A 115343-nucleotide genomic window follows, 5' to 3' on the forward strand; every position below is an offset into this window, starting at 1 on the left:
CCTCGCCCGCGTACTGCTCCAGGCAGCCCCGGGCGCCGCAGGGGCAGCGGGGGCCGTCCGGGTGGACGGGGATGTGGCCGAGTTCCCCGGCGAAGCCGCGGGCGCCCCGGAACAGCCGCCCGTCGATGACCAGGGCGGCGCCGATCCCGGCCCCGGCGGAGACGTGGACGAAGGTCTCCACCGGGTTCCCGGCGTTCCAGTACTCGGCCAGCGCCCCGAGGTTGGCCTCGTTCTCCGGCTCGGGCACGGTGTCCGGGTCCGGCCAGTGGTCGGCGAGCCGGACGCCGTGCCAGCCGAGGTTGGGCGCGCGCTCCAGCAGTCCGCGCGGCGTGTTGGGGACCACCCCGGGGACGGCCAGGACGCGGCCCGCGACGCGCAGTCCGAGGGCGGCGGCCTCGGTCTGGGCCTCGTCGGCCAGCGCGGCGAGGTCCGCCAGGACGGCTTCGGCGGGCCGGCCCGCGTTGGCCCGTTCCACCCGGCGCCACACCCGCGGTTCGCCGCGCAGGTCGGCCACGCAGGCGCCGAGGTGGGTGACGCCGATCTCCAGGCCGAGGCCCGCCGGGCCGTCGTCGGCCATGGTGAGGGCGCGTCCGGGCCGGCCGACCCGTCCGCTGGCCGTGGCCGCGGCCTCGGTCACCGCTCCGCGGCCGATCAGCTCGTCGACGAGCGAGGAGACGGCGGCCCTGGTCAGTCCGACGCGCCCGGAGACGTCCGCCCGGGAGAGCGGGCTGTGTGCGGCGACGGCGGCGAGGACGACCGAGAGGTTCTGCCGCCGCATGTCCTGCAGCGAGGCGGGCCCGTGCTCCGCTCCCCTGCTCGCCGCCCTGCCGACCGCTGTCACGCGCTGCCCCTCCTACCGGTCCTCGACCGGGGCGCCCTGCAAGGCCCCGGCCCGTCGCAGGGTATCGCCGATCCGCGCGAGCGCGTCCTCGTCCCTCTTCACCGGCTCCAGCACCGGGCCCTGGGCCGTCCGCCAGCGGCGCGCCACTTCGTCGGCCTGCTCGCCGGTGAGCAGCGCGGCGGCCTGGGCGGCCGCGCCGAGTGCGACCAGTTCCTGGGCGTCGGGCACCTGGACGGCCCGGCCGGAGAGCCGCAGCACGGTCCGCTGCCAGGCCCGGCCCCGGGCGCCGCCGCCGATGAGCAGCAGCGGCTCCTCGCCCGCCGGGTCGGCGCCGCCGGCGCTCAGCACGCCGTCCAGGGCGGCGAGCAGGGCGTGGGCGGCGCCGTCGTAGGCGGCCTGGAGCAGCTGGCCCGGGGTGGTGTCGTGGCGCAGCCCGTGGACGAGGCCGGAGGCGCCCGGGAGGTCCGGGGTGCGCTCGCCGTCCAGGTAGGGCAGGACGACGGCGGTGCCGCCCTCCTCGACCTCCTCGCGGTCTCGCCCGAGGAGGGCGGCGAAGCGGTCGACGGCGAGGGTGCAGTTGAGCGTGCAGGCCAGCGGCAGCCAGTGGCCGAGGGCGTCGGCGAAGCCCGCGACGGTGCCGGTCGGGTCGGCGGGCCTGGCCCGGCCCACGGCGTAGACGGTGCCGGAGGTACCGAGGCTGAGCACCGGCTGGCCGGGCGGCAGGCCGAGCCCGAGGGCGGCGGCCATGTTGTCGCCGGTGCCGGTGGCCACCGCGGCGCCCTCCCGCAGCGGCGTGCCGGGGCGGACGGTACCGGCGCGGGCGCCCGGCGCGAGGACCCGGGGCAGCAGGGCCGGGTCGAGCCCGATGCGGGCGAGCAGGTCGTGGTCGTAGCCGTCCGGGCCCCACCAGCCGGTGCCGGAGGCGTCGCCCCGGTCGGTGACCGCCTCTCCGGTCAGCCGCTCGGTCAGGAAGTCGTGCGGGAGGCGGACGGCGGCGACGCGTTCGGCGGCGGCGGGCTCGTTGGCGCGCAGCCAGGCCCACTTGGGCGCGGTGAAGGCGGCGGTGGGGACGCTGCCGGTGCGGTGCGCGAGTTCCGCCGCGCCGACGGCGGCCCGGAGTGCGGCGGCCTGGGGTGCGGACCGGACGTCGTTCCAGAGCAGCGCCGGACGGACCGGCGCCCCGGACGCGTCAAGGGTGACGAGGCCGTGCTGCTGGCCGGCGACCGAGACGGCGGCCGCGCGGTCCGCCCAGCCCGTCGCCGCCGCGGCCTCGCCGAGCGCCCGCCACCACTGCTCGGGGTCGCTCTCGCGGCCGGCGCCCGTGCTGACGGTGTGCGGGGCGCGCCCCTGGCCCAGGACGGCGCCGGTGTCGAGGTCGACGGCGAGGGCCTTGGTGGACTGGGTCGAGCTGTCGAAGCCGATCACGACACGTTGCTCAGCCATGCGTTCCTCCGGAGGGGTTCCTTCTGACGTCCCGGCATACTAATTTGTTGAGAGCCCTGACAAACACCCCATGGATCCGATCCGGAGCCGCTCCATGTCCAGCGACCAGCTCGCCCCCACCCCCGCGCACAAGTTCACCTTCGGCCTGTGGACCGTCGGCTGGCAGGGGCGCGACCCCTTCGGCGACGCGACCCGCCCCGCCCTCGACCCGGTCGAGACCGTGCAGCGCCTGGCCGGACTCGGCGCCTACGGCGTCACCTTCCACGACGACGACCTGATCCCCTTCGGCGCGGGCGACGCCGCCCGCGAGGAGACCGTCAAGCGGTTCCGCGCCGCGCTGGACGCCGCCGGGCTGAAGGTCCCGATGGCGACCACCAACCTGTTCACCCACCCGGTCTTCAAGGACGGCGCCTTCACCGCCAACGACCGCGACGTACGGCGCTACGCGCTGCGCAAGACCATCCGCAACATCGACCTGGCCGTCGAACTCGGCGCCTCGGTCTACGTCGCCTGGGGCGGGCGCGAGGGCGCCGAGTCCGGCGCGGCCAAGGACGTGCGCACCGCGCTCGACCGGCTGAAGGAGGCCTTCGACCTGCTCGGCGAGTACGTCGAGCAGCAGGGCTACGACCTGCGCTTCGCGATCGAGCCCAAGCCCAACGAGCCGCGCGGCGACATCCTGCTCCCCACCGTCGGCCACGCCCTGGCGTTCATCAACGAGTTGGAGCGCCCGGAGCGGGTCGGCCTCAACCCGGAGGTCGGCCACGAGCAGATGGCCGGGCTCAACTTCCCGCACGGCATCGCCCAGGCCCTGTGGCACGACAAGCTGTTCCACATCGACCTCAACGGCCAGTCCGGCATCAAGTACGACCAGGACCTGCGCTTCGGCGCGGGCGACCTGCGGCAGGCCTTCTGGCTGGTCGACCTGCTGGAGTCAGCCGGCTACGACGGCCCCCGACACTTCGACTTCAAGCCGCCGCGCACCGAGGACTTCGACGGCGTCTGGGCCTCGGCGGCCGGCTGCATGCGCAACTACCTGCTGCTGGCCGAGCGTTCCCGCGCCTTCCGGGCCGACCCGGAGGTCCAGGCCGCGCTCACCGCCTCCCGCCTGCCCGAACTCGCCCTCCCCACGGCCGAGGACGGCCTGACCGGCCTGCTCGCGGACCGCTCAGCCTTCGAGGAGTTCGACGTCGACGCCGCCGCCCGGCGCGGCATGGCCTTCGAGCAGCTGGACCAGCTGGCCCTCGAACACCTCCTCGGCGCCCGCTGACCGTCGCCACGACCGAGCCGGGCCGTGCGGGTAGCACGGCCCGGCTCGCGATGCTCACCCAACCCGCTGTTCCGATAAGTCAGATCTCGGCCCTCGCAGCAGCCTGCTCACCGCCGCGGTCGTCGGCTGGGGCCGGGGCGAGGCGCAGGTGGATCGCGAGGACGCCGAGCGCTTCCTTCTCCGGCGGGTAGATCTCGCGGCAAGCGGAGAGGAGTTCGTCCCGGTTCATGCCCTCACTGCCGATCGCCTCGTTGTCCTCAGCGTCGAACATCGCCTCGAAGGTCGAGTACTCGGCGACCTTGACGACCTGGGTGCGGCAGCGAGCCCCGCCGGACTCGAAGACCAAGGCCTGGCCGGGGTGGATGCGGCGCATGCTCGGGTAGCCGACGCGGACCTCGATCGTCTTGGTGCCGTCGGCGATCAGGTCGAGGTAGGGGCGGCGGATCTGGATGACGCGGTCCTGCTCGGGCATGGGCTCTCTTTCTACGCCGGGATGGACAGGGTGGTCAGGCGCTCGCGCAGTTCGCCAGCGGCGCCGTGGCCGGGGTAGCGGCGGGCGAGGTAGGTGGTGAGGTCGTTGGCACGGTTGCGCACGGAGTCGACCACGCGGTCGGAGTCGAGCGCTTCGGCGCCGAGGGCGACAGCGTCATCAGGTGCGCCGAGCTGGGCGTGGGCGAGGGCCAGGTCGATGCGGGCGATGGCCTCGCGGCTGGGTGAGCGGGACGCGGCCGGGGCGGCCTCGTAGACCTGCAGGGCGTGTTCGGCGTGCCGACGGGCGTTCTCGGCCTGGCCGAGCCAGATGCAGGCGGTGGCCGGGTAAGACGTGAGGGCGTAGTCGGCGAGCGGCAGCGGGTCCAGGCCGAAACGGTGGGCCATCCGGACGGGAAGGAATTTGTGGGCGTCCTCGGCGGCGCGCAGGGAGGCGGTGAAGCCTTCGGAGTCGCCGTCCGCCGCCGCCGCGCGGGCGGCCTGGGCGTGGAGGCGGACGGTGAGCGGGTGGGTGGCCGGCGCCTGGGTGAGGCCGCGGCGGGCGGCGTTGAGCGCCCGATCGGCACGGTGCTCGTACAGGTTGATGGAGGCGGCGGCGTCCATGGCCCAGGCGCACAGCTCGCCGTGGCCTGCCTGCTGGCCGTGCACGAAGGCGTCATTGGCGAAGGCGAGACCGGCGCGGGAGCTGCCGAGGTCGTGGGCGAGCCAGGCGAGGAGTTCGGAGAGCCACCCGGCATAGGCGAGCAGTTCGCGCCCCTGCTCGTGGGTGTGCCTGGCCTTCAGCAGCGCGTCCACCTTACGGCGGTAGTCCAGCGCTTCGGCGAACACCTGCCGCGGAGGCTTCAGGGAGTAGGCGTCGTTGAAGTCGGTGACGGCGAGGTCCAGGTGGTCGAGCGTCCCGGCGCCCAGTGAGCTGGCTTCGCCCTGGCGCGTGAACTCCAGCGCCTCGGCGGCGGCCTGGTCGAGGACCTGGGCGGCGGTGGCGGGCGCCGCGATGGCGAGCCCGGTGAGCATGAGCGCGGTTCGCCGTTTCGTGGCCGCCACCTCCTCCAGCCCCGCTCCCGCATCGGCGGGTCCTGCTGGGAGTGTCGCACTGTCCGGGCTGTCGGCACAGGTCGGCACGGGCGTGTAGTCGGCGGCCAGCCCGAGTTGGACCGGGCCCGTGCACAGGAGGCGGCACAGCAGGTCCTGGTACTCGGCGCTCGGCGCCTTGCCCGCCTCCCAGTCCTTCCAGAAGCGTTCGGTGAGCCCGACCTTGCGCAGGTTCTCCCGGTCGACCAGGTCGTGCGCCGCCTGGACCGCCTCGGCGACGGTCCAGCCCATCGCCATCCGGTGGGCCTTGAGCGGGCGGTGGCCGCAGTGCGCCTCGATCTCTTTGGCGATCAGCTCGACCAGGTCGTGCGGCACCGGCTCGGGGCTTCCGGCCTGACCGAGCGTCCGCTCTCTGATCCGGCGCCCGCAGGCTGCGGTGTGCGCGCCGTCCGGCGCCGTGGTGCTGGTGACGGTCATGGGTGACCTCCCCTTGTCAGCGCTGCCCGCTCCCTGGCGCGGCGTCGCTCTGCTCCGCGGATATGCCTTGCCGCCGACTGTTCAAACCATCCTCGCGCGGGCGGGGTCGCCGTCCGGCCGGGCGGTGGCTTCGCCCTGACCGGGCGGCGATCTCTCACTACAAGCGACCAAGCCGTCACGCCAGGCTAGCGGGTGACGCCACATCAGGCGCCGTCCTTTCGACGGTGAAGGAGGCAGTCGTGCGCATCCTCGTGGACGGGCTCGACATGTCCGGCAAGACGACCACGGTCCAGACCCTGATCTCCCTGCTCGACAGCTGCGGCATCCCGGCGGTACGCCACCGCGGCATGCTCGCCGAGCACCACCCGATCGAGCCGCTGCTCAAGCGGCTCCCGCTCGTCCACCAGGCCGAGTCCAGCGCCATCACCGCCGCCTTCCTGGTCGGCGGGTACGCCCTGGACGCCGCGCTGGTGCGCGTCGACCCGCCCCGCACCGGCGGCGCGGTCCTCATCCAGGACGGATACGCCGACAGGACCGCGGCCTTCGGCATGGCCGGCGGCCCCTACCTGACCGCCGCGCTCAGCCTCTGGGGGGCACGCTTCTTCGCCCCGTTCGACGTCGCCGTCTACCTGCACGCCTCCCCCGACGTCCGGCGCACGCGGATGGAAGGCCGCGAGGAGGTGGACTCCGCCGACCGGCGCAGCGTCGAGGACCCCGCCTTCGCGGCGCGGTTCAACGCGGCGCTGCTGCACGGCATGGCCCGCCGCCACGGGGACCGGCTGCTGGTCTTCGACACCGCCGAGCACAGGCCCGAGGAGATCGCCAAGCACGTCCTGGCCAAGGCCGGGCTGGCGTTCACCGTTCCGGCGCCCCGGACTGCACCCGCCGAGAAGAGCACCGCGATGGCGGCCGGGAGGACGGCGTGACCGCCGTGGTGGTCCACCGGTCCCCGGACGGCCTGCCGGTGCTGCGCAGCGAGGTCCTGCTGCGCAACGACGGGCCGCGCACGCTGCACCTGGAGTCGGTCGCCTCGCTCGTGGCGGGCTGCCTCACCGAGGGCGGCGCCTCGGCTCTGGACGCCGCCGACCTGCTGTGGGCGGAGAACGAGTGGTTCGCCGAGTGCCGCTGGCAGCGCCGACCGCTGCGGGCCTCCTCGCCCGAGCGCAGCGGCCGCTTCCACACCACCGCCGGGCGCAGCACCCAGGTCCTGGCCGGGCAGGGCGTGTGGTCCAGCTGCGGGCACCTGCCGATGGGCGGCCTGACGGACCGCGCGTCCGGCCGCACCTGGCTGTGGCAAATCGAGCACAACGGCGGCGGCTGGCGCTGGGAGTGCGGCGTGCGCGACGACACCGCGTACGCGGCGCTGTACGGGCCCGAGGACGCCGACCACGGCTGGCGCCACCCGCTGGAGCCCGGCGCCGAGTTCCGTACCGTGCCGGTGGCGCTCGCGCTGGCCGTGGACGGCGGCCCGGACGCCGCCTTCGTCGCCCTCACCCGCTACCGGCGCGCCACCCGCCGCCCGCACCCCGACCACCGCCGGCTGCCGGTGATCTTCAACGACTACATGAACTGCCTGATGGGCGACCCGACCACGGCCACGCTGCTGCCGCTGGTCGACGCCGCCGCCGAGGCCGGTGCGGAGTACTTCGTCATCGACGCCGGCTGGTACGACGACGGCGGCAACTGGTGGAGCTCCGTCGGGGCGTGGGAGCCGTCGGCCTCCCGCTTCCCCGGGCCGGAGGGCATCCACGAGGTCCTGGACCGCATCCGGGAGCGGGGCATGGTCCCCGGCCTGTGGCTGGAGCCGGAGGCCGTCGGGGTGAACAGCCCGGTGGCCCGCACCCTCCCGGAGCGGGCGTTCTTCCGCCGCGACGGCCTGCGGGTGGAGGAGGGCGGCGGCCGCTACCACCTGGACCTGCGCCACCCGGCCGCCCGCGCCCACCTGGACGGGGTGGTGGACCGCCTGGTCGGCGAGTGGGGCGTCGGCTACCTCAAGCTCGACCACAACACCGACCCGGGCTCCGGCACCAGCGCCCACCCGGGAGAGGCTCCGGCGGCCGGCCTGCTCGGCCACAACCGGGCCCACCTCGACTGGCTCGACGGCCTCCTGGACCGCCACCCGGGCCTGGTGATCGAGAACTGCGCCTCCGGCGGCATGCGGATGGACCACGCCCTGCTCTCCCGGCTCCAGTTGCAGTCCACCAGCGACCAGCAGGACCTGCTGCGCTACGCACCGATCGCGGCGGCGGCCCCCACCGCCGTCACGCCGGAGCAGGGCGCCGTCTGGGCCTACCCGCTGCCCGAGGACTCCCCCGACGAAGTCGCCCTCACCATGGCCAACGCGCTCCTGGGCCGCATCCACCTCTCCGGGCGGCTCACCGAACTCTCGCCGCAGGCCCGGGACCTGGTCCACGAGGCGGTGGCCGTCCACAAGGCGATCCGCGCCGACCTTCCGCAGGCGGTGCCCGCCTGGCCGCTGGGGCTCCCGGGCTGGGAGGACCCGTGGATCGCCCTGGCGCTGCACACCCCGGCCACCACGTACGTCACCGCCTGGAGGCGCAGCGGGGAGGAGGCCGTCAGGGACCTCGCCCTGCCCCACCTGCTCGGGGCCGCGGTCCACGCCGAGGTGCTCTACCCGTCCGACAGCAAGGCGTCGGCCACCTGGAACCCGGAGGCCGCCGCTCTGACCCTGACCCTGCCGGCGGCCCCGTCGTCCGTCCTGCTGCGCCTCACCATGCTGCCGAGCGCAAGGAGTTGACGATACGTCATCCGATCGCGCGCGGCCTGCAGCGTCACGGTCGGCAACCTGACCGTCGTCAACAACAGCCTCGGCCAGGTCAACGGCTGGTCCCTCGGCTTCACCTTCCCCGGTGACGACAGCATCACCAACACCTGGAACGCCTCGGTGTCGCAGAGCGGCCCGAACGTCACCGCCCAGAACGTCTCCTACAACGCCTCCGTCCCGCAGGGCGGCAACGTCCAGTGGGGCTTCCGGGCCACCTGGTCCAACAGCGACGCCAACCCGTCCGCCTTCCGGTTCAACGGCGCCTCCTGCGCGATCGGCTGAACCGCCGAGCCGGTGGTGCCCCGGGCCTCCCGGGGCACCACCCCCCGCCCCACGAAACACCGAAAGGAACCGACCGCGTGTCCGTCCAGCCCGAGCCCGCCGGCACCGTCCCCAACCCGGTGATCCCCGGCTTCCACCCCGACCCCAGCATCTGCCGCGTGGGCGACGACTACTACCTCGCCTGCTCCAGCTTCGAGTACTTCCCCGGCATCCCGGTCTTCCACAGCCGCGACCTGGTGAACTGGACGCAGCTCGGCAACGCCCTGGACCGCCCGAGCCAGCTGCGCCTGCCGCGCGAGTCCCCGTCCTCCGGCGGGATCTACGCCCCGACGCTGCGCCACCACGACGGCCGCTTCTGGCTGATCGTCACCAACGTCAGCGGCGACGGCAACCTGCTCTTCACCGCCACCGACCCGGCCGGCCCCTGGTCCGAGCCGGTCCGGTTGCCCGGCGTCCACGGCATCGACCCGGACCTCGCCTGGGACGAGGACGGCACCTGCTGGTGCACCGTCGCCGGCGTCTCCCAGGTCCGCCTCGACCCGGCCACCGGCGAGACCCTCGGCGAGCCGCAGCGGATCTGGTCCGGCGCGCCCGGCGCCACGGCCCCCGAGGCCCCGCACCTGTACCGGATCGGCGAGTACTGGTACCTGATGATCGCCGAGGGTGGCACCGAGCGCGGCCACGCCGTCTCCATCGCCCGCGGCACCTCGCCCTCCGGCCCGTTCGAACCGTGCCCGGCCAACCCGGTGCTGACCCACCGCGGCCTCGACAGCCCCGTCCAGAACACCGGGCACGCCGACCTCGTCCAGGCGCCCGACGGCTCCTGGTGGATGGTGCTGCTCGCCGTCCGGCCGCGCGGCGGCACCCCCGCCTGGTACGTGCTCGGCCGGGAGACCTTCCTCGCCCCGGTCGAGTGGGTGGACGGCTGGCCGGTGGTCGGCCAGGTCACTCCCGAACTTCCCCTCCCCGCCTGGCCGTTGCACCCCGTTCCCGCCGTCCCGGCCCGGGACGACTTCGACCAGGCCGAGCTGCACCCCCAGTGGATCTCGGTGCGCGAGCGCCCCGAGCACCTGGTCACCACGAAGGAACGTTCCGGCTGGCTCACCCTGCGCGCCGCCGGCGCCTCCCTCGACGAGAACGACGTGGTGTTCGTCGGCCGGCGCCAGCAGCACCTCGGCTGCCGGGCCCGCACCCTGATCGACCCCGCCGGGGGCCGCGGCGGCCTGGCCGTCCACATGGACGAGGACCACCACTACGAGATCGAGGCGGCCGACGGCGAGGTGAAGGTCCTCGCCCGGATCGGCTCGCTGCGCACCGAGGTCGCCTCCCGTCCGGTGCCCGCCGGTGCCGTGGTGCTCGGCGTGGACGTCGTCCCGCGCCCGACGCGAGGCCCGCGCACCGGCCCCGACGACGTCCTCCTCGGCGTCGAGGAGCCCGACGGCACCTTCACCGTGCTCGCGGGCCTCGACGGCCGCTACCTCTCCACCGAAGTGGCCGGCGGCTTCACCGGCCGGGTGATCGGCATGTACGCCGCCGAAGGCACCGTCCACTTCGACCGGTTCGACTACGAGCCGCTCCCGCTTCCCTGACCACCCGTCAGGGGCTCCCCCACCCGTCAGCACGAAAGGGACAATCGTGAACGACGCCCAGCAGACCGCACGTCCCCGCAACCGCCGCCTCCAGCGCACGGCCGGCCTCGTGGTGGCCCTGGCCACCACCGGCGCCCTCTGCGGCACGGCCGTCGCCGCCCCCGCCGATCAGCAGCCCCTGGCGGCGGCCGAGGCGGCGGGGGCCAGGGTCCCGAGCGACCCGATGGCCGCCGTGGCCAAGATGCAGCCCAGCTGGAACCTCGGCAACACCCTCGACGCCATCCCCGACGAGACCTCCTGGGGGAACCCGCTCACCACCAAGGCCACGTTCGACGGCCTCAAGGCCCAGGGCTTCCGCAGCGTCCGCATCCCCGTCACCTGGTACCCGCACCAGTCCGACACGGCCCCCTACACCATCGACCCGGTGTGGATGAACCGGGTGAAGCAGGTGATCGACTGGGCCCTGGAGGACGGCCTCTACGTCGAGATCAACGTCCACCACGACTCGTGGAAGTGGATCGAGTACATGTCGACCGACCACGACACCGTCATGGCGCGGTTCAACTCGACCTGGCAGCAGATCGCCACCGCCTTCAAGGACGAGCCGCGCACCCTGCTCATGGAGAGCATCAACGAGCCGACGTTCGTCAACGCGACCGACGCCCAGAAGACCCAGTACCTGAACGAGCTCAACACCTCGTTCCACTCCGTCGTCCGCAACAGCGGCGGGAAGAACAAGGACCGCCTGCTCGTCCTGCCGTCGTACGAGACCAACAACGCCCAGCACTGGCTCGACGACCTGTCCACGACGATCAACTCGCTGCACGACCGCAACCTGGTCGCCACCGTGCACTACTACAGCTGGTACCCGTTCAGCGTGAACATCGCCAACGGAACCACCTACGACGCCACGGCCCAGAAGGACCTCACCGAGGGCTTCGCCCGGGTGCACGACACCCTGGTCGCCAAGGGCGTCCCCGTCTACCTGGGTGAGTACGGCCTGCTCACCTCGCCCTACTCCGGCGTGGTCGAGCGTGGCGAGATGCTGAAGTACTTCGAGCACGTCAACTACGAGGCACGGCGCAACGGCATGACCTCCGCCGTGTGGGACGCCTTCAACGACTTCCTGAACCGCTCCACCATGCAGTGGCAGGTCCCCGAGATGAAGGCCCTGATCCAGAGCTCCTGGCGGACCCGCTCGGGCACCGCCTCCACCGACAACCTCTTCCTGCCGAAGTCCGGCCCCATCGCGGCGCAGACCGTCACCCTGAACCGCAACGGCCTCTGGTTCGCCGGCCTGTGGCAGGGCGACCGTCCGCTGATCCCCTACGTCGACTACACCCTCGACGGCGACCAGCTCACCCTGACCGCCGGCGCCCTCACCCGGCTCGCCGGCGACCGCGCCGCCGGGGTCAACTCCACCCTCGAAGTCCGGTACTCCGACGGCGTCCCGTGGAAGCTCTTCGTGCGCTCCTACGACAAGCCGACCATGGCCGACGCCACCGGGACGCTCGACGGGCTCACCATCCCCACCCGGTTCAACGGCTCCCTGATGGCCAACGTCCAGTCCACCTACGCCGACGGCACCGCCGCCGGCCCGGCCTCCTGGACCACCTACCAGACGTTCGACAACTACCGCGCCGACTACGGCGCCAACACCACCACCGTCAAGCCCGACTTCCTCAAGTCGGTCAAGGACGGCGCCCCGGCGACGCTCACCTTCCGCTTCTGGACCGGTGACACCGTGACCTACACCGTCACCAGGTCCGGCAACACCGTGACCGGCACCGTCTCCTGACCCCCGCCCCTCCCCGCCCCGGCCGCCTCCCCGGCAGCCGGGGCCCCGTCACGTCACCGAGGGTGCGCCGTGCCGGCCCGGTGCTGCACGCCTGCCTGCTCCTTCCTCCCAGGTGGCCGCCGGCCTCGAAACGGGGACGGTGGACCCCGTCGGCCCACCGCCCCCTCCCCTCGGCCGGGCGCCCCTACTCGGCCGAGAAGCGGTACACGGTCATCGAGCGGAACTCCTCCCCCGGGCGCAGGACGGTGGAGGGGTACTCGGGCCGGTTCGGCGAGTCCGGGAAGTGCTGGGTCTCCAGCGCGACGCCCGCGTACGCGCCGTACGGGCGCCCGGACCGGCCGATCAGGGTGCCGTCGAAGTGGTTGCCGGTGTAGACCTGGATGCCCGGTTCCGTCGTCAGGCAGTCCAGGCGCCGGCCGCTGGCCGGGTGGCTCAGGGTGGCGACCTGCCGGAACCCGTTGCCGTCCAGGACCCAGTTGTGGTCGAAGCCCGTGCCGGCCCGGAGGATCTGCCGGTTCCCCTCGACGACGCGGTTCCCGATCCGCCGGGCCTCGCGCAGGTCGAAGGGCGTGCCGTCGACCGGCGCCACCGGTCCGACCGGTATCAGCCCCGAGTCCACCGGAAGGTACCCGCCGGCCTCCACCCGCAGCAGGTGGTCCAGCACCGTGCCGTTGCCCTCGCCGGCCAGATTGAAATACGCGTGGTTGGTGAGGTTGACGACCGTCGGGGCGTCGGTGGCCGCGCGGTAGCCGATCCACAGCTCACCCGCCGGGTCGAGCAGGTACGTGACCTCGACCGTGAGCGCTCCCGGGAACCCCTGGTCGCCGTCGGGGCTGTGCAGCCGCAGCCGCACCCCGGCCCGCCGGCCCTCCCGGACCGCGACGCCGTCCCACAGCCGGGAGGCGAAACCGTCCGTTCCGCCGTGCAGGGCGTGGCCGCCGGGCGGGGCCGCCACCCGGTGCGTGGTGCCGCCGAGCGGGAACTCCCCGCCCGCGATCCGGTTCGCGTAGCGGCCGACGGTCGCCCCGAGGTACACGGCCTCCCCGAGCAGGTCCTCGACGCCGTCGCAGCCGAGGACGACGTTCGCCGGCACCCCGTTCCGGTCCGGCGCGTACAGGGCCTGGAGGCGGGCGCCGAGACCGAGCACCTCGGCGCTCACGCCCCGGGGCGAGGCGATGGTCCAGTTGGTGACGGGCCGTCCGTCCGGCAGCGTCGCGGTGACGTTCTGGGAGACGGTCACCTCGCCCGTCGATGTGAGCGCTTCTCTCGGCACGCGGCCGCTCCGTTCCGTGCGGGGTCTCGGCGTGAACGGGCGACGCCCGCCGGGTGGGCGGGCGTCGTCGGTTCGGGACACGGGCCTCACAGCCCCTGGGCCAGGCGGTGGTACGCCTGGTTCCAGCGCAGTTCCTTGGTGAACCGGCGCAGGGACGTGTCCTCGTCGATCAGCAGGAGTTCCACCCCCAGCATCTCGGCGAGGTCGTCGAGTTCCTCGGCGCCGACCGCGCGGGAGAGCACGGTGTGGTGCGGCCCGCCGGCTGTCAGCCAGGCCTCGGTGGAGGTGTGGAGGTCCGGACGCGGCTTCCACACCGCGCGGGCGACCGGCAGGTGCGGCAGCGGCGCCGGCGGCTCGACCACGTCCACCTCGTTGGCGACCAGCCGGAACCGGTCGCCGAGGTCGGCGAGGCCGACCACCACGGCCGGGCCGGGCTCGGCGTCGAAGACCAGGCGGACCGGGTCCTCCCGTCCGCCGATGGACAGCGGGTGGATCTCGCAGGAGGGGGTCCCGGCCGCGATGCTCGGGCAGACCTCCAGCATGTGCGCGCCGAGGATCAGCTCGGAGCCGGACTCCAGGTGGTAGGTGTAGTCCTCCATGAAGGAGGTCCCGCCGGGCAGGCCGCTGGCGGCCGCCTTGAGGGTGCGCAGCAGGGTGGCGGTCTTCCAGTCGCCCTCGCCGCCGAAGCCGTAGCCGTCGGCCATCAGCCGCTGGACGGCGAGGCCGGGCAGCTGGCGCAGTCCGCCGAGGTCCTCGAAGTTGGTGGTGAACGCCTTGAAGCCGCCCTGCTCCAGGAAGCCGCGCAGGCCGATCTCGATGCGCGCCGCGTAGCGCAGCGAGTCGTGGCGCTCCCCGCCGGCCCGCAGTTCGGGGGCGAGGCGGTAGCTGTCCTCGTACTCCTTGGCCAGCGCGGTGACGTCGGCGTCCTCGGCCGCGTCCACCGCGGCGACCAGGTCGTTGACGCCGTAGGTGTTGACGGAGACCCCGAAGCGGCGCTGGGCCTCGACCTTGTCCCCCTCGGTGACGGCGACGTCGCGCATGTTGTCGCCGAAGCGGGCGAGCTTGAGGCCGCGCAGTTCGGCGCGGCCGGCGGCGGCGCGGGCCCAGGCGCCGGCCCGGGCGGCCACGGTCGGGTCGCTGACGTGCCCGGCGACGGTCTTGCGGGGGACGCCCAGGCGGGACTGGATGTAGCCGAACTCGCGGTCGCCGTGGGCGGCCTGGTTCAGGTTCATGAAGTCCATGTCGATGGAGTCCCAGGGCAGTTCGACGTTGGCCTGGGTGTGGAGGTGGAGCAGCGGCTTCTGCAGGGCGTCGAGTCCGGCGATCCACATCTTGGCCGGGGAGAAGGTGTGCATCCAGGCGATCAGGCCGATGCACCCGTCCGCGGAGTTCGCCTCCAGGCAGATGCGGCGGATGGCGTCCGCATCGGTGAGGACGGGCTTCCAGACCACCTCGACGGGCATCGCCGGGGCGCCGTCCAGGGCCGCGGCGATCTGCCGGGACTGCTCGGCGACCTGGCGCAGCGTCTGCTCGCCGTAGAGCCCTTGGCTGCCGGTCAGGAACCAGACCTGGCGTCCGTTCAGCGGCTTCTTCACGGGGGTGGCTCCTTTTTACCGGCCCTGGGGCTGGCCGTAGACGTTCTGGTAGCGGTGGTTGAGGCTGTCGATGTCTGCCTGGGCGATGGGCAGGGGCTCGCCGAGCTGGCGGGCGAGGTGGACGGTGCGGGCCACGTCCTCGCACATCACGGCGGCCTTCACGGCGGCCTTGGCGTCCTTGCCGATGGTGAAGACGCCGTGGTTCTGCATCAGGACGGCCGGCGAGCGGTGGCCCCTGAGGGTGTCCACGATGCCCCGGCCGATCGAGTCGTCGCCGATCAGGGCGAACGGGCCGACGGGGATCTCGGCGCCGAACTCGTCGGCCATCGCGGTGAGGACGCAGGGGACGGCCTCGCCGCGGGCCGCCCAGGCGCAGGCGTAGGTGGAGTGGGTGTGGACCACGCCGCCGACCTCGGGCATGTGGCGGTAGACGTAGGCGTGCGCGGCGGTGTCGGAGGAGGGCGCGTGCTCGCCCTCGACGACCTTGCCGTCCAGGTCGCAGACGATCATGTTCCCGGGCGACAGCTCGTCGTAGGAGACGCCGCTCGGCTTGATGACGAGCAGGTCCTCGCCGGGGACGCGGGCGGAGACGTTGCCGGCCGTCCAGACGACCAGGTTGTAGCGGACCAGTTCCTGGTGGAGGTCGCTGACCTGGCGGCGGATGCGGTCGATGGTCGCGTTCACGGGGCCTCGCTCGGTGTGGTGAGGGCGGTGTTGCGGATGTCGCGCAGGCGGTGCAGGAGCTTGTCGGCGCCGCGGCCGAAGTGGTCGTGCAGCGCGCGGTACTCGGCGAACAGCCGGTCGTAGGTGTCGGCTGCGGCCGGGTCGGGCAGGTAGGCGCCCTGCCGCACCCGGCCCATGGCGGCGGCCGCGGTGCGCACGTCCGGGTACGCTCCGGCGGCGACGGCCGCGTGGATCGCGGAGCCGAGCGCCGGCCCCTGCTCGGACTCGGCGACCGAGACCGGGCGGCGCAGCACGTCGGCGTAGATCCGCATCAGCAGGTCGTTCTTCTTGAGGCCGCCGGTGACGATGAACTCGGTGACCGGGACGCCGCCCCGCTCCAGGGCCTCGACGATGACGCGGGTGCCGAAGGCGGTGGCCTCCAGCAGGGCCCGGTAGACCTCCTCGGGGCGGGTGGCCAGGGTGAGCCCGACGATCACGCCGGAGAGGTGGTGGTCGACCAGGGTGGAACGGTTGCCGTTCATCCAGTCGAGCGCCACCAGGCCGTGTCCGCCCACGGGTTGGGCGGCGGCCTTGCGGGTGAGCAGCCGGTGCAGGTCCTCGCCGGTCGTCTCGGCCTCGGCCAGGTAGTCGGCGGGTACGCCCTGGCGCAGCCACCAGGCGAAGATGTCGCCGACGGCGCTCTGGCCGGCCTCGTAGCCGTAGGAGCCGGTGACGATGCCGTCCTCGACCACGCCGCAGATGCCCGGGACGTCGGCGAGGGTGGCGCCGTTGACGACATGGCAGGTGGAGGTGCCCATGATGGCGAGGAGTTGGCCGTCGTCGACGGCCCGGGCGGCCGGGGCGGCCACGTGGGCGTCGACGTTGCCGGCCGCGACGGCGGTGCCGGCCGGCAGGCCGGTCCACTGCGCCGCCTGCGGGGTGAGCGCGCCCACCCTGGAGCCCAGCGGGGAGAGCGGGTGCTCCAGGCGGGTGCGGGCGAAGTCGGCGAACTGCGGGTGGAGCGCGGCGAGGTAGTCCTCGCTCGGGTAACTCCCGTCCTGGTGGATGCCCTTGTAGCCGGCGGTGCAGGTGTTGCGGCTCTCGGCGCCGGTGAGCTGCCAGACGATCCAGTCGGCGGCCTCGATCCAGCGCTCGCAGGCGGCGTAGACGGCCGGGTCCTCCTCCAGGACCTGCAGGGCCTTGGCGTACTGCCACTCGGCGGAGATCTTCCCGCCGTAGCGGGAGATCCACTTCTCGCCGCGGGCGTGGGCCAGCGCGTTGATCCGGTCCGCCTGGGGCTGCGCGGCGTGGTGCTTCCAGAGCTTGGGCCAGGCGTGCGGGTGGCCGGACCAGGCGGAGGTCTCGGCCAGCGGGGTGCCGTCGGCGAGCACCGGCAGGACGGTGCAGGCGGTGAAGTCGGTGGCGATGCCGATGACGTGCGCGGGGTCGACGCCGGCGGCGGCGACCGCGGCCGGGACAGCGGTGCGCAGCACCTCGCGCCAGTCCTCCGGGTGCTGGAGCGCCCAGTCGGGCGGGAGCGGTCGGCCGGTTCCGGGCAGGTCGCTCTCGATCACGGCGTGGGGGTAGTCGTGGACGGCGGTGCCCACCTCCTCGCCGTCCCTGACGCGGACCACCACTGCGCGGCCGGAGAGGGTGCCGAAGTCGACGCCGACGACGTACCGGTCGGGGTCCTGGGCGGGAGGGGTCACGGTCACGTGCTCATCCTTCGTGGGAGGGGTCTGCGTCGTCGTCTGTCGCCGGTGCGGTCCTCAACCGGGGCAGGGCGGTCCGCACCGGCGACAGGCTTCATTCCGCCGCCTTTCCCTCATAAGGCGGCGGAACGCGGAACCGTCGGCCGGGCTCACGGAAGCGGGATGCGGTGGCCCGGCCGGCGGGGTGGAAGGGAGCGTTTCTGTTAACGCTCACGAAGATTGTTAGCGCTAACAAACGGCATGTCAAGGGAGGCGACGGACAGCATCGGTCAGTCTGCGGAACCGGCGCTCGGGGACCGGGCGCCGGGTCGGCTCAACGGCGCACGGCCGGTCCCGCGCTGCGCCGCAGCACCAGCTCCGGGCCGATCTCCAGCTGGGTCGGTGAGGAGTGCGCGCCGCCCTCCAGCTCGGCGACGAGCAGTTCCAGGGCCCGTCTGCCGAGTTCGCCGAAGTCCTGCCGCACCGTGGTCAGCGGCGGGGTGAAGTACGCGGCCTCCGGAATGTCGTCGAAGCCGATCACGCTGATCTCGTCCGGGACGGCCCGGCCGGCCTCGTGGAGGGCCCGCAGCAGGCCGAGGGCCATGTGGTCGTTGGCGCAGAAGACGGCGGTGACCTCGCGCAGCCGGGCGATCCGCAGCCCCGCCTGGTAGCCCGAGCGGGCGCTCCAGTCGCCGCGCTCCACCTCCGGCACCGGGCATCCGGCCGCCTGCAGCGTGAGCCGCCAGCCCTCCTCCCGGTCCTGGCTCTCCCGCCAGTTGACCGGACCGGCCAGGTGGTGCACGGTGCGGTGCCCGAGGTCGATCAGGTGCCCAGTGGCCTCGCCGGCGCCGTAGCGGTTGCCCACCGACACCATGGGCACGCGCGCCTGGTCGCCCGAGCCGACCGCGACCAGCGGCACGGAACTGGAGAGGCGTGCCACCGCGCTGACGGAGGAGGTCTGCGGCGCGATCACCACCACGCCCTCCACCCCCTGGTCCCGCAGCCGGTCGACGGCCTCCTGGACCGAACGGCCGTCCAGGGAACGCAGGCTGGTCACGGTCACGAAGTACCCGGCGCTGCGCGCGGCCCGCTCGATCCCGTCCAGCATCGAGGCCGGGCCGTAGAGGGTCGAGTCGAAGCTGACCACGCCGAGCGCCTGTGAGCGGCGGGTGACCAGGGCGCGGGCCGCGGAGTTGGGGCGGTAGTCGAGTTCCCGTATGGCCGCCAGCACCCGGTCCCGGGTGTCGGGCTTCACGTGCGGGGCGCCGTTGAGCACCCGGGACACCGTTTGGTGGGACACACCCGCCAGTTTCGCCACGTCCGCCATCACGGGCTGACGCTGTTCCGTCCCGGTGCTGTCGGTTGCCACTGCAGTCCCCTCCTCAAGATTGTGGACCACAGTACGCGACCAGGTCCAGGCCAATTCGTCACCCTCGGCGCGACGGGCGGCTCCCCTTCCTACTTCCTACCAGGCGCTTCGGCCCTCCCACATCTGGCCATTGCGGCGTGTTGACGCTCCCGGAGGTGCCCCGACTGCCAAAGCGTGACCTCGTCGAACGGGGAAGGCGCCGTGCATGATCGCGTTGTTCCCCACGCCCTTCCCCTCCCCCGTCACGTCCCGGTCACACCACCGGGTGACGTCCGGTTGACGTCACGGCGAACGCAACACCACCGGCGCGGCACAGAGACGACGGCCGGCCCCGGCTCCGCTGGTGCGCGGAGCCGGGGCCGGGGCCGGGTTCGGTCGGGGGCGGGTGCTACCCGAGCGACCACCTCTGGTTGTCGCCGCCCCAGCAGCTCCACAGCTGGACGGGCGTGGCGTCGGCCGTGCCGGCCCCGGCGACGTCCAGGCAGAGGCCGGACTGGACGCCGGTGACGCTGCCGTCGGCGTTGAACCGCCACTGCTGGTTGGCACCACCGTTGCAGGGCCAGGTCACCACCTTGGTGCCGTCGGCCGTCGCGCCGCCGTACGCGTCCAGGCACAGCGTGGTGCCGGAGACGTCCACGGTGAGCCTGCCGTCGGCGGTGCGGGTCCACGTCTGGTTCGCCCCGCCGGAGCAGCCGTAGATCTGCGCCTGGAGCCCGGGGGTGCTGGAGGCGCCGGGAACGTCCAGGCACTTGCCCGAACCGGCGCCGCGCAGTGCCCCCGAGGCGGCCGCCGGGGAATTGGCGTAGCCGGCCGCGACGATGTCGGCCTGGACGGCGTTCTCGGTGGCCTCCGACGGGTAGCCGGCGGTCATCACGCCCTCGTAGAAGGTGCCCCGGGCGCTCTTGCTGTTGTCGCCGCCGATGCCAAGGATGATCGCGCCCTCCTTGTGCATCGGGTCGTAGCCCGCCGCGTTCGGGCGCGGACCGGAGTAGAAGGTCGACAGGCCGCCGGACTGGGCGTCGCCGGCGCGGATCGCCCACTGGTTCGGGGCTCCCTTGACCATGGCCGTCAGGTAACGGTGGTTCACCGTCGGGTCGTTGGCGTTGTAGCGCGTGTTGACGCCGGAGAACAGGCCGTTCTCCAGATCGGCCATCACCCAGGGGCCCGGCCCGGAGCCGTAGCCCCAGACCTTGATGTTGCCGAAGTAGATGGCCTCCATGTGGCCGTTTCCGGTGTCGTTGCTGCTGGTCTCGGCGTTGCCGTAGTCGAAGCAGCAGCCGCCGTTGTAGTGGGTGCCGTCGAGGATCGCGTACATCCCCTCGGGCTGGTCGCCGGTGGCGACGCCGGAGGTGTGGTTGTTGCGGTAGCCGGTGCCCGGGGCGACGTACACGCCGTAGGCGCGGTGGCCGTTGAGCGTGGTGGGCGCCAGCGTGGCGTCCGCGAGGTCGTCCGGGCCGGGCGCGGCCCCGCCGCCGGGCGCCTGGGTGAGGTGGTTGTGCCGCTCGCTCTGGTCGTAGATCACGGTGATCACGCAACTCGTGCGCGCGCAGAAGGCGTCCTGGGCCGCGGCGTCGGCGTAGCCACCGGTGCTCAGCACGCCGATGTCGCGCAGCGCCTGGTCCGAGGCGCGCCGGACCTGGTACAGCGGCCCGGCGTAGCCGCCGTAGAGCGCGCGCGTGGTGCTGTGCGCGGCCACGCACGGTGTGCCGCCGGCGCGGTAGATGTCGCACGGCCCCTGCGCGGCGGCCTGGGCCGCACCGCTCGTCGCGGTGGCGCCGGCCAGCGCGCCGACGAGGACGGCGAGGGCCGCCCCGGCCCGGGCGAGGCGGCGCAGCGCGCCCCGTCCACGGGTGGTCCTGGTGGTGTCACTCATGCTGTCTCCCTGCTCGTCGTTGAGCGCGGCTCAAAGGGAAAGTGAGCGCTAACAATCCAGCCCGGGGCAGAGTCCTCCCGCCCGGGCCGGAAGTGGAGAGTTCCTGGAGCGGCGACAGTGCCCGCACCGACGGTGTCCCGTCAAGGCTTCTGACGCGCCCCCTCGGCACGGAACCGCACAAACCCGCCGTCCGCACACGCCCCACCGCCAGTACGGCAACAGGGCTGCGCGTCCCCTGGCTGACGGTTCGCCATCTCACCTTCGTATGGCCCTGGTTGGCGGGGGATCACCCCCTCCGATCGGCGGGTGTACTCAAGATCAGAGCCAGTTGACAATGAACAGTAAGGTATCCTGACTGCCGAACCGGAGGGGATCCCGCCACACTCGGGACCCCGCCTCGGCAGGAGACAACGTGTCCATGGGGGGGTACGGAAGTCCTGGGTCCCGATCGGGCAGCGATCAACGGGGAATTGGTTTGGGACTGAACAACGGGGTGGTGGCCGTCGACGCCCTCTCGGGCAGTACGCCGCCTCACCGGTGGCTGCATGTGGCGTGGGCAGGGCGGACGACGGTGGACCGCGGGTCGCCGGAGGCCCTGCGGGCGGTGCGCCGGACGGTCGGCCGGATGCTCGGAATCGCACAGCAGGACGTGCCGCTCGGCCGGGATCCGCTGGGGCGGCCGCGGCTGGACGGCTGGCCGCTGGGGCTGGCGGCGTGCTTCGACAGCGGGCGGCTGACCGTGGCGCTGGCCAGGGAGATGACGGTGGCGCTGAGTCTCCAGGAAATCCTGCGATGTTGGAGCAGCGCTGATTTGTTAGCGTTCACACCAACGGAGAGCACCTGGGTGACCGAGGCCCCCGGGAGGCTGGCCGGTGAACGCCTGGCCCGGCTCTGGACGCGCAAGGAGGCCGCCCTGCGCCTGGGCGCCGGCCCCCTGGCGGGGGCGTCCGAGACGGAGGTGCTGGCGGACGGGCGTGACGGCAAGGTGGCGCTGCCGGTGCCGCTGGCGCCGTCGCACTGGGCTCCCGCCGGCTTACCGGCGGTGGCCTACGTCCGGGATCTCACGGCGCGGCCGGGCTTTGCGGCGGCGGTGGCGACCTCCGAGCGGATCGACGGCGTGCGCACCTGGCACTGGGACGACATCGAGGACGGACGGCCATGAGGCCCGGGAGCACCCCCCGGCGGTCCGAGGCTCCGTCCAGTCGCCGCATCCGTGCGGCCGTGCCGGGATCAGGGCAGGAACAGCGCGAGCGGCACCGTCTCGGGGCCGGTCGGCTTCCCGTCCGCGCTGAGCTCCCGCCAGACCTGCGTCGCCGACCGGTAGGCACCGGCCTGCTCGTAGCGGTCGGCGGCGGCGCGGTAGTCCGCCTCGGCCTCGGTGGCGCGCCCGGCGGCCCGGTGGGCCCGGGCCCGCACCACGGTGATCCACGCCTGCTCCACGGGCGCCAGGCCCGGGGTGTCGGGGTCGATGGCGGACGTCGCCTCGGCCGTCGGCCCCTCGCCACCGAGGGACAGCGCCGCGAGGGCCTCCAGAGCGGCCTGGACCGTGCGTTCGGCCGGCGAGCCCAACAGGGCCACGACCGCGCTCAGCTGACCGACCAGCAGGGAGGCGTCCTCGATCCGGCCGGCGCCGATCGCCGCCAGGGCGCGGGCGCGGACGAGCCGGGTGCGCAGCCGGATCTCGTCGTCGGAGCCGAGCAGGGCGTCGGCGCGGTCGAGGAGTTCCAGGGCCCGGTCCGGGCGGGCGGCCAGGTAGTGCACGCCGGCGAGGGCCCACAGGGCCGTGACGCGCGGGTACGCCGGCAGGTCGTCGCCGAGGTCCGAGAGGGCGGGGGCGAGTTCCTCGGCACGCTGCTCGTCCCCGGCCTCCAGGTGGGCCATGACGAGGTTGGCGAGAACCTCGGTGCTCGCCGCCACGGGCGCGTTGGCCTCGGCGAGGGCGGCGACGGCCTGTTCGGCCCGGCGTGCGGCCTCGGCCGGGCGGTCGACGCGGCGCAGGGCGCGGGCGCACTGGTCGAGGACCCGGGCGCGCAGGAGGGAGGCGGCTTCGGTGAGCGGGTCGTCCAGGAGCTGGTCGAGAACGGCCAGGCCCGTCAACCCGATCCTCGACGCCTACGGCCTGACCCTCGCCACCGGCTGACCCCGGACCGCACGGCGCCCGCTTCCCCGTCCGCCGGCGGGAGGCGGGCACCTTGGCGTTGTGCCCGCGCGGACGCCCACCGACGTCGTCGCCCCGCACGAGGAAGCCCTCCAGACAGACGCCGGATTGACATTAATTGTCTGTTTGTCGCCCCTTCGATCCACCCCCATCCAACCGTTCGCATCCGGACGGACCCGACCCCGGGACACCGCGACCCAACGGTGACCCAAGGCCCCTTGACGACGCCGTTGTTAGCGTTAACACTTCATTTCACGCCAGGCCAGAGCTACTGCCACCCCAACGTTCCACAGCGCGAGGGACCGCTCCGGCCCCGGCCCGCTCGACCACTTCCAGCCGCCCAGCAGGGGCGCGCTGCGCCGGTCGCGGAACATCACCATGGAGGAACTGTGCGGAAGCTTTCAGCGGGCCTCGTCGCAGCGGGCCTGACGCTCTCGTTGGCGGCCTGCGGGCAGAGCGCCAACGGAGTCGGCGACGGGGCGGCCAAGGGCGACGCCAAGGGGGGGCTCATCGGCATCGCGATGCCGACCAAGTCGTCGGCACGCTGGATCGACGACGGCAACAACATGGTCAAGGAGTTCCAGGCCAAGGGCTACAAGACCGACCTGCAGTACGGCGACAACGTGGTGGAGAACCAGGTCTCCCAGGTGGAGAACATGATCACCAAGGGTGCCAAGCTGCTGGTGATCGCCGCCATCGACGGCTCCTCCCTCACCAACGTGCTGCAGAAGGCCGCCGACGCGCACATTCCGGTCATCTCCTACGACCGGCTGATCCGGGGCACCCAGAACGTCGACTACTACGCGACCTTCGACAACTACAAGGTCGGTGTCCTCCAGGGCGGGTACATCGCCGACAAGCTCGGTCTCAAGGACGGCAAGGGTCCGTTCAACGTCGAGCTGTTCGCCGGCTCACCGGACGACAACAACGCGACGTTCTTCTTCAACGGCGCGATGAGCGTGCTCAAGCCGTACATCGACCAGAAGAAGCTGGTCGTGCAGAGCGGCCAGACCGAGTTCAACCAGGTCGCCACGCTGCGCTGGGACGGCGGCCTCGCCCAGTCCCGGATGGACAACCTACTCAGCAAGGCGTACACCGGCGCCCACGTCGACGCCGTCCTGTCCCCGTACGACGGCATCTCGATCGGCATCCTCTCCTCGCTCAAGGGCGTGGGCTACGGCAGCGCGAAGTCCCTGCCCGTCGTCACGGGCCAGGACGCGGAGCTGGCCTCGGTGAAGTCGATCATCGCGGGCGAGCAGACCCAGACCGTTTACAAGGACACCCGCCAGCTCGCCAAGGTCGCCGTCCAGATGGGCGACGCGCTGCTGACCGGCGGGAAGCCCGAGGTCAACGACACCACCCAGTACAACAACGGCGCGAAGGTCGTTCCGGCCCAGCTGCTCCAGCCGGTGAGCGTCGACAAGGACAACTACCAGAAGGTCCTGGTCGACAGCGGCCAGTACACCGCTGACCAGCTCAAGTAGCCCCGCGGGGCCCGCTCGACGGGCCCCGCGCCGAACCGGCGGTGCGGCGCCCGGACTCCCCCGGGCGCCCTACGGGCCGCACCGCCCCGAACGATACGGACGCACAACCATGGCTGGACCCGTTCTCGAAATGCGGTCGATCAGCAAGTCGTTCCCCGGTGTCAAGGCGCTCTCCGAGGTCAACCTGACCGTGGCGGCCGGCGAGGTGCACGCCATCTGCGGCGAGAACGGCGCCGGCAAGTCCACCCTGATGAAGGTGCTCAGCGGGGTCTACCCGCACGGCGGTTACGAGGGCGAGATCCTCTTCGAGGGCGAGCCCTGCCAGTTCAAGGACATCCGGGCCAGCGAGCAGCGCGGCATCGTCATCATCCACCAGGAACTCGCCCTGGTGCCGTACCTGTCCATCGCCGAGAACATCTTCCTGGGCAACGAGCACGCCACCCGGGGCATCATCAGCTGGCACCGGACACTCACCCACGCCGCCGAGCTGCTCCGGCAGGTCGGCCTGGCGGAGAGCCCGCACACCCGGATCGCCGACCTCGGCGTGGGCAAACAGCAACTGGTCGAGATCGCCAAGGCGTTGGCCAAGAAGGTCAAGCTGCTCATCCTGGACGAGCCGACCGCCGCGCTGAACGACGAGGACAGCCGCAAGCTCCTCGACCTGATCCTGGAGCTCAAGGCGCAGGGCATCTCCTGCATCATCATCTCGCACAAGCTGAACGAGATCGCCCGGGTCGCCGACGCCGTCACCATCCTGCGCGACGGGCAGACCATCGAGACCATCGCGATCGGCCCGGAGGGCATCTCCGAGGACCGGATCATCCGCGGCATGGTCGGCCGGGACCTGGAGCACCGCTACCCCGAGCGCACCCCGGAGATCGGCGAGGTCGCCTTCGAGATCGAGGACTGGACCGTCCGGCACCCGATCGACCAGCAGCGCACCGTGGTGGACGGCGCCTCCCTGAACGTGCGGCGCGGCGAGATCGTCGGCGTCGCCGGCCTGATGGGCGCCGGCCGCACGGAGCTCGCGATGAGCGTCTTCGGCCGCTCGTACGGGCGTTGGAGCGGCGGGCGGGTGCTGCTGCACGGCCGGGAGATCCGCACCCGGACGGTGTCGGAGGCGATCGGGCACGGCATCGCGTACGTCACCGAGGACCGCAAGCAGTTGGGCCTCAACCTGATCGACGACATCAGTCGGAACATCTCGCTGAGCGCGCTCGGCAAGGTCGCCCGGTACGGCCGGGTCGACCGGCACGAGGAGAGCAAGGTCGCCGAATCGTTCCGGCGGACCATGAACATCAAGGCCCCGACGGTGTTCACCCGGACCGGCACACTCAGCGGCGGCAACCAGCAGAAGGTCGTCCTCAGTAAGTGGATCTTCGCCGAGCCGGAGGTGCTGATCCTCGACGAGCCCACCCGGGGCATCGACATCGGCGCCAAGGCGGAGATCTACACCGTCATCGCCGAACTGGCCGCCCAGGGCAAGGCCGTGCTCGTCATCTCGTCCGAACTCCCCGAACTCCTGGGCCTGTGCGACCGGATCTACACCATGGCCGAAGGCCGGATCACCGGCGAGGTCGCCCGCGCCGACGCCACCCAGGAATCCCTCATGCGGCTCATGACCATGAGCGCCGCATCCAGCAACGAGCAGGTGTAAGGCATGGCCCAGACCGAGATCATCCCGGACTCCGCCCAGAACGGGCCCGAGCCCGACCCGAGCCCGTCCGTCGGCGCCGCCCTGGCCCGCGCACTGCGCGGCAACGTGCGCCAGTACGGCATGCTGGTCGCCCTCGCGCTGATCGTGCTGCTGTTCCAGATCTGGACCGACGGCATCCTGCTCCAGCCGCTCAACATCACCAACCTGATCCAGCAGAACGGCTACATCCTCATCCTGGCGATCGGGATGATGATCGTCATCATCGCCGGGCACATCGACCTGTCGGTCGGCTCACTGGCCGCCTTCGTCGGGGCCGCCGCCGCGGTGATGATGGTCGAGCACCACCTGCCGTGGCCCGTGGCGATGCTGATCGCGCTGGTGATCGGCGCCCTCGCCGGCGCCTGGCAGGGCTTCTGGATCGCCTACCTCGGGATCCCGTCCTTCATCGTCACCCTGGCGGGCATGCTGCTGTTCCGCGGCGGCACCCAGATCCTGCTGCAGGGCCAGTCGGTGGCGCCGTTCCCCAAGGGCTTCCAGAGCATCAGCAGCGGCTTCCTCCCCGAGGTCGGCCCGCACACCAACTACCACAACCTCACCCTGCTGCTCGGTCTCGCGGTGCTGGCCGTGGCGGTCCTCCAGGAGCTGCGCGGCCGGCGGCAGACCGCCTCGTACGGGCTGGAGGTGCTCCCGCTCGGGCTGTTCCTGGCCAAGCTCGCCGTGATCACCGCGGCCGTGCTGGTGTTCGTCCTGCTGCTGGCCAGCTACCACGGCGTGCCGATCGTCCTGCTGATCCTCGGCGCCCTGCTGGTCGGCTTCGGCTACCTGATGCGCAACTCGATCATCGGCCGGCACACCTACGCCATCGGCGGCAACGAGCCGGCGGCCAAGCTGTCCGGGGTGAAGAGCAAGCGGGTCGTCTTCCTCGCCTTCACCAACATGGGCGTCCTCGCCGCACTGGCCGGGCTGGTCTTCGCCGCACGGCTCAACGCCGGCACCCCGCAGGCCGGCATCAACTTCGAGCTGGAGGCGATCGCCGCCGCCTTCATCGGCGGCGCCTCCGCCAGCGGCGGCGTGGGCACCGTGATGGGCGCGATCATCGGCGGCCTGGTGCTCGGCGTGCTGAACAACGGCATGTCGCTGGTCGGGGTCGGCACCGACTACCAGCAGGTGATCAAGGGCCTGGTGCTGCTCGCGGCCGTGGGCTTCGACGTCTACAACAAGCGCCGGGCCGGTTCCTGATCCGGTGAGCGACGCGGCAGGACGGGCACGGTGCGGCGGCACCGTGCCCGTCCTGTCGCGTTCCGGGCAACGGCGCGGACTCAGTGGGCCAGGAGCACCAGGGCCAGCACGACCAGGGCCGGCACGGTCTGCACGAAGAGGATCTTCCGGGAGGACGTCACGGCGCCGAACAGGCCGGCGACGGCCACGCAGGCGGCGAAGAAGACCCGCACCCGGAAGCCGACCGGGTCGGAGGCGAAGGCGCCCCAGAGCAGCCCTGCCGCCAGGAATCCGTTGTACAGGCCCTGGTTGGCGGCCATCGCCTTGGTCGAGACGGCGAACTCAGCCGACGTGCCGAAGGCGGCCCGGGCGCGGGGCGTGGTCCAGAGGAACATCTCCAGGACCAGGATGTAGACGTGCAGGAGAGCGAGCGCGACGACCGCGATCACGGCAAGTGTTGACATATCGGGCATAGTACGCGGCGCCGACAAGCTCACCCGGCATTTTGTTCAGCCTCTTGTTCAATCGTCAAGTACAGCATCGCCTCGCCGGTCAGACCCCCTCGCCGTCCCGGTGCTCCAGCCCGGCCGCCCGGGCGCGCGCCCGGGCCGCGTGGGAGGCGATCAGCAGCGCCAGCCGCTTGGGCCGACGGACGTGCACCAGGACCAGTGGCTCCTCCCTCCCGCGGACAGCAGGGCGACGGTCGTGTGGTGGAACGTCGACACCTCCCGGCCGCCGCTACGGTGGGTCTCCGCGTAGCCGGGGCGGTAGGTGACGTCCAGGATGTCGGCCCAGCCGAGCAGCATCGGGTCCGGCGTGCGGGCGAAGCGCAGCCGCAGGCCCTCCGGGCGCACCTCGACGGTCCGCAGGCCCACGCTCGGCGGGAGCTGACCGATGATCACCAGGCCGCCCAGCACGACCGCGTCGACCACCAGCCCCTGCCACAGGATGCCGTGGTACATCAGCAACCAGAAGAGCAGGACCAGGGCGATGAAGGCCCACTTCCAGACGACCGGCGGGACGTAACGGCGGACGTGGTGAACGCTCACAAAGCCGCCCCTGGGCACCGCTTGCGACATGACTTCCCCCAACCCAAACGTTTGGCCCAATCGTTTGGGTTGGATGACAGGCATGTCCGACCGAAGGCGCCAGAGGCCGGAACTCCTCAGCTGGACCGGAGAAGTGACGGTCCGACAGCCGTTCCGCTGGAGGCCCGCTCCACCAGCTCGGGCGCGAGCCGCCGGGAGCGGGCGGGCGCGCCGCCGATCCGGCGCAGCAACTCCCGCACCGCCACCCGGCCCTGCTCCGCCATCGGCGAGCGGACCGTGGTCAGCGCGACCGGCAGCTCGGCGGCGACCGGGGTGTCGTTGAAGCCCGCCAGGGCGAGGTCCCGCCCCGGGTGCCTGCCGAGGTCCCGGGCCGCTCCCAGGACCCCGATGGCGGCCAGGTCGTTGACGGCGAAGAGCGCCGTGGGGCGGCCGTCGGCGGTCAGCAGGGCGGTCGCCGCCTCGCGGCCGCCCGCGGTGTCGAAGGCGCAGTGCCGCACCAGTTCGGGCGGCACCGGCAGACCGGCCTCCGCGTACCGGTCGACGAAGCCGGCGGTGCGGTCGGTGCCGGTGCTGGCGAAGGACTCCCCCGCGACGCAGCCGACCCGGCGGTGCCCCAGCCGCAGGAAGTGCTCGGCGACCAGGCGCCCTCCCCGGTAGTCGTCACAGGTGACGGCCGGAAGCCCGCCGTCGGTACGGCGGTTGACCAGGACGTGCGGCGTGCCCCGGAGCGCCGGGTCCGCCAGGGCGGCGCCGTCCAGGTGCGCGTCGCCGATGATGAGGCCGTCCACCCGCCGGCCGAGGACCATCGCGATCCGCTCGCGCTGGCGGACCGGATCGTCCTGGGTGTTGGTGACGAAGGCCGCGAACCCGTGCCGGGCGGCCTCCTCCTCGATGCCCTCGTAGATGGTCGCGACGACGATCTCGGACAGCCGGGCGAACACCACCCCGATCAGGTTGCTGCGCCGGGTCCGCAGACTGACGGCGGCGGGATCGCGCCGGTAGCCCAACTCCTCGGCCAGGTCCCGGACCCGACGGGCCGTCGTTCCCGAGGCGGCCCGCCGCCCGTCGCCGTCGGATCCGTTCAGGACCCTGGAGACGGTGGAGACGTCCAGCCCCAGCTGGTCGGCGATCACCCGCAGCGTCACCGGGCGGCTCTCGATACCCACGACCGACTCCCTCTCCTCCACGACCGCCATTGTGCGCGATCACCGCGCGGGCCGTCGGCGGGGGTTTCCACGGCCGGTGGCTGCGCCGGAGGTCGAGCCCACCTCCGAGGGCGCTGCGGGCGTCACCGGCTCCCGCTCCGTCGCCCAGGCCGCCCGTCGCCGCCCTCGCGCCGATCCCCGGCATCGACCGGTTGATGTCCGAGGCCCGGTCGGAATTCTTTCCGGCGGGCGGCAACCTCCTGCGCGACGGCGGCAACTGACAGGCGACACCGAGGGCGGAACACCCCACGGTTCGTCCGATCCCACCGCCTGCCGCCGCCGCGCGCCCGCCCGTACGACCGGGTGTGGTGCGGCGGCGGGGCCGAAGCAAGGAGTAGCCCGCATGAACGAGACGGATGCCACGGCGGAGGGCCGCGGCCGGCGCGCCCGGGCGGCCGGCAGCGCAGGGCGTGCCCGTGGGCGCCACCGCCGGCGCGCGATGAGCGCGACCGCTCTGCTGCTCGGCGTGCCCGTCGCCGTCGGATCGTACTTCGTGTTCACCCACGAGGAGTCCCAGGCCGCGACGGTCGACGGCGATGCCTACTACCGGCTGGTCTCCGTACGCAGCGGCAAGGTGCTGGACGTCGACGCCTTCTCCACCGCCGACGGCACCCGTGTCCAGCAGTGGACCGACCAGGCGACCACCAACCAGCAGTGGCGGCTGAGGTCCACCGGAGACGGCTACTACGAGCTGGTGAACCGCAACAGCGGCAAGGTGCTGGGCATATCGGGGGATTCGACCGCCCGGACGGCCACCGCCGAGCAGCAGACGGATCGTTCCGCCGCCGCCCAGCAGTGGCGGATCGACGATGTGAGCGGTTCCGACGCCGTCACCTTCACCTCCCGCAGGAGCGGCCAGGTCCTGGACGTCTCCGAAGCCTCCACGGCCCAGGGCGCGGCGGTCATCCAGTATCCCAGCTGGGGCGGGACCAACCAGCAGTGGAAGCTGGTGAGGATGCCCGCGACCGACGGCGCGAAGGCCACCGGACCGTACGCATGGAAGAACGCCCAGATCGTCGGCGGCGGGTTCGTCACCGGCTTCGTCTTCAACCCCAGCCGCAAGGACCTCCTCTACGCCCGCACCGACGTCGGCGGCGCCTACCGCTGGGACGCGGCCGCCGGCCAGTGGATCTCGCTGACCGACTGGATCGGCGGCGGTGACTGGAACCTGCTGGGCATCGAGAGCCTGGCCAGCGACCCGGTCGACCCGAACCGGCTGTACCTGGCGAGCGGCACGTACACCAACGGCTGGGCGGGCAACGGCTCGATCCTGCGCTCCACCGACCAGGGCAGGACCTTCCAGCGCACCGACCTGCCGTTCAAGCTGGGCGGCAACGAGGACGGCCGGTCGATGGGCGAGCGCCTGGTGGTGGACCCGTCCGACCACAGCAAGCTCTACCTGGGCACCCGCAAGAACGGCCTGTGGCGCAGCACCGACTTCGGTGCGACGTGGAGCCAGGTCGGCGCCTTCCCCGTCAAGGACGGGGCGAGCAGCGGGGTCGGCCTGTCCTTCGTGGCCTTCGGCCCGGAGGGCAGCAAGGCGATCTACGTGGGCGTGGCGGACAAGTCCACCTCCCTGTACCGCTCCACCGACGGCGGAAGCACCTGGCAGGCCGTTCCGGGCCAGCCGACCGGGCAACTGCCGCACCACGGCGTGCCGTCCGCCGACGGTTCCTTCTACCTGACGTACAGCAACGGGCCGGGCCCGCAGCCGGTGACGGCCGGATCGGTGTGGAAGTACACGCCGGCCACCGGGGCGTGGAAGAACATCTCGCCGTCCAGCGGCAATTACGGCTTCGCCGGTCTCGCGGTCGACGCCCAGCACCCCGGCACGGTGATGGTCACCACCCTGAACCGCTGGTGGCCCCACGAGGAGCTCTACCGGTCGACCGACGGCGGCGCCACCTGGAAGGCACTCGACGCGACCGCCGTGCGCGACGACTCCGCGGCGCCCTACATCGGCACCGGCATCGGGCACTGGATGGGCGCGCTGGCCATCGACCCCTTCGACTCCGGGCACGTGCTGTACGGCACCGGATCGGGCCTGTGGGGCAGCACCGACGTGACCGCGGCGGACCGCGGGGGTGCCACCCACTGGACCATCCCCGCCAAGGGGCTGGAGGAGACCGCGACCAACGGACTGATCAAGCCGCCCGGCCTCCCGCTGGTCAGCGCGCTCGGCGACGTCAGCGGGTTCCGGCACGACGACCTGACCAAGCCCGCCGCCAAGGCGCTGACCGGGCCGAAGTTCACCACCGCCACGGGCATCGACTTCGCCCAGGCCAAGCCGTCGTTCTCCGTGCGGGTCGGCTCCGGCGGCGAGCAGCACGGCGCCTACTCGACCGACGGCGGAGCGACGTGGACGCCGTTCGCGACAGCGCCGACGGCCGACGCGGCCTCCGGCTCCGCCGCCGTCTCGGCGGACGGGGCCACCGTGGTGTGGACCCCGGAGGGCCAGGTGCCGTTCCTCTCGACCAACCGCGGCGCGTCCTGGACGGCGGTCTCCGGCCTGCCCAAGGAGGCGGCCGTGGTGGCCGACCGCTCCGCGGCGGGCACCTTCTACGCCCTCAGCGGCGGCACCCTCTACGCCAGCACCGACGGCGGCAGGCACTTCACCGCCCGCGCCACCAACGCGGGCTACGGGCAGCTCAAGGCCGTCCCGGGCGTCGCGGGCGACCTGTGGATCTCGGGCAAGGACAACGGCCTGCTGCACTCCACCAACGGCGGGACGAGCTTCACCAAGGTCGCCGGTGTGCAGGAGGCGAGCGGCCTCGGCTTCGGCAAGGCGGCACCGGGCGCCACCTACCAGGCCCTCTACCTCAGCGGGACGGTCAAGGGTGTGACCGGGCTGTTCCGCTCCACCGACGCCGGCTCGACCTGGGTCCGGATCAACGACGACCAGCACCAGTACGGCGGGACGGTCATCAACGTCATCACGGGCGACCCCGACGTGTACGGCCGCGTGTACTTCGGCAGCTACGGCCGCGGCGTGGTGTACGGCGACCCGTCCTGACCGCGGCGGCCCGGGGCGGACGGCGTGGCTGCGCCGTCCGCCCCGGGCCGGCCGGCGAGGGCCGTGGAGGGCTGCGGAGGGCCGCGGAGGAACCGGCGACCGGGCGGCAACCTTTCCGCCCGCGGCGGCCACTGACTGGTGCAACGTCGACTCGATCTACCGAATTGGATGGACATGAGGGCAACGAAGCACGCCGTCCCCCGGGCACGGCGCGGGCGAGTGCTGGTCATGGGTGTTCCGTTGGCACTGGTGGCCGTCGGGCTGGTGGTGTGCCTGGCCTTCGCGCTCACCGGGGGCGGCGGGAGCGGCTCGGGGCAGCCCGTCGCGGCGGCCGTCGCAGCCACCGGGCAGGCCGTGCCGACCGCCTCCGGCGGCCCTGACGGTGCCACGCCCCCGGAGGCGCAGCCGTCCCCCACCGCCCCGACGCCGTCGCCGTCGGCCGGAACGCCGTCGCCCTCCGCCTCCACCTCCGCCTCCTCCTCCGCCTCCTCCTCCGCCTCCTCCTCCCCGAAGCCGTCCGCCTCCGCGACTGCGTCCGCGTCGGCGACCGCCGGCAGCCGTGCGGCCGCCGGCCCGGCATCACTGGCCTGGCGGATCAGGCCCGGTACGAGCTACCAGGGCGTGGCGACCTCCTACGACGCGGCCGACGGCAACGGCGCCTGCTCGTTCGGGCCGTCCGGCGACCTCATGATCGCGGCGATGAACCACACCGACTACGAGACGTCCGGCGCGTGCGGGGCGTACGTGCAGGTCCGCTCCGCCGGCGGGGCGAGCATCACGGTGCGGATCGTCAACGAGTGCCCGCTGCCCTGCGCTCCCGGGCAGCTCGACCTCAGCCACGAGGCCTTCGCCAAGCTCGCCGACCTCTCCGTGGGCCGCCTCCCGATCACCTGGACGCTGCTGAGCCCGGCGGCGCCGGACAGCATGTCCGTCCGGTACAAGACCGGGTCGAGCCAGTGGTGGTGCGGGATCCAGGTGATCGGTCACCGGAACCCGGTGGCGGCGCTGGAGGTCCAGGCCGGCGGCGGCTGGCGGAGGTTGAGCCGCACCGACTACAACTACTTCCTCTCCCCCGACGGCAGCGGCTGCGGCGGATCGATCAGGGTCACCGACATCTACGGCGAGCGGCTGACCGTCGACGGGATCGCGTTGCAGCCGGACGTCGTGCAGTCCGCCCACGCCCAGTTCGCACGGCATTGAGCGCGCCGCCGGCCCGGCAGCCGCAGGTCACGACCCTGCGGGGCGACGACCGCGACGCAGCCCCGGGACGGGACCCTGCTAGGCTCACGCCTCTTGTTAACGTTCACATTGCAGGGAGAGGGCGACCGAGGGACATGCTCCTCGATGACGCGTCCGCGGAGTTCCACCACTTCTTCGAACGCCACTACGCCGAACTCGCCCGTCTCGCCCATCTGCTGACCGGCGAGACGGACGCGGCTGACGACCTGGCCTCGGACGCCCTGGTCGCCCTGTGGCAACGCTGGGACCGGCTCCGCGCGGCCGACCACCCGCTCGCCTACGCCCGGGGAGTGGTCGCCAACATGGCCCGGGAGCGGATCCGCAGCGCGGTCCGTGAGCGCCGCCGGGTCCTGCTGTTCTGGTCCCGCAGCCCGGAGAAGACCTCGGGCCCCGACGTCGCGGCGGTCCTGGACGTCCGCGCGGCACTCGCCCGGCTGCCGTTCCGCAAGCGGGCCTGCGTGGTCATGCGGCACGCCTTCGACCTCTCGGAGAAGGACACCGCGGCGGCGCTGGGCATATCGGTCGGTACGGTGAAGAGCCAGACCTCGAAGGCCATGGCCGAGTTGAAGCAGCTGCTCGGCGAACGAGCCGTCGGCGAACTGACGACAGGAAGGAGGAACCGGTGAACGAGCACATCTCCCGGCAGCTGCACGAGGCGGCCGAGGCCCATCAGCCCGACCGCGCCAGGATGCTGGCCCGCGTCCAGCGCGGCATGGCCGGTCCCGCCACCCGTCACCGCACACGGTCGGGTCTGAGGTCCTGGCCCAGGGCCGCCCTCGCCGGGCTGGCCACCGCCGGCATCCTGGCCACCGGCAGCCTCGCCATGGCAGAGCTCTCCCACTCCCCGCTGCCGTCGGAGCCCACGGTCGCCCCGGCCGCGCCCTCCTCCCCCACCGTCCCGCCGGCGCCGGAGCCCTCGACTCCCCCTCCCGGCGGGACCCCGGGACCGGCCACCGCCGCCCCGGCCACCACCACCCCGACCAGCCCGCACCCGAGCCCCTCGGCGAGCGCCCGGGCCCAGAGCGGCCCGCTCTGGTCGGCGGGATCGATCAGCCCGCACAGCACCATCTACTGGAACGAGAACGACCTGCTCCTCAGGACCGGCCAGCCGCTCACCTCGCTCACCGTCGAACTACGCATCGTGCAGACCGGCGGCGTCCGGGACACCGGCAACTGGCGGACGCTGTCGCCCGACGACTTCACGGTCACCGTCCAGGAGTCCGGGGGCGCGCTGGTCTACCGCTGGGTCCTCAAGCCCGGCCGTACCGTACCGGCGGGACAGCACGAGTTCGCCGGGCAGTACAACCACGCCACCGGTGTGCGCGTGACCGCCGGCGACAGCTACCGCGTCGAGGCCCAGTCGGCGGGAGGCACCGCCTCCGTCTGGGGAGGCTTCGCCCCGGCGGGCTGACGGCCTGAGCGGCGGCCGGGCCCGGGCCCGGCCGCCGCTCCACGCACAGCAGGGCGCCCGCTCGGTGGAGCGGGCGCCCTGCTGTGCGGGTCCGGCTGCCGGATCAGACGCCGGCCAGCCCCTTCTCGGCGACGGGGGATTCCGGAGCCGTCGGGGCGGCGTCCTTGCGCATCCCCTTGAGCAGGACCACCACCACCGTGGTGACCACCGTGCCCGCCACCACCGCGACCAGGTACAGCAGCGGACTGCCGATCAGCGGGAGCACCCAGATCCCGCCGTGCGGGGCCCGCAGGGTGGAGCCGAAGGCCATCACCATTCCGCCGGCCGTCATACTGCCGGTGATGGCCGCCGGGATGACCCGCAACGGGTCCGCCGCCGCGAACGGGATCGCGCCCTCGGTGATGAACGAGGCCCCGAGCACCCAGGCCGCCTTGCCGTTCTCCCGTTCCTCGGCGGTGAACAGACCGCGCCGGACGGCGGTGGCCAGGGCCATGCCCAGCGGCGGGGTCATGCCGGCGGCCATCACGGCGGCCATCACCTTGAGGCTGCCCGCATCCGGGGTGGTGCCCGCCGTGGTGAGCGCACCGGCCGCGAAGGTGTAGGCGACCTTGTTGAGCGGACCGCCCATGTCGAAGGCCATCATCGCGCCGAGCAGAGCGCCGAGCAGGATCGCGTTGGAGCCGGAGAGTCCGTTCAGCCAGTCGGTGAGGCCGTTCATCGCCGAGGCGATGGGCGAGCCGACCACCACGAACATCAGGAAGCCGACCGCCGCCACCGACAGCAGCGGGATGACCACGACCGGCATGATGCCCCTGACCGCGCGCGGCACGTTCCAGCGGATCATCCACAGCACCAGGAAGCCCGCGGCCAGGCCCGACACGATGCCGCCGAGGAAGCCCGCGCCGACCGCCACCGAGACGGCACCGCCGGCGATGCCCGCGGCCAGGGCCGCCCGGTCCGCGACCGCCCAGGCGATGTATCCGGACAGGACCGGCACGAGGAACCCGAAGGAGGTCTTGCCGGTCTGGAACAGCATCGCCGCCCAGCTGTGCGAGGAGGTCCAGTCGAAGTGGCCCAGCACGGACGGCGCGGAGGCGATCTCGTAGCCGCCGATGGCGAAGGCGAGGGCGATCAGCAGACCGCCCGCCGCGACGAAGGGGATCATGTAACTGACGCCCGTCATCAGGTACTTGCGCAGCCGCTGGGCCCAGTGCTCACCCGCCTGCGCGCGCGCCGCGGGAGCCGGTGCGGCAGCGGGGCGCGCGGCCGGGCCGGACTCGGCGGCCAGCTCGGCCGCCTGGGCGATCAGGTCGTCGGCGCGGTTGACGGCGGCCTTCACCCCCACGTCCACGGTCGGTTTGCCGGCGAAGCGGGCACGGTCCCGGACCTCGACGTCGTGGGCGAGGATCACCGCGTCGGCGGCCTCGATCACCTCGGGCGCCAGGACGGTGGTCCCGGCCGAGCCCTGGGTCTCCACCTGGATCAGCGCGCCGCCCCGGGCGGCGGCCAGTTCGAGGGCCTTGGCGGCCATGTACGTGTGGGCGATGCCGGTCGGGCAGGAGGTCACCGCGACCAGCCGCAGCGCGCCGGTGGAAGCCTCCGCCTCCGCCTCCGCGGCCACGGCGGTCTCCGGAACCGGAGCCGGAGCCGAAACCGGGACCGGAGCCGAAACCGGAGCCGGTGCCTCCTCGCCGTTGATCAGGGCCGCGACCTCACCCGGGCTCCCGGCCTCGCGGAGGGCGCCGGTGAAGGCGGGGTCCATCAGCCGGCGGGCCAGCGCGGCGAGGATCTGCAGGTGGGTGTCGTCCGCACCGGCCGGTGCCGCGATCATGAAGATCAGGTCGGCCGGCCGCCCGTCCGGGGCGTCGAAGTCCACGCCCCTGGTGCTACGGCCGAACGCCAGGCTCGGCTGCGTGACGTGGGCCGATCGGCAGTGCGGGATGCCGATGCCGTCCCCCATCCCGGTCGGTGCCTGGGCCTCGCGGGCGGCCACGTCGGTGAGGAAGCCGTCGAGGTCGCTCACCCGCCCCTCGGCGACCAGCCGCTGGGCCAGGGAGCGGAGGGCTTCGCCCTTGTCCGAGGGGGCGAGGTGGAGATCAACGAGTGCGGGTGCGATCAGTCCGCTGGTGTCGCTCATCTGGTCGGTCCTTCAACTGGTGCCTGACGGTCTTCCCTTGCCCCCGGGAATGGTCGCCGTTCCGTCCCACACGGTCGGGCGGATCTGCCTCCGGCGCGGAGGCCGTTCTCAGCCGCGCAGCGGTCGTTCGAGCGGGATGTCCGCCGTCACGACCACGGCGGCCGGGTCCAGATCGGCCGGGGTCGGCATGGCGCTCCCCGGCAGTTGTACGGCGGCGGCGCCGTGCGCCAGGGCCGCCACGAGCGCCCCGGGGCCGGTCCCGCCGGCCCCGAGGAAGCCTGCGAGCGAGGCGTCGCCCGCTCCCACGTCGCTGCGCACGACGGCAACCGGCGCGCTCCCGAACCAGCTGCCCTCCTCGGCGACGAGCAGCATCCCGTCCGCGCCGAGGCTGGCCAGGACCTGCTGGGCGCCGCGCTCGCGCAGCTCCCCGGCCGCGTCCACGGCGTCGCCGACGGTGGCGATCGGACGGCCCACGGCCTCGGCGAGTTCCTCCCGGTTGGGCTTGACCACGTCGGGGCGGGCCGCGAGGGCGGCCACCAGGGCGGGGCCGGAGGTGTCCAGGGCGATCCGGGCGCCGCCCGCGTGCGCCCGGGCGACCGACTCGGCGTACCACTCGGGCTCCAGCCCGCGCGGCAGACTGCCGCAGCAGGCGAGCCATTCGACGCCGGTCCCGGCGCGGTCTCCGAACTTCTGGGCCTCGCGGACGAGTTCCAGCAGCGCGGCCGACTCCGCGGGACTGAGCTCGGGGCCCACCGCATTGACCTTGGTGAGGCTGCCGCCCCGCTCGGCGATCGAGACGTTGATCCGGGTGTCGCCCGAGATCGCGACCGCCTCGACGTCGATGCCCTGGCCGCGCAGCAGGTCGCGCAGCAGCCGGCCGGAGGGCCCGCCCAACGGCAGGACGGCGGTGGTGCGGTGGCCGGCGGCGGTGAGCGCGCGGGAGACGTTGACGCCCTTTCCGCCGGGGTCGAGCCGGTCGTGCTCGGCCCGGTTGACCTCGCCCGGTGTGAGCGTTCCCAGCTCGTAGGTGCGGTCGAGGCTGGGGTTCGGGGTGATGGTGACGATCATGCGCGGATGACTTCCGGTCCGTGGTTCTCGATCTCGGCGGCCTGCTCGTCGGTGAGTCCGACGTCCGTGACCAGGACGTCGACCTGGTCGAGCGAGCCGAAGCGGGCGAAGTGGCGGGCGCCGTACTTGGACGAGTCGGCCACCAGGACCACGCGCCGGGCGCCGGCGAGCATGGCCCTCTTGACGGCCGCCTCGGCGAGGTCGGGCGTCGACAGGCCCCCTTCCGGCGAGAAGCCGTTGGTGGCGACCACCGCGACGTCCGCGTGGACGTCCGCCAGGTCGCGCAGCGCCCAGGCGTCGACGGCCGCCTGGGTGCGGTGGCGCAGCCGCCCCCCGACCAGGTGGAGGGCGAGCCCCGGGTGGTCGGCGAGCCGGGCCGCGATCGGCAGGGCGTTGGTGACGACGGTGAGGGCACAGTCCATCGGCAGGAGTCCTGCCAGGCGGGAGACGGTCGTCCCGGCGTCCAGGATCACGCTGCCCTCGCCGGGCAGCAGGGCCAGGGCCGCCCTGGCGATGCGCTCCTTCTCGGCCGCGGCCGTGGAGTCCCGTTCGGCCAGCCCGGGCTCCAGGTTCAGTGCTCCGGCGGGCAGCGCTCCGCCGTGCACCCGGTGCAGCAGGCCGGCCCGGTCGAGCGCGCTCAGGTCACGGCGGATGGTCTCCTGCGTGACGTCGAAGTCCTCGGCCAGGGTCGGCACGTCCACCCGGCCCTGTTTCTGGGCGAGGCGGAGGATCTCTTGCTGCCGCTCGGGTGCGTACATGTGGGATTGGGTCCGTTTCATGTCCGTTTACGCCTGATGTGGTCCGACCATACGCGCATCGGCCGGAAAAGCAAGAGCCGATTCCCTCCTGGCGCGAGCCCGGGCAAGGCGTCCGAATGTGTTGACATCCCGATGTAATCGGGCGTACAACCAACCGAAACAACACGCCAACGGGCGTAAAACCACAGACTGCCGGACCCCGCGACCGCCCCCGGACTGCGGGGACCCGGCAGCGATCCGGCGGCCCGCGCCCCACTCTGCGCGCGGGCCACCGCGATCCCTCCTCCTGCCGACCCGGCTCCCACCCGGGTCGGCGCTCCCTGCCCCTTCCTCCCGAGGACTCCTCATGCACTCGATCCGGATCACCGTCGGCTCCAGCAGCGGTCTGCACGCCCGCCCGGCATCCCTGCTCGTTCAGGCCGCCGCCCGCCAGCAGGCCAAGGTCACCGTCGGCCGCCCCGACCAGACCCCGGTCGACGCCCGCAGCCTGCTGTCCGTCCTCGCCCTGGCCGCCCGCCACGGCGAGACCCTTGAGCTCACCGCTTCCGGCGACGGGGCGGAGGAGGCCCTCCAGGTGCTCTCCGAGCTGATCGCCTCCGACCTCGACGCGGCGGCCTGATCGGCCCGATCGGCCTGCCCGGACACCGAGTTGGCGTCCGCTTCGCGAACGGTTCACCGGTCGACCGCATTCCGTGACAGGACCGCACGGATCATCACCGCTCGGCCGAAGTCATTCACGGACCGTTCACCGGCACCCGGAACCCTGACCTGCCCGCGCCCGTCAGAATTGACGACAGTTCAACAAATCCCCGGGCAGGGAAGGGAACCGCGATGTCCATGGTCAGGAGGGTGATCGGCGCCGTCGCCGTCGCCCTCGTGGCCGTCCTGGGACTGCTGGTGCTGTCCCAGTCCGCCTCCGCCCTCACCCGGGACGAGCGCTGCTACGCCCGGGTCGCCCCGGAGGCGAAGCTCGTCGAGGAGAGGGTGACCCCCGAGTGCCCGCCCGGCCTCGGCTGGACGCGCGTCCGCAATGTCGAACTCCCCAGCTGCATCCGGGAGTTGCATCGCTCCCTCGCCGACGGCCCCTGCGCCGACGACCCGTCGCCGGCCCGCGCCCCCCGTACGCCGCACGCGGCCCTCAGACCGCCCTGTGCGGCGCTCCTCCAGGTGTTCCGCTGCTGACCGGCACCGACCGCGCCCGTACGCTCACCGGCGGCGGCACCCCGAGGAGGGTGCCCCACCGCCCGTCTCCCCGCAGTCCACGACGGCCCCGGCAGTGATCGCGCCTGCCGGCGCCGCGCTGCGCGCTGCCCTCGTACCGAGAGAGCCGAGAGAGCCGAGAGAGCCGAGCGAGCGGGCACGGTCCCGAAGTCACCGTTCCGACACGACTTCCGAAGGGCCCGAGGCACCGACATGCAAGGATTCATCGACCACGCCCGCACCTTCCGCCGCCGTGCCGCCCAGGACGGCCACGCCCTCCGGCGCCTGGCCGAGGGCCAGAAGCCGCAGGCGCTGTTCATCACCTGCTCCGACTCCCGCATCATCCCCTCCGCCGTCACCGGCGCCCGGCCCGGCGAACTCTTCGAGATGCGGACCGCCGGCAACATCGTCCCACCGCACCGCCCGTCCGCCCCTTCGGCCGAGGCCGCGACCATCGAGTACGCGGTCGAGGTCCTGGGCGTCGCCGACATCGTGGTGTGCGGCCACTCCCACTGCGGCGCGGTCGGCGCCGTCGTCCGCGGCGAGGACCTCACCGGAGTGCCCTCCGTGCGCGACTGGCTCGCCGACGGCACCGCGCTGACGACCGACGGGAAGGCGAGCCACGACCTCGCCACCCCGGTGCAGCGGCACGTGCTGGACCAGCTGGAGAAGCTGCACACCCACCCGAGCGTCGCGCGCCGGGTCCGCGAAGGCCGGCTCGGCCTGCACGGCTGGTTCTACGAGGTGCACACCGGCGCCGTCCTCACCCACCGGCCGGGCAGCGGCGACTTCCTGCCGCTGTGACACCGCGGTCCATCACACCCGGACTCCCACCACTGAGGGCTCCCATGCGATTTCCCACGCTCAAGTACGACCTCACCGCCTCGCTCGTCGTCTTCCTGGTCGCTCTCCCGCTGTGCGTCGGCGTCGCCGTCGCCTCGGGCGTACCCGCCGAACTCGGCCTGATCACCGGCATCGTCGGCGGCCTCGTCACCGGCGCGCTCCCCGGCAGCAGCCTCCAGGTCAGCGGGCCGGCGGCCGGGCTGACCGTCCTCGTCGCCGAGACCGTGCAGAAGTTCGGACTGCCCGCGCTCGGCGTCGTGGTCATCACCACCGGACTGCTCCAACTGCTGCTCGGAGCACTGCGCTGGGGCCGCTGGTTCCGCGCGATCTCCGTCGCCGTGGTCGAGGGCATGCTGGCCGGCATCGGCCTGGTGATCATCGCCGGGCAGCTCTACGCGATGGCCGACCGGCCCGCACCCGCGAGCGGGACCGGCAAGCTCCTGGGGCTCCCCGGCCTGCTGCTCCGGCTCCTCTCCGAACCCGCCGCCCTGTACCCCTTCCTGATCGGCGCCGGCACCGTCGCGGTGATCGTGCTGTGGCAGCGGCTGCCCGCCCGGGTGCGGGTCGTCCCCGGCGCGCTGGTGGCCGTCGCCCTCGGTACGGGCGCCACCTGGCTGCTCCAGCTCCCGGTGAAGAAGGTCGAGGTCAAGGGCCTGCTGGACGCCGTACAGCCGCCCGGCGCCGGCGTGATCGGGCAGTTCACCCCGGCCCTGCTCCTGACGGTCGTGGCCTTCACCCTCGTCGCCTCGGCCGAGAGCCTGTTCAGCGCGGCGGCCGTCGACCGCCTCCACGACGGGCCGCGCACCGACTACGACAAGGAGCTCATGGCCCAGGGCGCGGGCAACGCGCTCTGCGGCGCCCTCGGCGCCCTGCCGATGACCGCCGTCATCGTCCGCAGCGCCGCCAACGTCCAGGCCGGTGCCCGGACCAAGGCGTCCCGCGTGCTGCACGGGGTGTGGCTGCTGCTGTTCGCCGCCCTGCTCCCGGCGGCACTCGGCGTCATTCCCGTCGCGGCACTGGCCGGGGTGCTGGTGCACGCCGGGTTCAAGCTGCTGCCGCTCAAACAGCTCCGGCCGCTGTGGCGCGAGCACCGGGCGGAGGCGCTCGTCCTCGTGGCCACCGCCGTCGCCATCGTCACGGTCAACATGTTCGAGGGCGTGCTGATCGGCCTGGGCCTGTCGGTCGTCAAGGCCGCCTGGGAGACCTCCCGCCTGCACGTGGACACCGAGGAGCGGCCCGGCGGCCTCCTCCGGGTCCGACTGACGGGCAACGCCACCTTCCTCCGGCTGCCCAAGCTCCTCGACGCCCTCGAAGCGACCCCGGCCGACCGCGTCGTGGAGCTGGACCTCTCCGGGCTCCGGCACCTCGACCACGCCTGCCAGTCCGCGCTGACCACCTGGACCGAGCGCCACAACGCCGGGGCACCGGAGGACGTGCGGCTGATCCCGGCCGCCGCCGGCCGGGCCTGACCGGGCAGCGCTGAACGCGCCGCCGCTCCGAACCCCGGAGCGGCGGCGCGCCCTCAGCCGCGGTCAGCCACCATCCTTGGCGGCCACACGCGCGCGACGGCCGCGGATCGCGTACCAGCCGGCGACCAGCGCGGCGGCGATCAGCGGTACGCAGAGCACGGTGGTGCGTCCGGCCCCGCCGTCGGCGTACATCAGGACCAGGACGGCGGCGAGGAAGGCCAGCGTCACGAGTTCGGTCCAGGGCGAGCCCGGCAGGCGGTAGGCGGGCCGGGTCAGCTCTCCGGCCCGGGTCTTCCGCCAGAAGAACAGGTGGCAGATCATGATCATGCCCCAGGTGGCGAGGATGCCGATCGCCGCGAGGTTGAGCACGATCTCGAAAGCGTCCGCGGGCACCACGAAGTTGAGGCCCACGCCGAGGACGCACATGCCGCTGGTGAGCAGGATGCCGCCGTAGGGCACCTGGCTGCGGCTCATCCGGGCGGTGAAGCGCGGGGCGGAGCCGTTGACCGCCATGGAGCGCAGGATGCGGCCGGTGGAGTAGAGGCCGGAGTTGAGCGAGGACATCGCCGCGGTGAGGACCACCAGGTTCATCACGCTGCCGGCGGCCGGCACGCCGATGTGGGAGAGCACGGTCACGAACGGGCTCTGCCCGGCGCTGTACTTGTTCCACGGCAGCAGCATCGACAGCAGGATCACCGAGCCGACGTAGAACAGGCCCACCCGCCACATGATCGAGTTGATCGCCTTCGGCATGATCTTCTCGGGGTTCTCGGTCTCACCCGCCGTCACGCCGACCAGTTCGACGGAGGCGTAGGCGAACACCACCCCCTGGATGATCAGCAGCATCGGCAGCAGGCCGTTGGGGAAGACGCCCCCGTTGTCGGTGATCAGCGCGGGGCCGGGCACGGTGCCGTCCACCGGGTGCCGGGTGACCAGGAGGACGATCGCGATGCCCATGAAGACCACGAGCGCGCTCACCTTGACGATGGCGAACCAGAACTCCAGTTCACCGAAGATCCGCACCGAGATGAGGTTCACGGTGAGGACCACCGCCAGGGCTATGAGAGCGATCACCCACTGCGGGACGTCGGAGAACAGGTGCCAGTAGTGGGTGTACGTGGCCACCGCGGTGATGTCGGCGATCCCGGTGGTCGCCCAGTTGAGGAAGTACATCCAGCCCGCGGTGTACGCCCCCTTCTCGCCCAGGAACTCCCGGGCGTAGGAGACGAAGGCTCCGGAGGACGGCCGGTACAGGACGAGTTCGCCGAGCGCCCGCACCACGAGGAAGGCGAAGACGCCGCAGACGGCGTAGGCGACGAACAGGGAGGGCCCGGCCTGGGCGAGACGGCCGCCAGCGCCCAGGAACAGGCCGGTGCCGATCGCGCCGCCGATGGCGATCATGTTGACGTGCCGGGGTTTCAAGGACTTGCTGTAGCCGGTGTCCCCGGCGTCGACGTGTCGGGTGGAGGGGCGCTTCTCGTCTTTGAGGAACTGCTCGCTCACGCCTCGGGTCTGCCTTCTGTCGGAGTGCCCGCGCGTCGGGGGCGCAGGATGTCGGTGAGGGTCGCCTCCACGCGGCGCAGGTGGTGGGCCATGGCCTCCACCGCGTCCGCCTCGGAGCCGTCGACCAGTGCTTCGAGGATCGCGCGGTGCTCGCAGTCGGACTGCTCGCGGCGATCGCCCAGTTCGTTGAGGAAGGCCGACTGACGCGCCAGCGCGTCGCGGATCTCCTCGATCACCCGGCGGAAGACCGGGTTGCGGGATGCCTCGGCCACCGTCAGATGAAAGACGGTGTCCAGCGCGACCCAGGCGGTGGTGTCGGTCTCCCGCTCCATCCGGTCGAGCAGGTGGGCCAGGCGGTCCAGGTCCTCCGGAGTGCGGCGCAGCGCCGCGTACCCGGCGACCGGGATCTCCACGTGGCGGCGCACCTCCAGGAGGTCGCCGGCGGCGTAGTCGCCGAAGGTCGGGCCCTCGACCGCGGTCGCCACGACGAAGGTGCCCTTGCCGGTCTTCGAGACGGTCAGCCCCATGGCCTCAAGGGCCCTCAGCGCCTCCCGCAGCACGGGCCGGCTGACCTCCAGGGTGCGGCACAGCTCCGCTTCGGAGGGGAGCCTGTCCCCCACCGCGTAGTCGCCGCGCTCGATGGCCCCGCGGAGGTGGCCGAACACCGCTTCCACGGCGCTCACACGCCGAGGTCTCGGACTGGCTGTCCGGCTGTCTGACAGGTTCACAGAGGTGCTCCCGGAGGGTGGTCCTACAGTGGCTTCAAGGGCTCGTGTCCAGAGCAACTCGCCTGGGGCGCAGGGCTTGTGCCCTCAGTGGCGGAACGACCGGCCGCTCCGCGGAGGCGGAGGCTTGCGCATCGGGGCCGCAAGCAAGAATCCTGCTGCCGTTCACCAACAAGTTCAAGAAACAACATCTTCGCGACAGATAAGTGAGCGTTAACATGCAGAAGCTGGACCCCCGCCTGCTCGCCGCCCTGGAAGCCGTCGTCCGCCACGGCTCCTTCAACTCGGCGGCACGCGAACTGGGCTACACCGCGCCCGCCGTCTCGCAGCAGATCGCCGAACTCGAACGCCGTACGGGGCTCAGGGTGCTCGAACGCCGGCCCGTACGGCCCACCCCGGCCGGCGAGGTCCTCCTCGGCGCCGAGCAGGGCGTCAGGAGCGTCCTGGCCGCCGCGTCCGCGGAACTCGACGCCATACGCGCCGGCACGGCCGGACAGATCCGGCTGGGCGCCTTCGCCTCCGCCGCCACCGGCATCGTCCCCAAGGCGCTGGCGCAGCTGCACAGGGCATACCCCGACGTCCAGGTCAGCCTCTCGCAACTGGAGCCCGAAGCGGGCTACAGCCGCCTCAAGCGGGGGGACATGGACCTGGCCCTCACCTACGACTACGACTTCATCCCCATGCCGCCGCCCCGCACGCTGCGCCGGACGCTGGTCGCACGGGATCCGGTCGTGGCGGTGGTCCCGGCCGGCCACCACCTCGCCGACCGGGACGTCATCGACCTGGCCGATCTCGCCGCCGAGACCTGGATCGCGGCCCCGGAGGCGGCGTTGCGCCTGGAACTGCTCGCCCAGATCGCCCAGACACCGGGATTCCGGGCACGCCTCCAGTACGACGGGGACGACTTCAACACCGTGCTCGGCTTCGTCGCCGCGGGCCTGTGCGTCGCCGTCATGCCCAAGCTGGCACTCCCCCCTGGCGCCACCGAGGTCGTGGCGCGCCCGCTGGCCGACCCGCAGCTGACGCGGTTCATCTACGCCGTCCGCATCGACACCCGGCACACCCCCCGGGCCCTGCTGGCACTGGAGCAGATGCTCACGGCGCAGGCCCTGGCCGCCGTCTCCTGAGACGCGGCCCCGGGGACCGGACCGGCCCCTCCGCTCAAGGGCCGACCGGCAGGACGGAGGTGGGCTGGGTGATCGCCGGCAACTCCCCGGCCTGGGTCAACGCCCCGGACGACGGGTCGATATGAAAGACCGTCAGCGAGGCCGAAGCCCTGGTTCGCGCGGAACAGGAGCCGCCCCGTTGCGTGCTCACGGAGCCGGCCGCTGCCCCCGCTGAACGCGTACAGTGCTCAGCCCTGCTCCGGGGGTACTGCCCGCAGCCGCGCTACCGACGACCAGCGTCCCTCCCCCGGAGGCCGCGGGCAGGGGTCGGTTCGGCGCGAAGCTCATCAGTGTCTGCTTTCCGCCCACCGCTCGGCGGGCTGTCCGTCGGCGCGATGCGTCACGGTCGGCGCCCCGGCTCCCACCGTGCCCGTCCTGTCATGACCGGAGGCAGCCTGGCTCAACCGGATCAACCGCGCGCCCCCCAAAGGCCGTTGGTGGCGGAGGCGTGCTTCCGCCGTCGCCCGGATTCGTGTGGCCGCTCGGATCCGCCACGCGGACATGTCACTGTCAAGGACTCCCGTAGGTGCGCGGAGGCATCGGGCGGAGCCTCCCGTGGCCGGGGCGGCTCCGCCCGATGCCGGGCTCAGGCGAGCAGTTCGACGCAGTCGTAGGCGAAGCCGGGGCTCAGGAAGCGCGAGCCGCTGCTGCCGGAGGCGACGGTGATGGTGAGCGTGTTGGTGCCGGACTGGAAGGCGGAGGCGGGGACGGTGAAGGCGTAGGTGTGGTTGTTGCCCCGGTAGGAGCCGACCGTGAGCGAGCGGGTGCTCGGTTCGGGGTGGGGCGCGGGGACGGGTGAGGTCCAGTCGTTGAGCCGGATCCGGGGGCGGCCGTTGAGGAAGGCGGTGGTGATGCCGATGTTGAGGGTGTGCGGCTGGGCGGCCTGCTCGTCCGTCAGGTCGAAGGTGACGGTCCGGCCGTCGTTGACGTCCCGCCACTGGTAGGCGGGGAAGTCGGCGTCCGTGGAGCCGCCCACGGTGAAGTCGCCGGTCCAGGGCTCGGCACGCACGTCCGAGGGGTGTGCGTGGGTGACCAGCTCGGCGTTGCGGAAGCCGGCCGGGGTGCCGTTCCACCTGCCGATGCGCCAGATCACCGGAGCCCGGCCCGGGTCGTCGGCGGGGTTGAGGACGATGGTGTGCAGGGCGGTGGTGCTGCCGGGCTGGACGGTCACGGTGCCGGTGCGGACGGCGAGTTCGCCCTGGTAGACCGTCCAGGTGTAGGTGCCGGGCAGCATCCGGCGGGCGGCGTACGCGCCGGTGCGCGGGTCGGCGGTCGCCCAGTACTGCGCGGCGGCGTTGGCGAACCCGACGGTGTACGCGAGGGCCGGGTCGCGGCCCGAGATGCCCACCCCGGCCACGGCTCCGCGACCGTCGTCGCCGACCCAGCCGTCCAGTCCGAGTTCGTCCACCCAGGAGGTGTCGATGCGGTCGTGCCACAGCTCGGCCGGGGGTGCGCCGCCGTCGGTGAAGGCGAGCACGAACGGCCCCTGGAGGCCGAAGCGCATCGGCTCGGTCTGGTTCTCGCCGTAGTAGAGGATCTCGTACAGGCCGGCGCCGTCCTCGTAGGAGTGGCGCATCAGCGAGCGGTAGAACGGCCCGCCGGACGCCTTCTCGTGGTTGCTGCGCACCATCCACAGGCCGACGCCGGGCTTGCTCCAGCCCACGTACCGGTAGTCGATGACCCGTTGGTTGGAGTAGTGCTTGGACCGGGTGGTGCCGTCGGGCCTGCGGCGCACGTCCTGGGCCTCGATGAGGACGTCCTGGGTGGCGTCCCAGGAGTCGGGGTTGTCATTGGGGAACAGGCCGGGGCGGACGCGCACGATGTAGCGGGTGACGGTGATCGAGTCGTCCGCCTTGTCGGTCCACAGGTAGACGTTGTTCTCGCCCTCGCGTGCGGCGTAGTAGTGGCGCAGTGTGCCGTGGGCGACGCTGACCAGGACCGTCCGGCCGTGCCGGGCGATGCTCACCGTGGACGGGCCCAGGCCGGATTCGACCTGGGAGTTCTTCCCGCCGTAGCCCTGGTACTCGGTGCCCTGGCAGACCAGGGAGGTCAGGTCGCCGGTGCTCCTGCTGACCCGGAAGACCAGGTCGGCGCCGGTGTTCACGGTGTACTCGCGGCCGTCGTCGGTGTAGCCGAACCCGCCGCTCGCGGTGGTGGCGGCCTGTGCGCCGTTCAGGAGGGCGTCGGCGCCGACTGCCGCCCCGCCCAGGGCGATGCTCGCCGCTCCGGCCCGGACCAGGAACCGGCGGCGACTCGGACGATGCTTGCTCATGGTGCGATGCTTCCCCTTCGACCAAACCGGCGGATGGTCCCGCCCCAGGGCAGGGCCACCGGAGCGCGCGCCGCGCTCCGCCCCTTGGTTGCCGCCCGGCCGCGAAAGGTTGCCCGCGACGGAGAAGTTCTCTTCGACCGGCGTCTGTTATTCGTATAACCTCCGTCTTTCACCATCGAGGAGCACGTCATGACCGATCAGATCCGCACCCATCTGCTCACGGCCATCGAGCTTGCGGCGAGCGCGCGCGAGCACGGCAACCATCCCTTCGGAGCCCTGCTCACCGACCACACCGGGAAGGTCCTGCTCACGGCCGAGAACACCGTGCTGACCGACCACGACGTCACCGGCCACGCGGAGACCAACCTGGTGCGGCTGGCCTCGCGCACGCTCACCCCGGCGCAACTCGCCGACGCCACGCTCTACACGAGTACGGAGCCGTGCGCGATGTGTTCCGGCGCGATCTACTGGAGCGGCATCCCGCGCGTGGTGTACGCGCTCGCGGCGAGTGAGCTGAACGTCCTCGCGGGCGTGGATCCCGAGGAGCCGCTGCTCGACCTGCCGTGCCGCCAGGTCTTCGCCGCCGGCGGGAACACCGTGGACGTGTCGGGGCCGTACCTCTACGCCGAGGCCGCCGCCGTGCACGCCGGCTACTGGGGGTAGACAAGGCGACCGGGGGTCCGAGGCAGCCGGCTCGCCGGGACTGCGGCGAGCACCCGGCGGTGGCCCGAGGAGGCCAGGGGAACTCTGAACCCGGGAACTGCGCGGGCGTGAACTCGGGGCGAGGGGCCGTCATTCGGTCGTGGTGAGGACGTCCAGGAAGCGGGCGTGGTCGACCGAGACCGAGACCGAGATCCGCGTCCGGGTGCCGGACGCCGGGCGCGCGCCCCAGGCGCCGCGCTCGCGGTAGACCTCGACCTCGCGCAGCGCGCAGACGGATTCGTCGAGCGCCACGGCCGCCGCGAGCGGGGCGTGGAACGCCTTGCCCGCACGGCGCCTGGCCAGGTAGACCCCCGTGCCGTCCCGCACGAGCGCCATCCCGGGCGAGCCGCCGCGCCGACAGGGCGGCGGCGGCATCGCGCCGTCGTAGACGACGCCGTGGCAGACGTTCTTCGAGACGAGCACCCGCTCACCGACGTGGGGCGATTCCAGGAGCTTCGACGCGGCGTCCGGAGCGCCGTTGAAGTTGAACGTCGGGCAGGTCTCGCGTCCCTCGAACGTGGGGAGACGGTGTTCGGGCGGGACGACGGAGTCCCCGGCGAAGCCGCCCTGCGCGACCCAGCGGGCGATGCGCACGTCCGGTTCCCGCTCCAGGAGCATGCCGGGATTCTTCAGCGGCGCCCCCGTGAGCAGCGTCACGTCCCCGCCCGCGAGGGCGTCCCGCAGCAACTGCCACGCCTCGGCGTCGGGTTCGCGAGCCGGAACCTTCCCGAGCCAGCGGCGGTGGAAGCCCGACACCGGCTTCACGTCGGTGCCGGGCTCGTACGCGCCGACCGGCACGCCCACCCCGAGGCGCCCGACGATCGGGATGGCCATGCCCGCGACCGTACCGATCCGACGGAGCGTCACCAACCGTATTTCGGCTGGCTGATGAGGTCAGCTCAGCGGTACGTCGAGGCGGGCGCGGCGGTGGCTGAAGGTGGCGATGGAGTGGGGGCCGTGGTAGCTGCCGAGGCCGGACTCGCCGACGCCGCCGAAGGGCAGGTCGGGTACGCGCAGGTGTGCCATGGGCAGGCCGAATCCGATGCCGCCGGACGACGTCTCGGCGACGAGGCGGGCACGCGTGGTGGCGTTCCCGGTGAAGCCGTACAGGGCCAGCGGCTTGTCGCGGTCGTTGATGAAGGCGATGGCCTCGTCCAGGTCCGCGACCTCGACGATCGGCAGGACGGGACCGAAGATCTCCTCCTGCATGACCGGGTCCTCGGCCTTGACGCCGGTCAGGACGGTGGGCGCGATGTAGACGTCGTCGCGGTCGGTGGTGCCGCCGAACGCGAGGGTGCCGGAGTCGAGCAGGGCGGCGACCCGGTCGAAGTGGCGCTGGTTGACGAGGCGTCCGTACGCGGCCGAGGTCTGCGGGTCGCTGCCGAACATGCGCTCCGTGGCCTCGGCGAGTGCGGCTGCCAGGCGCTGGGCGGTCGCCGGGTCGGTCAGGACGTAGTCGGGGGCGACGCACGTCTGGCCGGCGTTGCGGAACTTGGACTCGGCCAGGCGGGTCGCGACCGTGTCGATGTCGGCGTCGCGGTCGACGAACACGGGGGACTTCCCGCCCAGTTCGAGCGTGACGGGCGTGAGGTGCTCGGCGGCCGCGCGCATGACGATGCGGCCGACGGTGCCGTTGCCCGTGTAGAAGATGTGGTCGAAGCGCTGGGCGAGCAGCTCGGTGGTCTCGGGCACCCCGCCCTCGACGACGGCGACCGCGTCCCGGTCGAGGTACTCGGGCACCAGGCGGGCCATCAACGCCGAGGTGGCGGGGGCGAGTTCGCTCGGCTTGAGGAGGACGGTGTTGCCGGAGGCGAGCGCCCCGGCGACGGGGACGAGCGAGAGCTGGACCGGGTAGTTCCAGGGGGCGATGACGAGGACGGTGCCCAGGGGCTCGTAGTGGGTGCCGGCGGTCGTGCCCTCCGGCAGCCCGGCCAGGGCGTGGGCGCCGAGCGGCTCGGGGGCGAGCCACTCCTCCAGGTGGGCGAGGGTGTGGTCGATCTCGCGGACCGGGAGGTCGACCTCGGCGCCGTACGCCTCGGGGCGCGGCTTGCGCAGATCGGCGTGGAGGGCGTCGGCGATGGCCTCGCGGTTGTCGGTGAACAGGGCGCGCAATGCGGTCAGTTGGGCGCGGCGCCAGGCGAGCGGCTTGGTCCTGCCGGAGCGGAACGTGGCCCGCAGTGACGCGACGAGAGCTTCGGTGTCAGACATGGTGGTACTCCTGGTACGGGGTCGAGCGGGGCGCCTCTGCCGCCTCGCCGTGGGTGGTCGGCGACGTCATGCCCGCGGGAGGCGGACGAGCATCTTGCCGGTGTTGGCGCCGCGCATCATGGCCTGGAACGCCTCGAAGGCGTTCTCGATGCCGTCGACGACGGTCTCGTCGGTGACGAGCGAGCCGTCCTTGAGCCAGCCGCCCACCTGCCGGGCGAAGTCCGGCACGAGGTGGAAGTGGTCGCTGACGTTCATGCCGCGCAGGTTGATGCGCTTGCCGATGGCGAGCGGCAGGTGCGGCGGGCCCGCGGGCAGCTCGGTGGCGTTGTACATCGAGATGGCGCCGACCAGGGCGATGCGGCCGCGCAGGTTCATGGTCCGGATCGCGGCGTCGAGGTGGTCACCTCCGACGTTGTCGAGGTAGACGTCGATGCCGCCCGGGGCGGCGGCGGCGAGCTGCCCGGCGATGTCGCCCGCGCGGTAGTCCAGGCCGATGTCGTAGCCGAAGTCCGCGGTCAGCCGCTCGGCCTTGACCGGGCCGCCGGCCGAGCCGATGACGCGCGAGGCGCCGAGCTTGCGGGCGAGCTGCCCGGCGACGGAACCGACCGCGCCCGCGGCGCCCGAGATGAAGACGACGTCGCCCTCCTGGACGGGGGCGACCTCCTTGAGGCTCGCCCAGGCGGTCAGGCCGGTGGTGCCGAGGACGCCCAAGTACGCCTGAGCGGGAGCGAGTTCGGGGTCGACGAGCTGGACGTCGGCGGCGCCCAGCAGGGCGTGCTCGCGCCAGCCGAGGAAGTGGGTGACGGTCGCGCCGACCGGGACCTCGGGGGCCTGCGAGGCGACGACGGTGCCGACGGCCGAGCCGGTCATGGCCTCGCCCAGCCCGAACGGCGGGATGTAGGACTCGCCTTCGTTCATCCGCCCGCGCATGTAGGGGTCGACGGAGAGGTAGTCGTTGCGGACGACGACCTGGCCGGGGCCCGGGTCGGGCACGGTGGCCGTCCTGAGCACGACGTCCGAGTCCTTGGGCTCGCCGACGGGGCGGGCGGTGAGGTGCCATTCACGGCTGGAGAAAGACATGACGATCCTAGGGAGTAGTGCGGTGCGAGGGAGGGTGGGGAGCGGGGAGGTCAACTGCCCGCGGTCACGGTGGAGACGGGCACGGTGGAGACGGGCGCGCCCAGGTATCCGGCCACGAGGGCATCGGATCCCAGGGGCAGCAGGCGGTGCGCGTCCGCGACGTTCTCCAGGCCGACCACCAGCGCGATGCAGACGTCCGCGGCCTCGACGGGCTCGACCCCCTCGACGGTGCCCGCCTCGTCGAAGAGTGCGGTGAGCAGGCGGCGCAGGTCGTCGGTGAAGGCGGAGCATATCCCGCCGAAGAGGCGGGCCTTGTCGTCGAGGAGTTCGGCCGTGTGCGGGGAGTCCTCGGACAGGGCGAGGACGAGTTCGAGCTTGGCGGCGAGGACGCCCCGGACGCGGGCGGCGTACGGAACCCCGGTGTCGGCCGCCGCCCGGCGGGCCCGCGCGAGCGCCTGCTCGTGCAGGCGCCCGGCGAGCCGCCGGAAGGCGTCGTCCTTGCTGCGGACGTACTGGTAGACCGCGGACCGGGACACGCCCATGGTGGTGGCGATGTCGTCCATCGTGGTGCGGCGCACTCCGTACCTGGTCAGGCAGTCGTACGTGGCGTCGAGGACCTCGTCGAGCCGGTCGGTGCCCATCGGTCAGGCCAGCTTCGTGAGCAGCTCGACGGCGAGCGGCGCGGAGGAGGCCGGGTTCTGGCCGGTGACCAGGTTGCGGTCGACGACCACGTTCGGCACCCACGGCTCGCCGACCCGGACGTTCACGCCGGCCTCGGTGAGACGGTCCTGGAGCAGCCACTTCGCCTTGTCGGCGAAGCCGGCCTGGGTCTCCTCGGCGTTCGTGAAGGCGGCGACCTCGTAGCCGGCGAAGGCGTTGGTGCCGTCGGCCCTGGTGGCGGCCAGCATCGCGGCCGGGGCGTGGCAGACCACGCCGAGCGGCTTGCCGGACTCCAGGGCGAGGGTGAGGAGGCGGCCGGAGTCGGCGTCGACGGCGAGGTCCTCCATGGGGCCGTGGCCGCCGGGGTAGAAGACGGCCGCGTAGTCGTCCAGGTCCACGTCCTCGATCTTGAGGGGGGACCGCAGCTCGCCGAAGCCGGCCAGGGCCTCGGCGATGCGGTCGGCGTTCTCCTGGCCACCGTTGACCTCGGGGGCGAGGCTGCCCCGGTCGACGGCGGGAACGACGCCGCCGGGCGTGGCGACCACGATCTCGTGACCGGCCGCCTTGAACGCCTGGTACGGAGCGACGGCCTCCTCGGCCCAGAAGCCGGTGGGGTGCTTGGTTCCGTCAGCCAGCGTCCAGTGGTCGGCGCCGGTGACGACGAAGAGGATCTTCGACATGAGGGGTGCTCCGAGCGTGCGGATCCGCAGGGGGATCGGGGATCGGGGGTCGATGCGTCGCCGCCGCTGACGTTTCCGAAGCACTGACACTTCGCACTCAGTTCGTCAGTGCGGCGACGTCCTCGACGGTAGGACGCCTACCCCATCGGAATCCAATAGGCTCGTACATGTGAGAGATAAGAATCCCGATGGACGGCCGGGAACGCCGTCACCGCAGGCGAGCGGCCTCCTCGATCTGAACCTGCTGCGCACGTTCCTCGCGGTGTACCGGGCCGGCGCCTTCACCGCGGGCGCCCGCGTGCTGGGCCTGTCGCAACCGACGGTGACGACGCAGATCCGCTCCCTGGAGACCCAGCTGGGCCGGGAGCTGTTCGAACGGCTGTCGCGCGGCGTCGCCCCGACCCCGTTCGCCGACGAGCTGGCCGCGCGGGTCATGGAGCCGATGGACGCCCTCGGCCCGGTCGGCGGCGGCGCCCTCCTCGGCGAGGGTGACGCGGAGCCCGTGCACCTGGCGGGGCCCGCCGAGTACATCACGCACTGCGTCATGCCGACGCTCGCCCCGCTCGTCGACAAGGGGGTGCGCCTGCGCATCGCCTTCGGCCTCCCCGACGACCTGCTCGACGGACTGCGCGCGGGCCGGCACGACCTGGTCATGGCCACCGTGCGCCCACGCGGCCGCGCGCTCGCCTCCGTCCCGCTGGCCGACGAGGAGTTCGTCCTGGTCGCCGCGCCCTCCTGGGCCGAACGGATCGGATCGCGCCTCGCCGCCGAGGGGCCCGCCGTCCTGCACGGGGTGCCGCTCGTCTCGTACGCCGAGGACCTGCCGATCGTCCGGCGCTACTGGCGCCACGTGTTCGGCAGGCCCTTGACCTGCCGGCCGACCGTCACCATCCCCGACCTCCGAGCAGTCAAGGAGGCCGTGGTCGGCGGCGCCGGATTCAGCGTGCTCCCGCGCTACCTGTGCGCCGACGACCTGGCCTCGGGCGCCCTGATCCTCCTCAACGATCCGGACGACCCGCCGATCAACACGGGCTTCCTGGTCCAGCGCCCGGGGTCGTCCACGAACCCCCATGTCACGCTGGTCCGCGACCACCTGCTGCGCTCCGCCCACGACGCCTGAGGGCCCGGGTGACGACGGCACCGACCCTGCGGGTCGCACCGGCTGTCGCGAAGCCTTGACAGTGCGTCACGGGCTGGGAACCCTGGTGCCGTACTCCAGGGACGTGAGGGGCACGGCATGCCATGGTCTGACGAGAGCGGGCGCCATCAGGGCTTCCCGGTGGCGGTGTTGGCGGACGGCAGTGAGCCGACGCCCTTGCCGGACGGCCGTACGACGTGGTGGCTCTACAACGGCGCGGACGGCCCCCGGGCCGCTGCGGTGCGCGGCGGGTGCAGCTGCGGCTGGCGGGGTGAGCGGGTGCACCCGTTGGACTTCGGCGACGACCAGGCGACCGAGGCGGTGGGCGAGGCCACCGGGCCGTTCGCGGACTGGGAGTGGCACGTCGACGTGGCCGAGGGTGTGGTGCCGCGCGAGGTCGAGGAGCTGGTCACGGCACTGGTGGACCGGATCTGCGACCTGACGGAGAGCAAGCCGTACGCCGCCGCCCGTGCCGCCGCCCGGTTCGAGCGCGCCGCGGGTTCGACCGCGCTGCTGGCCGGCCGCAGGGCCCGCAGCAGCCTGATGACCTGGGAGTACATCGGCCGCGCCTTCGGCTGCGGGCCCGAATCGGCGCTGGAGCGGTTCGGCGAGACGCTGCCCGACGCCGACTGGACCGACGGGGCGTAGGACGAGGCGCAGGCCGTACGCGTCCGCCCACTCATAGTTATCAAGTAGTGACCAGGTGTAGTAGCCGCGGACGTCGGCGCCTTCGGCGATGGCGGCGGCGAGGGCGTCGAGGTGGGCGGCCATGAAGTCGATGCGAGGCTGGTCGGGGGTGGTGTCCTCGGTGACGGAGCAGCCGTTCTCGGTGATGGTGATGGGCGGGAGGGCGGTGCCGTACAAGTCGCGGAGATGGAGGAGGAGTTGGCGGAGGGCGTCGGGGACGACGGGCCAGCCGAAGGCGGTGTGGGGGACGTCGGGGATGTCGACCAGGGTGAAGGGGAGGCCGGGTTCGATGGGGGCGGCGATGCGGGTGGGGTTGTAGTAGTTGAGGCCGAGGCCGTCGAGGCGCGGGGCGGCGATGAGGTCGAGGTCGCCGGGGTGGATAGCGCCGAAGAGGTCGTCAGGGACGCCGAAGGCGGAGAGGTCGGGGTAGCGGCCGAGGAGGACGGGGTCGGTGAACAGGCGGTTGTGGAGGGCGTCGTAGGCCTCGGCGGCGGCAACGTCCTCGGCGGAGTCGGACGCCGGCCAGACGGGGGTGAGGTTGTTGGAGAGCATCACCTCCAGGCCGCGCTCGTGGAGCAGGGACGCCGCGAGGCCATGGGCAAGGAGCTGGTGGTGGGCCGCCGGGAGGGCCTCGAACATCAGGGTGCGGCCGGGGGCGTGGGTGCCCAGCGCGTAGCCGAAGACGGTGTGGACGAAGGGCTCGTTGAGGGTGATCCAGGCGGGGACGCGATCGCCGAGCCGGTCCACCACCACGGAGGCGTACTCGGCGAAGCGGTAGGCGGTGTCGCGGTTCAACCAGCCGCCGCCGTCCTCCAAGGCCTGCGGGAGGTCCCAGTGAAAGAGGGTGGGCAGCGGGGTGATACCGGCTTCCAGGAGCGCGTCGACCAGGCGGTCGTAGAAGGCGAGTCCGGCCGGGTTGGCCGGGCCGCTGCCGGTGGGGCGGATGCGGGGCCACGCAATGGAGAAGCGGTAGCCGTCGAGGCCGAGGCCACGCATGAGGGCGATGTCCTCGGTGTAGCGGTGGTAGTGGTCGCAGGCGACCGCGCCGCTATGGCCGTCGCGGACCGCGCCGGGTCGGGCGGCGAACACGTCCCAGACGGAGGGCCCGCGCCCGTCCTCGTCCACCGCCCCCTCGATCTGGTAGGCGGCGGTGGACGCTCCCCAGCGGAACCCGGCCGGCAGGTCGAGGCGATCCGGCATAGCTGCCTCCTTCGCTAACATGAGCAGTGCTCATATTAGCGAGGTACTGCCGAAACTCCAGGGGCCGATCGGTCACGACGAGGCATGGTGCTGCGGACCTCGACCTGCGCCGCCACGACGACGGCACCGGGAGCGCCAACGGCACCCAACGGTCTCTCGGCATCACCGGCCTGTGCCGGGCGGGCCCGGGGCGGGGAGGGTGTGCGGTGGCGTCAGCCGAGTGGCGTTGCCAGGCGGGCCAGTTCGGCCGGGGTGAGCACCAGATCTGCGGCCAGGGCCGAGTCCCGGATCGAGGCGGGGCGGGTGGCACCGGGGACGGGGATCACCACCGGCGAGCGGGCCAGCAGCCAGGCGAGTGCGACCTGCTGCGGGCTGACCCCGCGTGCGGCCGCGACCTCGTGGAACGCCGTGCCGGCCGCCGGCTGCTCCGAGGCGTCGTCGAGCGAGCTGCGCGAGACGCCGCCCAGCGGGCTCCACGGCAGGAAGGCCACCCCCAGCTCCGTGCAGAGCCGCAGTTGGTCCTCACTGGTGCGGACGGCCGGGGAGTGACGGTTCTGCACCGAGACCAGGGCCGGGCCGAGGATCCCGTGCGCCTCCCGGATCTGATGGACGGTGACGTTGGAGATGCCGGCCATCCGGATCTTCCCCTCGTCCACCAACTCCTTGAGCGCGCCGACCGACTCGGCCCACGGGACCTGCGGATCGGGCTTGTGCAGCTGGTACAGGTCGATCGCCGCCACGCCCAGCCGGCGCAGCGAGCCCTCGCACGCGCTCTTGAGGTGCCGGGGCGCGCCGGTGACCGTCCACGATCCGTCACCCGGGCGCCCGCGGCCGCCCTTGGTGGCGATCAGCACGCGGTCGCGGTCGCTGCGCGTCGCCAGGGCGCGGGCGATCAGGAACTCGTTGTGGCCGAGCTCGTCCGCGTGCCAGTGGTAGGAGTCGGCGGTGTCGATCAGCGTGACACCGCTGTCCAGCGCGGTGTGGAGGGTGGCCAGGGCCCGGGCCTCGTCGGGGCGCCCCTCGATGGAGAGGGGCATCGCGCCCAGCCCGATCGCGCCGACCTTGACGTCGCCGATGCTGCGCTCGCGCATGTCAGACACCGGCCTTCGAGGTGGTGAGCGCCTCGTCGACGGCTTCCGGAAGCCAGTCGCGCACCGCGCGGAAGCGGAAGCCGAGTTCGGTGGCCCGGGTGTTGTCCATCGGATACCAGCGGTCGAACGAGAACGGCGAGGGCTTGTCGTCCGGGTGCCCCGGCTCGTCCGGGTGCGGCGGCGGTGCGTCGGCGATGCGGTACCGCACGGCCGGGCCACCGATCCGGTCGGCGACCAGCTCGGACAGCTCGGTGACGTCGAGCGTGCCGTTCGAGCAGGCGTTGACCGGCCCGGTGAAGTCGGCGGAGGCGGCCCAGGCCAGGAACTCGGCGATCTCCCGGTGGTGCACGAAGGACGTCGCGAACGGCTCGCGGTGGACGGTGATCGGGCGGCCGGCGGCGATCCGCTCGGTGTAGTGGGCCAGGCGTCCGGTGAAGTCCAGCGCGCCGCCACCCAGCACGTGGGCGCTGCGTACGGCGGCGAAGGCGAACGGCGCGTCCTGGGTGAAGACGGCCTCGGCCTGCCGCTTGCCTTCGGCGTACCGGAGTTCGGGCGTGTCGGCGGCGGCGAGGCGCTCGGGGTCCACCGGCCAGCGGGCCGGGAGAACCTGGGACTCGGCGAGCGGCACGCGGCGCGTCGGGTCGGGTGCGCGCAGAAGGTCGGAGGCCAGGGGGTCGGAGGCCAGGAGGTCGGAGGTCGCCGGGTCGTACACCTCGATGGTCGAGGTCATCACGTAGCGCCCGGTCCGGTTCGCGAAGACCCGGCGGGCGACGGCCGCGTGCGCAGGGGTGGAGCAGACCTGGTCGATCACCGCGTCGAATTCGCTCGAGCCGAGTGCCGCGGTCAGCGCCGCGTGGTCGGCGCGGTCCGCGATCAGCGGCGTCACACCGTCCGGTGCCGGGGCGGAGCCGCGGTTGAGCAGGGTGACGCGGGTGCCGGCGTCGCGGAGCAGGGTGACGAGGTGACGGCCGAAGTAACGGCTGCCGCCGATGACGAGGACGTTTCGCATGCCTCCACTGTGACCGCCTAGGCTGCGCAGCAGAACTGATCACTTACTGAACCGGTATGAAGGAAATCTGGTGACCGGATGATCGACGTCCAGCGGCTGCGCATCCTGCGGGCGGTGGCCGAGCACGGCAGCTTCAACCGGGCGGCCGCCGCCCTGCACCTCACCCCGTCCGCGGTCTCCCAGCAGGTGGCCGCCCTGGAGCGCGGCCTCGGCACGGCCGTGGTGGTCCGCAGCACCCGCGGCGTCACGTTCACCGAGGCCGGGCGGGTGATGGTGGAGACCGCCACCGCGATCTCCGCCGAGCTGCGGCACGCCCGCGAGCAGATCGACCAGCTCACGGCAGAACGGCCGAAGCTGACGATCGCGACGTTCACCAGCGGCGGTCGAGTGCTGCTGCCCACCGCCCTCGCGGCGTTCGCAACCGAGCATCCCGAGGTCGAACTCCACCTGGTGGAGCGGGAACCCGAGGACAGCCTGCCGATGGTCCGGCAGGGGGTCGCCGACCTCGCGCTCGCCTACCACTTCGACGGCCCGCTGCCCGCCCGTCCCGGTGACCGCTCGGGCCTCGACTGGCTGGCGCTCACCGACGATCCGCTCTCCGTGGTGCTGCCCGCCGGCCACCGGCTGGCCGGTCGCGCCTCGCTCGACCTGGGCGAACTCGCCGCGGAACGCTGGGTGTTGGGCTGTCTGAAGACCGCGGCGTTCCTGCGCCGCTACGCCGAGCTGGCCGGCTTCGAGCTGCTGGTGCGCGGCAGCACCACCGACTACTTCTTCGCCCGGTCGCTGGTCGCGGCGGGGGTCGGCGTCTCGTTGGTCCCGTCCGTCGCGCTGACCCCGGAGCAGCCGGGCACCGTCGTGGTCCCCGTCCAACCGCCACGGCCGGCCCGGCACATCGGGATCGCCACCGCCCGGCGGCGGGTGCGGCAGCCGTACACGGCGGCCCTGGTACGGGCGTTGCAGCACGCAGCCGAATCGTCTAACTGCAGTGCGTCCCTGGGCAGTTGTCCACCGCCTTCGGCCGGTGGGTGACGACGAGGCCCGCCGGCCCCGGCCCCCACCCCCATCGCCGGTGGCGTCACCGCCCGGCCCGCCCGTCATTGATGATCCCGTGGTCCCTCCATGCCACCGGCGGCTCGGCCGGACTCCCGCCGGCCGCGGCGGTCGGCGATTTCGGTCAGTGGATGCCTGATCGGTGTACGGCGCCGGCGTTGTGGACGCGCTCACCCGGCGCCCGGGTGAGCCGGTCGAGGAGTACGCCGCCCGCGTCCTGACGACGCCCGGCGCGGGGTGCTGGTCGAGCGGGCCGATCCGGCCCACGACGCCGGTCCGGCCCGGCCGGCGTCGTTGGACGAGGCGGCGGCTGTCCGGCCGGCCGCCGAGTACGCGCGGATGCGCGAGCTGTGGGGGCTGACGCCCGAGGGCGGACGGCTGGAGGGCGGACGGCGCGGGGCGGGCGGCACAACCGCGAGAGGGCCCGTGCCACGCGGTTCGCGCGGGCACGGGCCCTTTCGGGGTCATCCCGGTGGTCCCTGTCCGGCCCCCGGGGTGAGGGGGAGGGTGATCAAGGTCGCGGGTGTAGGTCGGTGTGGGCCGAGGGGGTCGGCGCCTTTGTCCCATTTGCCCACTGCTGACCGAATTGCCGCCGCCGCTTTGAATGCAGACGATCTTCCCGGGTTGAGACCCGCGTCACACGCGGATACCTGCCCCGCACGCGCTGTCGGCGCGATCAGGGCCCGCGACGATCGCCGAGCCGGCGGTTCCGCCGGGTGCGGGCGGCGAGCCGCTCCGCCTCGGGCGTCGCTGGCAGCCCGCCGAGGGCCGGCGCCCGGTGACCCGGCCAAGCCGGGCCACCGACGAACTGGTCGCCGCCCCGGAGGGCCCGGCCCCGCCGGTGCCCCGATGCCGACGGTCCCCGGCGCGGTTCAAGAGCGCGCGTCGGCGCTGCCCCCGCCGTACACCGGCCCTTGCAACCGGCGCCCCGGCGGCAGCCGGCTCGGTCCGGGTCGGGCTCGCGGCGGGCGAGGCCTGCGGCCTGGGGCCGCGCGGGGGCATGGTGCCACTCTCTCGGTCGCGGCTGCCACGTGTCGGGGGTGCCGCGCCATGCGGCCGCGTGCTCGACTCCGTCGGCGGGCGGTAGTGGCCGTTTTGCCGTGATGATTGGTGTATGCGTGTACAGGCGGATCACGAACCGGATGACGCCCGCCACCGGGAGTGCGGGGTCACACCGCTCTACGTCACGGCGCCTTCCGCGGCTGTCGGACTCCCGCCGCCGTCCGGGCGGACGCTCTCCGGCATCCTGATGGATCCGCCGCCCGTGGGGCCGCGGCAGTCCGCTTCGCCCGCCCGTGCCCGGCCGGTTCGCCGCGGTTTCTCGTGCAACCGGGCACACCGCCACCGGAGCGCGCGGTGAGGCTCCCCGGCCGCGGCGGGGCCGACCGGCGCCGTGCGACGAAGCCGGGCGGCACCAAGCCGCGGGTGCCCGCCCTGCCGGCATGGATACGCTGGCTGCCGGCCATCTATGTCGCGGCCATCCTGGCGCTGGAACCGATCACTCCCGTGCAGTGGCCGGTGAGCTTTCTGCTCATCGCCCTGCCCGTCATCGCCGCCTACGCCCACGGTCCCGCCTTCGTCTCCGCCATCACGGTTTTCGCCGTGACCTTCGAAGGCCTCCTGGCGGGCACTCCGTGCTGTGCGGGCCGCTCCGTGGGTGATCTGTGGGAGCGCCACTACGTGGCCACCTACTTCTCCACGGCGTTGGTCGGGGTGCTGGGCGCCCTTCTGGCCGCCCACCGGACGCGCCGGGAACGCACCCTGGCCACCGTGCGCTCGGTGGCCGAGACGGCGCAGCGCGTGCTGCTGCGTCCGGTCCCCCACCTCCTGGGCCGCGTCAGCATCGAAACCTTGTACCTGTCGGCGGCTGCGGAGGCCCGGATCGGCGGCGACCTCTTCGAGGCGATGAGCACCGCGCACGGTGTGCGTCTGCTGATCGGCGATGTCCGGGGCAAGGGCCTGCTCGCGGTGGAGACAGCCGCGACGATGCTGGCCGCCTTCCGCGAGGCCGCCTACGACGAGCCCGATCTGCCCGCAATAGCGCGTAGATTGGAGAGGAGCATGAGCCGCCGAGCCGACCAGCTGCCCGACAGTGAGGAACGCTTCATCACCACAGTGCTCGCCGAGATTCCCGGCGACGAGCCCGTGGTCCGCATCGTCAACTGCGGTCACCCCCCGCCACTGCTCATCGACCGGGGCCAGGTCAGCGAACTGGCCCCGTGGGATCCGTCACCGCCTCTCAACCTCGGTGTGCTACTCGGCGGCGACTACCACGTCGACGTGGAGCCCTTCCGTCCGGGCGACCAACTGCTGCTGTACACCGACGGCGTGACCGAGACCCGCGACCGCACCGGCGCCTTCTACCCGCTCACCCAGCGCGTCCGCAACTGGACCGCCCTGCCGCCACGCGAGCTTTTGAACCACCTGCACCAGGACCTGCTCGCGTACAGCGATGCCACCCTCGACGACGACATCGCCGTGCTTGTCGCGCACCGGCTCCCCGACGGGGAGGAGCAGGGCGCACAGACCGAGCCCGCCCAGGATGAGTCGAAGGGCAGGCTCGCCGGCAGCGACCGCGGCGCCGACAACGCGGGGTGGCGGCGCTGGGCCACCCCCCGCGGCAGACCCTCACCGACACCGCACTGACGCGAACTCACCATTCTAATCCGAGAGTTGCGCGGTGGTCACGTGTGCTCACGTGCGGCGGGCCCGGGCGGTGAATACCGCACTCAGCACCGCGCTCGGCACCGCGCTCGTCCCCGCGCTCGACCCCGGGGCGCCCTACGGCCCGTCAGAACGAGGCTCGGCGCACTACCGCGTCACCAGTGCTGCGGGCGCCATTCGAAGAGCAGGATGGTCGCGTCGTCCCGCAGTCGGTTGCAATGGTGGTCGAGGATGGCGTGGATGAGCAGCCGCAGCGGCGCTCCGGCTGGCGGCATTCCGGCGCCGATCCCGACTGGACCCTGCCACACGTGGCCAAACATGAGACTCACCGAGCCCTCACGAGCAGGGCCGGGCCGGGCCGCCTGCGCGGGCGCAGGCGCAGGCGGCCGATCGGGCTGGCCGGCGGCGGGTGGCGATTCAGGGGCGGGTGGCGGTGATGACGGTCGCGTCGAGGTCCTCGCACCAGGAGGTGGCGGCGTCGAGGCCGGCGGCGCGGGCGACGGTGAGGGCGTCGAGGGTCTGGCGTTCGCTGGTCTCGAAGAGCAGGGAGCCGCCGGGGGCCAGCCAGTGCGGGGCGTCGGCGGTGACGCGGCGCAGGACGTCGAGGCCGTCGGTGCCGCCGTCGAGGGCGGGCACGGACTCGTGGAGGCGGGCCTCGGGGGGCAGGAGGCCGATGTCGGCGGTGGGGACGTAGGGGACGTTGGCGAGCAGGACGTCGATCCGGCCGTGGAGGTCGGTGGGCAGCGCGGCGAAGAGGTCACCGTCGTAGGCCCGGCCGCCGTACGGGGCGAGGTTGCGGCGGGCGCAGCGGACGGCGGCCGGGTCGACGTCGGCGGCGTGCAGCTCGACCGGGTGCGGAACGGCGGCGGCGAGGGCGGCGCCGAGGGCGCCGCTGCCGCAGCAGAGGTCGACGACCAGCGCGTCCGGGCCGGTGAGCGCGGTGGCCGTGGCGACGAGGAACTCGCTGCGGCGGCGAGGGACGAAGACGCCCGGGTCGACGGCGATCCGCAGGCCCGCGAACTCGGCCCAGCCGACGACGTGTTCCAGCGGGTGGCCCTCGGCGCGGGCGCGGACCTTCGCGGCGAGGTCGGCCGGGGTGGCGGCGGCGCCGAGGAGGATGCGTGCCTCGTCCTCGGCGAAGACGCACCCGGCGGCCCGGAGGCGGGACACCACGGAGGAACGGAGGGTGGCGGAAGGAAAGACCGACAAGAGAACCCCTACAGGGAATCGAGAAGAAGCTGAACGACTCCGTCAGGGCCCCGCGAGGACCGTCGCCGCGTGGGCGCGGTCGCGTTACACGCGCGACGCGCCGCCCGTACGGCCGGACCCGGGGAGCACCCGCTCGGACATACCGGTAATGGGTCTCACCTCCCTGAGTCGCGGTCATTCTCGGCGTCGGCCACCCTACCGCACGGGCGCATCGGGCCGATCTTCGCCGTCGGCCGAGGCCGGGCAAGGTCGGTCGACGTCGGCCAGGGTCGGTCGACGTCAGCCAGGGTCGGTCGACGTCAGCCAGGGTCGGTCGACGTCAGCCAGGGTCAGCTCAGGTCGAGCTGGTCGGCGACCAGGACGGCGAACTCCTCGGGGGTCACGATCCGGATGCCGAGCTCCTCGGCCTTGGCCCGCTTGGAGCCGGCCTTCTCCCCCGCGACGAGCAGGGTGGTGCGCTTGGAGACGGAGGACGAAGCCTTGCCGCCGGCGCGCTCGATGAGCTCGTTCATCGCGTTCCGGGAGAGGTCGGCGAGGGCGCCGGTCATCGCGCCAGTGACGACGACGCTCTCGCCGGTGAGCGGGCCCTCGGCGGCAGCTTCCGCGGAAGAGGCGGCGGCGGGTGCGGTCGGCTCGGTGACGGCCGTCCCGATGCCATGGGCCGCGAGCTTGTCCAACAGTGGTGCCACGTCCGCGAGTTCGGCGACGATCACGGCGGCCTTCTCGGCGCCGATGCCGTCCACGCCCGCCAGCGCCTCGGCGTTGGCGGCCCGGATGGCGGCCATGCTGCCGAAGTGCGCGGCGATCCGGCGGGACATGGTGCGGCCGGTGCCGCGGATGCCGAGCCCGCAGAACACCCGGTTCAGCGGCCGACTGCGGGCAGTCTCGATGGCGGCGAGCAGGTTGTCGGCGCTGGTCTCGCCCATCCGGTCGAGCGTGAGCAGTTGCTCCTTGGTGAGCGTGAACAGGTCGGCGATGTCGGCGACCAGGCCGGTCTCGACCAGCTGGACGGCCCGGGTGCCGCCGAGCCCCTCGATGTCGAGCTGGTCGCGCCCGGCCGCGTAGATCACCGAGGCGACGGCCTGGCAACCCCGGCCGCGCACGCAGCGCCACCGCTGCTCGGAGGTGTCGATCGCGTCGCCGCAGCGCGGGCAGACCTCCGGGAAGACGATCGGCTCCTCGCTTCCGGTGCGCTGGTCGGCGAGCGGCGCCTCGACGCGCGGGATGACGTCGCCGGCCCGGTAGACGAACACCTGGTCGCCGATCATCAGGCCCCGACGCTCGATGTCGGCCGGATTGTGCAGCGTCGCGTACGTGACGGTGACGCCGTCGATCACGACCGGTTCGAGGACGGCGCGGGGCGCGATGATCCCGGTGCGACCGACGTTCCACTCGACGGCGAGCAGGCGGGTGACCTTGTGCTGCGCCTGGAGCTTGCGGGCGACGGCCCAGCGCGGCGCGCGGGAGCCGGAGCCGGCCTCATCCTGGTCGGCCACCGCGTCCGCCTTGACGACGACGCCGTCGATGCCGAACGGCAGCGAGGCTCGCAAGGCGGCGATCTCGTCGATGCGCTGCTGCGCCTCGGCCAGGGTGGCGCAGCGGCGGGGCGCGGCGTCCGTGGTGGCGGCGGTGTTGACGCCGAGGTCGGCGAGGCGGGCCAGCAGGTCGGCGTGGTCGAGACCGGGGACGCCGGGGAGCCCGGGGAGGCCGAGGGCGTCGTAGGCGAAGAAGGTGAGCTCGACGCGGTAGGGGCGGTCCTTGGCCCGTAGGGTGCCGGCGGCGCCGCTGCGCGGGTGGGCGAAGGGGGTGGCGCCGTGGGCGGTGCGGACGGCGTTGGCCTGCTCGAACTGCTCGTGGGTGAGCAGGACTTCGCCGCGCAGCTCGACGTCGAGCGGCTCGACGAGCTGCGCGGGCAGGCCGAGGACGGCGTCGGCGGCGTGGGTGATGTCCTCCCCCGCCAGGCCGTCACCGCGGGTGAGCATCTGCGTGAGGCGGCCGGCCCGGTAGCGGGCTGCGACGGCGAGGCCGTCCAGCTTCGGCTCGACGCACCAGGCGGCGGCCGGGCGGCCGAGGCGGCGCTCCAGGCCGGCCGCCCAGGACTCCAGCTCCTCGGCCGAGAAGACGTTGTCGAGCGAGAGCATCGGGGCGCTGTGCGGGACGTCGCCGACCACTGCGCCGCCGGCGACCTTGCCGGTCGGCGACTCCGGCAGCGCCTCGTCCGGGTGCTCGCGCTCGTACGCCTCGACCGCGCGGACCAGGGCGTCGTACTCGTCGTCGCCGAGCGGGGTGTCGCCGTCGGCGTAGTACGCCGCGGCGGCCCGGACCGCGGTGGCGACGGCGTCGGCGTAGGCCTCCGGGGAGGTCAGGGCTGCGGGAGAGGCCATGGTGGCTGCGTCCTTCATACCGCCATCATGGCGACTGGCACTGACATTGATGCTGATACGGCGTCCGGTGTTCGGCCCGTCCAGAGGAGTCAGGGCTATGCAGGCTACGCGGGGACGCTTGTCAGCGGCCTGGTCCGGTAGGTGCCCGAGGCGCCCGGGGGGACGAGGCAGGGCAGCAGCCACTCCCACAATGCGCCGACCCGGCGGGCCCGCTCCTCGCGCGAGCAGCCCTCGCTGAAGACGACCTCCAGCCCGCACGCGGCCGTCACCACCAGGGTCTCCGGCCCGACGCCGCCCGGGCGGTCGTGCAGTTCACCGGCCCGCCGCGCGCCGGACAGTAGGTCCTGGACCACGCCGGCCCACACGCCGTGGAAGCCCTGCGTCCCCGCCACGGGCGCCCCTGTCACCTGCGCCCCCATGGCCGCGGCGACCGGCGCAGCCTCCCCCAGCCACGCACCGCCCTCCCGGCCAAGCCGGAACGCGGCCCGGATCACCGCGTCCGACCCCAGCGCGTCGACCAGCCAGTAGCCCGAGTCGATCAACGCCTGGAGCGGGGACGAGGTCGTGCGCAGGGTGCTGCACGCGTCGCGCAGCGTTCCCTCGGCCTGCTCCAGCACCGCCCGCGCCAACTCCTCCTTCGACGCGAAGTGGAAGTACAGCGCCCCCTTCGTCACTCCGGCCGCGCCCGCGATCTCGCCGAGCGTCGCACCCGCATAACCGCAGCGGTCGAACAGCACCGCCCCCGCCTCCATCAGACGCCCCCGCGTCCGCTCCGCCCTCTCCTGTGCCACCCGTCCCTCAACCCCTCCCTGCAGCAAGCCCGTTCCGTTCACACCCGGGCAACGACCAGACGGGCGAGACGTTTTCACCCGAACCGTTGTCATGCAACGCGAACACCGGCCTTGGGCGCTACCCCCATCGGGCTTTCGGGCTGGCGGGTTCATGCCCAACTCGCCTGCCAGAGTGACACGGAGGCGTTGGTGGACCTCCAGCGCCTCCCCGCTTCGGCCAGAGCAGTGCAGAGCCGGCATGCACACCCCCGGGAAGACGGCCGGGACGACCGCCAGCAGCCACAAACGGGGGTGGGCGGTTTACCTTCTTCACAAAACCGAATGACCTGTTTGTTTATGCGGCCAGGCACGTGCAGATGAGGAACTTTGAGCAACTGGTCAGCTACTAATCGTGACGACATGCGGGCAATTCGCCCGCCGTTGCACAGGCTTGCTCAAACCGCTCGGGCCACCCCGGCCTCGGCGTCGCCACCCTCCGCCACCTCGCGAGCCGCCGCCACCTCGGCCACCACCCGGGCGCCGCGGTCCGGGCCCATCTGCAGCGAGCCGAGCACGCCCGACACCGCGACGCTCGGCATCAAGTGCTGAAACAGCGAGGCCACCCGCCGCTCCAAGTCGGTGCGCCCGGTGAGCTTTTGAGACTGGATCTGCACGCCCGTCCAGGCGGCAGTGACCAGCCACGCAGTGTCCGCCGGAGCGACATGCGGAAGCAGTTCGCCGCGCTCACCGGCCGCGACCAGCAGGGCCTCCAGCCGGCCGATCCACCCGGGGATCGCGCCGCCGCCGAAGTCGTCGAGCATGTCCTGGCCCAGGGAGAGCCGGGCGCCGGCGCTCAGCAGCGGGTCACGCGGCATCAGATGGGCGACGACCATCCCGGTGTCCACGAACTCCTGGAGTTTGCACGCGCGTTCGGGAACCCCGTCCTGGACGAACTGCTCCTCGACCACGCCCTGCGCCAGATCCCGCTTGGACGCGAAGTGGAAATAGACCGCACCTCGCGTCACACCGGCCCGGGAGACCACTTCACCGATGGTGGCACCTTCGTAGCCGAACTCGTCGAAGACCGAGGCCGCCGCCTCCAGGATCAGCCGACGAGTCCGCAGCGCCCGCTCCTGTCGCACCACCGCAACCACCCGCCCTGACGTTCACCCCGGGAAAACAAAACCAAACACCCCGTATCTTAGCTACCGGCGGTCCAAGGGCTACAAGGTGACGTCGCGGAATCACCCCAAGCCCCTTCTCTCCCACTCGGCTCCTCCACCTCGTGAATACCGGTCGACGGCTTGCCGGAACGAACCCGAACAGAACGAGAACCAGCAGAACGAAGGAGCCCCGTCATGACCCCCACCACCGGCCACAAGACCCGCATCGAGGCGGACCCGGCGCTGCCCACCATCCGGATCGTCCGTGAGTTCGACGCCCCGAAGGCGCGGGTGTTCCGGGCCTGGATCGAGCCCGAGCTGGTCGCCCAGTGGCTCGGCCCCAAGGACCTCGACATGAAGATCGATGCCTGGGACGCCCGCACCGGCGGCAGCTACCAGTACTCCATGCACCGCGAGGGCCAGGAGGTTGCCGCCTTCTACGGCTCGTTCCACGAGGTCCGGCCGGACACCCGGCTCGTCCAGACCTTCACCTTCGAGGGTGTGCCGGACAGCGTCTCGCTGGACACCGCCGTGTTCGAGCCGGTCGGGGACGGCCGCACCCGCGTCACTGTGCTGTCGGTGGTCAACAGCCTGGTCGCGCGCGACGCGATCCTCGCGAGCGGAATGGAGCGCGGTGTCGTCGAGGGCTACCGGAAGCTGGACGCCCTGCTCGCTTCGGCCTGACGTTCGCGAGCCCCCGGGGGCTCTCCCCCATCCGGCTCGCTCAGCGGGAAGGCGGCGAACACCAGGTCCACCTCGCCGGCCCGCAAGAGGCGTATCCGTGCTGACCGCCGCCCCGGCCACGCACGCACTTCTGAAGAACCGCTACGACGTCGAGTTGCACCGCGACGGCTCCCGCTGGCTGATGCACCGGATGCGGATCGACAACGTCGGGCTCACTGGCGAACCGCGCGCCATCTTCGGCCGAACCGAGCGGAGCCACTCCGGCCGTCAGGGCAGCACGGCCACCGCCTCCACCTCCACCAACTGGTCGTTGTAGCCCAGCACCGAGACCCCGAGCAGCGTGCTGGGGGCGTCGTGCTCCCCCATGTACGCCCGGCAGACGTCCCACACCTTCACCAGGTCACCCTGGTCAGAGGACGCCACGTACACCGTCGTCCGGGCGATGTCGGCCAGGCCCGCGCCCGCGTCCTCCAGCGCGGTTATCAGGTTCCGCATCACCTGATGGGCCTGCCCTTCGTAGTCGCCGACAGCGACCGTCCGCCCCTCCTCGTCGAGCGGACAGGCGCCAGCGAGCCAGAGCGTACGGACCGGCGCGTCGACGAGGGCCGCATAGGCGTAGTCCACGGCCTGGGCGAGCCGCGTGTTCCGGATCAACTTGACGGCGCTGCTCATGAGGTCCTCCATGGGTCGCGGTCGAACGTTCGCGCCTATCGTTGGCGTCCTCCTGAGTGACCGTCAAACCATTTACCAGCGGATTTCCCGCCACTCCAGGGCCCGTACGTCCACGATTCACCATTGCGGGTGATGGCGGGCAGTCGTGCTCGGCCGGGATCCTGGTGATCCGCCGACACCGAGAGGGTGAGTGATGGAGTCCCAACTGCCAGACCGCGACGAGGGTTCGGGCGTCGGTCGCCGCCGGATGCTGGGCCTCGCGCTCGGGGCGGGTCTCGTCCCGGCGCTGGGGTCGGCCCCCGCACACGCCGAGCCCACCTCCGAAGCCGCGCCCACGCACGCCCCCACACACGCGCCCGAGGTCGCCCCCGTGCACGCACCCGCCCACGCTCCAGCCGTCCTCGGCCGCCAGGTCGCCGAGGTGGCCGCCGCCCAGATCGGCGTGCCGTACGCCTGGGGCGGCGGCGACCGGCTCGGCGCGAGCCTCGGCTTCTGCGACGACGAGAACGGCTACCTCGACGGCAAGTGTCTGGGCGAGACCACCGTCGGCTTCGACTGCAGCGGCCTGTCCCTCTACTGCTGGTACCGGGCCAGCCACGGCACGGTCGAACTCGGCCACTACACCGTCGCCCAGTTCCACCGCAGCGCGGCGGTGGAACGCGACGCGCTGCTCCCGGGCGATCTGCTGTTCTTCTCCCGCCCGGACGCGCCCCTCCACCACGTCGGGATCCACGCGGGCGACGGCGCGATGATCCACGCCGAGCGGACCGGCACGCTGATCACCCGCGTCGAGAACGTCCTCGGAATCCCGCGCTGGGCAGGCGAGTTCGCGGGCGCCCGCCGCCCTCAGCCGTTCACCGGCCGCTCAAACCCGATCGCCTGACGCCCCGAGGCGCTCGCCCGACGGTTCACGAACCGATCACGAACCGAGTTACGGGCCGACGCGCCCGCCCGAAAGCCCTCCGTGGACGCGCAGCAGCAGCCCCTGCAGCACCTGACGCTCCTGCGCGTCCAGCGGCGCGAGCACCTCGTCCTGCACCGCGCGCGCCTCGCCGTCGAGTTCGGCGAGCAGCGCCCGCCCCGCGTCGGTGACCGACACCGACACGCGCCGCCGGTCCGCGGTGTCCCGGGTCCGCTCGACGTACCCGCCGGCGGCCAGCTGGTCGGCGACCTTGGCCAGGTCGCTCGGGTCCAGGCCCAGCCGCTCGACCAGGTCCCGCTGGGCGTGCGGCCCGAAGTCGGCGAGCGCGGCCAGCACGGCCATGTCCCAGAGCCGCAGCCCGCGCTCTGCCAACCGCTCGGCGAGGCGCCCGCGCGCGGTTCGGCCGATCCGGGAGAGCAGGTAGGTGCTGAGATCCAGCAGCGTCGGCGGCATGTCACGCGCAGGGTGCCCGGCGGGCGTGGGAAGCGAGGAGGTCATGGCCGAAGTCTAGGGTTCATCCCTATAGTGGGTTAACACCTATTAATCCGAGCCGCCAGGAGCCCTGCCCGTGGACGCCCTGTACCCCCGCCTGCTCGTCACCCGCTTCGCCGAGTGCTTCGCCTTCTACCGCGCGATCCTCCCGCCCCTCACCGGCGCCGCCCTGGTCAAGGGCGCTCCCGAGGGCCCGTACGCCAACTGGGATGTCGACGACCAGGCCGTCCTGGTGCTCTTCGACCGCGCCGCGATGGCCACCACCCTCGGCACCACCGACCTGCCCGACCGCCCCTCCTCCCCCGCGCAGGACGCCGCGATGCTGGTCTTCCGCGTCGACGACGTGGACAAGGCACTCGCCCTCTGCCTCGGCCACAGCGGCACCCTCGCCATCGCCGCCACCGACCGGCCCGAGTGGGGCCCGAACCTGCGCAGCGCCCACCTGCGGGACCCGGACGGCCACTTGATCGAGCTGCAGTCCTACTGACGCCCCGCTGAGCCCCTGGCGGCCCCGCCCGTACAACGGGGCCGCCGGGGGAACCGGGCGATCAGCCGTGGAAGACCTGGAGCTCACGGACCGCGTCGTTGAAGTCCTGGCCCAACCAGCCGGCCGGCAGAACCTCCGGGACGGGCAGCGGGCGGAGCGCGGCCGGCGGGGCCGGGGCGGCGGCTACCGCCCCGGCGACGGAGAGACAGGCGGCGAGAGCGGGACCGACGAACCTGCGCGAGGTGCGCATGGGGTTCCTCCGGAACAGGGGGGACAGCGGCAGCCGCGGACTCGGCCGCCCGGCCCATTCCCGCCCGGCCCATTCGACGGGCGGCCGAGTCCCCCGGACAGTCCGACACACCGCAGACCGCACTAGTCGTACGCATGCCGCCGAACTACCGCGCCGGTATGCCACCGGGCTGCCGCCGAGCCGTCCATCCAGCCGCTACCCCTCACCGCCCGGGCCCGTCCTCCCACAGTTCCCCGCTGCACCCCGCCACCAGCGCCCCGATCCGCGCGAGCGCCTCCTCCGCCGGCATCGGGTCGAGCCGGCGGCCGTCGCGCAGGCGCAGCGCGACGCGCTCGTCGACGGCCTCCTTGGCGCCGATCACCGCCTGGTACGGCACCAGCCGCGCCTCCCGGATCCGGGCGCCGAGGCTCCCGTACTCGGGGCCGGCGACCTCGGCGCGCAGTCCGAGGTCGAGGCAGCGCTCCCGCAGCCGCTCGGCCTGCGGGAGTTCGGCCTCGGAGATCGGCAGCAGCACGATCTGGGTCGGCGCGAGCCAGGCCGGGAACGCGCCGCCGTACAGCTCGATCAGGTGGGCGACCACCCGCTCGACGCTGCCGATCACGCTGCGGTGGACCATCACCGGCCGGTGCTTGGCGCCGTCGGGGCCGATGTAGTGCAGGCCGAACCGCTCGGGCTGGTGGAAGTCGATCTGCACGGTGGAGAGGGTGAACTCGCGCCCGGCGCCGTCGGCGATCTGGACGTCGATCTTGGGCCCGTAGAACGCGGCCTCGCCCTCCGCCGCCTCGAACGGCACACCGGAGCGCTCCAGGACGTCGGTCAGAAGCGCGGTGGCGCGTCCCCAAAGCACCGGGTCCGCCACGTACTTGCCGCCCGCGCCGGGGAGCGAGAGCCGGTAGCGGACCGGCTTGACGCCCAGCGCGCGGTGCGCCTCGCGGATCAACTCCAGTGCGGCGACGGCCTCGTCGGCCGCCTGCTCCGGGGTGCAGAAGACGTGCGCGTCGTTCAGCTGGATCGCCCGGACCCTGGTGAGCCCGCCGAGGACGCCGGACAGTTCGGAGCGGTACATGCCGCCCAACTCGGCCATGCGCAGCGGGAGTTCCCGGTAGCTGTGGGGGCGGGAGCGGAAAATCAGGGCGTGGTGCGGACAGAGGCTCGGCCGCAGCACCATCTCCTCCGAACCCAGGCGCATCGGCGGGAACATGTCGTCGCGGTAGTGCGCCCAGTGGCCGGAGATCTCGTACAGCTCGCGCTTGCCGAGCACCGGCGAGTAGACGTGGCGGTAGCCGGCCCGCCGCTCGCGCTCGCGGATGAACTCCTCCAGGGTGTGCCGGACGGCGGCGCCGTCGGGCAGCCAGTACGGGAGGCCGGAGCCCATCAGTGGGTCGGTGTCGAAGAGGTCCAACTCGCGGCCGAGCCTGCGGTGGTCGTGCGGGTGGGCGTGAGCGCCGTCCTGCAGGTGGGCGTGAGCGTGGTCCTGCAGGTGGTCGTGCGCGGGGGCGTTCATGAGGGTGGTCTCCACTCGGATGTGCGGGCGAGTGGACCGGTACGACAAAGCCCCGGGGCACTCGCCCCGGGGCTTCGGACTAGGTCAGCAGTCAGCGCGCCGGGACTCTCTCCGGCGTCGTCGTGGCGAGTGCAGCGCGCTTCATGGGATCCACGGTAGCAGGTCCGCGGCCCCGGTGTTGATCTTTTACTCAAGGCCTCTCCCGTGGCCGCGAGCCGATCAGGACAGCACCACGCACCCGCGCGCCGTCAGCGCGTCGAGCAGTCGCGCCGCGGGCCGGACCTCGTTCCACCGCAGGTCCAGCTTCTCCAGGGCGGGCAGCTCGGCGAGCCAGTCCGACAGTTCGGTGATCCCGTTGCCGCGCAGGTCGAGGCGGCGCAGCCGGGGCAGCCCGGCGAGCGCCGGCGGGATCTCGGTGAAGGCGTTCTCGCGCAGGTCGAGTTCGCGCAGTTCGGTGAGTTTCCGCGCGGAGTCCGGCAGGGTGCTCAACTGGTTGCCCCGCAACCAGAGTTCGCGCAGGGCGACGAGCGCGCCGAGCGTCTCCGGGAGCGCGGTGAGCCGGTTGTGCTGGGCGCGCAGCTCGACGAGTTCGGTCATCTCGCCGATGCTGTGGGGGAGTTCGGCGATCCGGTTCTCGCCGATGTTGAGGTACCGCAGCACGGTGAGCCTGCCGAGCGCGTCCGGGAGGGCTGTCAGCGCGTTGTCGTGCAGGTAGAGGAAGTCGCGCAGACCGGTGAGGTCGCCGAGTTCGGCGGGGACCTCGGCGAGCCGGTTGTGTCCGAGGTCGAGCGTGCGCAGGCTATTCAACCGGCGCACGGAGGACGGCAGTTGGACGAGCCCGGTCTCCGCGAGGATCAGCACGGTCAGGTCGGTGCGGTCCCACACGTCGGCCGGCACTTCGCCGAGGGACTGCCGCCAGAGGTTGAGAGTGGTGTCGTCGGTCACGCCGCCCATTGTGCGACATCAGGAGCTCCCCCCACAGACCGCGCCAGGGTCTGGCATAGCCATGGCAAAGCCTTCCCATCACCGCCGTCGCACGTCTGGACGAACCACCAACCGAACTGATGTGGTGTCGGGGCTCAACACGCACGCAGTTCCCCCCTCCCTCACACCCTCACTCGGGAGCAGACGCATGCGCACCAGAACGCTCAAGGTCGCCGCCCACACCCTCGCCGCGCTGGCCCTGGCCGCCTTCGGCACCACCTCCCTCGCCACCGGGGCCGAGGCGCAACCCGCCACGGCGGCAACCCACTTCGGCGCCAAGCCGCTCAACCCCGGCGCGTCCGGGGCACAGCAACCGGCCGCCACCTCCACCAACACCCTGAAGGTCGGCTCCAGCGCAAGCCAGGGCGTGGTGTCCCCAACCCCCAAGGTGTACCTGGTCTTCTGGGGCACCCAGTGGTCGTCGGACCCCGCCGGGGTCGCCGCCGACATGCAGAACATGTTCAAGGGCCTCTACGGCAGCCAGGACACCTGGGGCACCATCCTCGACCAGTACTGCGAGGGCGTCCCCAAGGGCACCGTCACCTGCGGCACCCAGGGCGTCCACGTCAAGCACCCGACCTCGTCCCCGCTGGCCGGAGTGTGGTTCGACAAGTCCGCCGCCTCTCCCGGCAGCGCGACCGCCGCCCAGCTCGCCGCGGAGGCCGGCAAGGCCGCCGCCCACTTCGGCAACACCACCCAGGCACCCAACCTGAACGCCCAGTACGTGATCCTCTCCCCCACGGGCACCCACCCGGATGGCTTCCCCAACTCTGGTTTCTGCGCCTGGCACGACTTCACCACCACCACGTACGGCAAGCTCGCGTACACCAACCTGCCCTACATTCCCGACAGCGGGCCGGGCGCCTGCACCACCTTCACCGACGGCCGCCTGCTCTCCGGCATCGAGTCCACCGAGACCCACGAGTACGCCGAGACCGTCACCGACTTCTGGCCCAGCATCGGCTGGAACGGCGGCGGCGGCGAGATCGGCGACGCCTGCGTCCAGCTCGACGCCTACGTCACGCTGTCCACCGGCACCTTCGACCTCCAGGGCCTGTGGTCCAACAGCGCGAACAAGTGCGTGACCCACGGCTGACGCCGTAGCACCGCGGTCTTCCCGGGCGGCCTTGCCTCCCGGGAAGGCCGCAGAGGCGGCGCCGTGCTCTCACCGCGCGGCCCCCACCCGCAGCATCCACCAAAATGCGGCAAATGTGCGATTGACCTAGGGTCGGACCGTCATCGGCCGCACCGAAAGAGACGTCCGTGTCCGAGAACGAGTCCGTGCCCGCGTCCCTCCTCACGCCCGACACTGTCAAGACCAGCGCCGGCACCTTCGTCTTCTCCGACGGGCTGCCGACGCCCGAGACCACCGCGGCGGTCTACGGCCAGCTGGACCGGGTCCACGGCGTCGCGGCCTTCCGCGCGGGGCTGCCTGCGGTGTCGCTGTGGGCGATGCGCAAGGCGATGCTCGCCGCAGGCGTGGCCGACGGGGACGTATTGCTGTTCTCCGAGCTGATCGACTGCCGGTCGCTGTTCCTGACCGCCGACGCCGACGCGGTCTGCTTCCTCACCTTCCTGGACCTCTCCGACGGCCCTCTCGTGGTGGACATCCCGCAGGACTGCGTCGCCGTCGCGAACGACATGTGGTCCCGGTGGGTGACGGACCTGGGCGTGCCCGGACCCGACCGGGGTGTGGGCGGGCGCCACCTCTTCGCCGGGCCCGGCTACCAGGGGACGCTGCCGGAGGGCGGGATGTTCGTGCACCGGGTGCGCACCAACCGCCTCTGGCTGCTGGGCCGTTGCTTCCTGGAGAACGACGACCCGGCCCCGGCGGCGCGCCGCATCCGCGAGCAGCTGAAGATCACCCCGCACACGCCGGGCGGCTACGGCACCTCCGCCGGATCGTTCCTGCTCGGCGGCTCGTCACTCGCCCGGCCGGCCGAACCGCGCAGCCCGCGCTTCGTCGAGGGCAGCGGGCTGGCGATCAACACCATCGCACCCGTGGACGCCTCGTTCTTCACCCTGTTGGACGAGGCGGTGCAGGCCGACCCCGCCACCGCCCTGGCCCCCGAGGTGGCCGCGCCGCTCGCCGCCGTCGGCATCGTCAAGGACCGGCCGTTCACCCCCGACGGGTACTGGCAGGAGGTGCTGGAGGACGCGGCCGCGACCGCCAACGCCTATGTACGGGCGGTGGCGATGCGGCCCCGCCCCGAGGACGGGTTCCACTTCTACCCCGGGACCGGCTCCCGGTGGACGTCGCCGTTCCCCGACCACGGGGCCACGCACCTCGACGCCCGCGCGTCCTTCTGCTACCTGGCCACCGGGATCACCCCGGCGATGTGCATGAACCTCCCGCGGATCGGCTCGCAGTACGTGAGCGCGACCATGGACGCGTCCGGCCTGCCGCTGGAGGGCGACCGGACCTACCGGCTGATCCTGCCGCCCGGGATCCCCGCGGAGAAGTTCTGGTCGATCACTCTGTACGACAACCAGACCCGCTCGATGCTCGCCACCGAGCAGCGCTTCCCGCGGGCCGGCTCCCAGACCTGCCCGACCCCGGCCGCCGTCCCCGACAAGGACGGATCCGTCAGCCTCTGGTTCGACCCCGTCCGCCCGGACGGCGTGCCGGAGGGCAACTGGGTGCAGACCCTGCCCGGCAGCAACTGGTTCGCGGTCCTGCGCCTCTACAACCCGCTGCCCGCCTTCTTCGACCGGTCCTGGCGCCCCGGCGAGATCGAGCTGCTCTCCCCCGCCACCGCCTGACCCGGGGGCACCGAAGGCGGCACCGAGAGCACCACCCGTCTCCAGCGGCTGGCGCCGGCTCCCGGCCGTCCAGTCCCCGCGCCTGAGCCGAGGGCCGGCCCGTCCGCGGGCAGCGGTACGCTCGCCCGCATGGTGGATCGGATCGAACAGCTCGTCGACCAGTTGGCCGGCCGGGAGCTCGTCGGGGACGTGTGCATGCTCCTCGACGAACACTTGGAGCGGCGCGACACGGCTTTCCTGGCGGACTTCGGCGCCGCGCTGCACGCGCGCTACGGCTCGGGGGCGGGCGGCGAGCACCAGTACCTCTTCAACCGGATCCTGTGGGACGTCACCACCGCGCCCGGCCGCGAGAACGTCGGACACGCGCTGCGGCTGGGCCTCGCCACCCGGTCGTCGAGCCGACGGCCGGTCCGCCGGGCAGCCGCCGTGCTGGCCGCCCATCAGTCCCCGCAGGACCTGGCGCCGGTGTTCGCACCGGGCACGACCTATGACGCCGCCTCGGACGAGCTGCGCGCCTGCCTGATCCACGAACTGGTCCTCAGGGACGCCCCGATCGCACGTCTGCCGGAAGCCGTGGCCTGGGCGGCGGAGTCACCGTTCTGGCAGGACCACCCGCTGTCCTGGCTGCCGTGGACGCTCTCCCCGCTGGAGGGCACGCCAAGCCTCCCGCGCTACTTCCGTGGCGGCGTGGGGTACGGCAGCGGGTACGGGCTGCCGGAGGGCACCCGGCTGCCGAGCCGCGTCTCCGGCAGCGTTCCGCCGGTCCGCGGCAACATGATCGACTTCGCCCTCACCACCGCCGTGGACCGCTGGGACGGGCGACACAACGGGCGTGTCGAGTCCGGCATCCACGTCACCGACGAGCCGGTCGACCCCGGCGCCGTCCACCCGATGCTGACGTCCCTGGCACTGGACTGCCTCGCCGACCTGGCCGCCCCCGACCACCTCACCGTCACCGCGACCTCACCCGCGGAGGCCTGGCGCCTGCTCTTCGCCGCGGCATCCATCGGCGGCGGCGGGGAGGACTACTGGTGGTTCGGCGCCTACGGCCGGCTCGCCGCCTGGCAGTCCCTGGCGGCCCTGTCCGGAGCGGCCGACGGCGCCCCGTCCGCCGAAGTGGAGCAGCGGGCGGCCGAATGCGGCTGGTACGGCTTCGACGCCGCCACGGACTGGTTCAACCGCGACTCCATGGACTTCGGCCTCCTGACGCTCACCCCCGACCGCCGCCGTATCGCGGTCCTGGCCGCCACCGACTACAACGGCGGATGACGGCAACGGCCAGGGCCCGCCCGGTGCTCTCGGGCGGGCCCTGGCCGCTTGCAAAAACGCTCCGTCACATGTTGATCATGTGCCCGGCCAGGCCGTGGATGGCCTCCTTGACGGCCTCGCCCAGCGTCGGGTGGGCGTGGACGTTGCGGGCGACCTCGTGGACCGTCAGGTCCCACTGCTGGGCCAGGGTCAGCTCGGGCAGCAGCTCGGTGACCTCGGGGCCGATCAGGTGGGCGCCGAGCAGCTCGCCGTACTTGGCGTCGCTGATGACCTTGACGAAGCCGATCGGGTGGCCGAGGCCGTGCGCCTTGCCGTTGGCGGTGAACGGGAACTTGGCGACCTTGACGTCGTGGCCCAGCTCGCGGGCCTGCGCCTCGGTGTAGCCGAAGGAGGCGATCTGCGGCTGGCAGTAGGTGGCACGCGGGATCATGACGAAGTCGACCTCCATGGTCTCCGCCCCGCCGATGGTCTCGGCGGCGATCACGGCCATCGTCTCGGCGGCGTGGGCGAGCATCAGCTTCGCGGTGACGTCGCCAATCGCGAAGATGTGGTCGACGCTGGTGCGGCCGCGCCCGTCCACCGCGATGGCGTTGCGGTCGGTGAGCTTGACGCCGGTGTTCTCCAGGCCGTAGCCGTTGACGCGCGGCGCGAAGCCGATCGCCTGGAGCACCTTGTCGGCCTCCAGGACCTGCTGCTGCCCGTCCTTGGTGACGGTGACCCGGACCTTGGCGTTCGGGTCGCTGTCGTCGATCGACTCGACCCGGGTGGAGGTGAGCACCTCGATGCCCAGCTTGCGGTACTGCTTGGCGAGTTCGGTGGAGACCTCGACGTCCTCCAGCGGCACCACCCGGTCGAGGAACTCGACGATGGTGACCTTCACGCCGTAGTTGTGCAGCACGTACGCGAACTCGACGCCGATCGCGCCGGCGCCCGCGATGATGATGCTCTCCGGCAGCTGCTCGGTGAGGATCTGCTCCTCGTAGGTGACCACGCGGTCGCTCAGGCTGGTGCCGGGCAGCAGGCGGGTGGAGGCGCCGGCGGCGATGATGCAGTGGTCGAAGGTGACGACGTCGAAGCCGCCGCCACTGAGCGCGACCTGGAGGGTGCGGTCGTCGACGAAGGTGCCCCAGCCGTCGTACTCGGTGATGCCGTTCTTCTTCATCAGGTAGTGGACGCCCTTGACCCGGCCGTCGGCGACCGATCGGCTGCGGCGGAAGGCCTCGCCGAAGTCGAAGGTGACCTGGCCCTCGACCTTGATGCCGAAGGTCTTGGCCTCCTTGGTGAAGATGTGGGCCAGCTCGGCGTTGCGCAGCAGGGCCTTGGAGGGGATGCAGCCGACGTTCAGGCAGACGCCACCCCAGTACTTGGCCTCGATGACGGCGACCTTCAGGCCCAGCTGGGCGGAACGGACCGCGGCGGTGTAGCCGCCCGGGCCCGCGCCGAGGACGACGACGTCGTAGTGCGTGCTCATGTTGCTGACTCCTCCGAGGGTGTCACGGTGTCGTGATCTCGGTCCCATGGTGGCAGGACCGGACCCGGCGCACCCACCGGGTCTCGGCGGATGCGCTCCGCGCGGCACCGTACCCGCCCGGGGGCCGGATTGTCAGTGTCGTCCGCTACGGTGCTCGCACCGCGCCCGCCAGGGGCGACGCCCAGAGGAGTGCCGTCATGTTCGAAGCCCGTCCGGTCGCCGCCTACGGCACGCCGCTGCCGCCGGGCAGCGCCACGCTCCGGGTCACCGCGGAGACGGGCCGCCGGCTGCTGCTGCAGCGGGGTGACACCGAGCTGGTGGCGTTCGCCCTCGACCGGCCCGACGAGGTCGTGCGCTTCCCGGCGCCGTGGCCGCGCGACCCGATCAATACCGTGGCCGTCGCGGGGGATCTGAGCGTCGCCGTGTTCGCCGGGGTGCACGCGCTGCGCGCGGTGGAGCCGGGCGGGCGGCTGCGCTGGGAGGTCCGGCACGGCTGCTGGGATTCGGGCTGCTTCGAGCAGCACGAGAGCTACGAGGAGTACGCCGGGGGCGATGACCACCGCTACCCGGACACCGGCTCGGCCGTCTTTTCCCCGGACGGCTCGCTGGTGTGGGCGCACGTGCGCTCGGAGGACGCCGTGGAGGGGGCGGAGGTGTGGCTGGTCCTGGACGCGGCGGACGGCCGGGTGCTGGCCCGCGCCGAGACGGGGACGGTCGCGGCCGGCTCCGACCACATACCGCACCCCGACCCGGCGCAGATGGGCCTGAGCATCGGCGAGGGGCAGGACGGCGTGCCGCTGCGCTGGGGGCGCTTCGACGGCCGGGAGCTGACGGTCGAGTACCTCGGGTCCGACGAGCGGGTCCTGCTGGCCGTCAGCCCGTCCGGCAAGCGGCTGCTGACCGTCACGCACTACCAGGAGTCGCTGGCGCTGCACGACGCGGACGGCGGGGCGGTGCTGTGCGAGCTCGACGCGGACGGCACCGTCCCGGTGCCGCCGACGGCCGAACCGCTCGGCGAGGACGAGAACGGCGAACCGGACTTCGACCTGCGCTGGGACTACCACGCCGGCTTCGTCGACGAGGACACCGTGGTGACCGCGACGGCGGAGTCCGACGAGGAGTGGGGGCTCGCCCGGCACTGGCTGGTGGCCGCCGAACCGCTGCGGCTGCTCGGCGAGATCCGCTACCCGTTCCCGGTGCGGGGGTATCCGTACACGCTGGGCGACGGCACGTGGGCGACCGTCGGCGAGGGTGGGGACACCGTACACGTGTGGGAGCTCGGCGCGCGGGGGTGACGTCCGGCCGGGCGCGGACGGTCTGACGGCCGGGCGGGCCCGCCGCCCGAGGACGGCAGCGGGCCCGTCCGGTCGTCAGGCCGCCACCTGGTGGGCGTGGTCCTCGCCCAGGCCGCCTGCGCTGCCGGGCCGCCCGGCCGGTTGCTGCTGGAACTGGACGGGCCGGGACAGCGAGGAGAGGTCCCACGCGTACGTGCCCACGGCGTCGGCGATCACCCCGATGTTGGCGTCGAAGGCGTCCAGGTCGAGGTTGTCCCGGTCGTCGCAGGCCTTGTGGTAGCACGGGTCGAACGCCACGCCCGCCTTGCCGCCGTGACGTTCCGCCTGCGCCGCCGACTTGACCACCTCGGCGCCGGTGTCGGTGCCGCCCGCCGGGATGCCCGCGTCGATGAACGGGCCGTGGTCGGAGCGCCCGTTGAAGGCCACCGGCTCGTACGGCAGGCCGCGGCGGTCCAGGTGGTCCGAGAGGTGGCGCTGGATCTGCGCGGAGCCCTCGGGCCCGGCGCCGCCGCCGGTGCTGCCGGAGCCGTCGTAGACGAACTGGGCGTAGTTCGGCGAGGCGATCATGTCGAAGTTGAGGTAGAGCCGGATCTTCTTCCGGTCCGCCTCCGACAGCGACTTCACGTACGCCTCGGAGCCCTTGAGGCCGAACTCCTCGGCGGACCACCAGGCGAACCTGACCTTGTTCTTCACCGGCCGGACGCCGAGGTTCCGGGCGACCTCCAGGATGCCCGCCGAGCCGGAGCCGTTGTCGTTGATGCCGGGCCCGGCCGGGACGGAGTCGAGATGGGCACCGATGAAGACGGTGTTGTCCTCGTCGCCGCCGCGGGTCTCGGCGAGGACGTTCCAGGTCGAGCGCTTCTCCATGAAGGTACGGATGTCCAGATTCACCGAGACCGGCCCGGCGGTGGCCTTCGCGGCCAGCGCCTCCCCGGCGGCCTTGGTGATCCCGCCGACGGGGATCCGCGCCGCGGACGGCTCGCCGAGGGTGCCGTTCAGGTCGCCGTCGGCGTTGTTGTAGACGATCGCCCCGGCCGCGCCCGCCGTCGCCGCCGCGGCCTGCTTGACCGCGAAGCTGCACCCGCCGCGCCGGATCAGCGCGATCCGGCCGGTGAACGCCCCCGCCGGATAGTCGGCGGGCGCGCAGCCCGTGGCGTCGCCGACCGGGACGACGGCCAACTCGCCGCGGAGGCCGGTGTCCGGACCGCTCACCGAGTACGTCATGGCGATCAGCGGGACCGACTCGGCCTGCGGCGACACCACGTCCAGCCGCTGCGTCCGCGCCTCGAAGAAGGTGTACTCGAACTCCTGTCGCGACACCCTGAGCCCGGCCCGGCGGGCCTGCTCGTAGACGTACGACGCCGACTCGTCGTGCCCCCGCGAACCTGCCACCCGGGTACCGCCGTTGCGGTCGGCGATCCGCTGAAGGGTTCTGAGGGTGTCGGAGGCATCCTCGGCGCTGCTCTCCGCGACCAGGCGGGCCGCCAGCTTGGCGCCCCGGCGGGCCGGGTCCGGATCGGCGGCCGCAGTACCGGCTCCGGCGAGCAGCAGCGGGGTCACGAGGACGGCGACGGTGGAGGCGGCAGCCACGGGAGAGGAGAGCGGGCGGCGGGTGCGCAGCGTCAAGGCGAGTCCTTCCGACGGTCCTGGACTCCCGATTTGACATGACCGTCACCATCCTGCCAAGACCGCCGCGCCCGTCCGGGGGACGGCGGCGGGACGGACGGGGGGCGGCCGGCGGACGGCGGCAGGACCTCGGCGGGATGCGGACATCCGGTTGCGCGGTGATCCTGGAGAGGTGGGGGCGTCTCTCCAGGGAGTGTGACCATGTCCATGTTGGATAAGCTCAAGGGCCTTCTGAAGGGCCACGAGGACCAGGCCGAGAAGGCCGTCGACAAGGCGGGGGACGCCGTCGACGAACGTACCCAGGGCAAGTTCAGCGGCCAGGTGGACGCCACCAAGGAGCAGGCCAAGAACCAGTTCCGCGACCAGCCCCCGGAGTAGCCGGCCGGCGACCCGAAGCCCTGACGCCCCGGTCCGGCCGCCGTGCCGGGCCGGGGCTCAGTCGTCCTCGTCCGCCGAGACAGGGTCGGTGGCGCCGCACTTCTCGCACGCCCCGGGTCCGGGCCGCTCGCGCAGCCGCCCGCACTCCGAGCACACACGGTCCAGCCAGCAGACCGCCTCTCCGCCTTCGTCCATGCCGCCGATTCTGCCGCGCGCCGCCGCGCGATAGCGAGTAGACAGCGTCTACGCGGAGCTGGTAGACACGGTCTATGACCGAACAAGAGAGGGACCTGCGCGCCCGTCTGGTGGCCGCCGGGGTCGAGCTGGTGGCCCGGGACGGCGTCCAGGCGCTCGGCCTGCGCGAGATCGCCCGGCAGGCCGGGGTCTCGCACGGGGCGCCGCGCCGCTACTTCCCCACCCACCGCGAACTGCTCGCCGCCATCGCCCGGCACGGATTCGGCAAGCTCACCGACACCATGGCCGGCACCGACGCCATGGCCACCACCGAGGGGGCCGACCCCCGCGCCCGGCTCGGCGGGCTGGCCCGCGCCTACCTCCGGTTCGCCGCCGCCAACCCCGGCATGTTCGAGCTGATGTTCCGTCACGACCTCCTGGAGGGCAGCGGCGCCGAACTGCGGCTGACCACCCTGCCGCTCTTCCGGACCTTCGCCCGCCTCGTCGCCGAGACCCGCTCGCTGCCGCCCGGGGCCGCCGCCGACACCGCCGCCGCCGCGTTGTGGGCGAACCTGCACGGCCTCGCGCAGCTGCACGCCTGGGGCAGCCTGCGCCTCGTCACCGGCGGCGACGACGTCGAACCGCTCCTGCGCGCCGCGCTTGACGCCCACCTCGGCCCGGAGCAGCGGTGAACCCCGCCCGACGGCAACGGCTCACCCTTGCCGCCAGCATCACCGGCGCCGTGATCGTCGCCCTCGACGGAACGGTGCTCACCGTCGCCCAACCCAGCCTCCAGCGCGACCTGCACGCCTCCGCCACCGCCGTCCAGTGGACCAGCACCGCCTACCTCATCGCGGTCGCCGCCCTGTTGGTCTTCGCCGGCCGCCTCGGTGACCGGTACGGCCACCGGCGCGTCTTCGCCGTCGGCGTGGCGGGTTTCGCCGCCGCGTCGATCGGCATCGGCCTGGCGCCCGACATCCGCTGGGTGATCGCCCTGCGGGTCGCCCAGGGCGTCGCAGGCGCGCTCCTGCAACCCGCCACCCTGGGCATGCTCCGCGCCGTCTGGCCCGCCGACCGGATCGCCACGCCGATCGCGGTGCGCACCAGCGCCATCGGCCTGGCGGCAGCTGCCGGGCCGCTGGTGGGGGGCGCGCTCACCACCCACCTCGGCTGGCGGGCGGTGTTCTTCCTGACCGTCCTGCCAGCCGCGGCCGCCGGGCTCCTCGCGCTCGCCGTCCCGATGCCGAGGCCCGATCCGGTTGGCCGCGCCGCCGGACTCGACCTGCCGGGCGCGGCGCTGCTCGCTCTCACCCTGGCCTGCCTCGTGCACACGCTCGTCGGCCTGCCCGGCGGTGGCTGGTCCGCGAGCAGCGCGCTCGGCCTGGCCGCGGCCGCCGCGCTCGGCCTCGCGTTCGCCCGGCACGAGCAGCGCGCCGCCCGTCCGCTCCTCCCGCCCGCCGTCCTGCGCTCGGCCGAGGTGGCGCCGGCGCTGGGCGTGCTGCTCACGGCGTCGGCGGCGATCCTCGGGACGCTGTTCCTGGCCACGTACTTCCTTCAGGACGTGCTCGCGCTCGACCCGCTGCAGAGCGCGCTGCGGGCGATGCCGCTCGCGGTGACGATGGTGCTCGCGGCGCCCGCGTCGGCATGGCTGACGGGACGTCAGAACGCGCGCAACACCGTACTGCTGGGAATGGTCCTCATCACACTGGGGGTGCTGCTGATCTCCCGGCTCGACCGGTCGTCGGGGGCGGCCGAGATCGGCGCCGGCTTCCTGCTGCTCGGCACCGGCTTCGGCGCGGTGATGGCCACCGCGACGGCGATCATCGTCCGCGGCGCGTCCACCGCCGAGGCCGGGGTCGCGGGCGGCCTCCAGCAGACGGCGATGAACATCGGCCCGGTCCTGGGAGTCGCCCTCGCCACCACCATCGCCGGCCACACCGCCCTCGGCGAGGCCCTGCCAGCGGCCGCACTCGCCCTGGCCGCGGTCGCCGCCCTCGGCACGCTGATCGCCATCCGCATCCCCAGCGCGCCGAACCGGGTGCCTGCAGGCGACGGGCGTTGAGCAGCGTGACGACCCCGGCACCCAGTCCCGCCCGACTCCCCAGGTGCCCACATGCGACGGGAGTTGAGCGCGTCAGGCAGAACCGCGCGGATCCGGCGGGAGCGACTTCCGCAGAACTACGCTTCGGTGAGGGCGAGTTCGGTCTCAGGTGCTACCCGCTGACGGACCCACAATGCGGGCATGCGGAGACGGCTCACGGTTCGGCCTGGTCGTCGTCGCGGCCGGTGCGATCGGTTCCCGCAGCGCTGTAGGCTACGGGCTGCTGGTCGTGCTGGGTGACGTCACTCGCGAGGACCCCGACAGGCGGTGTCGGTCGACTCCCGGTCAGCGCCGCGCGATGCGGGCTCTGCACTCTCTGCAGGCGTGGACTCCGGCGCGGCCGTAGCGGTGGATCGGCGTTCCGCAGCCCGCGCACGGGCCGATCTCCCAGACCTCGCAGCTGTGTGTGACGGCGGCGGCGTGGCGCTGGTCGTCGGTGACGTCGAGCCGCTGGACCTGCCGGGGGACGGTGAACAGCCGCTGGGGGACCTCGTCGAAGGTGTGCAGGCCAGTGCCGGCCGCGTTGCCGCGCCTCGGCCGCGGGTCGTCGAAGGTGAAGCTCTCTTCGCCGTAGCGGCAGACCGGGTCAAGCTCCTGCACGGTGCAGGTGATGCCGGCGTCCGCGGGAGTCGCCTCGGCCGGGGTGTCGTGGTGGTCGTCCGGGCCGAACATGTCGTGCCAGCGCTCCCGGTCGGCGGCGGGCACCCACATCCGGGAGACGCTGCGCGGGTCGTCCTGCCGGGGAATTCGCATCGGCACGAACTCGCCGTCGGCGCTGGAGACCACCAGTTCGTCGACCTCGGTCGGTCGCTTCCTCGGAATGCACAGCGCCGGCAGGAACCACTGTGCGTGGAACCGGCCGCAGGAGCCGCCCGTGTCCGGGCACGGCCGCTCGCTGCTCGGCAGACACTTCCACTGCTGCAGATGCCGCACCCCGGCGCGGACCACCATGGCGATCGGGGAGGCAATCTGCCGCCACGAGAAGTCGTCGACCCTCGCCCACGGGGCCCGCTCGACGACCGCCGACCGGTCGCTGTCGGTCACCCACAGCGGAACGATCCCGTGCTCGGCGGCCGCCCGCGACCGGCGCCGCACCGTCCCCGCCGTGATCGGCGAATACTGGGCCTCCCAGCCGATCCGCAGCCCGGACTCCCCGGTGACCAGCACGTCGGTGCGAATCCGGCCGTCCGTCACCCGTGCCTCGACCTCTGCCCGGAGACCGTGCCGCTCCGCCGTCCGGGCGATCCGCTCCTTCATGGCCTGGTGCTTCGCGCTCTCCTCCGCCGTGGGGGTGTGACGCACCGGCAGATGGGAGGCCACCCAGGTCGTGCGCCCCTCGGAGGTCTTGCGGCGTATCGACATCCAGGGAGAGTGGTCCTCCTCCTCGGCCTGGCAGTACCCGTCGAGATGATGCTCAAGGCACGCCAGGAGCTCGCGCTCACGCCGGCCGATCGGGGTGGTGATCTCTTTCAGGAGGCCGGGCCGGTCGGGATGACCGAGGTCCGGCAGCGTCAGGTTGATCTCGATTTCGTAGCCCGTATGGAAGACACCGTTCGCCATATCCGGAGCTTGCGAATAACGGTCGGCAAGTAAACGCCATTCGGAATGTTTAGCACTCCGATTCAGGCCATTGATTTCACCTGGCCCCGGGCTCCACGGAGCACCATGAAACCTCGTACGCCACCCGACCAGCCGAACGAGTGCTTGCGTCGCGGGCCCTTATCCCGGTGCACGTCGGTCGCCTACGGTGGTCACCCCGAGGGCGAGAATCGGAGGCTCCTGATGGCGGACGAGACGCCGACGCAGTACCAGAGCTACAGCTGGGAGGACGACAACGGAATCCAGTATGTGGCCCTCTACCCGGGCGACAAGGAGGCCGACGAGGAGCGCAAGGCCGAGCTGCGCACCATGGGCGCCCGAGTGGCGGCGGACCTGGTGGCCGAGCAGGAAGCCGAACGTGAGGCCGAGCAGGAGGCCGAGCGCGCGAAGCCTTCACTGCGACTGGTCCGCGGCGAAGGGTCTTCCTGAAGGACGTGACCGACCGTGCAGCCCTTCGTGCAGTGCGGTCGAACCCTCGGCGCCCGCCGCCGGAAACGCTGGTTCGTGCTTCCAGCGGCGGGCGCCGACCTGCCTGGGGATCAGGGGCACTGCTTCCAGGCGAGGCGGTAGACGGTGTTGATGCTGCCGTCCGTCGAGTCCATGGTCATGAAGCTGGTGGTACTGGTCGGGTCCGAGCTGCCCGCGCCGACCCGCAGCTCGGTGTTGATGTTGAAGTTGCGCTCCTCGCCGCAGGGGGCGAAGACCAGGGCGGCGACGTCGACGGTGTCGGTCGCCTGCCAGTTGTCGTCCTTCGGACCGTTGAAGCGGTGGGTCGCGTACCTGGTGTCGGGCTCGCCCTGGAAGTAGTAGCTGGCCCGCTGGGTGCCGGTCGCGCCGTTCTCCAGGTGCGCGAAGCCGCGGTAGTCGGCGGACGCGATCGCGTAGGTGAAGCCCTGGGGGACGTGCACGCGCAGGTCGAGCTGACAGTTCTTCCGGAAGTCGGTCGGCTTGGACCCGACCCCCACCTGGGCGAGGTAGCTGCTGTAGGTGACGGTGAAGGCGGTGTTGTCGGGGGACACGGCCACGGCGGCCGTCCCCGCCGGGCAGCCGGAGCCGTTGACCGTCGCGACGTCGATGACGATCCGGTCCGGCGGTGTCGGGAGCGAATCGACACCGAAGGCCGGTGAGCCGAACAGTGATGCGGCGACACCGGTCGCGGCCAGCACACGGAGCAGCATGGGCTTCCCCTTCGATCGTCCAGGAGCCGGGGCGGGCGCGGCCATTCCGAGCCCGTGCCCGAGCTTGACATGGATATGTCACCACACGTCGCGCGCCCATGTACAGGGGGTGACGCAGCACTCGGTGGAAGTCCAACCAGGCCTCCAGCATGGTGCGTTCATCCGCGCGCAGGGGCGGGACAGGCCGTCCGTTCGGCGTCGTTCCCGGGCCCACCGCTGTGGCACGGCTCGACGGGCGCGGTCGGACGGCGGGTGAGTGCCAGCAGCAGCGCGAGCTGGACGACTGCGCCGACGGTCAGCCCCGCCCAGACGCCGGTCACCCCGAGCGGGCCCGACAGGGCTGCGGCGGCGGCGAGTTGGGAACCCAGGCCGACCGCGACGGAGACCATCAGCGGCCGTCCGGCGCCCGCCGCCTGGTGCACGCCGCCGAGCGCCACGACGAGGGCGTACGGGAGCAGGTAGAGCGCCGCCATCCGCAGGAAGCCCGCGGACTGCCCGGCCACGGCCGCGTCGTCCGTGAACAGCGCGCTCACCGGCGCGGCCGTCGCCGCGCACAGCACCGCCGCGCCCGCGCCCAGGAATGCGGCGAGCCGTCCGGTGGCGCGGCCGAGCGAGCGCAGCGCATCGCTCTCCCCCGCGCCGGCGAGGCGGGCACCCTCGATCGCGGCGGCCTGGCGCAGCGCGTAGAACGCCATGGTGACGACCAGCAGCACGCGGTAGCCGACCCCGTACCCGGCGACCGCCGCCACGCCGAAGCCCGCGACCAGGGCGAGTTGGGCCGTCCCGACGGCCATCCGGGCGGTGAAGTCGAGGCCGAACGGCGCGCCGGCCCGGATGATCCGACGCATCGCCGGGCCGACTCCTCCCTCGGCGGGCCCGGGCGTCCGCCGCCGGAGCCGCAGCGTGACCGCGAACGCGACCGCCCGGGAGGCCGTCAGTGCGAGCGCCGCGCCGGTCGCGCCGAGGCCGGGCAGGGGTCCGGCGCCGAGCACGAGCAGCGGGTCCAGGGCGAGCAGCAGCGCGTTGGACAGCAGCGCGATCCGCATTGGGGTGCGGGTGTCGCCCGCGCCCTTGAACAGTTCGTCGGCGATGCGCTGGCCGAAGAACAGGCCGAACGCGGGGAACGCGACGGCGAGGTAGTCGGCGGCGAGCCCGGCCGCCGGGCCGTCCAGGAAGGCGCCCGCCAGCCGCTCGCGCAGCAGGAAGCCGGGGACGGCGAGGGCGAGGGTGCCCAGCCCGCAGAGCCGCCACGCCGCGCGCGTGGTGCGGGCGGCGTCGGCATGGTCGCCGGCGCCGAGGGCGCGCGAGAGCCGCAGGCTGGTGCCGGAGCCGGCCACGAGGACGAGGCCGAGCAGCAGGTTCTCGACGGCGCCCGCGAGGGTGACGGCGGCGACGGCCGCCCCGCCGAGGCCGGCCACCCAGAAGGTGCCGATGACGGAGGCGATCACGCCCGACAGGAGTTCGGCGTAGACCGGTCCGGCCAGGGTGGTCAGTCGTGTCAGGTGCCCGCGCATGTTCTCTCCCCCGATGCGTTCGGCCGGTGCTTCGGCCGATGCGTTCAGCGATTGCCTCGAATAGAGATACATCTAATCGAGCCACCTCGACAAGAGGTAACATGGCGCACACACCGGGCGCACTCCGACGAAAGGGCTTCGACTGTGCTGACCCTCGCGATCCTCGGGTTCCTGTACGACCGGCCACTGCACGGCTACGAGCTCAAGTCCCGGATCACCGGCCTGACCGGGCACGTCCGGCCGGTCAGCGACGGCGCGCTCTACCCCGCCATCACCCGGCTGGAGAAGGCCGGCCTGCTGCACCGCCGGACCGAGCCGGGCAGCGGCGCCGCGCCCCGGCAGACGCTGGAACTCACCGACGAGGGACGGGCCGAGCTCCGGCGCCGCCTGGCCGACCCGGAGCAGGCGGAGATCACCGACCAGATTCGTTTCTTCGCCCTCGCCGCCTTCCTCCACCACCTCGCGGACCCCGCCCTGCAGGCCGCGGTGCTCCGCCGCCGGCTGGCCTTCCTGGACGCCCCGAGCAGCTTCTTCTACGACGGGGACGGGCAGCCGGTCACCGCCGAGCGGGAGCCGAATCCATTCCGCCGGGGCATGCTGCTGGTCGCCCGGGCCTCGACGGCGGCGGAGCGGGCCTGGCTGGCAGAAACGATCGAGCAGCTGGACGCGGATGCGGCTGGGGCGTGAGGCGTACAGAGCCGAGCCGTAAGGCGTAACCGAGCCGAACCGCAAGGCGTACGGAGCCGGGTCGTGAGACGAACCGGGCCGGATCGCGAGGCGTACAGACCCGAGCCGTAAGGCGCGTCGGGCCGGGACGCGCGCCCCTGCCGAACGGCAGGGCGGTAGAGCGGAATATGCCGTTCGGAACCTGGTCCAACCGGGCCCCGCCATCGCTATGATGATCCGCCTCACGTCCACGGCACCACCGCGGCGTGACCCCGCCATCGGGCCCCGCCCGCACCCCTGGAGGTCGCCGTGCCCACGACCGAGACCGCAGCCGCCCACCCTGCGCCGCTGAAGCGGGACGACATCCCCGGCTGGTTCTTCAGTCTCGACCGGGCGGCCTTCGGACACCTCCTCTCCGCCCAGACCGCGGCGGGCGTCACCGGCGACATCCTCGAACTCGGCAGCTACCTCGGGCGCAGCGCCGTCCTGCTCGGCGACCACCTTCGCCCCGGCGAGCGGCTTACCGTCTGCGACCTGTTCGACTCCGAGGCGGGCGACGCGGACAACGCCGCCGAGATGGCGATGTCCTACCGGAAGACCCTCACCCGCAGCGCGTTCGAGGCCAACTACCTGGCCTTCCACGCCGAGCTGCCGGAGATCGTCCAGGCCCCCACCTCGGTGCTGGCCGACGGGCGGATCCCGGCGGGCAGCTGCCGGTTCGTCCACGTCGACGCCTCGCACCTGTACGAGCACGTCGCCGGGGACATCGCCGTCGCGCGGGACGCGCTGGGCGAGCACGGCCTCGTCGCGCTCGACGACTACCGCTCGGAGCACACCCCGGGCGTCTCCGCGGCGGTCTGGGAGGCGGTGTTCACCGGCGGGCTCCGCCCGGTGCTGCTCACCCCGATGAAGTTCTACGGCACCTGGGGCGACGCCGCAGCCGCCCGGAAGGTGCTGCTCGGCCGCGACTGGCGGGCGGACGGCTACACCGTGGACGAGGACACCATCGCCGGGACGCACGTGCTGCGGCTCAACTACCGGGTGAAGACGCCGGTCCAGCGGTCCGCCTCCCGTCAGCTGGCACTGGACCTGCTGCCCCCGGTCGCCACCCGCGCCACTCGCCGGGTGCTCCGGACGCTGCGCGAGCGCCGCGCCGTCCAGTCCGTGCGCACCGTCCAGCCCGTGCGAGCCGTCTGACCTCGCCCGCGCACGTGCGCCGCTCGCCGTGATCGCCCTCGGCACGCTGCTGCCGGGAATCGCGTACTGGCTGGTCCACCGGAGCGCCGAGCCGGCCTTCCACACGAGCCCGACCGGGCTGTTCTCGCTCACGGTCCCGGTCGTCACGGCCGTGGCGCTGGTCCTGCCGCCCGGGGAAGCGCGCGAAGGCCTGGGGGCGGGCGCGTTCCTGCTCGGGATTCCGGTGCTGGCGGCGGCCTACGGGAACGCCGACCCGCTCTCGGAGGCGGTACGCCTCCTGGCGGCCACCGGCGTGACGTGGGCGCTGGCCTGCGGGGTTCGGGTGGCGCTGCGCCGGGCGGCCTGATGTCTCTTCCGGCGCACCGTCCGAGTGGGACGTGCCGTCACCGGATGTAGTAGGCGCGGTTGTGCGCGGCGACCGGTGGGGACTGGTAGGTCCAGGCGCCGGCGGCCGGGGCGTCGGCGATGAGGTGGGCGAGGTCGCGGGCGGACGCCTCGGCGGGGTTGCCGAGGTCGAGGCGGATCCGCTCGGCGGTGCGGTCGTCCAGGGCGTAGTAGCGGTAGGGCTGGTAGACGTTGAGCGGCCCGGCGAGCAGGCGGCCTTCGTCGTCGGTGCCGTAGCCGGTGATCGGGGTGTTGTTGACGGATTCGGCGGTGAGGCCCACCAAATCCGCCTCGATGGCGAGGAGTTCCTCGTCGTGGCGGCGCAGCCCGTCGGGCCCGAGGGCGGCCCGGCGGCAGGAGACGGACCATCGCTCGCGCACGGCGGGTGCGTTGAGGGAAGGGAGGACGGTCTCGAACCAGCCGGGGTACTTGGGCTCGGCGTAGAGCCGGCGGCCGGCGTCGATGGCGAGCGGGTTGTCGCAGAGCACGTGCAGCCGGGCGATGCCGAGCAGCTTGGTCTGGTCGTAACCCCGGGCGTACTGGCCGTAGTTGAGTTCCGGCAGGCGCTCCTCGGCGAACGCCGGGTGGGCGACGAGGTTGATCTCCACCTCCTGGGTGATGCCGCCGCCACCCGGGTACTGGGCGAAGTAGAGCTGGTAGTTGAGGGACACGCAGGCCCGGCCGTCGAAGAGGGCGGGCGTGAGCCCGGGGTGGCGCTTGCGGAGCAGTTCGCGCGCCCGGTCGGGCTGGATCAGGTAGTCGACTCCGATGTTGTGCAACGCGCCGTAGTGGAACGGGAGGTGGTACGGCTCGGGCACGGGCGGGAGCGGAAGGCCGGTCATGGCGTCTCCATGGGGTGTCGGGCGGCCCGGGTGCCCGCCGTCAGCGGGCGGTGCAGGTCCAGCAGGTCGTGGTGGATCCGTTCGGCGCTGCGCAGGGCGAGCGCGGCCATGGTGAGCGAGGGGTTGGAGGTGCCGAGCGAGGGCATCGAGCCGCAGCCGACGGCGTACAGGTTGGGGTGGTCCCAGCAGCGCTGCCACTGATCGACGACGGAGGTGGCGGGCGAGTCGCCCATGACGTGGGTGCCGCCGGCGTGGCCCGCGCCCCGGTAGCCGTACACCGCTCCGCCGTGTTCGAGGCGGCCGGGCCATTGCGGTCCGGCCGGGTAGGCGGTGTGGTCCTCGGCGCCGAGCAGCGCGAACAGCTGGTCGGAGACGGCCCGGGCGGAGGCCATGCCCTGCCGGACGTACTCGGTGAGGTCGTAGTGGATGGCCGGGCGCGGGAGTCCGAGCGGGTCGCGCCGGTCGGGGTCGAGGGTGACGCGGTTGGCCGGGTCGGCGGGCTGTTCCAGCTCGAACTGGAGCGAGAACTGGCGGCCCAGCCGGTCGCCGAGGCTCCCGCGCAGTTCCTTGCCGCGCAGTCCGGCGGCCAGCAGCGCGGCGGCTTCGGCCGGCGGCGCTCCGCCGGCCCAGGACCAGCCCCAGTTGCCGATCTCGATCCGGAACGGCGCCCGGAGCTCCCGGCCGGGGCCGAAGCGGAACGCCTCCAGTCCGCTGGTGGAGCCCGGCCCGCGGTAGGGGCCGACCGGGCGGGGCATCAGCCCCCAGGTGAGGAGGGCGGGGTGGTCCATCAGGTTCCGGCCCACCTGGTCGCTGCGGTTGGCGAGGCCGGAGAGGAGCAGCAGCCGGGCGTTCTCGATCGCGTGCGCGGCGAGGACGACGAGGTCGGCGTCCGCGCGGTGCACCGCGCCGCCGGCCAGGTACTCCACCCCGGTGGCCCGCCCGGTCACCGGGTCGGCGAGGACCCGGCTCACCACCGCCTCGGTGCGCAGCTCGATGCTCGCGGACCACCGGGCCTGGGTGCGCAGCGGCGTGTACTTGGCGCCGGTCGGGCAGACCGGGACGCAGCCGGCGCTCCCGGCGCAGACCGGGCCGGGGGAATCGCCGGGCGACGTGGGCCGGGTGGGCAGGCCGTTGCGGGCGTGCGGGGTGGCGGTGACGGCGAGGCGGGCCGGTCCGGGCATGGCCGGGTCGCGGACGGTGCGGCCGTCGAGGGCGTGGGCGAGCTGCCGGTCGAGGTAGCTGGCCGGGATGGCGCGCATCGGGAACGCGTAGTCGTCCGGGATCGGCAGCCCGACGGCCGTGCGCTGCTGCTCCGCGTCGGCGGCGACGCCGAGTTCGTGTTCGGCGGCACGGTAGTGGGGCTCCAGGTCGTGGTAGCCGATCGGCCAGTTGCGGCCGTGTCCGAGGTCGCCGGTGCGGAAGTCCTCGGGGTGCATGCGCGGGGTGAGCCCGGTCCAGAGCAGTCCGGTGCCGCCGTTGGTGCGCAGGTAGCCGCTGGCGTAGGGCAGCGGGCCGTGCTGGAGGAGGTAGCCGGTGGCGGTGAAGCCGCCGTCGGGGCGTCCCGTGAGGTCACCGACGTCCGGGGAGGGCGCGTGCGGGTTGTGCGGGTACGGCGAGGTGGGTGTGCCGCCGCCGGCCGCGCGGTAGGCGGCGGCGGTGTCGGGTGCGCTGTCGGCGGTGCGGCCGGCTTCGAGGACGAGGACCCGCCAGCCATGTGCGCCGAGGCGTTGGGCGACGAGCGACCCGGCCATGCCCGCGCCGACCACGACGGCGTCCCAGCGTGCGGTCACCGCTCCTCCCCTCCCCGCGGCGGTTCGGCCCAGCTCCCGTGCCCGGGCGCGGCGGCGCCCGGTGGGTCGGCGTGGAACGTCCGCCACACCAGGCCCCGGTCGTACGCCCGGGTCGAGGTGGGCGCTTCCCCCGGCCAGGCGCCGACGTACCAGAGGTGGACGAGCGCGTGCTCGTCCCGGACCCGGTGCGCCAGGGTCGTGCGGTGGTGCTCGTGTGCCATGCCGGTGGCGCGCAGCTCGGGCTCGTCGAAGCCGGTCAGGCCGGCGCAGACGCGGAGGAACTCGTCGAAGTCGGAGAGTTCGTCGTGATCGTCCAGGTCGACCAGGTCGTCCACGTTGTCCGGGTCGTCCAGGCCGGTCAGGTCGTTCAGGTCGTTCAGGTCGTCGAAGTCGGCAGGTTCGTCGTACGCGGTCAAGCGGGCACCCCCACGGTCGTCGACGGGTGGCCAAGACATGACAGGCCGACAGAACCGCGCGACGCGGCTCCGCACTACCTGCCCCCGCGATCCTGCCGCCCAAAGCGACACCTGAGGTCGCGATGCCCGAAAGCGACCGGACTTGGCCGTTTCCCGTCTGATCAGAGGCGCATCCCGCCCACAGACCACCGATTCCGGTCAGTCCAGCGCGCGGACCGCCTCCAGCACGTCCAGGCCCAGGGTCGGGTCCGCGTCCTCGGGGAGGCTCACGGACAGGCGGGTGACCAGGCCGACGTAGCGGCGGTGGATCTCGCGTGCGACGTCCTCGACCGGGCCCGCCACTGCGAAGGTGTCGAACACCTCGTCGTCGATCAGGGCGGCCATCTCCTGCCACCGTCCGCGCACCGACAGCGGGTGGAGGCGCTCCTGGAGGTCCTCCCAGCCGTGCTGGGCGAGCACGGGCCGGTAGGCGGGCGTCGAGGCGTAGAAGGCCAGGCGCTCGCGGACTCCGGCGCGGTTGGCCTCCAGTTCCTCCTCCGTCCGGCCGGTGGCGGTGAGCACGCTGCCCGCGATCTCGAAGGGCCTGCCGGTCCACGGGGCGCCCTCGGCCTCGGCCTGTGCGCGGGCCTCGGTCAGGCCCGGCAGCACCTGTTCGGCCAGGTAGGCGGGCGAGGAGAACGGGTGGCTGAGGAAGCCGTCGGCCACGGCGCCGGCCGTGCGGGTCATCAGCGGCCCGACCCCGGCCAGCAGGATCCGGGGCACCCCGGCGGGGACCGGGTCGGGCGAGAACACCGGCGTCATCATCGTGTGCGTGTAGAACTCGCCGCGGAAGCGCAGCCGTTCGCCGGTCTGCCAGCTGTGCCAGATCGCCCGCACCGCCTGCACGTACTCGCGCATCCGCGCGGCCGGCCGGTCCCACGGCATCCCGAAGCGCTTCTCGATGTGCGGCTTGACCTGCGAGCCCAGCCCGATGACGGCCCGTCCGCCGGAGGCCGCGTGCAGGCCCCAGGCCTGGTACGCCAGGGTCATCGGGGTCCGGGCGAAGGCGACCGCGATGCCGGTGGCGAGCTCGATCCGCTCGGTCCGGTCGGCCGCGCGGGCCAGCTGGAGGAACGGGTCGTACGCGGTCTCGGCGACCACCAGCCGGTCCATGCCCCGCTCCTCGGCCCGCGCGGCGGCGTCGAGGATCCCCGCCGGGTGCCCGGAGGCGGTGGCATCGAGGCGGAAGGCGGGCGGACGGTCCATGGCGGGGCTCCTGATCACAGCTGCGGTGGTACCCCGGTAGCCTGCCATGCCTTCAGCCCTGTCACTGCTCCCGCGGGTCCGCCTCCGCCGCCCAAGCGCTCGTGCTCAGATCGCCAGGTCCCGGCGCTCCAGCAACCGGAACGCCGCCAGCAACCCCACCGCGCCCACCGCCATCAGCACACCGAACGACGCCCACGGCACACCCCCATGGGCCAGCACGTCCCCAGGCGTGTAGTAGTGGAACGGGCTCACGTAGCGCAGCGGGGCGGCCGGGGACCAGGCCAGGGCGACGAAGTTGAGCGCGAAGCCCACCGCGCCGAACGCCACCGCCGCGCCGATCACGTACGCCCGGCGCCGGGTGAACGCCGAGACCGCCAGCACCGGCCCGGTCAGGCTGAACGCGAGGGCGCAGCCCATCAGTCCGGCGACGAACACCCCGCCCTCCGGCACGGCGGCCCGCAGCGCCGGCGAGGCCGCCACGCCGAGCGCGATCGTCAGCGTCGCCGCGGCGCTGAGCAGCACCGAGGCCGCCACCAGGGCGCCGGTCCGCTCGGCGAGCAGTCGGCGGCGCGAGAGCGGCCGGGTCATCAGCAGCTCGATCGTGCCGGATTCGACGTCGGCCGCGACGGCGGCGGCGCCGAGCGAGCCGATGACGGTCAGCTGGAGGGCGATCCAGAACGGGTGGGTGAGCCCGGCGCCCAGCAGCCCGGGGTAACTCGCGATGGAGACGTCCCCGTTGGAGCCGCTGAAGGCCTTGAAGGCGCCGGGCGGGGTGCGGCGGGCGCCGAACAGTTCGCCGGGCGGGACGGTGCTGGTGATCACCACGATCAGGGTCTCGAAGACAACCATGCCCAGCAGCAGCCCGAACAGCATCCGGCGCCGCCGGTGCAGGGCGAGCCAGACCAGCGGCAGGCGGCGGCTGACGGTGCTCGGGCGCCTTTTCATGAGTCGCTCGCTCCGCTCGCTCATGGCCGATCCTCGGGGTCGGAGTTGCGGTAGAGGTCGAGGAACGCCTCGTCCAGGCCGGCCTCCTCGACGGTCAGGTCCGCCACCGGCAGCTCGGCGAGCATCGCCCGCACGGCCGCGACCACCTCGTCCGGCGGCACCAGCAGCTCCACCCGGGGCCCGTCCCAGCGCGGCGACCACCGCTCGGCGGCCCCGAGCGGCCGGGCGCCCCGCCCGTCGGCGAGGACGAGCCGCACCCGCCGGGCCCGGGCCTGGCGCAGCTCGGCCACCGAGCGGACGGTGACCAGGCGCCCCTGCCGGACGATCGCCACCCGGCCGCAGGTCCGCTGCACCTCGGGCAGGACGTGGCTGGAGAGCAGGACGGTCCGCCCGGCGGCGGTCTCCTCGGCGAGCAGTTCGAAGAAGGTCTCCTGGACGAGCGGGTCGAGCCCCTCGGTCGGTTCGTCCAGCACCACCACCTCGGGCCGGTGCTGGAGCGACTGGACGAGCCCGAGCTTCTGCTTCATCCCGCGCGAGTACTCCCCCACGGCCCGGCCGAGGTCGGCGCGGGTGAGTGTCAGCCGGTCGCAGAGTTCGCGCTGACGCGGCACCGGGGCGCCCTGGAGGGCGGCGAGCAGGTCGAGCGTCTGCTGCCCGGTGAGTTCGGGGTAGAGGCGCAGTTCGCCGGGCAGGTAGCCGACGGACGGGGCGAGCCGCCGGTGGTCGGCCACCGGGTCGAGGCCGAGCACCCGCACCTGCCCGTCGCTCGGTTGGAGCAGCCCGACCAGGCAGCGCAGGGTGGTGGTCTTGCCCGCGCCGTTGGGCCCGAGCAAGCCGAACACCTCCCCTGCGGCGACCGTGACGTCCAGCCGGTCGATGCCGACGGTGGCGCCGTAGCGCTTGGTGAGCGAGCGCAGTTCGATCACCGGTGTGCTGCTGGGCATGGCCCACCTTCCGTGGCGGCTGCGGCCGGGTCGGGCGGCCCGGGGACATCAGAGCTTTCCCCGGTGGGCGGGTCGAGCAACACCGCCGGGCCGGGTTTCCCCTGTCGCCCGGGCTCACCGTCTGCAGCTCATCCTCTGCAGCCCACCGTTTGCAGCTCACCCCTTGCACCTCACCCCTTGCAGACGCCCAGCGGCACCAGCCGGGCCACCTGCTTCGCGAGCCCCGCGCCCTCGGTGACGGCGGCCACCGCGTCGACGTCCTTGTACGCGTCCGGCGTCTCCTCCGCCAGCGCCCGGTACGAGGCGGGCCGGACGGCGATGCCGCGCGCCTCCAGCTCGCTGTGCAGCCGCTCACCGCGGACCATCCGCAGCGCCTGGTGCCGGCTCCAGACCCGCCCGGCGCCGTGGGCGGCCGAGCAGAACGCGTCGTTGCCGGGCAGGCCGACCATGACGTACGAGGCGGTGCCCATCGTGCCGGGGACCAACACCGGCTGGCCGGCCCGGACGAGGTCGGCGGGCAGGCTCGGGTCACCGGGCGGCAGGGCGCGGGTGGCGCCCTTGCGGTGGACGCACAGGTGCCGGGTGACGCCGTCCACCTCGTGCGTCTCCAGCTTGGCGAGGTTGTGCGAGACGTCGTAGACCAGCTCCAGCCCGACCCCGAGGGCGGTCGCGAAGGCGCGGCGGGCCGCCTCGGAGAGCAACTGCCGGTTCGCGCGGCCGTAGTTGGCGGCAGCGATCATGGCGCCCAGATAGGCCCGGCCGCGCGGCGAGTCGACCGGGGTGCAGGCGAGCTGACGGTCCGGGACCTCGATCCGGTAGCGGTGCAGTTCGCGGTCCATGGCGCGGACGTGGTCGGTGCAGATCTGGTGGCCGAGGCCCCGCGAACCGCAGTGGATCATGACGCAGACCTGGCCCTGGCGCAGTCCGAAGGCGGCCGCCGTCTCCGGGTCGTGCACCGTGTCGACCGCCTGCACCTCCAGGAAGTGGTTGGCCGAGCCGAGGCTGCCGACCTGCTGGAGACCGCGCTCGACGGCGCGGGTGCTCACCTCGCCCGGGGCCGCGCCCTCCAGCACCCCGCGGTCCTCGCAGCGCTCCAGGTCGCGCGGCACGCCGTGGCCGTGCTCGACGGCGTAGCGGGCGCCGCCGAGCAGCAACTCGTCCATTTCCTCCGGCCCGGACAGCCGCCACAGGCCGCCGCGCCCGAGGCCGCGCGGGACGCTGCGGTCGAGCAGGTCCATCAGCCGCCGGATGCGCTCGTGGTCGAGCTCGTCCCGGGCGACGCCGGCCGCCAGCAGCCGGACCCCGCAGGAGATGTCGAAGCCCACCCCGCCCGGCGAGACGACGCCGCCCTGCTCGATGTCGGTCGCCGCCACCCCGCCGATCGGGAAGCCGTAGCCCCAGTGCACGTCGGGCATCGCGAAGGAGGCACGGACGATCCCGGGCAGGGTGGCCACGTTCGCCACCTGCTCCAGCGCCTTGTCCCCGGCGGCCTGCGGCAGCAGCTCCCGGGTCGCGAACACCACGCCCGGCACGCGCATCGCCGCCTGTGGTTCGATCCGCCAGCGGTACGGGCCCTCCTCGGTCAGTACGATCTCCACGGTGCTCACCCCGCTCCGCGTTCAGACGTCGACGGTCACCCGGCCGGTCCAGCCGCCGGGGCTGGCGCGCAGGTCCAGGCCGTGCAGCGAGACGGCCTTCGGCACGGCTCCGACCAGGGCGGCGGTGGCGGTGTCGGCCATCCGGAAGCGCACCTCCATGGCCCGCCCGCCCTCCGCGTCCCGGATCGCGCCGAGGGCGAGGGCGGCGGGGAGTTCGCCGTCGGCGTCCATCCGGTAAATAACCTCCTCCAGGACGCCGGCGAGCAGGTCGGCGTCACTCGCCGCGATCACGGTGCAGGCGCGCTCGCCGGCCGGGCGGGCCGCGGAGAGGTCGGCGAAGCTGTCGACGACGGCGCGGACCACCTCGCCGATACAGCCCTCGGCCGTCGCCGACCACGCCTCGACCTGCAGATCCGCCGTGTGCGGCACGGTCCGGTGTCCGCTGCCCGCCCGCGGCTGCGCCCCGGGCTCCCGACCGTCCACGACCGACGCCTCCCACCCACCCGTTGCCGTCCCCCTCCCAGCGTCGCCCCGCGCCGGGGGCGAGGCAAGGCCGGGGCGAGGCAAGGCCGGGGAAGGCGGTCACCACGGGTGACCGGCCGAGCGCCCTACCCGCCCACCGACGCCAGATACGCCGCCGTCAGCTCCGGCGTGGCCAGCCACGCCGCGTAGTCGCTCGGCTCTGCGTACGTGTTGGCCAGCCGCCTCGCCACGGCCTCGTCGTGGCCGGCAGCGGCGAAGACGCTCTGCAGGTGGTCCGGCACGGTGAGCATCGTGGCGGTGAACTCGACGGTGTGCCGGGCGTGTTGCTGCCAGAACGCCTCCGCCGTCGCGCGCATCCACCCGGACGTGAACGGCGCGTCCCCATGCGCGATGATCGCCCGCAGGTAGGCCTCCGCCGCCCGCGCGGCGCTGTTGGCGCCCTGCCCGGTGATCGGGTCGTTCAGCACCACCGCGTCACCGAGGCCGAGCACAGGCTCCCCGTCCCCGCCCCCGTCGCCGCCCGGCCCCAGTGAAGCCACCGACCGCCGGACCGTCGGCGTCACCGCCCCGAACAGGCCGGCACCCGCATCCGTCGGCTCGGCCTCCGTCCACAGCTCCGCCTCCCACGGCAGGTACTCGCCCAACAGCTCACGGATCCGGCCCAGTTGGGCCGCCGGCCCCGGCCGGTCCCCGAACCGGTCCAGCGGGCCGCCGGGCAGCGCCTCCCAGAGCAGGATCGCGCACAGACCGGAGAGCGTCAGGGCGGGCTGGAGGTACAGCTCGCCCAGCCCGGGGAGCGCGTGCATCCGTGCCCGTGGCTCGGCGGCCGGATCCGGCGAGCCGACGCCGTGCACGTAGAGGCAGGACAGCGCCCGCTGCGGCCGGTCGAACGGCGAGCGGGCGGCGTCGCGTTCGAAGATCCCGGCCAGATCGCCGCGCCCGGCCGCGACGACCGTCAGCTCGTGCCGTCCGCCGAGTTCGCGCAGCCCGTCGCGGTCGAGCGTGCGGTACTCGACCCGGCCGCCCCGCTCGTCCAGCAGCTCCAGCCAGCGCGCCAACTTGAGCCGCTGGTCGACGGACTGCGCCGGCTCGTCCAGCGTCATGGTGAACTCCAGCGCCCGCACGGCCGGCGGGACGGCGAGCACCGAGGAGACCGAGGAGACGGCGGGCGCCTCGTCCGCCCACAGGTCCAGCCCGGCCGCCGCCTCGATCCGCCGCGCCGGGCCGAACATCGCCTGCGTCGACAACACCCGCCCGCCCCGCACCTGTTCGGGCGTGCGCTCCGCGACCAGCGTCACCTCGTACCCGGCCGCGACCAGCCCGAGGGCGAGTTGCAGGCCGGCCTGGCCCGCTCCGACGACGGCGATCCGGCGCATGGCAGCCCCAACGGCTCGGCTGATGGAACGTCAACCAGGCACAGTAGCCGAGCCGTCGGGCGCGGTCACCGGGGCTGCCCGGCCGAATCAGCCGCGCAGGTGCGCGGCGAGCAGCTCCAGCACGGGCGGGGCCTGCTCGGTCAGGTAGAAGTGCCCGCCGGGGAAGACCCGCAGGTCGAAGGCGCCGGTGGTGTGCCGGGCCCACGGGGCGGCGTCATCGGCCGTCGCCCGTTCGTCGTCGTCCCCGACGAGGGCGGTGATCGGGTGCGGCACGATCGCGTCCGGCGCGCACTGGTAGGTCTCGATGGCCGTGTAGTCGGCCCGCAGTGCCGGGAGGATCAGGGCGCGCAGCTCCGGGTCGGCGAGAAGGCGTTCGTCGGTGCCGCCGAGCTCGCCGATGTGGGCGAGCAGCGCGTCGTCGGACAGCTGGTGCACCTCGGTCTCGCGGGGCCGGGAGGGCGCCCGGCCGGCCGAGACGAAGATGTGCTCCGGCCCGGCCACGCCGTCCCGGGCGAAGCGGCGGGCGACCTCGAAGCACACCGCCGAGCCCAGACTGTGCCCGAACAGGGTGAGCGGCCGGTCCGCCCACGGCCGCAGTTCCTGGTACACCTGCTCCGCGAGCTCCTCCACCGAGTGGATCGTCGGTTCGGCGAACCGGTTCTGCCGGCCCGGGTACTGGACGACGAGCACGTCGGCGTACGGGGACAGCGCGGTGGCGTAGTCGACGTAGAAGCTCGCGGAGCCGCCCGCGTGCGGGAAGAAGACGATCCGGGCGGGCGCGGAGTCGGCCGGGCGGAAGCGCCGGAACCACGGGCTGTCGACGGCGGCACTGCTGGGCATGCGGGGTGACCTCATCTCCGGGATACGGACTCTGCCGCTCCCAGTCTTCCAGCTTCCCGGACCGCCCCCAGGGTCACCTCACGTCACTCCGTCACCACTCCTCCGACAGGTCGGGCTTCTCGGGCCCGTCCGGGTCCGTCACCCAGCCGGCGGCGCGGGCGCTGCTCGGGGTCAGGAGCTGACGTATTGCTCCTGGGTCAGTTCGTGGACGCGGACGGGGCGGCCGGTGGCGGGGGTGATCGTCTCGCGTTCCACGCGCATGCCCAGCTTGGCCATGACGCGTTCCGACGCGACGTTGCCGATCTGGGCGATGCTGACGAGCCGGTCCAGGCCGCAGTCCTCGAAGGCGAAGCGGACGGCGGCGGTCGCCGCCTCGGTGGCGATGCCGAGGCCCCAGAACGGGCGGCCCAGCCGCCAGCCCACCTCGACGGCCGGCAGCACCTCGGGCAGGAACCGGGGCACGGCGAGGCCGGTGAACCCAGCCAGTTCACCGGTCTCGCGAAGCTCGACGGCGAACAGGCCGAAGCCCTGCTCGTCCCACAGGCGCTCGAACATCGCGGTGCGGACGCGGGTCTCCTCCTCGTCCAGCACTTGGCCGTCGCCGATCCACCGCATCACCTCGGGGTCCCCGTTCACGGCCGCCATCGGCGCCACATCCGCCTCGCGCCAGCGCCGGAGGAGCAGCCGGGGCGTCTCGATCGTCACCATGCGGTCCGCTCCCGCTTCACGCCCAGAACGACGGAACCGGTGGGGGTGGTCAGCACCTCGGTGGCCTCCAGATCAGGATGGGTCAAGTAGTACAGCCGGAGTTCATCGACCTCGCCCTTGAAGAGGGGCGGCCAGGCGGGCGAGGGGGTGAAGTCGTCCAGGAGGAGCAGGCCCCCAGGCGCGAGGAGGTCGACGACGTGCCGGGGATCGTCGCGCTTGCCGCCGCCGTCGCAGAAGAAGACGTCGAAGGGTGCGTGCTCGTCCAACAGCCGCCAGTCGCCGGCGATCACACGCACGCGGTCGTCGTCAGCGAAGAGCGCGGCGGCGCTATGGGCAAGGCGCTCGTCACGCTCGGCGGTGACCAGCCGCGCACCGGCGCCGAGCCCGCTGAGCAGCCACGCCGTCCCGACCCCCGCCCCGGTCCCGCTCTCCGCGACCACCCCGGCGGGCTTGGAGGCTGCGGCCAGCGCGAGAAGCCGCCCCACCTCGGGGGTGCAGCTCCGCCCGAACCCGCTCGCCGTGGCGACCCGGTGGGCGGCCAACACGCGTGGCGGGACGACCCGTTGCGCACCGCTGAGCATCTCCCGGCCCCCTTCCGTGAAGGCCTTGATCCTACCGTCAACTTGACCCAGCCGTAGACGACCGGGCTTGTGGGCAGATAGCAGATAATCGATTCCCCCCGGGCGTGAACGCCCGGGGTCCCTCGCTGGATCACCCTGAACCGTATGGCCGCGCGGTGCCGCCGGCAGGCGGCTGGGCAGCCCCGGGCCCGAAGCGCACCGCCTCAGGGCGGGAGCGGGAGGCGGCGTCGAGGAGCAGCACGGACGCCGCCTCCGGCACCGGGGTCGGGGCTCCGGACCGGACGTGGCGGGTCAGGGCCGCCAGCAGGGCGTCCAGGCCGTGCCGGTGGCGGGCGAAGGTGCGGGGTGGGGCGTGGCGGCCGCGGGTGCGTTGGCCGTCGAGGGCGGTGGCGGGTCCGACGTCGAGCAGGACCAGGTGCAGTTCGCGCCCCTGCCGGGCCGCCTCGCGGGCGAGCCGGCGCCGCATCCAGGCCCGGCTGCCGCAGTCGTGGACGAGCAGGGGACCGCCGCGCCGGACCGAGGTGCGCAGCAGGCGGGCGTGTTCCAGCCGGGCCCACGGCCGGTAGACGGCGTACGGCAGGCTCGCGGGCATCACGGCTTCGCACGCCTCGTGCACGGCCCTCGGATCAACGGTCGCCACAGCCTGCCCGGACCAGCGGCGCAGCAGCGTGCTCTTCCCCGCCCCCGGGAGGCCCGACACGACCACCACGGCATCCGCCGGATACCGCACCGTGAACGCCGGGCCGGCCGCGCCCCGCAGGTCGACGACGCCGTGCGGCACCGTCTCCGTTCCGTCCGTGGTGCTGTTCATCGGTCCCCCCGTTCGTACTCGGACGGGAACCCTAGCAACCCAGCCCGCAGAGCCTAGGGTGGCCTCCGACATGATGGATCGTCAGCAGGCGGAGAGAGGGCAGAACGTGACCGCGACCCCGACGTACACCGGGCTGGTACTCGCAGGGCTGGCGCGTGATCCGGGGCGGGTGGCGATCCGTTGCGACGATCGGGCCCTCACCGCGCAGGACTGCCTGGACGCCGTGTACCGCCTGGCGCGGGCGCTGGACGGGGCCGGGCTGCGACGCGGGGACGGGGTGACGGTGCTGGCCGGGAACCGGCCGGAGACGGTGCTGGTGCGGCTGGCCGCGAATCTGCTGGGGTGCCGGGTGGCGATGCTGTACCTGGACCGCCCGGTCGCCGACCAGGTGGCGATGGCCGAGAACGCCCGCACGGCGGCGCTCGTCTTCGATCCGGCCGGGCTGGGGACCGTCGCCGCCCACATCGCCCGGGCGCTCCCCTCCGCCGGCCTGTTCGCGCTCGGCCCGACGGCCCTCGGCACGGACCTCCTGGAGCTCGCCGCGCCCCTCTCCCCCGCGCCGCTGCCGCCCCGCTTCCGGCCCGAGGACGTGATGGCGGTGCGCTTCACGGGCGGGTCCACCGGCCGGCCGAAGGGGGTGCTGCGCCGGTTCGCCCGGCCGCCGAGACCGGAGTTGGTGGCGGCGTCGGTGTTCCTGCTCTGTACGGCGCTGTGCCACGGCGGCGGGACGACGGCGGACCTGGCGCTGGCGGCGGGTGGCACGGTGGTGCTGCAGGAGGGGTTCGCCGCCGACGCGGTGCTGGCGGCGGTGGAGCGGTTCGGGGTGTCGCGGGTGTACCTGCCGCCGCATCTGCTGTACCGGGTGCTGGATCATCCGATGCTGTCGCGGACGGACCTGGGGAGCCTGCGCCGCGTCTCGTACACGGGCTGTCCGGCGTCCCCGCAGCGGCTGGCGGAGGCGACCCGCCGGCTGGGGCGGGTCCTGTACCAGACGTACAGCCTGACGGAGTGCGGGCCGGTGACCAGGCTGACCCCGGACGAGCATCTGGACCCGCGGCTGCTGACCACCGCCGGGCGCCCGTTCCCGGACACGGACGTGCGGATCCTGGACGAGGGCGGCACTCCGCTGCCGCCGGGCCGGACCGGGGAGATCTGCGTCCGCACCCCGACGGCGATGCAGGGCTACTGGGAGAACCCGGAGTTGACGGCGCAGGTGCTGCGGGACGGCTGGCTGCACACCGGGGATCTGGGCAGCCTGGACGCGGCGGGCTATCTGACGGTGGTCGGGCGGCGCGAGCGGATGGCGATCGTGGACGCGCACAACGTGTTCCCGAGGGACGTGGAGGGACCGCTGCTCGCGCACCCGGAGGTCCGGGAGGCGGTGATGTTCGCGACGACGGGGCCGGACCGGCTGGAGCGGGTGCACGCAGCGGTGACGACGGCGCCGGGCGCGCGGGTGACGGAAGAGCAGTTGCACCGGTGGGTGCGGGAGCGGAGCGGTCCGCTCTGCGCGCCGTCGTCGATTCTCGTGTTGCCGGGGATTCCGCTCGGCGAGACCGGGAAGCCGGATCTGGGCGCCCTGCGTGCGCTGGTGGACGGCCCGACAGGGTACGCGTCCGCCACCCCGGGGGCGCGCGGAAGGATGTAACGCGCCCCACCGATGCTTCGAGCGCCCGCGCGGGCGACCTCTCGCGCGGCGGTCGGCGGGAAGAACCGCCCTTGGACACTCGACCGTGCGAAGCGAAGTGCCGATAGATCCCCGGCGGCGTTCCCTCGCACCGTCCCCAGGAGGCACTTCCGTGACCTGGCTACGCGTCCTGACCGCAGTCGGCATCCTCGCCGTGGCGGCCAGTGCCCTGCTCGTCTTCGCTCTCTGTACCGCCGCCGCCCACGGTGAACGCGCGGGAACCGACGCGCCCGACCTCCGCGAGGAAGCCGAGCGCAGCGGGCTCTTCCAACGGATGGGCGGCGATTGCTAGCGGCGAGGGCCGGCGCCGATCAGTGCCCGGCCAGGTCGTCCGGCCGGACCTCGATGTGGTCGGCCGCGAGGTCGACCGCCACCCGGTGCTCCATGCCGAGCGCCTCCAGGAACTTGACGGGCAGCTGAACCCGCCCGGTACGGTCCAGCATCACGTACTCGCGCTCGTTGACCGACTCCTCGCCGTGCTCGTCCGTCACCGTGCGGCGCAGCACCTCGCTGCTGGTGCGGCCGTCGCGGATGGCGACGGTGCGGCGGACCTCGCCGGCCACCATCGGGTCGTGGGTGACGATGACGACGGTGGCGCCGAGTTCGCGGTTCACGGTGCGGAAGGCCTCGAAGATCACCGCGCCGGTCTCGGAGTCCAACTCGCCGGTGGGCTCGTCGGCGAGCAGCACCGGCGGGTTGTTGGCCATCGCCACCGCGATGGCGACGCGCTGCTGCTGGCCGCCGGACAGCTCGTTGGGGCGGCGGTGGGCGAGGTCGCCGATCTCCAGCGCCGCCATCAACTCGGCCACCCGGGCGGCCTGCTGGGCCCGGCCGGCCCCGGCGCGCCGGCCGCGCAGCTGCATCGGCAGGGCGATGTTCTCGGCGGCGGTGAGGAAGGGCAGCAGGTTGCGGGCGGTCTGCTGCCAGATGAAGCCGACGACCTCGCGGCGGTAGCGCAGCCGTTCCCGGACGGACATCTCCAGCAGGTCGCACCCGGCGACGGTCGCCGTGCCGGCGGTGGGGACGTCGAGCCCGGCCAGGATGGTGAGCAGGGTCGACTTGCCGCTGCCGGAGGCGCCGACGAGGGCGACCAGGTCGCCCTGGTCGATGGTCAGTTCCAGGCCCTGGAGCGCCTGGACCTCGATCCCCTCGGCGCTGAAGATCCGGACCAGGCGGTCGCAGACGATGGCCGCGCCGGCGCCGTACGCCTTGGGCGAGGCGGCGGCGAGGGCCCGCTGCTGGAGCTCCTGGAGGGTGGGGGCCTCTGCGACCGTCCGCTCCTGGGGGGTGCTCTTCACCGCTCGTCTCCCATCTCGGTCACAACATCGGTCACAACAGCGGTCAGGTTCATCGCTGGTCCCCCGCCCGCAGTTCGGCGGCGATCTGGCGCCGCCCGGAGACGACAGTCTCCACCACCACGCCCGCGCAGACCACGAGCGTCAACCCGGCCGTGGGCAGCAGCACCGGCAGCAGGTCGGGCGTCAGCTGGTCCCCGACGTGGACGCCGACCAGCGCCGACAGGTCGAACGCGGGGCCGAGCAGGCCGACCGCCGCGAGCGCGACCAGGGCGCCGCCGAGGGCCGCGGCCAGGGTCTGCGGCAGGGCCTCGGCGACGATGAGCGCGAGCCCCTGCCGGGGCCGCAGGCCCATGGTGCGCAGCCGGGCGAGCACCGCCGCGCGGTCGGGGGCGGCCCGGAAGAGCGTCAACAGGACGGCGAGCAGGGCGAATCCGGCGGCGGCGCCGACCGAGGACCAGAACAGCCGCCCGGCCGAGCGCTGGAGCGGGTCGGCGGCGAGGTCGGCGGCCACCTTGGCGCTGGTGCGCACGGTGTAGCCGCCGGGCAGCGCGTTCGGGTCCCGGTTCTCGGTCTGGGCCGCCTCCCGGATCACCTTGGCGAGGCCGACGGCGCTGGTGACGCCCCGGTCCCGGACCAGGTCGGCGAACTGCGCGGCGTTGATGTCGCCGACGCCGAACCAGCCGTTGAGCCGCTTGAGTTCGGGGAGCCGCGCGGCGGCCGGGCCGGCCGGCAGGACGAGGAACGGCTGCAGGGAGTCCGGGAGGGCGGGGGTGGCGTCGACGCGCCCGGCCGGGGTCGTCAGCAGTTCGCCGCCGCTGGGGGTGCGCAGCCGGTACGGCCGGCCGGACAGCTTCTGGCCGAGCGCGCTGCTGACCAGGGCGGGCACCGGGGTGTCGGGGCCGCCGGGGGTGCCGGCCAGCACGGCCGGGTCGAACTCGCCGACCCCGACGGTGCGGGCGATCTCGGCGTAGGCCGTCGGGTCCACGACCACGAGGGTGACCCGTGTGGAGTCGATGTCGGTGCCGATGAGGAAGGTCTGCGTCTCGGTCCAAACCCCGGTGGCGGCGCGGACGCCCGGCAGCGCGGCGGCGGCCGGGGCGAACGCATCCGGCAGGGTGGCGTCGGGAGGGAGGGCGAGCGAGACGTCGCCCCCGACTGCGACCCGCGCGGCGCCCGTCCGGACGCCGTCCACGTCGCTGAGGACGGTGGCCCCGAAGCCGGCGGTGGTGACGGCGATCAGCAGGGCCAGCAGCGGGAGCACGGAGGGCCGGCGGCGGCCCGAAGTGTCGCGGGCGGCGCGGGCCAGGCCGAGGAAGCCGACCAGGCCGCGCCCGCGTCCGGCGAGGGCGGCAAGCCAGCCGACCGCGATCGGCTGGATCCGGGCCAACAGGACGCCACCGGAGAGCGCGAGCAGCAGCGGGGCAGCGACCAGCAGCGGGTCCACGCCGGTGCCGGCGGGGGCGACGCCGCGTCGGCGGACCTCCGCCACGGCGGCGGCCGTGAGCACCAGGACGAGGAGTTCGCCGACGACGCGGCGCCGCCCGCCCGGGGCGCGCGGCGCGGACCAGAGCAGCGCGGCCCGGGCCGGGGAGGCCAGCAGGGCGAGCAGGGCGGTCACGGCGGCGGCGAGCACGGCCCCGCCCCAGCGGGGGGTGGGCAGCAGCACCAGGGCGAGGGTGGTGGCGAGCACGGCGGCGGGCAGGACGGTCACCGCGCCCTCGCCGAGCAGGCGCAGCAGCACGCCGCCGCGGGAGCCGCCGCGGGCCTGGAGCAGCCGCAGCTCGGCGGTGCGCCGGTCGGTGACGAGGGCGGCGGCCAGACAGAGCACCACGGTGGCGACGCCGGCCACACCGGCCGGGCCGATCGCGGCGAGCGGTGCCGCGGCCTCGTACCGGGCGGTGGCCCGGGTGAAGACGCCGGGCAGGGAGGAGTTGACGGTCAGCTTGGCCCGGCCGGTGTCGCGTTGGAGCGCGGTGGCGCCGGGGCCCGCCATGTAGGAGCCGACGGCGTCGCGGATCTCGCCGAGTCGGTCGGCGCGCGGCGCACCGGTGTCGAGGGGCATCCGCCAGAAGTCACTGGCGCCGTTGCCCCAGGCGAAGAGCGCGTCCAGGGCCGTTCCGTCGGCGATGCCGCTGGTCTTCCACAGCAGTCCCTCCACGCACGCGTGGGTCGGGCAGGGCAGGTCGCTCCAGTACGGATCGTCGGGGTCGTTGGCGCGGTAGAGGCCGACCACCTTGGTGCGGAGGGGGCCTTTCACCTCCTCACCGTTGTCGAGGACGTCGCCGAGCCTGATGCCGATGGTCTCGGCGGCGGACTTGCTGATCGCGATCGGCAGCGGTTCGCCGGGGGCCGCCGGGCCCGGCCAGGCGCCGTCGGTCAGCGTCGCGTGGTCGGCGAAGCCGTGCAGGTACAGCGCGCCGAGCTTGGGCGGTGATTCGCTCAGGCGGGCCAGGCCGGGGTTGAGCATCGGGCGGGAGTGGTTGGCACTCATGCCGAAGACCGGGCCGGACGGGGCGAGCGGCAGGTCCCGGCCGATCCGGGCCGTCAGCTTCCCCTTCACGGAGTCGAGCGAGTCGGCGTTCTCGTCACGCTGCGGCGGGGCCGTGGCGACCAGGCTGGTCGCCGGGATGCCGCGGTCGTGCAGGAACCGGCGCAGCGCGTCGTCCGCGCCGCGGTCGACGGCGCGCGGGAAGGCCGCCGCCAGGAAGACGGTGCCGAACGCGAGCGCCGCCATGAGCAGCGCGGCCAGCGGCGTCGCGCGCAGGCGGGTCCGCACCCACGGCGCGGGGCGGTGGTCGGTCCGGGGGCGGGGCACGGTGGTGCCGGCCTTGGCGGTCACATCTCCTCCACGTGGCGCAGCCGGGCGGCCACGTCTCGACGGCGGCGTCCGGTGAGGAAGGCCGACAGCAGGGGGACGACGGCGATGGCGGCGGCGAGCAGGAGGGCCTGGCCGGCCGGCAGCTCGATCAGCGCCTCGGGCATCGGGCGGCGGGCGGCGGGGGTGAGCACCACCAGGGGCACGATGAGGTGGACGAGCAGCGTGCCGAGGCCGAGGCCGACGGCCCCGCCGAGGCCGACCAGCACGGCCTGTTCGGCGGCGGCGGTGCGCATCACCTGCCGGCGCGGGGTGCCCAGGGCGAGCAGCAGCGCGGAGTCCCGGGAGCGCTCGCGGGCGGAGCCGGCCACGGCGGCGGCGAAGCCGATCGCGGCGAGGACGGCGGTGACGAACGCGATGGCGATCAGGGCGCTCTGCGGGGCGGCGCCGACCGGGTCGCCGAGGAGGTCACCGACGGTGTCGTCGTACAGCTGGACGGTCTGGACTCCGGGTGCGGCGCGCAGGGCGGCGGCGGCCTCGGCGGGGGTCCGGTCGTCCGGACCGGTGGCGGGCAGCCACCATTCGACGTGGCCGGCCAGGTCCCTGCCCTGAGCGGCGAGCAGGCGGGAGGTGGTGGCGAGGTCGACGGCGAGGGCGCTGGTGCCGACGACCGGCAGGGCGTCGACGACGGCCGTGACCCGGACCGGGAGGACGATCCCGGCGAACGGCACACTGACGGTGTCGCCGACCTTGGCGCCGACGGCCTTCAGGTAGTCGTGGGTGGCGACGCCGGTCAGGTCCTTGGGGGCGGTGGCCCCGGCCGGTCCGAGGGTGGCGCGCAGGGCATCGCCCCGGCCGTTCGCGAAGCGGTAGCGGAGGGTGAACAGGCGGGTGGCATCGACCGGTTCGGCGCCGAGTTCGGCCGCCGGGCCGGGCTTCGACCCGGACCTGGCGACGACGTCGGGCACGGTCGTGCCCCAGCCGAAGCCCGCCGGCACCGGGACGGGCGCCGCGGGGCCGTCGGCGGTGTCCGAGACGGACAGGCGGTGGATCGTCAGCTCGCCGTCGGTGCGGTCGCCGAAGGAGACGATCACGCCGACCAGGGTCAGCGGCGCCGCGACCGAGCCGATCGGGGCGTCCACCAGCGTGCTCAGGGCGGCCGACGCGCGGACGTCGCCGTTGAACGGCAGCACCGAGAGCGGGGCCTTGTGCGTGAACCCGAACCGGTCGCGCAGCAGCAGCCTGGCCTCGGGGCGGACCGGGGCCGGGAGCATCCCGTTGGGCAGCGGGGCCTCCTCGTCGTGCTGGCTCACGGAGATCTCGGCGTCGATGCGCAACGGCCGGCCGGGCAGCGGGATCCCGGCCTGCGGCCCGGTGGGCGCGGGCTGGGCGAGCGGGGTGAACAGCTCCTGGCGGGAGTGCCCGGCGAGCAGGTCGGGGCGGACCGGGACGCGCTCGGCGAAGGCGGCGCTGTCCACGGCGAGGAGCTGGCCCGTGCCATTGGGCAGCGACTGCTCCTCGCGGACGACCGGGACCAGCCGGTCGCCGCCGGGCAGCGAGCCGTAGTGGCCGCCCTGGCCCATCAGGGAGGTCTGCGCGCCGGAGATGCGCAGGCCGCCGGCCGTGGCGAAGGCGGCCTGGTCGCGCTGGGAGGCGGTCCAGGTGGCGTGCTGGCCGAGCGCCAGGACGCCGGTGGCCACCGCCATCACGAGCAGCAGCACGGGCCCGGTGGCGCGGGCGGGCCGGCGGGCCAGCTGCCAGCCGACCAGCGCCGGGCCCAGACCTCGGCCGCGCGCGGCGATCCGGGCGCCGAGGCGCGCGACGAGCGGCAGCAGGCGCAGCACGACCAGGGTGCCCGCGCACAGTGCCAGGGTCGGGGCGGCGACCAGGAGCAGGTCGACGCCGAGCTGCCCGGAGGAGTCGGCCGACAGCCCGCTGCCGTACTGGGTGAGTTGCTGGTACGCGAGGGCGGCCAGGGCGAGTATGGCGAGGTCGCCGCCGTTGCGGGCGACCCCGGCGACCAGCGCCTGGCGGCGGCCGGTGCGGGCGCGCAGGGCGGCGCCGGCGCCGCGCAGCAGGCTGGGGACGGTGGCGAGCAGGATGCAGGCGAGGGCGCACGCGGCGGCGACCGGCCACAGGGTCCAGCTGATGCCGGTGTCGAGGGTCACCCGCCGGGAGCGGCCGAGGCCGGCCAGGACGCGGACCAGATACGGCGTCAGCAGCGGCGCGAGCAGGGCGGCGGGGAGGGCGAGCAGCAGCGACTCGACGGCGGTGAACGACCCGAGCCTGGCTCCGGAGGCGCCTCGGGCGGCGAGCAGCTCGTTCTCGGTCTCCTGCCGACCGGCGATCAGGTGGACGACGAGCAGCAGGGCCGCGGCGGCGAGGACGCTCAGCTGCAGGGCGCCGATCAGCAGGGTGGACCGGGCGACCAGCATGCTGGAGGCCAACTCACGCATCATGTCCGGCAGTTCGGTGGTCGCCTGGAGTCCGGCACTGCTTCGCAGCTCGACGGCGAGGGCCTGGGAGCGGTCGCCGATGGCGTTCGCGGCGGCCTCGTCGACGCCGGCGAAGTCGGCGTCGAGCAGCCAGGCGCGGCTGTCCTGCGGCAGTCCGGCGGCGGTGAACGCGCTCTCGTCGACCAGCATCGGGCCGTAAGTGGTGAAGCCGCCGGTTCCGACTTCGTGACCGCCGACCGGGTCGAGCCGCCAGTACGCGTCGGCCGGGTCGACGGCGCGGTAGACGCCGGTGATGCGGACGGTCTGCGGGGCGCCGCCGTAGCGGTCGTCCAGCTTGACGTCGGCGGGCAGCGCCTCGGCGGTGAGGCCGAGGCGGGCCAGCGTGGTCTGCGGGACGGCGGCCTGCGGTGCGGCGGACTGTGGGGCCGGGGACTGCGCGGCGGCGGACTGCGGGGCCGCGGACTGGGCAGGGCCGGACGCGGCGGCGGGCCAGGCGCCGGCGAGGAGGCGGACGCGCGTGCGGTCGAGGTCGGCGAGGACCGTGAGGTCGGGCTTTGCGGTGCCCCCCGGGCCGCCGGGGCCGCCGTCGACGGCGCCGCCCGGCAGACCGTAGGAGCGGCTGCGGATCAGGCTCCGGGTCTGCACGGGCAGGTCGCCGAAGAGGCGGGACCGGTACGCGGCGAGCGCGGGCTCGTCCTTCGCCTGCTTCTCCAGGCCGTGCTGGGCGGTGACCAGGACCGTGGTCCGGGCGTGCCCGGAGCCCTGGAGCGCCTGCCGCAGGCCGGCCTCGCCGACGCTCCGGTTGAACGCGACCAGCGCCGTGAGCACGGCCGTCGTGATCAGGACCGTGAGCAGGACGGCGCCGGCCAGCGGAAGTCGCCCGCGCAGTCGGCGCACGACGAAGCCGAGCATCGAGTTCCTCCCCCGGTACGGTCCCAGATACCGCCCGTCGACCCGATCCGGGCACGGGTCGGCCACGGATGGACACGTCTTGGGCACACCGATGTGGTGATCCCCAGCGCTTGATCACCGGATAGCGGACGATGCTGTCAGATTCGATCCAGGAACGGAAGGGACTTGCGCGAATCAGGTAAGTAATGAGCAAATTCCTTGCATTGCCCGCGCGCATCGACCGTGTCCGGGTGGTGGCACATCGTCAGTACGCCATGCACACTTCACCAATTCAGCCGTTTCGGTGGGCGCGGGGCATTAACGGGCGAGTCGCACGCACGGGTTCAACAGCGGGTTCAACTCCTGTGCGGATTCACCGGAACAGATACCAAGGGGGACGCCGTATGACGCAGCAACCGGCCGTCACCGCCGCCGCACCGATGGTGGCCGTGACCGATCTCCAGCGCAGCTTCGGCACCGGCGAGCGGACCGTGCACGCCCTGCGCGGCGTCTCGTTCGAGGTCGGATGCGGCGAACTCGCCGCGCTCAAGGGGCGATCGGGCTCGGGCAAGACCACGCTGCTCAACCTGGTCGGCGGCCTGGACGCGCCGACCGCCGGCACCATCGCCCTCGACGGCACCGACCTCGGCAGCCTCGACGAGGACGGCCGGCTCGCCCTCCGCCGGGAGCGGATCGGGTTCGTCTTCCAGTCCTTCGGCCTCATCCCGATGCTCACCGCCGCCGAGAACGTCGGCGTGCCGATGCGGCTGCGCAAGGTAGCCGCCGCCGAGCGCGAGGAGCGCGCCCGCACGCTGCTGGCCCTGGTCGGCCTCGCAGACCACGCCAACCAGCGCCCCGGCGAGCTCTCCGGCGGGCAGCAGCAGCGCGTCGCCATCGCGCGCGCCCTCGCCAACGAGCCCGGCCTGATCATCGCCGACGAGCCGACCGGCCAGCTCGACTCGGAGACCGGCCGCGCGATCATGCAGCTCCTTCGCGCCGTCGTCCGCAGCGAGGGCGTCACCGTCCTGGTCGCCACCCACGACCCGACGCTGATGGAGCTGGCCGACCGCGTGATCGAACTCCGCGACGGACGGATCGTCGGGCCGGAACCGGCCGTGGCCCCTTAGCCGATCGGCCCTAACGTCAGCCCAACCAGTCAGCCCAACCAGTCAGCCCTTCGGCAGGATGATCGACTGCGCGTGGCGGAACACCCCCTTCTCGTCCCAGTACTTCTTGGTGCTCTGCAGCCGCGCGTAGTTCCCCTTGTAGTACAGCCGCGGGTAGGCCGGGTTCTTCTGGTCCGCCGTGCCCAGGTCGACGTCCGGGTAGTTGACGTAGGCGCCGTCGGTGTCGGTGTCGATCTCGGGCACGCCCCCGGTCTCCTGGTAGACGTCCTGGTACAGCCCGCTGAGGAATTCGAGGTGGTCGGTGTCCTGCGACTCGTCCGTCCAGTACGTCTGGTACTGGAGCTTCATGATCGAGTCGCGCTGCGGGATGGCAGTGTCCTCGGGCTTACGGGCGTTGATCCGGCAGCCGTAGGAGTCGATCTGGACCAGGGTCTGCTTCAGGTCGACACCTTCCACGTCCTGCGACAGCCAGTCCCAGAAGGCGTCGATCTGGACCTGGCTGAAGGGCGTTCGGTGGTAGGCCGACTTGTACTTGCCGCGCTGGTTGTCGCCCGAGCCGTTGAGCGTCATGGTGGCCTGGAACCACGGCATCTGCCGGTGCTTCTCCGGGTAGGCCAGGAACAGCCCGCCGGCGCTGTGGGTCTGGACGGTCGCCCGGGTCGCCATCCCGTCCTCGATGGCCGCCACGAAGTCCTCCAGCGGTCCGGGGTCGTCACCGTCCCACTGGCTCACCAGGACGACGTTCCCGTTGGAGCGGTGGGTGAGCTTGAGGAGGGTGAACAGGCCCTGGTAGACGGGTTCTTCGACCCCGCTGTGCGCCGCCAGGAAGGCGCCGTAGTTCTTGAGCAGCGTCTCGAAGTCCGAGGGCCGCTCGATGAGGTCGTCCCAGGACCAGGCGATGCTGCTGACCCAGACCCGGGGCGGCGGCTTCGGGATGCCTGACGCGAAGTGGTAGCGCAGCACGACCCCGAAGTTCCCGCCGCCACCCCCGGTGTGGGCCCAGAAGAGGTCCCGCTCGGGCGAGCCCTTCGGGTCGTCCCGGTGGGCCTTCGTCACCACGGCGGTGCCGCCCCGGACGGTGACCACGTCGACCTGGACCAGGTGGTCGACCGTCAGCCCGTCCCGCCGGGACAGCAGCCCGTA

At 73.1% G+C, this 115343-nt stretch carries 99 protein-coding genes and 3 pseudogenes (1 of these 102 running past the window's edge); 41 read left to right on the forward strand and 61 right to left on the reverse strand.

Annotated elements, in window-relative coordinates; translation table 11 throughout:
* Together KV557_RS21705 and xylB are read right to left on the reverse strand one after the other, a co-directional pair.
* Positions 1-841, reverse strand: an 841-nt coding sequence (locus tag KV557_RS21705; RefSeq protein WP_308130001.1) for an ROK family transcriptional regulator, incomplete at its 3' end; no start/stop codon positions are given.
* Positions 842-853: 12 nt separating this feature from the next.
* Complete coding sequence (xylB, locus tag KV557_RS21710; protein ID WP_218202728.1) at positions 854-2284, reverse strand: xylulokinase; 1431 nt, start codon at positions 2282-2284, stop codon at positions 854-856.
* Positions 2285-2378: 94 nt separating this feature from the next.
* On the opposite strand from xylB, the gene xylA reads away from it, so the two are divergent.
* On the forward strand, positions 2379-3551 hold the full coding sequence (gene xylA, locus KV557_RS21715; RefSeq protein ID WP_218202730.1) for a xylose isomerase: 1173 nt from the start codon (positions 2379-2381) through the stop codon (positions 3549-3551).
* A gap of 79 nt (positions 3552-3630) precedes the next feature.
* On the opposite strand, the gene KV557_RS21720 is transcribed toward xylA, so the two are convergent.
* Positions 3631-4023 (reverse strand): ASCH domain-containing protein, encoded by a 393-nt coding sequence (locus KV557_RS21720; RefSeq protein ID WP_218202731.1) that lies wholly within the window; start codon positions 4021-4023, stop codon positions 3631-3633.
* Positions 4024-4034: 11 nt separating this feature from the next.
* Positions 4035-5549 (reverse strand): tetratricopeptide repeat protein, encoded by a 1515-nt coding sequence (locus KV557_RS21725; RefSeq protein ID WP_256177759.1) that lies wholly within the window; start codon positions 5547-5549, stop codon positions 4035-4037.
* Positions 5550-5788: 239 nt separating this feature from the next.
* On the opposite strand from KV557_RS21725, the gene KV557_RS21730 reads away from it, so the two are divergent.
* From KV557_RS21730 to KV557_RS21750, 5 genes and pseudogenes are all read left to right on the forward strand, one after another.
* On the forward strand, positions 5789-6475 hold the full coding sequence (locus tag KV557_RS21730; RefSeq protein WP_218202733.1) for a hypothetical protein: 687 nt from the start codon (positions 5789-5791) through the stop codon (positions 6473-6475).
* A pseudogene (locus KV557_RS21735) lies at positions 6463-8307 on the forward strand (glycoside hydrolase family 36 protein); the annotation flags it as partial. The gene KV557_RS21730 and the pseudogene KV557_RS21735, both read left to right, overlap by 13 nt.
* A gap of 48 nt (positions 8308-8355) precedes the next feature.
* Positions 8356-8616, forward strand: coding sequence for a cellulose binding domain-containing protein (locus tag KV557_RS21740; RefSeq protein ID WP_256177766.1), 261 nt, complete (start codon positions 8356-8358; stop codon positions 8614-8616).
* Between the two features lie 77 nt (positions 8617-8693).
* Complete coding sequence (locus KV557_RS21745; RefSeq protein WP_218202737.1) at positions 8694-10205, forward strand: glycoside hydrolase family 43 protein; 1512 nt, start codon at positions 8694-8696, stop codon at positions 10203-10205.
* A gap of 46 nt (positions 10206-10251) precedes the next feature.
* Entirely contained in the window at positions 10252-12003 is a 1752-nt protein-coding gene (locus KV557_RS21750) for a cellulase family glycosylhydrolase (RefSeq protein WP_218202741.1), read from the forward strand.
* Positions 12004-12187: 184 nt separating this feature from the next.
* On the opposite strand, the gene KV557_RS21755 is transcribed toward KV557_RS21750, so the two are convergent.
* The 6 genes from KV557_RS21755 to KV557_RS21780 form a co-directional block, all read right to left on the reverse strand.
* Positions 12188-13276: an aldose epimerase family protein gene (locus KV557_RS21755; RefSeq protein ID WP_308130002.1), complete on the reverse strand. Its 1089-nt coding sequence runs from the start codon at positions 13274-13276 to the stop codon at positions 12188-12190.
* Positions 13277-13362: 86 nt separating this feature from the next.
* Positions 13363-14871, reverse strand: coding sequence for an L-arabinose isomerase (gene araA / locus KV557_RS21760; protein ID WP_218202742.1), 1509 nt, complete (start codon positions 14869-14871; stop codon positions 13363-13365).
* A gap of 15 nt (positions 14872-14886) precedes the next feature.
* Complete coding sequence (locus KV557_RS21765) at positions 14887-15555, reverse strand: L-ribulose-5-phosphate 4-epimerase (protein WP_218202745.1); 669 nt, start codon at positions 15553-15555, stop codon at positions 14887-14889.
* Positions 15552-17249: a ribulokinase gene (locus KV557_RS21770; protein WP_218202747.1), complete on the reverse strand. Its 1698-nt coding sequence runs from the start codon at positions 17247-17249 to the stop codon at positions 15552-15554. Before KV557_RS21770 ends, KV557_RS21765 begins: the two co-directional genes overlap by 4 nt.
* A 310-nt stretch (positions 17250-17559) precedes the next feature.
* The gene (locus KV557_RS21775) at positions 17560-18552 is read right to left on the reverse strand and encodes a LacI family DNA-binding transcriptional regulator (protein WP_218202929.1); all 993 of its coding nucleotides are present in this window, start codon (positions 18550-18552) and stop codon (positions 17560-17562) included.
* Positions 18553-18982: 430 nt separating this feature from the next.
* Positions 18983-20467: an arabinofuranosidase catalytic domain-containing protein gene (locus KV557_RS21780; RefSeq protein ID WP_218202750.1), complete on the reverse strand. Its 1485-nt coding sequence runs from the start codon at positions 20465-20467 to the stop codon at positions 18983-18985.
* Positions 20468-20942: 475 nt separating this feature from the next.
* On the opposite strand from KV557_RS21780, the gene KV557_RS21785 reads away from it, so the two are divergent.
* Positions 20943-21629, forward strand: coding sequence for a hypothetical protein (locus KV557_RS21785; RefSeq protein WP_218202754.1), 687 nt, complete (start codon positions 20943-20945; stop codon positions 21627-21629).
* 68 nt (positions 21630-21697) lie between these two features.
* Here the strand turns inward: KV557_RS21785 and KV557_RS21790 are convergent, their stop codons facing one another.
* Positions 21698-22564: a hypothetical protein gene (locus KV557_RS21790; protein WP_218202758.1), complete on the reverse strand. Its 867-nt coding sequence runs from the start codon at positions 22562-22564 to the stop codon at positions 21698-21700.
* A gap of 450 nt (positions 22565-23014) precedes the next feature.
* Here KV557_RS21790 and chvE point away from each other — a divergent pair, with 450 nt between their 5' ends.
* The 3 genes from chvE to mmsB all read left to right on the forward strand — a co-directional run bounded on the left by chvE (position 23015) and on the right by mmsB (position 27005).
* Positions 23015-24109: a multiple monosaccharide ABC transporter substrate-binding protein gene (gene chvE / locus KV557_RS21795; RefSeq protein ID WP_308130004.1), complete on the forward strand. Its 1095-nt coding sequence runs from the start codon at positions 23015-23017 to the stop codon at positions 24107-24109.
* Positions 24110-24218: 109 nt separating this feature from the next.
* Complete coding sequence (mmsA, locus tag KV557_RS21800) at positions 24219-25766, forward strand: multiple monosaccharide ABC transporter ATP-binding protein (RefSeq protein ID WP_218202759.1); 1548 nt, start codon at positions 24219-24221, stop codon at positions 25764-25766.
* Positions 25767-25769: 3 nt separating this feature from the next.
* On the forward strand, positions 25770-27005 hold the full coding sequence (mmsB, locus tag KV557_RS21805; RefSeq protein WP_218202761.1) for a multiple monosaccharide ABC transporter permease: 1236 nt from the start codon (positions 25770-25772) through the stop codon (positions 27003-27005).
* Positions 27006-27085: 80 nt separating this feature from the next.
* Here mmsB and KV557_RS21810 read toward each other — a convergent pair whose 3' ends face one another.
* The 3 genes from KV557_RS21810 to KV557_RS21820 all read right to left on the reverse strand — a co-directional run bounded on the left by KV557_RS21810 (position 27086) and on the right by KV557_RS21820 (position 29199).
* Positions 27086-27448: a DUF1304 domain-containing protein gene (locus tag KV557_RS21810; RefSeq protein WP_218202764.1), complete on the reverse strand. Its 363-nt coding sequence runs from the start codon at positions 27446-27448 to the stop codon at positions 27086-27088.
* A 159-nt stretch (positions 27449-27607) separates the two neighbouring features.
* Complete coding sequence (locus KV557_RS21815; RefSeq protein WP_218202766.1) at positions 27608-28033, reverse strand: hypothetical protein; 426 nt, start codon at positions 28031-28033, stop codon at positions 27608-27610.
* A 116-nt stretch (positions 28034-28149) separates the two neighbouring features.
* Positions 28150-29199 carry a LacI family DNA-binding transcriptional regulator gene (locus KV557_RS21820; protein WP_218202768.1) on the reverse strand — a complete coding sequence of 350 codons (1050 nt, stop codon included), beginning with the start codon at positions 29197-29199 and terminating at the stop codon, positions 28150-28152.
* Positions 29200-29677: 478 nt separating this feature from the next.
* Between KV557_RS21820 and KV557_RS21825 the strand changes: the two genes are divergently transcribed.
* The 4 genes from KV557_RS21825 (at position 29678) to KV557_RS21840 (ending at position 34901) form a co-directional block, all read left to right on the forward strand.
* Positions 29678-32251: an RICIN domain-containing protein gene (locus tag KV557_RS21825; protein WP_256177771.1), complete on the forward strand. Its 2574-nt coding sequence runs from the start codon at positions 29678-29680 to the stop codon at positions 32249-32251.
* 174 nt (positions 32252-32425) lie between these two features.
* Positions 32426-33451: an expansin EXLX1 family cellulose-binding protein gene (locus KV557_RS21830; protein ID WP_218202772.1), complete on the forward strand. Its 1026-nt coding sequence runs from the start codon at positions 32426-32428 to the stop codon at positions 33449-33451.
* Positions 33452-33585: 134 nt separating this feature from the next.
* The gene (locus KV557_RS21835; protein ID WP_218202773.1) at positions 33586-34116 is read left to right on the forward strand and encodes a SigE family RNA polymerase sigma factor; all 531 of its coding nucleotides are present in this window, start codon (positions 33586-33588) and stop codon (positions 34114-34116) included.
* Positions 34113-34901, forward strand: coding sequence for a hypothetical protein (locus tag KV557_RS21840; RefSeq protein WP_218202774.1), 789 nt, complete (start codon positions 34113-34115; stop codon positions 34899-34901). The genes KV557_RS21835 and KV557_RS21840 overlap by 4 nt, the downstream gene beginning before the upstream one ends.
* 103 nt (positions 34902-35004) lie before the next feature.
* Here the strand turns inward: KV557_RS21840 and KV557_RS21845 are convergent, their stop codons facing one another.
* The 3 genes from KV557_RS21845 to KV557_RS21855 all read right to left on the reverse strand — a co-directional run bounded on the left by KV557_RS21845 (position 35005) and on the right by KV557_RS21855 (position 38864).
* Positions 35005-37038 (reverse strand): PTS fructose transporter subunit IIABC, encoded by a 2034-nt coding sequence (locus KV557_RS21845; protein WP_218202777.1) that lies wholly within the window; start codon positions 37036-37038, stop codon positions 35005-35007.
* A gap of 108 nt (positions 37039-37146) precedes the next feature.
* Positions 37147-38106: a 1-phosphofructokinase gene (gene pfkB, locus KV557_RS21850; RefSeq protein WP_218202779.1), complete on the reverse strand. Its 960-nt coding sequence runs from the start codon at positions 38104-38106 to the stop codon at positions 37147-37149.
* Positions 38103-38864 carry a DeoR/GlpR family DNA-binding transcription regulator gene (locus KV557_RS21855; RefSeq protein ID WP_218202781.1) on the reverse strand — a complete coding sequence of 254 codons (762 nt, stop codon included), beginning with the start codon at positions 38862-38864 and terminating at the stop codon, positions 38103-38105. Before KV557_RS21855 ends, pfkB begins: the two co-directional genes overlap by 4 nt.
* Before the next feature lie 346 nt (positions 38865-39210).
* Here KV557_RS21855 and KV557_RS21860 point away from each other — a divergent pair, with 346 nt between their 5' ends.
* From KV557_RS21860 to KV557_RS21875, 4 genes are all read left to right on the forward strand, one after another.
* Entirely contained in the window at positions 39211-39483 is a 273-nt protein-coding gene (locus KV557_RS21860) for an HPr family phosphocarrier protein (RefSeq protein WP_218202783.1), read from the forward strand.
* A 212-nt stretch (positions 39484-39695) separates the two neighbouring features.
* Complete coding sequence (locus KV557_RS21865) at positions 39696-40046, forward strand: hypothetical protein (protein WP_218202784.1); 351 nt, start codon at positions 39696-39698, stop codon at positions 40044-40046.
* Positions 40047-40277: 231 nt separating this feature from the next.
* Positions 40278-40868 carry a carbonic anhydrase gene (locus tag KV557_RS21870; protein WP_218202786.1) on the forward strand — a complete coding sequence of 197 codons (591 nt, stop codon included), beginning with the start codon at positions 40278-40280 and terminating at the stop codon, positions 40866-40868.
* Positions 40869-40912: 44 nt separating this feature from the next.
* On the forward strand, positions 40913-42376 hold the full coding sequence (locus KV557_RS21875; RefSeq protein ID WP_218202788.1) for a SulP family inorganic anion transporter: 1464 nt from the start codon (positions 40913-40915) through the stop codon (positions 42374-42376).
* 63 nt (positions 42377-42439) lie between these two features.
* On the opposite strand, the gene KV557_RS21880 is transcribed toward KV557_RS21875, so the two are convergent.
* Both KV557_RS21880 and KV557_RS21885 read right to left on the reverse strand, forming a co-directional pair.
* On the reverse strand, positions 42440-43879 hold the full coding sequence (locus KV557_RS21880) for an amino acid permease (protein ID WP_218202789.1): 1440 nt from the start codon (positions 43877-43879) through the stop codon (positions 42440-42442).
* Entirely contained in the window at positions 43876-44553 is a 678-nt protein-coding gene (locus KV557_RS21885) for a FadR/GntR family transcriptional regulator (protein WP_218202933.1), read from the reverse strand. Before KV557_RS21885 ends, KV557_RS21880 begins: the two co-directional genes overlap by 4 nt.
* A gap of 269 nt (positions 44554-44822) precedes the next feature.
* Between KV557_RS21885 and KV557_RS21890 the strand changes: the two genes are divergently transcribed.
* Complete coding sequence (locus KV557_RS21890; protein ID WP_218202790.1) at positions 44823-45731, forward strand: LysR substrate-binding domain-containing protein; 909 nt, start codon at positions 44823-44825, stop codon at positions 45729-45731.
* A 625-nt stretch (positions 45732-46356) separates the two neighbouring features.
* Here KV557_RS21890 and KV557_RS21895 read toward each other — a convergent pair.
* The gene (locus KV557_RS21895) at positions 46357-48042 is read right to left on the reverse strand and encodes a rhamnogalacturonan lyase B N-terminal domain-containing protein (protein WP_218202792.1); all 1686 of its coding nucleotides are present in this window, start codon (positions 48040-48042) and stop codon (positions 46357-46359) included.
* Between the two features lie 189 nt (positions 48043-48231).
* Here KV557_RS21895 and KV557_RS21900 point away from each other — a divergent pair, with 189 nt between their 5' ends.
* Complete coding sequence (locus KV557_RS21900) at positions 48232-48705, forward strand: nucleoside deaminase (protein ID WP_218202793.1); 474 nt, start codon at positions 48232-48234, stop codon at positions 48703-48705.
* Between the two features lie 129 nt (positions 48706-48834).
* On the opposite strand, the gene KV557_RS21905 is transcribed toward KV557_RS21900, so the two are convergent.
* The 5 genes from KV557_RS21905 to KV557_RS21925 all read right to left on the reverse strand — a co-directional run bounded on the left by KV557_RS21905 (position 48835) and on the right by KV557_RS21925 (position 53372).
* Positions 48835-49578, reverse strand: a complete 744-nt coding sequence (locus KV557_RS21905; RefSeq protein ID WP_218202795.1) for a nucleoside hydrolase — start codon at positions 49576-49578, stop codon at positions 48835-48837.
* A 60-nt stretch (positions 49579-49638) separates the two neighbouring features.
* Positions 49639-50952 (reverse strand): aldehyde dehydrogenase family protein, encoded by a 1314-nt coding sequence (locus KV557_RS21910; protein WP_218202796.1) that lies wholly within the window; start codon positions 50950-50952, stop codon positions 49639-49641.
* Between the two features lie 66 nt (positions 50953-51018).
* A complete protein-coding gene (locus KV557_RS21915; RefSeq protein ID WP_218202798.1) occupies positions 51019-52032 on the reverse strand; it encodes an NADP-dependent oxidoreductase in 1014 nt (337 codons plus the stop codon).
* Positions 52033-52082: 50 nt separating this feature from the next.
* On the reverse strand, positions 52083-52673 hold the full coding sequence (locus KV557_RS21920) for a TetR/AcrR family transcriptional regulator (protein ID WP_218202800.1): 591 nt from the start codon (positions 52671-52673) through the stop codon (positions 52083-52085).
* 3 nt (positions 52674-52676) lie between these two features.
* Positions 52677-53372 (reverse strand): type 1 glutamine amidotransferase domain-containing protein, encoded by a 696-nt coding sequence (locus KV557_RS21925; RefSeq protein WP_218202802.1) that lies wholly within the window; start codon positions 53370-53372, stop codon positions 52677-52679.
* Between the two features lie 169 nt (positions 53373-53541).
* Between KV557_RS21925 and KV557_RS21930 the strand changes: the two genes are divergently transcribed.
* The gene (locus KV557_RS21930; RefSeq protein ID WP_218202804.1) at positions 53542-54492 is read left to right on the forward strand and encodes a LysR family transcriptional regulator; all 951 of its coding nucleotides are present in this window, start codon (positions 53542-53544) and stop codon (positions 54490-54492) included.
* A 663-nt stretch (positions 54493-55155) separates the two neighbouring features.
* Here KV557_RS21930 and KV557_RS21935 read toward each other — a convergent pair.
* The 3 genes and pseudogenes from KV557_RS21935 to KV557_RS21945 all read right to left on the reverse strand — a co-directional run.
* Positions 55156-56397 (reverse strand): annotated as a pseudogene (locus tag KV557_RS21935) (GH1 family beta-glucosidase); the annotation flags it as partial.
* Between the two features lie 212 nt (positions 56398-56609).
* Positions 56610-57488 (reverse strand): aldo/keto reductase, encoded by an 879-nt coding sequence (locus KV557_RS21940; protein ID WP_218202807.1) that lies wholly within the window; start codon positions 57486-57488, stop codon positions 56610-56612.
* Between the two features lies 1 nt (position 57489).
* A complete protein-coding gene (locus KV557_RS21945; RefSeq protein WP_218202808.1) occupies positions 57490-58497 on the reverse strand; it encodes an NAD-dependent epimerase/dehydratase family protein in 1008 nt (335 codons plus the stop codon).
* 78 nt (positions 58498-58575) lie between these two features.
* Here KV557_RS21945 and KV557_RS21950 point away from each other — a divergent pair, with 78 nt between their 5' ends.
* Both KV557_RS21950 and KV557_RS21955 read left to right on the forward strand, forming a co-directional pair.
* Entirely contained in the window at positions 58576-59526 is a 951-nt protein-coding gene (locus KV557_RS21950) for a LysR family transcriptional regulator (protein WP_218202810.1), read from the forward strand.
* A gap of 1377 nt (positions 59527-60903) precedes the next feature.
* Positions 60904-62193, forward strand: coding sequence for a PP2C family protein-serine/threonine phosphatase (locus KV557_RS21955; RefSeq protein ID WP_308130005.1), 1290 nt, complete (start codon positions 60904-60906; stop codon positions 62191-62193).
* A 435-nt stretch (positions 62194-62628) separates the two neighbouring features.
* Here KV557_RS21955 and KV557_RS21960 read toward each other — a convergent pair whose 3' ends face one another.
* From KV557_RS21960 to KV557_RS21975, 5 genes and pseudogenes are all read right to left on the reverse strand, one after another.
* Positions 62629-63420 (reverse strand): putative protein N(5)-glutamine methyltransferase, encoded by a 792-nt coding sequence (locus KV557_RS21960; RefSeq protein ID WP_218202812.1) that lies wholly within the window; start codon positions 63418-63420, stop codon positions 62629-62631.
* Between the two features lie 329 nt (positions 63421-63749).
* Positions 63750-65822 carry an NAD-dependent DNA ligase LigA gene (ligA, locus tag KV557_RS21965; protein WP_218202814.1) on the reverse strand — a complete coding sequence of 691 codons (2073 nt, stop codon included), beginning with the start codon at positions 65820-65822 and terminating at the stop codon, positions 63750-63752.
* Positions 65823-65908: 86 nt separating this feature from the next.
* The gene (locus KV557_RS44130; RefSeq protein ID WP_308130006.1) at positions 65909-66595 is read right to left on the reverse strand and encodes a ScbR family autoregulator-binding transcription factor; all 687 of its coding nucleotides are present in this window, start codon (positions 66593-66595) and stop codon (positions 65909-65911) included.
* A 153-nt stretch (positions 66596-66748) separates the two neighbouring features.
* A pseudogene (locus KV557_RS44895) lies at positions 66749-66835 on the reverse strand (BTAD domain-containing putative transcriptional regulator); the annotation flags it as partial.
* Positions 66836-67029: 194 nt separating this feature from the next.
* Positions 67030-67719 carry a ScbR family autoregulator-binding transcription factor gene (locus KV557_RS21975; protein WP_218202818.1) on the reverse strand — a complete coding sequence of 230 codons (690 nt, stop codon included), beginning with the start codon at positions 67717-67719 and terminating at the stop codon, positions 67030-67032.
* A gap of 213 nt (positions 67720-67932) precedes the next feature.
* Between KV557_RS21975 and KV557_RS21980 the strand changes: the two genes are divergently transcribed.
* Both KV557_RS21980 and KV557_RS21985 read left to right on the forward strand, forming a co-directional pair.
* Entirely contained in the window at positions 67933-68421 is a 489-nt protein-coding gene (locus KV557_RS21980) for an SRPBCC family protein (RefSeq protein WP_218202820.1), read from the forward strand.
* A 97-nt stretch (positions 68422-68518) separates the two neighbouring features.
* The gene (locus KV557_RS21985) at positions 68519-68737 is read left to right on the forward strand and encodes a hypothetical protein (protein ID WP_218202824.1); all 219 of its coding nucleotides are present in this window, start codon (positions 68519-68521) and stop codon (positions 68735-68737) included.
* Here the strand turns inward: KV557_RS21985 and KV557_RS21990 are convergent.
* On the reverse strand, positions 68689-69093 hold the full coding sequence (locus KV557_RS21990; protein ID WP_218202826.1) for a RidA family protein: 405 nt from the start codon (positions 69091-69093) through the stop codon (positions 68689-68691). The two genes, KV557_RS21985 and KV557_RS21990, sit on opposite strands and share 49 nt — an antisense overlap.
* Before the next feature lie 193 nt (positions 69094-69286).
* Between KV557_RS21990 and KV557_RS21995 the strand changes: the two genes are divergently transcribed.
* Positions 69287-69976: a C40 family peptidase gene (locus KV557_RS21995; protein WP_218202828.1), complete on the forward strand. Its 690-nt coding sequence runs from the start codon at positions 69287-69289 to the stop codon at positions 69974-69976.
* 48 nt (positions 69977-70024) lie between these two features.
* Here the strand turns inward: KV557_RS21995 and KV557_RS22000 are convergent, their stop codons facing one another.
* Positions 70025-70513 (reverse strand): MarR family winged helix-turn-helix transcriptional regulator, encoded by a 489-nt coding sequence (locus KV557_RS22000; protein WP_218202830.1) that lies wholly within the window; start codon positions 70511-70513, stop codon positions 70025-70027.
* 70 nt (positions 70514-70583) lie between these two features.
* On the opposite strand from KV557_RS22000, the gene KV557_RS22005 reads away from it, so the two are divergent.
* Positions 70584-70994 carry a VOC family protein gene (locus KV557_RS22005; protein ID WP_218202831.1) on the forward strand — a complete coding sequence of 137 codons (411 nt, stop codon included), beginning with the start codon at positions 70584-70586 and terminating at the stop codon, positions 70992-70994.
* A gap of 61 nt (positions 70995-71055) precedes the next feature.
* Here KV557_RS22005 and KV557_RS22010 read toward each other — a convergent pair whose 3' ends face one another.
* The 3 genes from KV557_RS22010 to KV557_RS22020 all read right to left on the reverse strand — a co-directional run bounded on the left by KV557_RS22010 (position 71056) and on the right by KV557_RS22020 (position 73693).
* Positions 71056-71244, reverse strand: a complete 189-nt coding sequence (locus tag KV557_RS22010) for a hypothetical protein (RefSeq protein WP_218202836.1) — start codon at positions 71242-71244, stop codon at positions 71056-71058.
* Positions 71245-71446: 202 nt separating this feature from the next.
* Positions 71447-72748, reverse strand: coding sequence for a threonine--tRNA ligase (gene thrS, locus KV557_RS22015; protein WP_218202838.1), 1302 nt, complete (start codon positions 72746-72748; stop codon positions 71447-71449).
* A gap of 219 nt (positions 72749-72967) precedes the next feature.
* Positions 72968-73693 (reverse strand): leucine-rich repeat domain-containing protein, encoded by a 726-nt coding sequence (locus tag KV557_RS22020; protein ID WP_308130007.1) that lies wholly within the window; start codon positions 73691-73693, stop codon positions 72968-72970.
* Between the two features lie 187 nt (positions 73694-73880).
* Here KV557_RS22020 and KV557_RS22025 point away from each other — a divergent pair, with 187 nt between their 5' ends.
* The 3 genes from KV557_RS22025 to KV557_RS22035 all read left to right on the forward strand — a co-directional run bounded on the left by KV557_RS22025 (position 73881) and on the right by KV557_RS22035 (position 77764).
* A complete protein-coding gene (locus tag KV557_RS22025; RefSeq protein WP_218202843.1) occupies positions 73881-74828 on the forward strand; it encodes a hypothetical protein in 948 nt (315 codons plus the stop codon).
* 167 nt (positions 74829-74995) lie between these two features.
* Entirely contained in the window at positions 74996-76495 is a 1500-nt protein-coding gene (locus KV557_RS22030; protein WP_218202845.1) for a DUF1254 domain-containing protein, read from the forward strand.
* Positions 76496-76624: 129 nt separating this feature from the next.
* Positions 76625-77764: a DUF6183 family protein gene (locus KV557_RS22035; RefSeq protein ID WP_218202846.1), complete on the forward strand. Its 1140-nt coding sequence runs from the start codon at positions 76625-76627 to the stop codon at positions 77762-77764.
* A gap of 64 nt (positions 77765-77828) precedes the next feature.
* On the opposite strand, the gene lpdA is transcribed toward KV557_RS22035, so the two are convergent.
* Positions 77829-79235 carry a dihydrolipoyl dehydrogenase gene (gene lpdA / locus KV557_RS22040; protein ID WP_218202847.1) on the reverse strand — a complete coding sequence of 469 codons (1407 nt, stop codon included), beginning with the start codon at positions 79233-79235 and terminating at the stop codon, positions 77829-77831.
* A 197-nt stretch (positions 79236-79432) separates the two neighbouring features.
* Between lpdA and KV557_RS22045 the strand changes: the two genes are divergently transcribed.
* On the forward strand, positions 79433-80530 hold the full coding sequence (locus tag KV557_RS22045; protein WP_256177761.1) for a hypothetical protein: 1098 nt from the start codon (positions 79433-79435) through the stop codon (positions 80528-80530).
* A 75-nt stretch (positions 80531-80605) separates the two neighbouring features.
* On the opposite strand, the gene KV557_RS22050 is transcribed toward KV557_RS22045, so the two are convergent.
* Positions 80606-82156: a M28 family metallopeptidase gene (locus tag KV557_RS22050; protein ID WP_256177762.1), complete on the reverse strand. Its 1551-nt coding sequence runs from the start codon at positions 82154-82156 to the stop codon at positions 80606-80608.
* A gap of 201 nt (positions 82157-82357) precedes the next feature.
* On the opposite strand from KV557_RS22050, the gene KV557_RS22055 reads away from it, so the two are divergent.
* Entirely contained in the window at positions 82358-82534 is a 177-nt protein-coding gene (locus KV557_RS22055) for an antitoxin (protein WP_218202849.1), read from the forward strand.
* Between the two features lie 57 nt (positions 82535-82591).
* On the opposite strand, the gene KV557_RS22060 is transcribed toward KV557_RS22055, so the two are convergent.
* A complete protein-coding gene (locus tag KV557_RS22060) occupies positions 82592-82729 on the reverse strand; it encodes a hypothetical protein (protein ID WP_218202850.1) in 138 nt (45 codons plus the stop codon).
* 74 nt (positions 82730-82803) lie between these two features.
* Here KV557_RS22060 and KV557_RS22065 point away from each other — a divergent pair, with 74 nt between their 5' ends.
* Together KV557_RS22065 and KV557_RS22070 are read left to right on the forward strand one after the other, a co-directional pair.
* Positions 82804-83400 (forward strand): TetR/AcrR family transcriptional regulator, encoded by a 597-nt coding sequence (locus KV557_RS22065; protein ID WP_218202852.1) that lies wholly within the window; start codon positions 82804-82806, stop codon positions 83398-83400.
* Complete coding sequence (locus KV557_RS22070) at positions 83397-84770, forward strand: MFS transporter (protein ID WP_218202854.1); 1374 nt, start codon at positions 83397-83399, stop codon at positions 84768-84770. The genes KV557_RS22065 and KV557_RS22070 overlap by 4 nt, the downstream gene beginning before the upstream one ends.
* A 324-nt stretch (positions 84771-85094) precedes the next feature.
* Here KV557_RS22070 and KV557_RS22075 read toward each other — a convergent pair whose 3' ends face one another.
* Positions 85095-86369: a competence protein CoiA family protein gene (locus KV557_RS22075; RefSeq protein WP_218202856.1), complete on the reverse strand. Its 1275-nt coding sequence runs from the start codon at positions 86367-86369 to the stop codon at positions 85095-85097.
* A gap of 222 nt (positions 86370-86591) precedes the next feature.
* On the opposite strand from KV557_RS22075, the gene KV557_RS22080 reads away from it, so the two are divergent.
* On the forward strand, positions 86592-86837 hold the full coding sequence (locus KV557_RS22080) for a hypothetical protein (RefSeq protein WP_218202859.1): 246 nt from the start codon (positions 86592-86594) through the stop codon (positions 86835-86837).
* Between the two features lie 110 nt (positions 86838-86947).
* Here the strand turns inward: KV557_RS22080 and KV557_RS22085 are convergent, their stop codons facing one another.
* Together KV557_RS22085 and KV557_RS22090 are read right to left on the reverse strand one after the other, a co-directional pair.
* Positions 86948-87586, reverse strand: coding sequence for a DUF4360 domain-containing protein (locus tag KV557_RS22085; RefSeq protein WP_218202860.1), 639 nt, complete (start codon positions 87584-87586; stop codon positions 86948-86950).
* Between the two features lie 158 nt (positions 87587-87744).
* Positions 87745-89100, reverse strand: a complete 1356-nt coding sequence (locus tag KV557_RS22090; RefSeq protein WP_218202862.1) for an MATE family efflux transporter — start codon at positions 89098-89100, stop codon at positions 87745-87747.
* A gap of 144 nt (positions 89101-89244) precedes the next feature.
* Here KV557_RS22090 and KV557_RS22095 point away from each other — a divergent pair, with 144 nt between their 5' ends.
* The 3 genes from KV557_RS22095 (at position 89245) to KV557_RS22105 (ending at position 91309) form a co-directional block, all read left to right on the forward strand.
* The gene (locus KV557_RS22095) at positions 89245-89787 is read left to right on the forward strand and encodes a PadR family transcriptional regulator (RefSeq protein WP_218202863.1); all 543 of its coding nucleotides are present in this window, start codon (positions 89245-89247) and stop codon (positions 89785-89787) included.
* Between the two features lie 288 nt (positions 89788-90075).
* Positions 90076-90963: a class I SAM-dependent methyltransferase gene (locus KV557_RS22100; protein ID WP_218202865.1), complete on the forward strand. Its 888-nt coding sequence runs from the start codon at positions 90076-90078 to the stop codon at positions 90961-90963.
* Positions 90964-90991: 28 nt separating this feature from the next.
* Positions 90992-91309: a hypothetical protein gene (locus KV557_RS22105; RefSeq protein ID WP_218202867.1), complete on the forward strand. Its 318-nt coding sequence runs from the start codon at positions 90992-90994 to the stop codon at positions 91307-91309.
* A gap of 37 nt (positions 91310-91346) precedes the next feature.
* Here KV557_RS22105 and KV557_RS22110 read toward each other — a convergent pair whose 3' ends face one another.
* From KV557_RS22110 to KV557_RS22170, 13 genes are all read right to left on the reverse strand, one after another.
* Complete coding sequence (locus KV557_RS22110; RefSeq protein WP_218202870.1) at positions 91347-92189, reverse strand: hypothetical protein; 843 nt, start codon at positions 92187-92189, stop codon at positions 91347-91349.
* Complete coding sequence (locus KV557_RS22115) at positions 92186-93979, reverse strand: GMC family oxidoreductase (protein ID WP_308130008.1); 1794 nt, start codon at positions 93977-93979, stop codon at positions 92186-92188. Before KV557_RS22115 ends, KV557_RS22110 begins: the two co-directional genes overlap by 4 nt.
* The gene (locus KV557_RS22120) at positions 93976-94395 is read right to left on the reverse strand and encodes a hypothetical protein (protein WP_256177763.1); all 420 of its coding nucleotides are present in this window, start codon (positions 94393-94395) and stop codon (positions 93976-93978) included. Before KV557_RS22120 ends, KV557_RS22115 begins: the two co-directional genes overlap by 4 nt.
* A gap of 198 nt (positions 94396-94593) precedes the next feature.
* On the reverse strand, positions 94594-95640 hold the full coding sequence (locus KV557_RS22125; RefSeq protein WP_218202873.1) for a TIGR03617 family F420-dependent LLM class oxidoreductase: 1047 nt from the start codon (positions 95638-95640) through the stop codon (positions 94594-94596).
* Positions 95641-95745: 105 nt separating this feature from the next.
* Positions 95746-96609, reverse strand: coding sequence for an ABC transporter permease subunit (locus KV557_RS22130; RefSeq protein WP_218202874.1), 864 nt, complete (start codon positions 96607-96609; stop codon positions 95746-95748).
* The gene (locus KV557_RS22135; RefSeq protein WP_218202876.1) at positions 96606-97529 is read right to left on the reverse strand and encodes an ABC transporter ATP-binding protein; all 924 of its coding nucleotides are present in this window, start codon (positions 97527-97529) and stop codon (positions 96606-96608) included. Before KV557_RS22135 ends, KV557_RS22130 begins: the two co-directional genes overlap by 4 nt.
* A gap of 170 nt (positions 97530-97699) precedes the next feature.
* Entirely contained in the window at positions 97700-99127 is a 1428-nt protein-coding gene (locus KV557_RS22140; protein WP_308130009.1) for an RtcB family protein, read from the reverse strand.
* A 21-nt stretch (positions 99128-99148) separates the two neighbouring features.
* A complete protein-coding gene (locus KV557_RS22145; protein WP_218202878.1) occupies positions 99149-99610 on the reverse strand; it encodes an archease in 462 nt (153 codons plus the stop codon).
* Positions 99611-99735: 125 nt separating this feature from the next.
* The gene (locus KV557_RS22150; protein WP_218202880.1) at positions 99736-100986 is read right to left on the reverse strand and encodes a styrene monooxygenase/indole monooxygenase family protein; all 1251 of its coding nucleotides are present in this window, start codon (positions 100984-100986) and stop codon (positions 99736-99738) included.
* 87 nt (positions 100987-101073) lie between these two features.
* Complete coding sequence (locus KV557_RS22155; RefSeq protein ID WP_218202883.1) at positions 101074-101826, reverse strand: thioesterase II family protein; 753 nt, start codon at positions 101824-101826, stop codon at positions 101074-101076.
* A 171-nt stretch (positions 101827-101997) separates the two neighbouring features.
* Positions 101998-102534 carry a GNAT family N-acetyltransferase gene (locus tag KV557_RS22160; protein ID WP_218202884.1) on the reverse strand — a complete coding sequence of 179 codons (537 nt, stop codon included), beginning with the start codon at positions 102532-102534 and terminating at the stop codon, positions 101998-102000.
* A complete protein-coding gene (locus tag KV557_RS22165; RefSeq protein WP_218202886.1) occupies positions 102528-103115 on the reverse strand; it encodes an O-methyltransferase in 588 nt (195 codons plus the stop codon). Before KV557_RS22165 ends, KV557_RS22160 begins: the two co-directional genes overlap by 7 nt.
* 130 nt (positions 103116-103245) lie before the next feature.
* Positions 103246-103926 (reverse strand): AAA family ATPase, encoded by a 681-nt coding sequence (locus KV557_RS22170; RefSeq protein ID WP_218202888.1) that lies wholly within the window; start codon positions 103924-103926, stop codon positions 103246-103248.
* A gap of 106 nt (positions 103927-104032) precedes the next feature.
* On the opposite strand from KV557_RS22170, the gene KV557_RS22175 reads away from it, so the two are divergent.
* Positions 104033-105574, forward strand: coding sequence for an AMP-binding protein (locus KV557_RS22175; RefSeq protein ID WP_218202890.1), 1542 nt, complete (start codon positions 104033-104035; stop codon positions 105572-105574).
* 151 nt (positions 105575-105725) lie between these two features.
* Entirely contained in the window at positions 105726-105905 is a 180-nt protein-coding gene (locus KV557_RS22180; RefSeq protein ID WP_218202891.1) for a hypothetical protein, read from the forward strand.
* A 19-nt stretch (positions 105906-105924) separates the two neighbouring features.
* Here KV557_RS22180 and KV557_RS22185 read toward each other — a convergent pair whose 3' ends face one another.
* Genes KV557_RS22185 through KV557_RS22195 form a run of 3 tightly spaced genes read right to left on the reverse strand, consistent with a single transcriptional unit; the run spans position 105925 to position 113094 of the window.
* On the reverse strand, positions 105925-106911 hold the full coding sequence (locus tag KV557_RS22185) for an ABC transporter ATP-binding protein (RefSeq protein ID WP_218202894.1): 987 nt from the start codon (positions 106909-106911) through the stop codon (positions 105925-105927).
* A 49-nt stretch (positions 106912-106960) separates the two neighbouring features.
* Positions 106961-109750 (reverse strand): hypothetical protein, encoded by a 2790-nt coding sequence (locus KV557_RS22190; protein WP_218202896.1) that lies wholly within the window; start codon positions 109748-109750, stop codon positions 106961-106963.
* On the reverse strand, positions 109747-113094 hold the full coding sequence (locus KV557_RS22195) for an FtsX-like permease family protein (protein WP_218202898.1): 3348 nt from the start codon (positions 113092-113094) through the stop codon (positions 109747-109749). The genes KV557_RS22190 and KV557_RS22195 overlap by 4 nt, the downstream gene beginning before the upstream one ends.
* Positions 113095-113477: 383 nt before the next feature.
* Here KV557_RS22195 and KV557_RS22200 point away from each other — a divergent pair, with 383 nt between their 5' ends.
* On the forward strand, positions 113478-114200 hold the full coding sequence (locus tag KV557_RS22200) for an ABC transporter ATP-binding protein (RefSeq protein WP_218202900.1): 723 nt from the start codon (positions 113478-113480) through the stop codon (positions 114198-114200).
* 42 nt (positions 114201-114242) lie between these two features.
* Here the strand turns inward: KV557_RS22200 and KV557_RS22205 are convergent, their stop codons facing one another.
* Positions 114243-115343 carry the 3' portion of an FAD-dependent oxidoreductase gene (locus KV557_RS22205; protein WP_218202901.1) on the reverse strand. 456 nt of this gene lie beyond the right edge of the window, so only the last 1101 of its 1557 coding nucleotides appear in the window; its start codon lies off the right edge, out of view; its stop codon occupies positions 114243-114245.

Origin of the sequence: Kitasatospora aureofaciens, from assembly GCF_019192735.1 — a bacterium.
GTDB classification, from domain to species: domain Bacteria; phylum Actinomycetota; class Actinomycetes; order Streptomycetales; family Streptomycetaceae; genus Kitasatospora; species Kitasatospora aureofaciens_A.

What these genes read in the sequence shown, in the direction of transcription:
- KV557_RS21870 (WP_218202786.1), top strand. Translation starts at nt 40,278, where the DNA reads ATGCAAGGATTCATCGACCACGCCCGCACCTTCCGCCGCCGTGCCGCC.
- KV557_RS22170 (WP_218202888.1), bottom strand. Translation starts at nt 103,926, where the DNA reads ATGAACAGCACCACGGACGGAACGGAGACGGTGCCGCACGGCGTCGTC.
- KV557_RS22085 (WP_218202860.1), bottom strand. Translation starts at nt 87,586, where the DNA reads ATGCTGCTCCGTGTGCTGGCCGCGACCGGTGTCGCCGCATCACTGTTC.
- KV557_RS22125 (WP_218202873.1), bottom strand. Translation starts at nt 95,640, where the DNA reads ATGGACCGTCCGCCCGCCTTCCGCCTCGATGCCACCGCCTCCGGGCAC.
- mmsA (WP_218202759.1), top strand. Translation starts at nt 24,219, where the DNA reads ATGGCTGGACCCGTTCTCGAAATGCGGTCGATCAGCAAGTCGTTCCCC.
- KV557_RS22155 (WP_218202883.1), bottom strand. Translation starts at nt 101,826, where the DNA reads ATGCCCAGCAGTGCCGCCGTCGACAGCCCGTGGTTCCGGCGCTTCCGC.
- KV557_RS22055 (WP_218202849.1), top strand. Translation starts at nt 82,358, where the DNA reads ATGTCCATGTTGGATAAGCTCAAGGGCCTTCTGAAGGGCCACGAGGAC.
- KV557_RS21725 (WP_256177759.1), bottom strand. Translation starts at nt 5,549, where the DNA reads ATGACCGTCACCAGCACCACGGCGCCGGACGGCGCGCACACCGCAGCC.
- KV557_RS21950 (WP_218202810.1), top strand. Translation starts at nt 58,576, where the DNA reads ATGATCGACGTCCAGCGGCTGCGCATCCTGCGGGCGGTGGCCGAGCAC.
- KV557_RS21720 (WP_218202731.1), bottom strand. Translation starts at nt 4,023, where the DNA reads ATGCCCGAGCAGGACCGCGTCATCCAGATCCGCCGCCCCTACCTCGAC.
- KV557_RS22165 (WP_218202886.1), bottom strand. Translation starts at nt 103,115, where the DNA reads ATGCTCAGCGGTGCGCAACGGGTCGTCCCGCCACGCGTGTTGGCCGCC.
- KV557_RS21895 (WP_218202792.1), bottom strand. Translation starts at nt 48,042, where the DNA reads ATGAGCAAGCATCGTCCGAGTCGCCGCCGGTTCCTGGTCCGGGCCGGA.
- KV557_RS22045 (WP_256177761.1), top strand. Translation starts at nt 79,433, where the DNA reads ATGTTCGAAGCCCGTCCGGTCGCCGCCTACGGCACGCCGCTGCCGCCG.
- KV557_RS22150 (WP_218202880.1), bottom strand. Translation starts at nt 100,986, where the DNA reads ATGCGCCGGATCGCCGTCGTCGGAGCGGGCCAGGCCGGCCTGCAACTC.
- KV557_RS22135 (WP_218202876.1), bottom strand. Translation starts at nt 97,529, where the DNA reads ATGCCCAGCAGCACACCGGTGATCGAACTGCGCTCGCTCACCAAGCGC.
- KV557_RS22000 (WP_218202830.1), bottom strand. Translation starts at nt 70,513, where the DNA reads ATGACCTCCTCGCTTCCCACGCCCGCCGGGCACCCTGCGCGTGACATG.
- KV557_RS21915 (WP_218202798.1), bottom strand. Translation starts at nt 52,032, where the DNA reads ATGTCTTTCTCCAGCCGTGAATGGCACCTCACCGCCCGCCCCGTCGGC.
- KV557_RS21940 (WP_218202807.1), bottom strand. Translation starts at nt 57,488, where the DNA reads ATGCGCGAGCGCAGCATCGGCGACGTCAAGGTCGGCGCGATCGGGCTG.
- mmsB (WP_218202761.1), top strand. Translation starts at nt 25,770, where the DNA reads ATGGCCCAGACCGAGATCATCCCGGACTCCGCCCAGAACGGGCCCGAG.
- ligA (WP_218202814.1), bottom strand. Translation starts at nt 65,822, where the DNA reads ATGAAGGACGCAGCCACCATGGCCTCTCCCGCAGCCCTGACCTCCCCG.
- KV557_RS22075 (WP_218202856.1), bottom strand. Translation starts at nt 86,369, where the DNA reads ATGGCGAACGGTGTCTTCCATACGGGCTACGAAATCGAGATCAACCTG.
- pfkB (WP_218202779.1), bottom strand. Translation starts at nt 38,106, where the DNA reads ATGATCGTCACCATCACCCCGAACCCCAGCCTCGACCGCACCTACGAG.
- KV557_RS22025 (WP_218202843.1), top strand. Translation starts at nt 73,881, where the DNA reads ATGCGCACCAGAACGCTCAAGGTCGCCGCCCACACCCTCGCCGCGCTG.
- KV557_RS21980 (WP_218202820.1), top strand. Translation starts at nt 67,933, where the DNA reads ATGACCCCCACCACCGGCCACAAGACCCGCATCGAGGCGGACCCGGCG.
- KV557_RS21855 (WP_218202781.1), bottom strand. Translation starts at nt 38,864, where the DNA reads ATGTACGCACCCGAGCGGCAGCAAGAGATCCTCCGCCTCGCCCAGAAA.
- KV557_RS21945 (WP_218202808.1), bottom strand. Translation starts at nt 58,497, where the DNA reads ATGCGAAACGTCCTCGTCATCGGCGGCAGCCGTTACTTCGGCCGTCAC.
- xylB (WP_218202728.1), bottom strand. Translation starts at nt 2,284, where the DNA reads ATGGCTGAGCAACGTGTCGTGATCGGCTTCGACAGCTCGACCCAGTCC.
- KV557_RS21830 (WP_218202772.1), top strand. Translation starts at nt 32,426, where the DNA reads ATGAGGGCAACGAAGCACGCCGTCCCCCGGGCACGGCGCGGGCGAGTG.
- KV557_RS22060 (WP_218202850.1), bottom strand. Translation starts at nt 82,729, where the DNA reads ATGGACGAAGGCGGAGAGGCGGTCTGCTGGCTGGACCGTGTGTGCTCG.
- KV557_RS21825 (WP_256177771.1), top strand. Translation starts at nt 29,678, where the DNA reads ATGAGCGCGACCGCTCTGCTGCTCGGCGTGCCCGTCGCCGTCGGATCG.
- KV557_RS21810 (WP_218202764.1), bottom strand. Translation starts at nt 27,448, where the DNA reads ATGTCAACACTTGCCGTGATCGCGGTCGTCGCGCTCGCTCTCCTGCAC.
- KV557_RS21835 (WP_218202773.1), top strand. Translation starts at nt 33,586, where the DNA reads ATGCTCCTCGATGACGCGTCCGCGGAGTTCCACCACTTCTTCGAACGC.
- KV557_RS21890 (WP_218202790.1), top strand. Translation starts at nt 44,823, where the DNA reads ATGCAGAAGCTGGACCCCCGCCTGCTCGCCGCCCTGGAAGCCGTCGTC.
- lpdA (WP_218202847.1), bottom strand. Translation starts at nt 79,235, where the DNA reads ATGAGCACGCACTACGACGTCGTCGTCCTCGGCGCGGGCCCGGGCGGC.
- KV557_RS22110 (WP_218202870.1), bottom strand. Translation starts at nt 92,189, where the DNA reads ATGACCGGCCTTCCGCTCCCGCCCGTGCCCGAGCCGTACCACCTCCCG.
- KV557_RS22010 (WP_218202836.1), bottom strand. Translation starts at nt 71,244, where the DNA reads ATGCGCACCTCGCGCAGGTTCGTCGGTCCCGCTCTCGCCGCCTGTCTC.
- KV557_RS21780 (WP_218202750.1), bottom strand. Translation starts at nt 20,467, where the DNA reads ATGAGTGACACCACCAGGACCACCCGTGGACGGGGCGCGCTGCGCCGC.
- KV557_RS21860 (WP_218202783.1), top strand. Translation starts at nt 39,211, where the DNA reads ATGCACTCGATCCGGATCACCGTCGGCTCCAGCAGCGGTCTGCACGCC.
- KV557_RS22080 (WP_218202859.1), top strand. Translation starts at nt 86,592, where the DNA reads ATGGCGGACGAGACGCCGACGCAGTACCAGAGCTACAGCTGGGAGGAC.
- KV557_RS21905 (WP_218202795.1), bottom strand. Translation starts at nt 49,578, where the DNA reads ATGGCCATCCCGATCGTCGGGCGCCTCGGGGTGGGCGTGCCGGTCGGC.
- KV557_RS22035 (WP_218202846.1), top strand. Translation starts at nt 76,625, where the DNA reads ATGGTGGATCGGATCGAACAGCTCGTCGACCAGTTGGCCGGCCGGGAG.
- KV557_RS21845 (WP_218202777.1), bottom strand. Translation starts at nt 37,038, where the DNA reads ATGAGCGACACCAGCGGACTGATCGCACCCGCACTCGTTGATCTCCAC.
- xylA (WP_218202730.1), top strand. Translation starts at nt 2,379, where the DNA reads ATGTCCAGCGACCAGCTCGCCCCCACCCCCGCGCACAAGTTCACCTTC.
- KV557_RS21910 (WP_218202796.1), bottom strand. Translation starts at nt 50,952, where the DNA reads ATGTCTGACACCGAAGCTCTCGTCGCGTCACTGCGGGCCACGTTCCGC.
- KV557_RS21865 (WP_218202784.1), top strand. Translation starts at nt 39,696, where the DNA reads ATGTCCATGGTCAGGAGGGTGATCGGCGCCGTCGCCGTCGCCCTCGTG.
- KV557_RS21920 (WP_218202800.1), bottom strand. Translation starts at nt 52,673, where the DNA reads ATGGGCACCGACCGGCTCGACGAGGTCCTCGACGCCACGTACGACTGC.
- KV557_RS21775 (WP_218202929.1), bottom strand. Translation starts at nt 18,552, where the DNA reads ATGGCGGACGTGGCGAAACTGGCGGGTGTGTCCCACCAAACGGTGTCC.
- KV557_RS21900 (WP_218202793.1), top strand. Translation starts at nt 48,232, where the DNA reads ATGACCGATCAGATCCGCACCCATCTGCTCACGGCCATCGAGCTTGCG.
- KV557_RS22160 (WP_218202884.1), bottom strand. Translation starts at nt 102,534, where the DNA reads ATGGTGACGATCGAGACGCCCCGGCTGCTCCTCCGGCGCTGGCGCGAG.
- thrS (WP_218202838.1), bottom strand. Translation starts at nt 72,748, where the DNA reads ATGAACGCCCCCGCGCACGACCACCTGCAGGACCACGCTCACGCCCAC.
- KV557_RS22195 (WP_218202898.1), bottom strand. Translation starts at nt 113,094, where the DNA reads ATGCTCGGCTTCGTCGTGCGCCGACTGCGCGGGCGACTTCCGCTGGCC.
- KV557_RS21875 (WP_218202788.1), top strand. Translation starts at nt 40,913, where the DNA reads ATGCGATTTCCCACGCTCAAGTACGACCTCACCGCCTCGCTCGTCGTC.
- KV557_RS22065 (WP_218202852.1), top strand. Translation starts at nt 82,804, where the DNA reads ATGACCGAACAAGAGAGGGACCTGCGCGCCCGTCTGGTGGCCGCCGGG.
- KV557_RS22130 (WP_218202874.1), bottom strand. Translation starts at nt 96,609, where the DNA reads ATGAGCGAGCGGAGCGAGCGACTCATGAAAAGGCGCCCGAGCACCGTC.
- KV557_RS22090 (WP_218202862.1), bottom strand. Translation starts at nt 89,100, where the DNA reads ATGCGCGGGCACCTGACACGACTGACCACCCTGGCCGGACCGGTCTAC.
- KV557_RS21995 (WP_218202828.1), top strand. Translation starts at nt 69,287, where the DNA reads ATGGAGTCCCAACTGCCAGACCGCGACGAGGGTTCGGGCGTCGGTCGC.
- KV557_RS21925 (WP_218202802.1), bottom strand. Translation starts at nt 53,372, where the DNA reads ATGTCGAAGATCCTCTTCGTCGTCACCGGCGCCGACCACTGGACGCTG.
- KV557_RS21990 (WP_218202826.1), bottom strand. Translation starts at nt 69,093, where the DNA reads ATGAGCAGCGCCGTCAAGTTGATCCGGAACACGCGGCTCGCCCAGGCC.
- KV557_RS22200 (WP_218202900.1), top strand. Translation starts at nt 113,478, where the DNA reads ATGACGCAGCAACCGGCCGTCACCGCCGCCGCACCGATGGTGGCCGTG.